Here is a 115343-nt window from a genome sequence, read left to right on the forward strand (position 1 = left end):
CGCTTGCCCAGACGCTGGATATCTGGCCGGTCGATGCAGCACTCGGCCAGAGTGTCGAGCGGAATGGAGGAGATGAGCGCAGTGTACGGATGATGCGTTTCGTCCGAGAGGTGAATCTGGCGCTTGCCGGTCTCGATGGCCACGATGCTGCGGCCAAGATGAATGCGTTGCGCGCCGATCCGCTCGGATGCCCGTTGCCAAATCGTCCCCATGCCGCCCTCGCGGGGATATGGCACTCGGTCGTTCCGACTCCAGGCCGGGTCGTCCGTGCGAAGGATTGCATGTTTAAGCATGCGGCGAAGGCGCACCTGCGGCACATTGTGCAAGGATGAGCCGCTGCGCTGACGGACCCACTCGCTGCTCATCTCACGTGGATCGAGCGTCCACATCTTTCGGTTAAGCGGCTCCATGATCCGGCGCGTCAGTTCGCGGCCGAAGGAACGATGAAGATGATGATGGAAGTTATCGGCAGTCTCGGGCACTGCTCGGCGGCCGATGCCCATCGCTTTGCCCAGACGGTGCAGCAGCAGATCGGAGAAGATCGGCCATGCGTGTGTCGGCGGAAAGCGGTGCACGTGACGCTGAATGGGCGTCGGAATGAGCTTGCCGAATATATGGACGCCGCGAATCGGTTCGGACTCGTGCCACTCGATGTCCAGAGAACGGAGCGTCGCACTGAACGCAGCGTACTTCTCGTGAACGAACAGCACGTGTCCGCCATAGTCGAACAGGAAACCCTCCGGCGTGACGGCGGTAGAGGCGTTGCCGCCAGCGTGGTCCCGCTCGTCGATCAGGATGAATGGCATCGAAGGATACACCTGACGGAGCGTCAATGCAGCGCCGATTCCGCAGGGTCCCGCGCCAGCTATGATGATTGACGGACTTGCCATGCCGCTCCAGTAAGCATTGGGTGCTTTGGGTGGCCCTCTCGATAACCTGCCCAAACTCCAGCTGCCAAGATTGCAGTTTTTTATTATCTTTCGCAACCGCATGGTTGCTGCTTTCTGGTGCGGCTTGTTGGATTGGCCACGCTCGACTTTAAATGCGATATGACGTCCAGAGGATGGCTCCTCGTTTCCCGCGGCCTATTCAGCCTCCGTAGTGTGCGCAATTCGCGCTGCCGCACGTCCAGTCAGGACGCTCACGCAGATGCTGCGGCGCGCCTATTACGTGCTGGCTCTGCATGATTACGCTCGGCTCGTACAAACTCTACGACCTGTTCTCCAATAAAATTGGGGGCGCTTTGACTGGAATGGTCGCTCTTGTCGTCATGACCGGCGTGTTGTTGGCGGGTTTTGGAATGATCGAGAAGGGAATCATGTCATTGTGGTCCGGAGGGGGAGGCAGACGTTCCACAGCCTAGCTTTCCATGTGCGATAGGCGCCGTTCGAATGACCGCCTGACTACGATGACGAACGGCGGGAATTGGCCGAACCCGATGGTCATCGCTGACTGCTCGAAACAAGAGGCCGACAAAGCTGCCCTCGCTGCTCGACATGCGGCGAAACAGCATGATTCGCACGATCGCCCACTTTCGAGGTTTGATGAGACGAAAACAGTGAATGCGCTTACTCGCACCACTGTCCAACCGCAACAGCTGGCCTCAATAAATATCGCGCCGATAGCGTCCGGCAACACGCAACGCGTCGAGTTCGGCCCGCCCGAGAATCTCGGCGAGCGCCGTCTCCACGGAACGGCCCATGCGGGCCGCGCTGCCGCACACGTAAATCGCCGCATCGGCCAGCACCCATTCGCGCAGCAGCGCGGCATGGATGCGCATAGCTTCGTGCACGTGACGCTGCTGGGCGCCATCGCGCGACCACACCAGATCCAGCCGTTGCAGCATGCCCAGATCCTGCCAGCGAGCGAGTTCGTCTGCATGGAACGCATCCTGTGACTGGTTGCGTTCGCCAAAGATCAGCCAGTTCGCGCCGCAGCCGCGCTCAATACGCGACTTGAGATGCGCCCGCAAGCCAGCCAACCCGGTGCCCGCGCCGATCAGAACGAGCGGGCGCTCATCGTCCGGCGCATGGAACGCGCGATTACTGCGCACGCGCACCTCGACGGATGCGCCCGGTGTCGCGTGCCGGGTCAGCCAGCCTGACGCGATGCCGAGCGAAACACCGTCGTAGGCGTCCGCGTCCGCATGCCGCGCTTGCCGCACCAGCAGTTCGATCCGCCCGTCCGCCGGTAGTGAGGAAATCGAGTAATCGCGCGTCGCAAGGGGTTTCAGCGTGTCGACCAGTTCCTGTGGCGCGAAACCGCGCAATGCATCGACATCGGCGGGCAAAACGCGCGATGCCAGCGCGGCTTGCAGCGTCGTGAGCGCGCCATCGCAGCGGATCGGCGCGTGCGCGTCGAGTTGCAAGCGGCGCAGCCACGCCGACACCGCGCCGGCCGCGTGCTGCGGACGAATCTGCGCGATGTCTCCTGCCTGCCAGTCGAGCGCGTCGGCATTCATTGGCGTGAGACAGACGTGATAAGCAGGACCACCTACGCTGCCCGGGTTGAGCAACGTTCGCGCGTCAAGGGTCCAAGGCGAGAAGCTCGAGCGGTGCGAGGCCAAGTCGGGCTGCGCAAGGTTTCCCGCCAATGACGAGACCTGCGTGCTCCATCTGTGCAAGGCGCCGGCATCGTTGTCGTCCACTTCGATCGACTCGAACAACGGCTTCGCGCCCTGCCCGCGCAGCCAGTCCTCGACCCGATGCCCGAACGCGCAAAATCCGGCATAGCGGCGGTCACCGAGCGCGAGCATGGCGTAGTGAGGCATTGGCGGCGGCGGCGTTGCAGCGTCGGACGCGATTGCGCGACCGGGAAAGCGCGCGACGTGATCGGGCGCGTCGCCCTCCCCGGTCGTGCTGACAATAAACAGGGCGCGTTCATAGCCGCTCAGCCGGGCTGCGTCGATCGCCTCCAGTGGTTCGAGGTCCACGGCGAGGCCCGCATGACGCAGCGTCGCAGCGGACTGAGCGGCCAGTTCTTCCGCGCGGCCCGTCTGGCTCGCGTAGGCGACCAGCATGGACGCTTGCGTCTGTGATCCGTCGCCGGGCGCACGCGTCCGCCGATGCGTCGCGCGAACCGCCATGCACATTGCCGCGTACGAGAGGATCACGCCGCCTGCCATCGCCATGCGCGTCGGGCCGCAACACGCACCGACCGCGCCGCCGAGCGACACAGCGCCCCACGCCAGCGACGCCCGCATCATTCGAGCATCGCAGCGTAGGCCGGACTGACGCTTTCCGTGAAACCCTCGGGCGTCCGCGCCACGCAACGCGCCGCCAACCCCTCGCGCGCGGCGAACGCCATGCCCGCTTCGCGCCCGAGCACCATGAGCGCGGTCGAGTAAGCATCGGCGAGCATGCATTGCGCATGCAGCACGGTGACCGACGCCAGTGCGTGACTCGCCGGATAACCGGTGCGCGGATCGACGATATGCATCTGCCGGCGCGCATCGGCGTCGAGGAAATAGCGGCGATAGTCGCCCGAGGTCGCTACCGCAAGCCCATGCAGCGCGATCAAGTCGTGTGCTGTCGTGCCTTCGCATGCGCCGTCGCCAGGCGGCGTTTCGATTTCCACCCACCAGGGCATGCCGTCCGGCTTCAAGCCGTCGCCGCGCAACTCGCCGCCGATCTCCACCAGCCGGTGCGTAATACCGATCTCGTCAAGCGCATCGCTTACGGCATCGACGGCATGGCCTTTCGCGATCGATCCGAGATCCAGCGATGCGCCGCCTGGTTGCCGCACTGCATGCGCCGCGTGGTCCAGTTCAATGCGGCTCCATCCGCAGCGGCGCCGGACAGCTTCGACGTCGTCGGGACCGGGCGCGAGTAGGCGTCGTCCCGACGGCCCAAAGCCCCAAAGGTCAACCAGCGGCCCGGCGCTCGGATCGAATGCGCCGCCGCTCAGGCGCGCGGCATTCAGCGCGGCCTCGACCACCTTGAAGCAGGCTGGCGGCAGGCTCACCCAACTGTCGAACAACGCGCTGTTGAAGCCGGATATGGCCGAATCCGCGCGCCAGTTGCTCATCTGCGCAATCACCGAGTCCAGCACGGCGCGAATGGTCGCATCGATGACGTCGATCCGCTCCTGCGCCTCGCCTGCATCGACCACGCACGACACGCTCCAGGTCGTGCCCATCGTGTCGCCGCCGAAGCGTGCGATGCGCCCGTCCTCCGCCGGCGCGTCCGCACCGTTCATCGTCATCCAGGGCACGACGACCCGCCGTGCGTCCTCTGCAGCGTGTCGCCTCATCGCAGCCTCATTGCGGCATCACTTCAAGCGTCGTCGCATAGGTCGCGCGACGCGACGTGGCGAGTTTCACGCTCGTCTGCGCGTCCTGCGTGCTCGCCTCCAGCCAGTACATGCCCGGTGCGGGCCACTTGACGGTGAAGCGTCCGTCCGCGTCCGTCGCGGTTTCGATGCCGCCCAACTGATCGCGATAGCGAATCCCGCCCGGAACGACCGACACCTTCACGTTCGCCGCCGGCCGGCCGTCGAGCAAAAGGCGGAAACGAGCAGGCATCTGCGCCAGCAGGTCATCGGGGTGCGTGTCCGGCGCCAGTTCAAGGCCATGCCCCGTGTTCTGCAGCGCGACGGTGGTCGGTTTGCCGCGCGTGACGAACGATTCGACGCGCGTCTCGCTTTCCGTCACCTTGAGTTCGTCCGCATTCGCGGGCACGTCCTTCGCGAACGATTCCGTCGTGCCGCGCCAGCGCTTCGTTTCGCCGTTCACCTTGTAGCTGGCGAACAGCGCATGCCCCGCGACCGCGATCCGGTAGGTGCCTTCCTGCGTCAAGTGCACGTCGAATACGCTGCGATAGCGCAACGTGCTTGCGTTCTCCACCTTTACGGCGTTGCCATCGGGACCGGTGACGACGAGACCATCCAGGCGCAACGGAAAATGTTCGAAGTAAAAAAGGTCGTTCGAAACGGCAGCATCGACCGTGATCCACGGATCATTGCCGGACAAGACTGTCGCGGACGGCAGCAGCCACATGCGATGCGCCTGTACGGCGAGCGGCGCGAGCAGCGTTGACGCCAGCGCCGCCGTGAGCGTGAGTTTCTTCAAAGCAAAGTTCATGAGTTGACCTTGTCTACAGAGATACAATTAAGGTTTGACCACCAGCGTGACAGGGCCGAGTTCATGCTCGCCCCGTGCCTGCGCGCTCGCCGATGCCGCTGCCGGCGGCCACGTGAACGGCACGCGCACGACTTCATGTCCGCCGGTCTCGCGTGCCGCTTCCACGACCAATTGATAGTCCCCCGGCGCCAGCTTGCCGAGCGGCGCGCGGCCGTCGCTGAAACTGATGACCTGTTCGCCGGGCGCGCGTGTTGCGCCGGAGATGCCGTCAGCGGGCATGTTCAGGTCGCGGCCCGCCTTGCGCCACCACTGACGCATGTCCTTGAGCCACTTCGCGCCTTCGCCGCCCTTCTTCTTGCCGTCGTACCAGACCGCGAGCGTCGTGACAGGTGTCTGGTCGGCTTTCTCGATCCACATCGATACATACGGCCGGTGATACTCGGCCACGCCGAGTGAAGGAATAGTGACCGTGACATTCATTTCAACCGCATGAGCGGCGCCGGCGAGCGGCGTGGTGGCCGCGCCCACGAGGGAGACGGCGAGCAATCGACGCATGTCGAACCTTTTTCAGACCGAAGGGTTAGTGGATGAAAACGATGGCAAGCAGCAGCGGCACGACCACGCCCAGCCCGACCAGCGGCCAGGTTGCGCCGCGATTGCGCGCATGCAGCTTGAGGAGGAACAGTCCGGTGACGCTGAAAACGAGGCAGGCGAACGCGAACACATCCATGAACAGATTCCACACGCCGCCCGTGTTGCGGCCTTTGTGAAGGTCGTTCAGGTACGACAGCCAGCCGCGCGTGGTCAGTTCATATTGCACGTCGCCGGTCGCGCGGTCCACGCTCAGCCAGGCATCTCCGCCGGGCCGAGGCAATGCGATGTAGATCTCGCCATCGGACCATTCGGCTTCATGGCCGGCGATATCGACGTTGAACCGACGCTCGATGAAGTCGGCCAACTCGGCCGGCACCGTACGCGGCTTTTGCCCGGTGTCGTTGCTCATCGCATGCAGCAGAGCCGTCGGCAAGCGCGCCGAACTGCGCGTCACGCGCGGATGCCCTTCGATGCTGCTCGCGTGATTGAGCGTGAAGCCCGTGATCGCGAAACCCATCATGCCAATCAAGCAGACCGCGGAACTGATCCAGTGCCAGCGATGAAGGTGACGCAGCCAGAACGCCCGGCGTTGCGAAGCATCGGCGCGTGCAGCGGATTGCAGAGGTTGGGCATTCATGATGGGCTTTCGAAGCGGCGTTCTGCCGGGTGTCATTTTGCTTGCGCCAGAGATGATAATCGTTCTCATTTGTAAGAACCAGCGCAAATGATTACAAAATTTTTCGGGATGAGCGCCGCTCCGCACCATCTGCGAGCCCGTCAAGGATTCGTGGAACTTTTCTTTTAAGGAACGATTGACTTGTGAATGCGAACGATTTACATTTGTCACGCTTTCTTACAGCATGTTTCTGCAAGCATCGTGGGCGAGATAAAAGCGTATTGTCGTCGTCCGACTGGTGGCCGTTGACTGGCTGCCGGGACCCGAATCACGCCCGGACCCGTCTCGCATCATCCGCACGCGTCCGGCCGCGCCGTCAGTTCTTCTGACGCCGATTCGCCGTTCAAATCCAATCGCCAGCCATCGCGCGAGGGAACGCATCGACTGATCGCGCCCGGCCGCCTCAGCCAGCCACGCCGTGCCGGGGCTTATCCGGTCCATTGTCCTGCTCTTGCAGGATGACTAATCTTTCGAGCTGAAGATGGCCTACATTCGTAGTCGCAAACTCGCGCCCTGCCGCGTGGTTCCCACTGGTACGACCCTGAGCGGCGCGGCGGCACGCGCGACGATCGCAAGCGGAATCGCACTCGGTTGCGCCCTGCCCGTCGCGGCTCAGACCGCGGACACGCAAACGCAGACGACCCTCGCCCAGTCCCAGGCAATAACGACCCAAAACGCGACCCTGCCCGCCGTGCGCGTGACGGCGCAATCGAACAGCGACTACAAGAGCGAGACGTTGGCGTCGCCCAAGTTCACGCAGCCGATCGAAGACACGACGCAGACCATCACGATCATCAACAAGGACGTGATGCGCGATCAGCAGGCGACCACCCTCACGGAAGCGCTGCGCAACGTGCCGGGCGTGGGCACTTTCTACGCGGGCGAAAACGGCAGCACCAGCACGGGCGACTCGATCTACATGCGCGGCGTGGACACGTCCAACAGCATCTACATCGACGGCATCCGCGATACCAGCACGGTCTATCGCGACATGTTCAACTACGATCAGGTCGAGGTCATCAAGGGGCCGTCCGGTTCCGACTATGGCCGCAGCGCGCCGAGCGGCTCGATCAACCTGGTCACGAAACAGCCGAACCTCGACAACACTTTCGACGCCAGCCTGTCAGGCGGCACGTCGAATTACGCGCGCGGCACGCTCGACTGGAATCGCAAGCTCAACGACACCTCCGCGTTCCGCCTGAACCTGATGGGACACAAGGCGGACGTCGCGGGCCGCGACGAAGTGGAGAACCAGCGCTGGGGCATTGCGCCGTCGCTGGCTTTCGGCCTGAACACGCCGACTACCGTCTATATCGATTACCTGCACGTCAAGCAGGACAACATTCCCGACGGCGGGGTGTCGACCATTGGCTTGCCGGGTTATACCGCCCCGAGCGCGGCGCTCGGCGTGCTCAACACCGCGCCGAAGGTGAACACGCACAACTTCTACGGCACGGCATCCGATCACGACGATTCGACCACCGATATGGCGACGGTGCGCATCGAGCACAAGCTGAACAACGCGACGACCATCCGCAACATCACGCGCTGGGCCGAGACGAAGCAGGATTACATGCTGACCTCGTTCATGGCGGCGGCGACGAACCTGAGCTTGCCGAATGCAGCCAATCCCGCCACCTGGACCATGACGCGCACGCCGAATCTGCGCGACAGCAACAACCGCATCCTGACGAATCAGACGAACGTCACCAGCACGTTCAATACGGGTCCGGTCAAGCACGATGTGAGCGCGGGCTTCGAACTCACGCGTGAAGAACAGACCATCTACGGGCACACCACGCCGACCGAGCCGGCAGTCAGCATCTACTATCCGAACAGCAATGTGTTCGCGACCAACTACAGCCGCAACGGCGCGAATGCTACCGGCACGACCAACACCGTCGCGGCCTACGCGTTCGATACGATTTCGATCGGCAGCCGCATCGAGTTGAACGGCGGGCTGCGCTGGGATCACTACAACACCGACTACAACAGCGCGACTGCCTGCGGCGGCACGGGACGCACGGTGGTGGCTTGTCCGGGGGGCGCGGCTGCGGGCACGCCGGTCACGACCATTGATACCTCGACGAACGGCAACCTGATCGACTGGAAAGCGGGCGCCTTGTACCGGATCACGAACAACGGCAACGTCTACTTCAACTATGGCGTGTCGCAACAGCCGCCGGGCGGTTCGAACTTCGCGCTCGCCGCGGGAGGAACGGGCAACAGCGCGAACCGGATCGATTTCGCGCCGCAGAAGGCCAAGACCTACGAACTGGGCACCAAGTGGGAGCTGTTCGGGCGCCGCTTGCTGGCGACCGCTGCGCTGTTCCGCACCGACATCACCAACGAAGTGCAGCTGCTCGATGACGGCACGTATGGACAGATTGGCAAGAAGCGCGTGCAGGGTGTTGAGTTGAGCGCGCAAGGCCAGATCACGCCGGCATGGTCGGTGATTGCCGGCTATACGTATCAGGATGCGAAGGTCGCGGCCGGTAGCGCCATCTCGCAGGACGGCTCCACGCTGCTGACCTACACGCCGCGCAATGCGCTTTCGCTGTGGACCACCTACAAGCTGCCGTACGGCTTCACGCTCGGCGGCGGCGCGCGCTACTTGAGCGGTTTGCAGCGCGGCACGGACGGCGCGGTCGGCACGCCCGATCACACCGATGCGTACTGGGTCTTCGACGCGCTCGCCACTTACAACGTCACCAAGCATCTGAACCTGCAACTGAACGTGTACAACATCTTCAACCGCAGCTATGTGGCGTCCATCAACAAGAGCGGCTATCGTTACTTCCCGGGCGCGCCGCGCACGGCGGTGGTCACGGCCAGTCTGAGCTTCTGAGGCAGCACCCTCTCGCCGCGCATGTAGGCGCGCGGCGGGAGATGAAACATCGAACGGAGCAACGCATCATGATGCTGCATATCCCCGAGGTCCTGAACGCAGGCGAAGTGCAGCATCTGCGCGCACGGCTCGATGTCGCGCAATGGGTCGACGGCCGTAGGACCGTCGGCTCGCAAGGGGCACAGGTCAAGCAGAACCGGCAATTGCCTGAAGACGCGGCCGACATGCCGCAACTGCGGCGCATCGTCGAAGACGCGTTGAAGCGCAATGGTTTGTACTTTTCGGCGGCGCTGCCGTTGCGCGTGTCGCCGCCGTTGTTCAACCGCTATGAAGGCGCCGGGCGTGAACACTATGGCTTTCACGTCGATGGCGCCGTGCGCGCGACGCCAGCAGATCCCGGATGGATGCGCACGGATCTCTCGGCGACACTCTTTCTATCGGAACCCGACGAGTACGAAGGCGGCGACCTGACCGTACGCGATACTTATGGCGAGCATGAAGTCCGTCTGCCGGCGGGAGATCTCGTGCTGTATCCCTCATCGAGCCTTCATGGCGTATCGCCGGTTACGCGAGGTGCGCGCGTGTGCTCGTTTCTGTGGATTCAAAGCATGGTCCGCAACGACCAGAAGCGCACGATGCTGTTCGACCTGGATCAGACCATCCAGACGCTACGTAGCCGGCATGGCGAGAGTGAGGAAACCTTGTCGCTGTCCAATCACTATCACAATCTCTTGCGCGAGTGGTCCGAGATCTGATCTTGCGTAACGCGGAGCCAGCGAAAAGGCCGTGTCTGCGTCGCGGCCGCTCTATCTAAGGTCATTCGTCGCTCGCCGGGCGCCCCATTGATCGAGAAGCTGCGTACGCCTCTGCTCGAGTTCGACTCGCCGTGCGTGCAGAAGTTGAAACTCTTGCTGGGTTCGCTCGAGTTGCATGCCGTCTTCGCGCGCGGCAAGCAAGCGCTCGTGACATTTATCGGACAACCGCCAGCATTCCGAAATTTGTCGCTCGATGAGAGTTATTTTTTCCTGTTCGGCTGAGCCTGACATCTTGACGCCTGCAAAAAGAACCCGCTGATCGATACTTCGACACAGCGGGCTGTTCCTCGGATGGCCCTGTGGGCTCTGTCGTAACAGCACCTTACCGTTGGTTGATGGTGGTGCTGCTCTCTCAGGTTCAATCGCTTCTGTCTTACAAAAGATATCTTACAGAAAGCTAATTGTTAAATCGGGATTACCCTTAGTTTCGATCGCTGTGCTTTCATCGTCCACAGAGGGTCTGCTGCCGTCGCACGTGCGGGACAGTACGCGCCGTATCGAGGGCAATGACGGTCTGCATGCCAGCAGTACGCATTGGCGCGTCGAAGGCATGGGCAGCGTATGCGGCACACCCGCTCATGCCCGACGAGGTGAAGCGTGTCGACGGTTCGAAAATCGGGCTGGGCTGATCGCAGCTCGCGAGCAATGAGGAGAAACGCCATGCTTGCTGCGAAGATCATGGACGAGGAACTAATGGCTGATCTCGACGTCTGCCCGACGCCGACGTCTGCTGGCCCTGTGACCACGCCGTATCCCAATCTCGCGATGCTGATGATTGGCGTGCCGCCTGCCGAGACTGTGGTCGTCGGCAACGCACCCGCCTCAACCTGGGACCCGAGATACCGCTCACCAATGGCGATCAGACGGCGTGCCGGGCGGTGTGGTATTGGGGCTCATCGTGGGTCTGGCATGCTTCGACGAAGGCAGCACGAGGTTCTCATCGGCGGCAATGTGCCGTGAGACTGACCACGCACACCTTGCATAATCAGAACAACGCGTTCGGTGCGTTGCTGGTGCCGAGCCAGACGATCGTACTGGTCACGCGTTGAGTGCTCTGGCGCTGCGGTCCGCGTGGCCAAACCGACAGCGCTCCTGCAACGAATTCGACGCTGAGCGCGAACTGTGCGCTTCACCGATTCTTCCCGGTGCAGAGACCATCAGTGTTTTTCGGTCTATCCAATTCGATGCCCATCGCTTTATGCCTCCCAGGAATGACTGTTATCGATGGCGCCGGCCTTCTTCGAAAAAGCGCTGACCTTCATCATTTGCTCATCGTCAACCAACAGGAGCAACACGATGAGCAACTTCCAAACCTACACCATCGACACCGCACCGACCGCCTCGAAGGCCGTTCTCGAAGACACGAAGCGCGCATTTGGCTTCGTCCCCAATCTTCAGGCGCATATGGCGGAGTCGCCCGCGCTGCTGGCCGGTTACTCGGCGCTGTGGGACCTGTTCTCGAAGAGCACGCTGACGCCGCACGAACAGCAGGTCGTCTACCTCACATCGAACTTCGAGAATAACTGCCACTACTGCATGGCCGGTCACAGCACGCTCGCAAAGATGATCAAGATGGACGGAGGCGTAATCGCCGCACTGCGCGCCGGCACACCGCTACCCGATGCAAAGCTCGAAGCGCTGCATCGCTTCACGACCCTCGTGGTGCGTGAGCGCGGTTTCGTCCCGGACGCCGATGTCGACGCGTTTCTCGCCGCCGGCTACACCCGTCAGAACGTCCTTGAAGTAATCCTCGGCGTGGCGACCAAGGTGATGAGCAACTACACGAACCACATCGTCCACACGGCACTCGACGGCTTCATGGCCGGTAACGAGTGGACCAAACCGGTCGCTGTCGCTGCTGCAACCTAAGGCCGTCCACGGGAGCCCTTACGGCTCCCGTCCAACCCATACAGAAGTTCGCCTAGAGCCCGCCATGTCCACGTTCGACCGCTATAGAAACGCCTATCCCAATGCACGACTGACCCGTACACCGGACGGCGTGCTCGAAGTCCGTTTCCATACCGAATGCGAGAAGCTCGTCTTCAATGGCCACACGCATGAACAGTTCACCGATATGTTTCATCAGATCGGTGAAGATCCGGATAACCGCGTAGTCATCCTGACAGGAAACGGCGACGCATTCATGGACGCGATCTCGCCGGAAGGTTTCGATTTCTTCACGCCGCGTGGCTACGACAAGATCTTCCGCGAAGGCCGCAAGATCCTGATGAACATCCTGGACATCGAAGTGCCGATGATTGCTGCGCTCAACGGCCCGGTCCTGCTGCATTCGGAATATGTCCTGCTGTGCGACATCGTGGTGGCGACGCCCGAGACCGTGTTCCAGGACCTGCCGCACGCCGCGTTCGGCATCGCTCCCAACGACGGCGTGCATCTGCTGTGGTCGGAAATGATTGGCAGCATTCGCGGCCGGTACTTCGTGCTCACGCAGCAAAAGCTCGACGCTGCAGAGGCGAGGTCGCTGGGTGTGATTAATGAGATCGTGCCTGCAGATCAGTTACTCGAACGTGCGCACAACATCGCCGCGACGATCGCAAAGCAGCCCCCGCTCACCACCAAATACACCCGCATTGGCCTGACTCAACGTCTGCGTCGTGTGATCGACGAAGGCATCGGCTACGGCCTTGCGCTCGAAGGCATCACGGCGGCCGAAGTGGCTCGCATCGCAGCAGCACAGAACGCAGCCTGAATCCATTATTCCTTTATTCCTCTCGACGGAGAACACTCATGTCACTGCAAGACAAACTGGACGCATTCCGGGCCGACTTCAAGGCTGGCAAGCCGCCCTTCAACGCTCCTGCGGAGATTCATCCGGTGATGGAACGCGCCACAGCAGAACTGATTGCCAGCGGACAAGCAGGCCGCGCGATTGCGGCCGGCGACCGCGCCCCGCATTTCAACCTTAAGGATCAGGATGGCAACGACGTGTCGTCCGCTGCGTTGCTGGTGAAGGGTCCGATGGTGGTGACGTTCTATCGCGGTGTCTGGTGCCCGTATTGCAATATCGAATTGCAGGCGATCAACGAGGTGCTGCCGCAGATTCAGGCCTATGGCGCGAACGTCGTGGCGATTTCTCCGCAAACGCCGGTCAACAGCCGCAAGTCCGTGCGCACCAACGAACTGGGCTTTCCGGTGCTGAGCGACGTGAACGGTCAGACGGGCATGGACTTCGGATTGCGCTTCGCGTTGCCCGACTATCTGGTCGACTTGTACAAGAACCTGAAGAACGATCTGCCCGCGTTCAATAACGACCCGAGCTGGACCTTGCCGATGCCCGCACGTTACATCATCGGACAGGATGGCATTGTGCTGTATTCGGAGGTCAACCCGGATTACACGCGTCGTCCCGATCCATCGGACATGTTCTCGGTTCTGGAAAAGGCGACGGCCAACGCCTGAGCCTTACCGCTCAACGCCGGGCAACAGACATGCCGCGCCGGAAAACCCGGCGCGGCTTTTCGATTCCTTCCGGTTCTTAAAGGACATTTGATGACACAACGTACATTTCTCATTACCGGCGCGACCAAAGGCATTGGCCTCGCGTTGACAGAACGGCTGATTGCCGATGGCCACCGCGTGGTGGGTCTCGCGCGCGAAGCAAGCGATTTTCCGGGCGAACTGGTCCGCGTCGATCTGGCCCACCGTGCCGCAAGCGGTGCGGTGCTCGATGACCTCGTGCGACGTCACGCGTTCGATGGCGTGGTGAACAACGTCGCATTAGTCAGGCCGCAGCGTCTCGGGGAAGTCGCGCTAAACGATCTCGACGACGTTCTCGCACTGAATCTTCACCCTGCCGTGCAAACGGTGCAGGCGCTGCTTCCCGGCATGCAAAAACGCGGCTGGGGACGCGTCGTGAACATTTCCAGCCTGACAATTCTCGGCATGACGCAACGCACGGCCTACGCAGCGGCGAAAGCCGCGCTGGTAAGTTTTGCGCGTTCGTGGGCGCTGGAACTGGCGGGCACGGGCATTACGGTGAATGCCGTAGCGCCGGGCCCGACCGAGACCGTGCTGTTTCGCGCGAACAATCCGCCCGGCAGCGAGGGCGAGAAGCGTTATCTGTCCGCAGTACCGATGGGGCGCTTCGGCCAGCCCCATGAAATTGCCGCGACGATCGCGTTTCTGCTATCCGACGCGGCCGGCTTCATGACCGGTCAGACGCTTTACGTCGACGGCGGTGCGTCAATCGGCAAGCTCGCTTTCTGAAGTTGCGTTGCCGCCGCCTGTGACGCCCAGTATCTCCTCCACGAAGGCGACGAACGCTCGCGCCTTCGCACTTACCAGGCGCCCGGCCGGGAAGACTGCCCAAAGGTCGATCGAAGGCAATTCCCAGTCGGTCAGCACGGCCTGAGCCGTGCCGTCGACAAGTTCAGGCGAAAACATCCATTCCGATGCGATTGCAAGACCAATGCCGCCGAGCACTGTTGTACGCATTCCTTCAGCGGCACTGACGCTGACGCGCCCGGATACGACAACCGCCGTTTCCTTACCGCGCTGGCTGAACGCCCAAGACTCGCCACCGCCTCGCAACGAATACACGATCACCTGATGCTGGCTAAGCTCCGCAGGCGTCGTCGGCACACCCGCTTCGGCTAGATACGCAGGCGTGCCGACCACCAGCCGACGGCTTTGCGCGATGCGCCGTGCGGTCATCGTCGAATCGTCGAGCGAGCCCATGCGCAGCGCCACGTCCACGCCTTTTTCGAGCAGGTCGATGGTGCGATCGTCCAGCACGATATCGATTTGCAGGTTAGGGTGCCGGTCCAGAAACGTCTTCAGCGCCGGAAGGATATGCAGCCGCGCGAAGGTCACGGCTGCGCTGATGCGCAACACTCCAGATAGCCCGGTCGACGCGTCACGCGCGACATGCTCGGCGAGGTCTACCTCTTCGATTGCGCGTCTGGCATGTTCGTAGAAGCGCTGACCTGCATCGGTGGGCGTCAGGCCGCGCGTCGAGCGCAACAGCAGCCGCACGCCGAGTCGCTCTTCGAGCTGCGTAATCGACTTCGAAACCGCCGGTTGACCTAGCTTGAGCCGCTTGGCGGCCGCCGAGAATGAGCCAGCCTCCACCACGCTGACGTACGTTTCCATTGCTGCCATCCGGTCCATGCCGTTGCTTCTCCTTGCGGACCGTGAAAGTCCTTGTTGTGGCTGTGATGTGTTCAGGCGGGAGTCTAGCGCGTCAGAACATGGGATCGATGAAATGCCGATGATCGGACTTGATCATCTGACTTCCGTTCACGAATGCAATCCGCAATGGAAGCGGCCCCGCCGCAGGATCGCCTGCGGCGGGGCCGGTTTGCGATGCGTGCAAATCCGGTTCAGAGCATTCGCGCGGCGCTATGGAAGGAGTAATCGGTGTAACCGCGTGCGTTGCCGCCATAGAACGTCGAGCGATCGTAATGGTTCAGCGGTGCTCCGACGCGCAGTCGCTCGGGCAAATCTGGATTGGAGACAAACAGGCGCCCGAACGCGACGAGATCAGCGCCGCCTGCTTCGATTATGCGATGCGCGCTATCCGCTGTGAAGCCGCCCGCTGCGATGAGTGTTCCCTTGAACACGCGCCGCAAATTTTTCGCCGAGACGGCGGATGCCGCTGCGGCGACGTCATCGTTACCGCGCACACGCGGCTCGACGACATGCAGATACGCGAGCCCATAGCCGTCCAGGCGCTGCGCGACATAGCCGAACGTGGCATGCGGATCGCTATCGGACATCGTGCCATACGAGCTTCTCGGCGATAGGCGGACTGCGATCTGGTCGGCGTCCCACACCGAAGCGATTGCGTCGATTACCTCGAACAGAAAGCGCGCCCGGTTCTCAAGCGAGCGCCATATGCATCCGTACGGTGGTTCGCGCCGTCCTGCAGAAACTGGTCGGGCAGATAACCATTAGCGGCATGTAGTTCGACACCATCGAAACCGGCCTGTTTCGCAAGCGTCGCAGCGTGACGAAATTCTTCGATCACGCCAGCAATCTCTTCCAGCGCGAGTGCGCGCGGGACGACCTGCTCGACCTCGATAACGCGCCCGCTTTCGTCGTGAATTGCCGAGTGTTCATAAGCGCGCACGGCAGAAGGCGCGACCGGTAATTCTCCGCCGATGTTGGCGGGATGCGCCTGTCGTCCCGCATGCCATAACTGCAGGAAGATACGTCCGCCTTTCGCGTGGACGGCGTCAGTGACGCATCTCCAGCCGCGTGCATGCTCTTCGGTGTAGATGCCCGGTGCGCCCACATAGGCGAAACCGAGAGGAGACACGGACGTCGCATCGGAAATCAGCAAGCCGCCCGACGAAGCGCGCTGCGCATAATACTCGACCATCAGATCGCCCGGGACGTTCTGCGCTTCGGTGCGCATCCGCGTGAGCGGCGCCATGACGACGCGGTGACTGACAGGATAAGGACCGACCTGAGTTTGAGTAAAGAGAGGGTTCATTGCGCGTACCTGAAAAGGGAAAAGACCTGTGGATCTTCAGGGCAAGCGCGATTCTGCAGAAGACAGCAACGGGCGATAGCTGTCATTCCTGCGCGGAATAACGAGAAGCATCCGACTCCGGTCGTCCTGAGCCATTCCTTGGAGGAATAGCGCTTATCACTCCGACCGGACTTCACCAGAGATCGAATGCCGCGCACAGTTCGTCTCACGCCAAACCGCTATCTCTAAAAGGATCACACGCCATGTACCACGTTCATGCATTTGCCACGCCCAATTCCGTCAAGGTGCCGATCGCACTCGAAGAACTCGGAATCGAGTACACGCTGCATGCAGTCAACGTTCGAAAGGGTGAACAGAAAAGCGATGCGTTTCTCGCCTTGAACGCCAACGGAAAAGTGCCTGTGCTGACCACAGATGATCGCGATTTCGTGCTGACCGAGTCTGCGGCTATCCTCGTTTATCTCTCCGAGAAGCACGGCAAGCTGCTCTCGCAAAACCCGGTGCGCCGGGCTCGCACGTTTGAACAACTGTTCGTCCATGCTTCAGGACTGAGCCCGGCCTTCGGACAGGCGGGTTACTTCCTCAAATTCGCACCGCAGCCGCTGCCGCATGCCATCGAGCGCTTCTCCGGCGAAGCGAACCGTCAACTGAAACTGCTCGACGGTATTCTTGCCGGGCAGTCGTTCGTCGCGGGCGACGAGTATTCCATCGCGGATATCGCCCACTTTGGATGGATATGGCGACGCGCGTTCCCGGCTCTGACACTCGACGAGGTGCCGCATGTGCAACGCTGGGACGACGCGATGATTGCCCGGCCTGCCGTGACGAAAGCAATCGGGAAACTTGAACGGCTTGCGAATGCAAATGGATGAATCGGTTATGCCATTTACGTATGTTGACCGGCAGGAAATCGTACGTCGGTCGACTGCTCGCTCATGCTCCATAACCGACGGGCCAGTTCTGGGTCGACCGCCCAAGGGCGCACACAGGCTGTCCCTCTCTCGGACGAGGCGATATCGCTGCTCGACAAAGATCCGCTCTCGGAGGTGGACCCGTCGTTAGTGCGTTCGCGCAGGCACCCAGACGTACGTCCGAAAATGGCCGCAAGCGCACGCTCGCCGGCCGCAGCATTGACTTCCGTTGGCTCGGCCATCTCTAGCGCGTCGCCCACCTCAATCCCGAGGTATCGCACCGTACTCTCGAGTTTTGTCTGGCCCACCAGCAACTGGACCGCGCGCAGGTTCTTGGTGGGGCAAAAGATCAATCACGCCTTCGTTCGTCGTATTGTGTGCGTACCATACGCCGTGTCGTCGAGTCCGATCTACGCGACCCAAAGATGAACGATACGCGCACTGATGCGTCGACAGATGCGCTGAAGCGTGCAGCCGGCTTGGAAACAAAAAGTCGGCCGGTTTCAATTCTCAGGCCGAAATCCAAGTCGAAACACTCTGGCGAGTCTGCTCCGTGATTTCGAACTGCACCGGTCGATGCACTTTCTGCTGAATGAGCGTCGCGCGAGTTACGACATGGCCTCCAGTGCATATGTCCTGGACCTGCAGTCGCGTCAGGCCTGACGATCGCCCTGCTCATCGATCACGACGGCGCGCACTGGCTTGCTTGGTCGCTGCTCGCCGCCCCGTTGGCGGTCGGCGCGTGGCGGATCCTGCGTGCTTCAGAATCCCTTGGTGTCAGCCCGCAGCACGCGGTCGTGCGATCCGCACTGCGCCCACCACAACGCCCAACGCGGCCGCGACTGCCGCGCCGATCAGCGCCACGTGCGCGCCCGCCTCTCCATAGACGCCGAAAGCCAGTGCGGCCAGCGCCGCGCCGAGCGTCAGGCCGATCATGCGCACCATCGTCATCAACGCGCCGGCCGCGCCGCTGCGCTCCTTCGGCGCTGAGGTCAGCATGATGCGGTTGTTCGGTGTCTGAAACAGACCGAAGCCGACGCCGCAAATCAGCACGCGCCACACGATGTCTGCATCGGCCGGGTTGGCCGGCAGCGCCGCCAGCAGACCCAGGCCGACGGCCAGAATCGCGAGTCCGATGCCGCCGATCACACCCGGCGCATACCTGTCCGAGAGCCGCCCCGCCAGCGGCGCGATGAACACAATGACCAGCGGCCACGGCGACACGAGCAGTCCCGTCTCGGTCGCAGTGCGCGCCAACTGATGCTGAAGCAGAAAGGGCAAGCCGAGATAGGCGAGCGTCTGCGCGATATACGAGCAGATCGACGTCAGCGAAGACAGCGACAGAATACGGAGTCGAAGCAAATCCAGCGGCACGAGCGGCGCCGCGCGTCCGCGCTGATGCCTGATCAGCACGCAGGCGCCCACGCAGCCCGCGACGATCTCGCACAACGGACCCGGCCGCAGGCTGGCATCGTCGTCGAACAGGCCGCCCACGCCCAGAACGAACAGCGCGATGGTGGCCGCGCTCAGTGCGGCGCCCGCATAATCGAACGTGCGGGGCGGATTCGATGCGGGATTGCGCGGCAGCATCGCGGTCGCGAGACAGGCGCCGAAGACGCCGAGCGGCAGGTTGATCGCGAACAGCCAGCGCCATGACGCGATCGACAGAACACCCGCCGCGACGGTCGGGCCTAGCGCCGCCGAGAGCGCCACGGCCAGACCGAGCAGCGCCACCCCGCGCCCGATCAGTTGCGGCGGATAGACCTGCCTCAGCAGCGCCGGCACGACCGTGGACATGGCCGCCGCGCCCACGCCCTGCAGCAGGCGCGCCGCGACGAGCAGCGCCAGCGAAGGCGCCGCCGCGCAGCCCAGCGATGCCGCCGTGAACAGCACGACGCCGCATAGGAACACCCGCCTGAACCCGAACATCTCGCCGACAGCGGCGAGCGGAAGCACCGACACCGCCACCGCCAGCTGATACGACGTCACGACCCAGACCGTCTGCGCCGCCGTCCGGGCCAGATCGTGCGCGATGGTCGGCAGCGCGACATTGGCGATCGACGAGTCGAGGTTGCCCAGGAACGAGCCGAGCACGACCGACAATACCGCCCAATAGTTGACGTTCGTTGCGGCTTCGTCGAACGTCGTCCGTGCGCTGCGCTGCTGCATGCGATGGCTCCTCCGGCCCTTGTCTTCTCTCGCGCACTCAGAACTTATGTGCGATGCCCACCGCCACCGCGAGCTGGTTGGCGCCGGTCGCGACCGGCGTGGTCGAGCCCGTCGCGCTCAATGCGGACCGCGCGCTGTTGATGACATACGTGATATCCGTGTAGAGCGTCGTGCGTTTCGACAGCAAGTAATCCGCGTTGACGCCCGAGCTGATGGCATGCGCCGACACCGTCCGGTACGCGTGATAGTAGGAAGCGGCCGATACCTCCAGCGCAGGCGTGACCTTGTAGCGAACGCCGCCGAATGCCATGGTCTGCGGCGGCGACGCCGTCAGCGTCGCGTTGACGTCGTTCAGCAGCAGCTCGTAGCCCGCGTACAGCGTCGCTTGGCCGATGACATACGATCCGCCCGCGAGATAGCGGCGCTCGCTGTCTCCCGATGAAGCGATGCTCGTGCCCTGGCGCTGCTCATAGGCGAAGGTCAGATTGAGCGGTCCCTGCCGGTAGCGGCCGCCGAAATCGAACTGCTTGCCGACACGGAATTCGCCCGGCACCTGTGCGCCGTTCGCGATGGTCGAATCGTAGCCGAAGCTGTACAGCGCGTTCAGCTCGAACGGACCCACATGCCCCAGATATTCCACCGCGTTGTCTGCGCGTCCGACGAACTGCGCGTCCTGAGCGGACAGGCCGTAGCTCGAATAGTTGAGCGGATCGAGCGCCAGGAAGTAGCGGTACATCGGCGTCATCTGCCGGCCGGCCATGACCGCGCCGAACGTGTCGCTTTCCAGCCCGACGAAGGCCTGCCGCCCGAACAGCCGTCCGCCTTGCTGAAGCGTGCCGTTGTTGGTCGCGAAGCCGGATTCCAGCGTGAAGATCGTGCGCAGTCCCGCACCCAGGTCTTCCTTGCCGGTGAATCCCCAGCGCGAATTGATGCGATTGCCCGTATTGAGCCGGAACACCGTACCGGGTCCTTGTTTGGCCGCGTGATTCACATACTCGACACCCGAATCGAGAATGCCGTAGAGCGTGACCGAGGACTGGGCGTGCGCCGCAAAACTCGCGAATGTACAAAGGGAAGCGGTGAGCGAAGTCCTCACCCATCGCGTAGCGTGATTCGATTTCAAGCGTGTCTCCTGACGGTTTTCTGGTCGTTGTATCGGTAGCGTGTGGTGCGAGGAATCAGATCTGCGCGATGCGCTTGCTGACGAACAGCATCGCCACGAGGCCGATGACCGGTCCGACCGCGAGCGTGAGCACGGCGAGCACGATGGAATGCGTTCCGCCATAAACGTGTCCGACTGCCAGCGGCGAAACCGCGCTGCCCATCTGCCAGATGGCGTTGGTCCAGCCCGCGCTGGCACCCGCCAGGCGTTTGCCGGATGCATCGCTGACTTGCGCCATCAGCACGGGCAAGTAGCCGTAGGAGAACGCACCCAGAATCGGCGCGACGATATAGAACTGCGTGACCGTCGAGCACATGCCGAACACCACCAGCGTGATGGCGAACGCGATCAGAACGAGAATGGACATGAGCCGCCGCGAAATGCCCGGCAAGTCGGAGATCCAGCCGAGCGTCGGCTTGGCAATCACCGCGCCGATCCCGAACGACGCGATGATCGATCCGGCCACGACCGGCGAGATGCCGTATTGCCGCGTCATCAGCGCATTGCCCCATGCGCCGAAGCCGACCGTCGCCCAGAGGCCGCCGCAGCCTGCAATCGACAGGAAGATCAGATTGCGATTGCGCAGAAGACCGAGCATCTCCTTTGCGCTGTTGCGTGCCGGTGCCCGCTCGCCGCCCGGCCGATTCTTCAGGAACAGCAGCGAGACGATGCCCCATGCGAAGGTCGCGATACCGAGCATGCGGAACGCGCTCGACCAGCCGTACTGCGCGGAGATCGTCGGGACGATCGCGTTGGCCAGCACCACCGCGAGCGAGGTCGCCGTCGTGTAGAGGCCCATCGCCCGGCCCCGGTCGCGCGTGAACCATGCGGGAATCACTTTCATCCCGGCGGAGTAGTCGGCGCCGGCGGCGAAGCCCATCGCCAGTTGAATCAGAATACCCACGCTCAGCGACGTGGTCTCGCCGAAGAAGAAGGTGAAGACGCCGAGCGGCAGCAAGGCGAGCGTCATCATCGCGCGGCCGCCGAGATAGTCCGTCAGCATGCCGCCGATGATGTTCGCGACCACATAGCCCGCATAGAACGCCGTCACGAACGCGCCGAGCAGCGACACCTCGATGCCGAGCGACGCGCCGACCGGCGCCGCGACCGTGCTCCATGCCACGCGATCGACATAGCTGAGCAGGAACGCCGCCCAGACGATGAACAGCGCGACCCAGCGATAAGGGCTCGCCTCCGTTTCGCCCGCGTTCGACGCGGACCAGTCCGCGCCCGTTGCGTCACGCGTAGACGCCAGGTTTTTTTCCACGACTCCTCCATGCGGGGCGTGCGATGGCCGCCCCATTCTTGTTTCAGTTCGACATCCGGCGCGCAGGGGCCGGGCGTGTATTGCGGGATAACGGGACTGCGATGCTACAGATCCAGCACGAGCCTGCTTGTCTTCGAGCGCGAACAGCACGGCAGGAACCGATCGTTGCGCGCCTGTTCCTCGGGCGACAGAAACAAGTCCCGATGTTCCGGCTCGCCATCGATCACGCGCGTGATGCAGGTTCCGCAGATGCCCTGCTCGCAGGAGACCGGGATATCGACACCGGCATCGGCCAGCGCCTGCGTCACGGTGCGATCCGCGGGAATCGGCACGAGCTTGTTGCTGCGCGCGAGACAGACTTCGAAGGCGCCGTCGCACGAGGTGTCGACAGCGGGCGCCGCGAAAAACTCGTAATGCAGCCGATGCTCCGGCCATGCGTTCGCGCGCGCCGCGTCGAGCACGGCGTTCATGAAACCTTGCGGACCGCAGACATAGAGATGCGTGTCCGGCGTGGCGTCTTTCAGCAGCGTGTCGAGATGCAGACGTTGCTGCTCGGCTTCATCGTCGAAATGCAGTTGCACGCGTGGCGCCCACGGCGCGTTCGCGAGCCGTTCGAGAAACGCAGCGCGTGCACGCGAGCGCGCGCAGTAGTGCAATTCGAACGCTTCGCCGTCGCGGTCGAGGTGTTGCGCCATGCACAGCAGCGGCGTCAGGCCGATGCCGCCCGCCAGCAGCACATGCTTCGCCGCCCCGCTTGCCAGCGCGAAGTGATTGCGCGGCACGCTGACGCGCAATTCGTCGCCTTCGCGCACGGCGTCGTGCATGCCGGCGGAACCGCCGCGCGACTCCGCTTCCCGCAGCACGGCAATCTGATAGCGCGACGGTTCGTACGGCGCGCTCAGAATCGAGTATTGCCGCACGAGTCCGGTCGGCAGATGCACGTCGATGTGCGCGCCCGCATCGAACGCGGGCAAGTCGCGCCCGTCGAGACTCGCGAGTTCGAAACTCACGATGTCATCGGCTTCTGCAGTGCGCCGCGCCACGCGCACGGTCATGGTGGATTCGCTCATGACGGCTGCCCTCACATGATCGAGAGGCCGCCGTCGACCATCAGCGTGGTGCCGGTGATGAACGAAGCTTCGTCGCTCGCGAGCCAGAGAATCGGCAACGCGACTTCCTCCGGAGCGGCCCATCGGCCGATCAACGACGTGTCCTGGCGCTGTGTTTTCAGCGCTTCGACGCTCTTGCCGGCGGCCTGCGCTCGATTGACGTGGAAGTCCGTCAGCGTGGAGCCCGGGCAGATCGCGTTGGCGCGCACGCCGTGCGACGCTTCTTCGAACGCGAGCGTACGCGTCATGGCGAGCATGCCCGCCTTGGTGGCATCGTAAAGACCCATGCCCTTGCGTCCCGTCACCGCATAACACGACGATACGTTGACGATCGCGCCCGACCCGGCCCGGCGCAGGAACGGCAATGCCGCCTTGCAGTAGTTCGAGGTACCGACCAGGTTCACCGAGACCATGCTCTGCCATTCTTCCGGCGTGGCATCGGCAAGTGCGCTGTAGTTGCGCATCGCCGCGTTGTTGACGAGCACGTCGAGCCTGCCGAACGTGCTCACGGCGAGTTCCGCCGCCTGGGCAGCCTGTTCTGCGTTCGCGACATCGGCTTCGAATGTCTCGACGCGCGCAGCGGGATCGCGGCTCAGCAGATCGTCGACGACTCTGGCGAGCGCCTGCAGATTCGCATCGACGAGCACGACCGCCGCGCCTTCGTCGCAGAACACGCGTGCGGTCGCGGCGCCTATGCCGCCTCCGCCGCCCGTGATCAGCACGACCTTGTCTTTCAGTCTTGGAGCTTGCATCTCACGCCGGCATGACGCCGGCCTCCTTGTACGGATGAACGTCGAGCGTGCCGCTCGTCTAGATGGAGTAGATCGGCTGGCCCTTGCCATCCGAGAGATGGATGACCGCCCATTCCTGCGGCTTCTGATCGCGCGGCAACAAGGCGCCCGCCGCGCGCACGCGCTGCTGGTTGGCATCGAGCGCGGGCGGATCGGTTTCGGCCTGCAAGGCGGTGGCCGCATCGAACAACATGCGTCGAGCCATGACGATGGCGCGATCCGTGGGCAGCAGCTTCTCCCTGCTGTGGTCCTGAATGGGCCCCATGCTTTCCTGCAGCGACGCGTCCTGCATCGCGAAGCCGAACACGCCGGAATACGCGCGCTTGTCCTTTTGCGCCTGACGGTCGATCAGATACTCGTTGTCCTTGTTCGCCTTCGGACGGAACGTGCCCGGCTCGTACTCGCAGTGAATGCCCTTGCCCGCGTTCAGGTCGTTCATTTCTTCCTCGGACAGCGCACGGTCGGGACGGAAGTTGATGCTCCAGGCCCAGCAGGTGTGATCGTCGATCGGCACCCACACGTGGCCGGCCAGCGAATGGTCGCCGAACGGCGGAATCAGCGTGTACCACGGGAACAGGTACTGCGTGATGCGCCAGTAGTAGGAATCCGGTTCGCCATTGCGGCGGCCGAAGAGCGTGAGCCCAAACGGCTGCTTTTCGATTTCGAAGATGACGTTGCCGTCGGCCTTGATGTAGTCGAGCGCCTTGGTGCCCTGATGCATCGGGTCTTCATCGACTTCATAGCGATGCACGTAGGACACGTGACTCGTGTCGATACCGCCTTCCATCGCCTGCAGATAGTTGGAGTCCTGAAGGCGCTTGGACACGAAAACCTGGTCCGCCGGCAGGTTGCACCATTCGAGGTCCGGCGGCGCCGGCTGCTTGTCCTTCGGGCCCATGTAGGCCCACACGATGCCCGCGCGCTCGATGCACGGATACGCCTTGATCCCCATGTGCTTGCACGCCTGCGGTGCCGAAGGCACTTCGACACAGTTGCCGTTCCGGTCGAACTTGAGACCGTGATACGAGCAGCGGATGCCGTTCTCCTCGTTGCGCCCGAAGTAGAGCGACACGCCGCGATGCGAGCAGAACTCGTCGATCAACGCGGGATGGCCTTCCGTGTCGCGGAACGCCAGCAGCTTCTCGCCGAGGATCTGCACGCGCACCGGCGGACAGTCAGGCTCCGCGACCTCGCTGGCCAGCAGGACCGGCACCCAGTAGCGGCGCATCAGGTTGCCCATCGCGGTGCCGGGACCCGTGCGCACCAGCGTTTCCGACATGTTCTTGTCCATGCTCAAACTCCGAATCGTATGTGAGGTTGTCCGTCTGATGAGACTGTGATTTCATTCTACGGACAAGCCGCATAAAATTCAAGCGTTGCCGGATAGGGGATTTCTCTACAATGGCGCTGACGGCACGCGCCAAAGGACACGAGAAAAATGGAAGAAAAGAAGGCGCACGAGAGCGTTCGTGCAGTTGAGCGGGCGCTGGAGATACTGCTGGCGTTCAGACCGGGAGATAAATCGCTGACTGTCGCGGAGTTGCTCACGCGGGTGAATCTGAGCCGTCCGACGTTGTATCGGCTCTTGAATACGCTCGAGCAGGCGGGATTTCTGGCGTCGTCCGGAGAGCCGCAGCGTTTTCATCTGGGAAGCTCGGTCGCGCAGCTCGCGCATGTCTGGCTGAGCGATCAGCGCATCGCGGAACTCGCGCAGCCGGTGCTGCAAGGTCTGCGGGACGCGACATCGGAGACCGTTGCGCTATTCGTCCCGGACGGGACGTATCGGCTGTGCGTAGCGGAACTGGAGAGCAATCAGCCGCTCAGCTTCCGGCGCGGCGTCGGATATCGGGAAAAGCTGGTGCGCGGCGCGAGCGGCCGTTCGATTCTGTCGCAGATGAACCTGTCGACTGAGGAGTTGCGCGGCTATCTCGTCGAACCCGGCCAGGACCTTTCCGCGCTCGTCAGCGACATGGAACGGATTCGCGCCGAAGGCTTTGGCACGAGTCATCACGAGTTGATCGAAGGCGCCGTCGCCGTGGCGGCGCCGTTCTTCAACGGCGCGAATCAGGTTGCGGGGTCGCTCTGCATTTTTGGTCCGAGCGTGCGTGTCGATGAGCCGCGCGTCGCGCAATTCGGAGCATTGCTCAACGCCGCAACGGCAGAACTATCTCGACTGCTCGGCAAGAAAAACTTTTGAATCTGCATCCGCGATGGCGGCAGGTATCGGCAACGTCGAGCACCCGCATCGTGTAGTATCAACAAGTAATACCTGTTGATATTGGGGGTCACATGGCTACAACTGTTAAGCTCGATGATGAACTGAAAGATCGCGTGCAACGTTTGGCTGGCTTACGTGACCGCTCAGCTCATTGGATCATGCGGGAAGCGATCAAACAGTATGTGGAACGAGAGGAACAGCGCGAAGCATTTAAACAAGATGCGAAGCGTGCTTGGGACGAGTATCAGGCTGATGGCTTGCATGTCACGGCTGCTGAGGCGGACGCGTGGCTTTCCCAGCTTGAGGCGGGTGAAGATGTGGAGCCGCCTAAGTGTCACGACTAATCTGGGCCCCATCTGCACTCAGTGATATACAACGTTTGTACCGTTTCCTTTTGCCAAGAAGTCCGAGCGCCGCACGACGCGCTGCACAGGTGATTCGTGCGGGGGTGAAAGTACTTGCCGAGCAACCGCATGTAGGCAGGTCAGTAGAAGACATGGACACGGCCTTTCGCGAATGGCCTATCGAATTCGGCGACAGCGGGTATATCGCGTTGTATCATTTTGATGGAGAGACAGCGACTATTCTTGCCGTTCGCCATCAAAAAGAGGCGGGCTACTGAGCGGATCGAGAGCGCGAATCGGTCCAGTCTCGTGCATTTTCAATAATAGCCCTTTAGCGAAGCTACGAATACGACTTGAAAGAATAGCCGCCGGAAATTCGCCAGCCGATACTGTTCCAATCCGAAAGCACTAACAAACTGCCTTCATAGGGGACCCGCGTAAGTGTGAGCGATTGCGGAACCGGCCCATCCGAGATGTCGAGGTGCGCGGAGCTGATATCAGGCGTTGCGGTCAAGGTCGGAATTTGTGAATAGCCCGAATCGAGGCGCGCGGCGCCGATGACGTCCGGGAAGGTTTGCGCAACAGCGGATGGCGCGTCTGTGGTAACGAAGAGAAAGAAGAAAATCTGGGCCGCAAGGACCTGCATAACCCTACGGCCACATCGTGCCGAAAATTGCATGCGGAGTTCTCGCCGCTTCGGCAAGAGTGTACGCGCCAGACGGCCAATGTAACCCATTCAAGCCATTTTGTGCCGCCTGCCCAACCCTGCATCCAGATCAACAACGTGATTCGGCTATTCTGCTTCGTATAGGTGCCCCGCCATTCCTTTCCCCCACGATTGCAGCAAAATTCAACGACGTCGTCACACAGCCCCGTCTGCTTCAACGGGGCCGATGCTTAAACGGTTTGACGATCTTCGATTTCCCGGACGTCTAATCCGCACAACCGCGCCATGCATGCGTAAAGCGCATCTGACGATCGGGATAGGGGCAGGCCTCACGGCCCGACCCCTCCCACACCACCGTGCGTACGGGTCCGTACACGGCGGTTCGGATAGGCGCATCTCAGACTATGGCCTTGTTCGATGTATCGCTGCATGACGCTGATCGCAGCTTCCATCTTGATTAAGATTTCGCTTTCCATATCCGCTTCAGAAAAAGGCAGGAGCGACCCTTTCGGGGATGCGGTCCCGAAAGGGTTAAAGATTGATGGTTCGTTAAATAAACAGGTCGGCTGTCGCCCTTTGCGCCTCTTCGAGGCCGTCGTGCGCTGCGGCAAACATATCTGCTTGCCGTGTTGCTCGATCCAGCCGAGGAAGCGTCTTCGCGTACCGGCTCACGCTAGTACCGTCGAAGCTGTCGGCACCGGCGGCCGCGCAGATGCGGATGCGCCGCGCCGAGTTCACGCGACCGACGTGCAAGTAGCAGTGACGCCGTCGCGCGAGGGATCCCCAGACGGGTGCGGTCTGCTCTTTCCACTCTGTCGAACCGCCAATGAAAATGCCGACAGCAGGCGAAAGAAGCGAAGCGAGGTCGTCGACCCGCATACCGTTCTGAACTGCGATCAGCATCCAGCACGGCATCCCGCGAAGTCGTTCGAGCCACTTCAACGAGTGGTCGAGCGAGGCCATCCCGCCCATGACGATGTCCGGAAGGACAAGCCAATCGGTCCGCTCGCCAAGCCGTTCGACAGCAACAGAAAACGCGTGCTCGTCGAAGGGCTGGCCTTGCTGGTGCGCGGTCCAAGCGCCGTTATCCAACGCGTAGCGATCGAAGCCCTCGGTACGCAACTCGCCCTTAGCCGAGACCAACAAGCGCCAGTCGGCGCCCTTCAGTGCGGCCAGGTTGCGGCGGGTGCCGGTGTGACTCGCGTATCCGACGAGCGGCTGCCGATGCATGGCGATCCGCTCTTCAATTTCCGGGTCATCGTCAGCAGATCCGTCGACTCCGTAGTACTCGGCATACGACATGAACACTTGCGCATAGCCGGTCTTCTGGCCACTGGCGTATTGCTCCAGCCACGGCGGTGTCATTGGCGCACCCCGTTTTGAGGTTGCACTCTGCCGCCGATGATCAGGAAGACCTTCGTATCGACGTTCCGGACCCACGGGCGAACTTCACCCGCGTACGTCGCGGTGCCGGCGATGTAGTCAATCGCCGCTTCGAGGTTGGGAAACTGCTCGGGCGATGCGCCTAGCTTGGCTGCTTCAAACATGAGAACACTCCACACAAAGAAATACGGAGCGACCCGAGCGGGCCGTTTGCCCGCAAGGGTTGAGAAAAAAATTGGACAGCGATTTGTGCCACTTACTCGATCAGCTTGACGCTCTGCCACCAGCGACAGCCCGAAGGCAGGTCTCTGACGAAAGCGAAGGTTTCCGCCTCGTCGCGCGTGAGCTCGATCACCCGGCCCTTCAATATGGCCGTCTGGAGATAGACGACATTTGCGAGGGCGAGCGCGCCGTGCTGTTCGGCTACGCCGGTGAGCGTTTCGACGGCATCGAGGAGTTCGACATGAAACTGCTTGGCGTCAGCGGCGAGCCGAAGTGATACATCCGCTTTGCCGATTGCGCCCAATACCGCATGGCACTGAGCTTGCGGGTCGTCAGGTCCGTACTGCTCGGGTTTGATCCAGTTTCGGACCACCATGTCGTTCAGTACGTCGTCAACGAAATCAGTGCAGGAATAGGCCATGGAAAGCTCCAGTCAAGAAGTGGAAGAGAATGAGCCGGTGTCAGATGCGACGCAGACGGCCGGTATCGAACGCGGACGCGCGCCGCAGGTCCGGCGGCCGCGGCGGTTGCGATTGCGCAGTGGCCGGTGCGGCTTGCTGCGTTGGCGGCTGGTGACGCACCGCGTTCGAATGAGACGGACTGCCGGCTGCCGCGAGCAGCAGCATCAAAAGGTTTGCCATAGTGGATAGCGCCGAAGGGCGCGAGGAAATGAAAGAGGAACAAGAAGTGCCCCTTGTGGGCGCGACTCCCCACAAGGGTTAATAGAAAATCAGGCGGCAAGCGCCTGTACGTCGATGACTGCGTCGGCGTCTGCCACAAGGTCGGGCGTCTGCGAGATGAAGAACTCCCGCTGATACCCGCCTTGGCGCAACACCTCGCGCTTCATTCGCATGAACTGCACTTTGCGCTCGGGATCGAGCGGGCCGTCTGACTCGTCGCTGAACAAGGTCTGATACGGCTGACCGGTGTTCTCCGCGAGATAGAGCGCGATGCCCCGCGTGAGGCACTCGTTGATCCAGACCTTCTGACCACCGGACATGACGGAGACCGACTTGCTGCTGTCGGACTCGGCGTCGTGAACGAGGATCTCGAAGCCCTCGCGCAATTCACCGCTTGCGAGCGTGCGCTGCGTGCGGATCTCAACGGTGAAGCGCATGCCGTAGCACGCGAGCAATAGCTCGTTGACGGTGTGCGTCAGCGCTGGACCCGCGTCATCGATGGTCAACGCGATCACGCCGCCGTTGCCCGAGCCCTTAGCCAGCAGCTTCCAATGAGCAATTTCGTCGGAGAGGCGATCGGCACGAGACTGCGTGGCCGAGAACTTCTCCAACTCCAGCGCCAGGGCTTCCGCTTCGGCCTGCAACACACTCTGCGCGCGGATCGATTGCTCGATTCGACCATCCAGTGCCGCGACGGTCTCCCGGTTCGCTGCGATGTCGCGATCAAGCTTCGCAATCGCTACCGTAACGTCGACCGAAGCGAGTCGCCCGACCTCCTTGGCAATGCGAGCAAGCTCCGCTTCCATACGCGTCTTTTCAGACTGGTACTTCGCGGTCCGTGCCGTACTCTCTTCAGTGATCGATCGCAACTCCGCTTGCGCGGCCTCAAGTCCAGATACGGCGGCATCGAGCAATGGCTTCGTCGCAGCAAGCTCAGCCGCCGCCTGCAGTGCACGGCGAAGCTGCGCGGCAGCATCGGTGATGGCGAGCATCTCGACGCGCTTCGCCGCCAACTCAGCCGGCACGAGCGCCAAGGCTTCGGCCTGCGCTTTCTTCTCGCGATACTCCGCGCGAAGATTCGCCACCGAAACACGCTGCACCTCCGCTTGCTCTTTCGCTTGAAAGGCTTGTGCGAGCAGCGGACATTGCGCATGCATTGAATGACCGACGCACGGCACCTGCTCCGCCACCGATGCCTGCTTGCTCAACGTATCGAAGTGCGCGGCTTTCGTCGTGCCCTGGTTCATCAAGCTGGTAAGCGTTGCATCGAGCGTCGTCAACGTAGCGCGTTTGACCTCCAAATCGGCGATGTCGCGCTGCAGGGGAACAAACCTCGCTTCCTCGCGCGCAATCGCCAACTCGGCCTCCTCGCGCTTCGCCGCCGCACCGAGGACCGCCTCGCGGCGAGCCAGCGTTGCTTGGTGCGTGGCCACGGTTCGACTCATCACGGAAACGCGCTGTTGGCAGCGGACCGCTGCCGCTTGCTCGTCGTCGGCTGCACTTCTAAGGGCACGCCCCAAGTCGTCGCGGCGCACGCCCAGCTCTCGCAGGCGCGCTTCGGTCGTGGCCGATTCGCTCTGCTTGGCCGCGAGCGTCGCCCGCTCTTGAGTCAGCTTGCTCGCCTGCTCAAGCGCGGCATCGCGTCGCTCACGGGCGGCACGCAAGGTGTTGCCCTGCGCGACGATGGTCTGCTCAGCGTCTGCTTTGCGTTGCCGCTTTCCGGCAAGCGTACCAAGCTCAGACTGGATGCCCTCAAGCGACTTGCCAAGCACCTTCGCGACATCAGCGGCCTTCGCCGACAATGCCTTTAGGTGGTCGATGCCAAGGAGTTCAGCCAGCAGCGTCTTGATTTCGCCCGCACCGTAGGACGCGAGCGGCCGCCGGTTCTGAGCCGAGAACACGCTCGTGAAGAACGTTTCCAACGAACCGTTGATCGCCTCGACACAGCGGTTATACGACTCCGCCTTGCCGTCCGACACCGTTCCGTCAGGCAGCGACACCGGGCGCCACGTACCGTCGACGCCGCGATAGGCAAGGTAGTACTCCGCCTTGCCTGTCTTGCCGGGCTTGCGAAAGGTGAAGGACGAGCGATAGCGGATGCCGTCATGCTCCCATTCGAGTTCCTTCAACGCGCTGATGCCACAGATGTGATCCCAGTACGAGAAGGCGTCGACCGACAGCTTCGACGCTCGCGACGGCATGATCGGATACGGGTGTAAGTTGTCCATGATCGTTGTCTTGCCCGCCCCGTTAGGGCCGGTCAAGGCGATCAGGCCATCCGGCAACGCCTCCAAATCCAGCGTGACGCTGTCGCGTTTCATGCCATCGCGCACGCCAACGAAGCCTTCCAGTGTCAGTTTCAGAGGCCGCATGACACGTCCTCCGATACGCTCATCGATGCAGACATCGCTGCCATCTGCGAATAGAACGCGTCGTCATCCTCGTTGGGAAACGGCTCGTTCATCACAACAGACGGCACAGACTGCAGCGCTGCTTTGGGCGCTTGAAGCGTTCCGTCTAGTGCGGCCGCCACGTCGTCGCAGACTCTGCTGAACTCGCGACGCGCGTTTGTCAGAAGCTCGGACCAACCGCTATGCCCGGTGAGGCTACGGATCTCGGCAGTAGACCACTGGCTTGCATAGCCTTCCTGGTAGGACCAGAGAAGGTGCTGCATTTCAACGGTCGGCGTGACGGCGATTTCACAGGTGCCAGGCGTCGTAGCGATCAGCAACAGTGTCTGACCGAACTGCGCCAGTACCGCGCCGCGGTGTTGACCGAACGGCTGATGCTGAATCGCAGCGGTAAAGCCGGCGAAATCGACTAATGACTTTTGAAGATCACGCGATGAGCAGTCGCCGAGTGCAAAGGTGCGAACCCAGTTCGGGCCAGCGGGATAAAGACCAAACATGATGCACTCCGTTATGGTGGGCGGAATGCGGCCCCGATAGGGATCGCTCCCCGCCAGGGTGAAAGAAAAGATGAACTGCTACAGAAAGGTCCTGCCACTACTAGTCGATGCGTCAAAAACGCGGTGAAACCTCTGTTTCGATAGCGACGATCAAAATCGGCTATCGGAACACGGCTCGCGTGTCCACGCGAAGGAGCCATACTGGCCTCCTTTGCATGAGCGGCTACTTCATTTGCTAATTAAACCGCGAACAAATCGTCGTTGAGCCACGAAAGCTGACTTGCCGAAGCCGACTCGACAATTTCCACCGTCGCATCGGGCATGGGCAGTGCATCGTCGCCAACATCACTATCCGGAGCTACGTGGGTTGTCACCGGCGCAGGCTCGGATATGCTCGACAATCCGTCAGCGTCGCTCAGTCGCGCCAGCACGCCAGCGGCGATTGCCTCCGCGTCCCCGGTTTCCAACAGTTGCAGCCGGTCAAGCAACGGCGCCGGATCAACATCAGCGTGCTCGCACCAACGCTCGAGCTTTCGGTCAATCGACGTTTCGAGGCTGATGCCTTGGGCGCGTGACCGGACGACGGGAAGAATGCGAGCTTCGACCTTCAGCTCGGCCGCGTTGCCGAACAGCGCCGTGATCGCGTCGCGGTCCACTGACTGTTTGTGCTCTTCGTCGACCTGCCAACGAATTCGCACGAACTTGTCGGTCGCATCGAGCGCGATTGCCGTCAGGCGTTGCATGTCGGGTGGTCCGTCAAAGTCGACGCAGATCGTCTGCCGAGACGGCGTCACGACCAGATCAGCATGCGCGCTTCCCACCTCGACATTCCACATGAGGAATCCCTTGTCGCCTTCCTCACCGTAGTGGAATCGGCCGATCGAACCGGGATACGCCACGACGCGCCCCGCTCGCTCCCACTGCTGTGCTTTATGGATGTGCCCAAGCATGAACGCATCGCATTCGGCCTCGAACAGACTGCCAAGCGAAAACTCATGATCAAACCCTGCCATCGTCACACCGTGCTCGGTCGTACAACCGTTGACCGTGCCGTGTGAAACCCCGACAGTCCGGATGCCTGCGGCACGAAGCTGCTGGTTGACGCGCCCTGCTGCGGCGAGATAGTCGCCCAGCACGGCTTCAACACCCGTCCCAGCTTCCTTGGCACCAACAGCGACCGCCAGCGCCCCCTTATTGACCGTGGGCAGACATGTGAACACGACATCAGCGCCGATTGCCAGGACCTCGCGCAGCTCGTCGTCCGAGAACTGCGGGCCGTCCGAGGGGTAGAACCGCCCCTCGTGCAGGCTTACCTGCTGCACGCGTTCCGCAACATAGATCTGATGCGTCGTTGCCATCAATTCGAAGTTGCGCAGCGTGCCCGGAGGCTCATGGGAGAACGTGCCCTGCAGCATTAATATCGGCATGCTGCCGCTCAGCCCATTGATGCGCCGAGCAAGGCGATTCAACGAAGGCGCATGGGCGTCGAGACGATGGTCCGTCGCGTCGCCCGAGATCAACGCAACATCGGCGTGCGCGAGCACGGCGTGGTCGATGGCAAAGCCAAAGCAGCGATCCGACTCTTCGACGTTTCCGGGCGCATAGTGCAAGTCAGAAAAATGAGCGATTTTCAAAGTCGCCTCCTATAAATGAAAGAGGCCACCCGAAGGCAGCCAGTAAGTGTCGATGCGCGACGAAGGCGCGTTCGGAAGACGTTTAGGAACTGAGCGTGTCGCGAACTTTCATCAGTGCTTGGCCAAGTAGGTTCTGGCCGCGCCACTTCGATTTGTCCGTGATGTCAGGATGATGCTCGCCTAAGCCCACGCCCCAGATCAGATCGTAGGGACTGGCTTCGACGAGCTCGGTCGGTGCGGTTGCGAGCAACAACGTCCGCAGGCCCGGATGCTGTGCGAACTTCTCACGGCATCCGACGTAGACGATCGACTCGCGCTTAGCCTTCCACGTATCGAGGTCGAAGCCTCTGACCTTGCGGCCAAGCGCTTTTTGCTCTTTCGGGAGATGTGTGGCGAGGACAGCTTGTGCAATGTCCTCGTCGCCGAACAGCTTGGCGTTGGAGAACATCATGAACTGTTCCACCGACACAAAATCGACGTCATGGTAAGTAAAACGGCACGGGTGCCAGTTACTAAAAGCGTCCTCCGCGCCGAAGAACAGCGTGAAGTTGCCGACTCTACGCATTGGAAGCTCCTTCGCGTGAACAAGTAGATGGGGCCGCCGAAGCGGACGAATTCGATGCGCAGGTACAGCGCGGTCGAAAACATTTAAGCAAGCGGTTCTTGCTGAAATGCTCTCATGCGCGAGCGAGAGAAGCAGTGAGACACCGGAGAAAGGATGCCAGCCCCCGGAGGGGACTGGCCAAGGTTAGACGTAGGCAGCTTGTGCAATCGCGTCCTGAATTTCGACATCGAGCGAGGCGGGATCGTCGAGCGCGTTCTTGAGACGCGCATTCATCGCATCTACATCAGCGATGCGTTCGATCCAACCGCGACCGTAAGTCTGGTGCGCGTACTTGCGAAAGCCGTTCTGTCGTTCCGGCTGACTGAGGCCCAGACGATGCAGCAGGTCCGACATGCGGTGACGCTTCTCGTCCAATGTCTCGTCGGGATCCGGCGAGTCGTCGTCGTGATCATCGGCGCCGTCGATGCGCGATGATCCGCCATCGCCTGTCAGTGCTTCCCCGGTCTGCTGCTCTGGCTGAAGGAGCGGATCGCCGATCGACTGTACCGCTCCGTCCGACTCCAGCAGCGCCACTGCACGACTGGCAGCATCGAGCGCCGGTTGAGCCTCGTCCGCGCCATCCAGCAGCGCGCCTAGGTCGATGTCGGCGTCGAGCACCGTCAACGTCTGCTTCTGACGCACGGCCTGGCCGTTGTCGTCAATCCGCGTGATGTCAAACTCTTTTTTCGAGAGCCAGAAGCGTGTGCCGGTGAGCCTGCCGCGCGCCAATGCCACGGTCTGCATCGCCGAATACGCCTTCTGCAGCACGTAGATTGAGTTGGTCGGCAGCTCGATCAGTCCAAGCCCTTTCACATCGGGAACTGCAAACAAGAAGTTTGCGGTTAGGTTGCACTTGCGGTCCTGATACTGCGGACAGACGTGAGGATCACAGACGCCATCGGGAATGTCGTCGTCTTGCCGGTGAACGATCAGTCGCCCACCGAAGGATCGCCGCGCCCGTTGTGCGCGTGCGTTGCGCTCGACCGGTGCGTACGTCTTGCAATAGCGTTTGCCGTCGCGGTCGTACTCCGAGAAGTACTGTCGCCCGGTTGTCGTGTACGCGGCCATCTGATTCGGCACGTTGCACAGCCAGTCGTCGAACGCGAACATGATCGGGAACCGGTATAGCCGCAACCCCTGCCCGCGATTCTCGCCATAAAGTCGCAGGATCTCGTCGGCTGTGTCCGGATTGGAAAAGTCGGACCGTCTACAGACGAAGTAATCGACGTTTCTGGGAATCAGCGCGTTCCGAAGCTTCAGCGACGTTTCGAGCAGCTTGCCGATGGCTTCGAACGACTCGCCCGCAGCGACCATGTCGTTGTAGAGCTTGACGGCTTTTTCGTTGGACTGGTGCGCCCGCGTGAGCACTTTGATACCGGGGCGAATCTTGCCGATCGTGGGCGGGCGGATCGCTCGCTCTTCGACAAGACTGCGCGGGGCGTGATCGAACATCTGAACAACGGCGTTCATGACGATTTCCTTGCGAGAAAGAAAATGGCGTTGGTCCGCAGGGTGTCGGCCTGAGATTGCATCTCTCGGGCCGCAGCGCTGCCGCGACGTTCGCTTACGGTGTGAATGAAGACGGAACGCTCGGCGTCGCTGAACATCGCGACCCGGGCAACTTCACAGCGCGCGCGCCAAACTGACGACGTCGTGTCCGCTTGCTCGCGCTCGGTTTCGATTTGATGCTTGATAGCCTCAGCAATGCGCTGGTTGAGGCGGTCGGGCAACAGCATGAACAGCACCTCCGTTGAGAAAGGTCCGTCGCGGGGAGCGACAGACAAAAAAAAGCCCGCTCCGGTGAGGGGGCGAGCTTCGTGAAATCGATAGAGAGGGAGACCTACGCGCCACGTCCCTTCCGGGGTCGTGGCGTGCAGGGAGCGCCCGGAGATCCGGGGCGCTCAGTCAGAGAACGTAAAGTCGTTCTCGCGCGGCATGGTCACGCCGCGCAACAGCCCTTTTCGGAATTGCTTCCGCCGCAGGTTTCACGGATCAGCCAAGTTCGATCGTTCTACCCAGATCAGGCTCTGGAGAGAGAACACCCGAAGGGTTCGAACGATGTACCGGCGCAAAGAATGCAGGCCAGGGTACGAGTATCACGGCTGAAATTGGGGAGTGTGTAGCGAACACACTCAGCACAAGGAAGATTTCCACACCGGTAGCGATCCGGTCGGAGCATGCCAACGCGCGAGGCGGGCGCGGCTTGGAGAAAAAAGATGGACTCCGGGCTTGGAGTCGAGGTCGATGCGTCAGCGACGCAGGGAATGGAGTTGAGTATCCGGGTTAAATGCGCTCGTGTGCAGTGAAAAGCTCACGAAATTCGTATAGCTTTCGCCCGCTTGACACTTGTCTAAACAATGAAAATCTTATGTGAGAGAGAACACAGACGAAACCGAAAACGATCATGGCTGGTATCGACATGGAAATGCCCGACAAGGAACCGACACGCGCCACACCCTCGAGCAACGAAAGCGCGGCCGAGAGCGGTCTTCGCCCCCTTTCAAGGCTCACCAGTGATAGCCGTCTCGCCCGAATCCACGCCGAAACGCTCGCGCAGACCGAACTGCCCTACTACTCGAAGTTCGCTCGCGAATTTTTGCGATCAGACTTCAACTTCGCGGCCGCAAAAATGACCGTCGCGCGTGGCGGCAAGCTCATCGCGATCGAGGCGGAATTTCGAGCCGCCGAAGCCTTCTTCAAGAAAGCGTTGGAGTGGGCGAACAAGTTGCCGGGCAGACGGACACCCACCCAGCCCGAATTGGTGACGCTCGAGATCAAGCACGCCATGTCGGGCCGGCTCGTTCGCGTGCTTTCCATGTACGACCAGCTCTTCCTGAAGACGATGGAAGCGCTGATGTTCCGCTCCGTGACGCCGCAAACGCGTCAGGCAGCGTTGGACGCCGCTGAAATCCGTGTCAAGCAAATCCCTTTCTTGTGCATTCCGGATAACAACAGATTCGCGCCTGAAGGCGTGTTGCTTCCCGACCCCGACGAGACGCACTGAACCGGTTTTAATGACCTCATCCGCGCGCGACCTTGATTTCCGGCGGCGCTGTTTAAGCTCGATCCAACACGGCTCGACCAAACCTACACAGGAGGATCCCGCATGGACTTGCGCGAAATTCAAAGACTGCATGCGCAGTTCGCACCTGACTCGATGACCATTGATCTGCCACGGCAAATCGCGGCGCTGCCGGCACCGGCAGTGTTTGAAAGCGACAGCAAATCGTCGACGCTGACATCGCGCATGTCCAAGTCGGTTCCGGTTTTGCGTCGCTGCGCCAAGCCCCTTCTCATCGCGCTGGTCGTCGCGATGGCGGGTGTCGGCGCGGCGAGGATCTGGCATGCCGTCGGCGCGGGCTCGATGCCGCAGAAGAGCAGCATGGACAAGGCCGTACCGGCGAAAAGCGAAAACGCGACCGCCCCTGTCACCGCGAGTGAACCCGCTTTTCGGCCGATCGACGCCTCGCCGGCGCGCCCGGTCGCAGTTGCCCCGATGCTGAGCGCGAGCGATCTCGGCAACGCGCCGACCGTCGGATTGACGGCCGATCAGTTTCGCAACTCGCTCGGCCCGACATCGACCACGAATACCGGCAACGCAGGCGTAGTCAAAGCCACGCCGACCGTGTCCAGCGAGGCGAAGCTCGCCGCCGTGTCGCCGATCCGCCAATCGCATCGCGAACCGGAGGCCGCACGTGCGGTCGCCGCGCCCCAGCCTCAAGTCGTGCAGGCGGAATCGAAGCCGGTCGTGCTGGTCGTGCTGCCCGCGGCGGCGCAAGCACCGGCGAGCACGTCATCCGCGAGTGCTGCCGTGGCGTCCGCAACGGCTCAAGCAGCTGAGCGCGCCACGTCGTCACCCCTAGCGGCCCGGGCGCACACCTATCGGCATCACACGGTACGTCCGCGCGACGAGCAGGCAAGCGACAGCGACACGGCCCCGGCGACGTCCAACAAGAAGCCCGCACCGGCGAGCCGCGCCGGTTCCAACGAAGTGCAAATGTTCTGAGAACTCACATGAAAACCGAACTCAACGTCACGCTTATCGCACCGGGCTGCGCCATCACTGGCGAGATGGTGATCGACCACGGCGTGTCGTGCTTTGGCCTGCTCAACGGCGGCATCATTTCGACACAGGGTCTCTTGCACATCGGCGAGGGCGGACTCGTCAAGGGCAGTGCACAGGGCGAGCACGTGCGCGTCGATGGCCGGGTGGATGGCGATGTACACGCGCGCGGGTCGCTCGAAATCAACGATCAGGTCTCCGGCGACATCTACTACAGCGGCACGATTCGCCTTGGCCCGCGTGCCTCGCTCGACGGCACGCTCAAGCGCGTCGCACGCATGCTCACCATCGAAAGCGAAGCGGTCGACGATCAGAACCCGATCGCAGGCGTCCCGCTGACCGCGCCCAAGGTCGTCGAGCGTGATGCCTCGAACGTGACCGACATCTCGCGAGCCATTGGCTAACTTCTAGGCTAACGTCCGCCGCCGAATCCCAAGTCTCTCGTCTTTATGAATTCTGCAAGTGAAGTTCCTCCGCTGGCCTTCGTCATAGCCGAAAACTGTCTCAAGGTCATCGTATGCATGTTGATCGGCCTACGCGTCTACAGCGCCATGTTCCTGAGCACGGTATGGCTAGACCGACGTCAAGCAAACGTCTCGGCACGCGGCGCTTGCGCGTGTGCATCCGTCAGCGCGTTGTATCTCCTCTTTGTCGGGCACTGGCTGGAGCGGGCAGCGGGTTAATGAATTGGCAAACCGACATAATCGCCTCGATTTAATCAGACGAATTACCGTTATCTCGGTATCTCACCCGAGCGCCTGACCGTGTTAGCCCTTGAGCCGATATTCGATTTTCATACTGTGACGTGGGAAGCTGCCGCGCAGGAAGCTGCTTTCGAAGGCCGGTGCTTTTGCATGCTGGATACCGGGCGGATTTTGAATAGGGCCTCAATGCCTTCGGACACGCCGCATCGGAACCCGCGTCTACATCGCGTGTGCATTTCTCGTCAAAATGGTTTGCGAGGACCAAACTAAGGGTTTATACTTAACTCGTCTCCTCCATGTCTCCACTGATATGGATTTAGCCCGCCTCGCGCGGGCTTTTTGTTTTTGAGGCGTGAAGATTGGTCCTAAGTTTGCGCCAGTCTCAGCGTGGAATTCCCAGGGACACCACGGAGGCTGACCATGAACAAGGACCAGGTCATTCAAAGGGAACGGGATTGTATTCCCTCTGGATTCGTCCAACCTCGACAACGCCCTCTCCGGGGCATGGACCCGAATCGAGACAGACATCGAGCAAGTTAACGGCGTGTTGGAGTGACTGGGCGGCAGGGGTGTGCACGCTCGGCTAAGCGACCTTCGCAACCTCGACTTTCGCCTCGCTGACGAATTTCGACTCGAAATTCTTGCTCGTGCCGGAGATCATCAGCGATTCGCGCGCCCGCGTCATTGCCACATAGAACAGGCGCCGCTCTTCCGGCTCCGTCGATTTCGGGTCCGGCACGACGGTCTCTTCGCTGCGTGCGATCCACACGTGATCCCATTCCAGCCCCTTCGAGCTATGCATCGTCGTGAGGATGAGCGCGCCCGGCGTCGGCTCGTTATTGGTCTGCCTCAGGAAAAGAAGGCGCTCGGCGAATGTGCCGGAAAGCCGAGACAGCACGTCATCGGTGGCTTGAATGGCCCGAATCGCCGCCTCCTTCTTTGCATACTTCATCATCCATTCGGCGACACCCGAAAGCGTCAACGAATGAAACTTGCGCTCGCACAGACTTTGCCACTCAGCGAGCCGCTTCATGAATTCGCGATAATTCGTGGCGACGTCCTCAGGCAGGCCGAGCGACACCAGCTCGGCGCGGCTTTTTTGAGTGAGCTCCGCGCCCATGTCCGCATGCAGCGCACGCAACTGTTGTGCGCTCAGCCCAAGATGCGCCAACACCGCGTCCAGACCCGTATCTTTCACGCGCTCAACGATCTCCAGCAGGTTGCACATCAATGCCCCTTCTGGCCGACTGAGCACGGACGCGCCGGACGCGCGGTAATACTTGATGCCGTGAGAGCGGCACACCGCCTCGAGCGGATCGAGAATGCGATTCGTGCGGGCAAGAATGGCGCAGGACTGGCCCTTCGCGAGCAGCGGACCGAGTACTTCGACGGCAGCAACCGCCTCCTCGTATTCGTCAGGATGACGCGAACTCAGCACGCTCCCGCCCGGACCTTTCTCCGCACGCAGCGTCTTTGCGATCCGATCGACGTTGTTACGGATGACTAGATCCGCCGCCGCCAGAATCTCCGAACGGCACCGATAGTTGCTGCCGAGTACGATCGGCTTCGCGGCAAACGCCTTGATGAACGACTCCATCCCGCGATAGCCGAGCGCTTCCCGAAACGCGTAGATACTCTGATCATCGTCGCCCACGACGGTGACGATCGACCCTGCCTTCGCATGAAGTTCGATCCAGCGGTATTGCAATGGATCCGTGTCCTGAAACTCGTCGACGAGCAGATAGGTGAACGGGTACGGCAGGATCGTGCCGTTTTCCATCCCTTCCACGGCTAGGCGCAACATGTCCTGGAAATCGATCTTGCCGTTGCGCGCGAGCGCGTCTTGATAGGCGTGGTACAGCTCGCCGTCGTCCGTATTGGGATCACACCGGCCGAAGTTCGTCTTGATCTTCTCGATCGTTGGGATGACGTCTTCGGCCTTCCCCTCGCGTCCGAGTTCCTGCATCACGCGAATCAGCAGACCAAGCCGATCGCCGTCGGACGCGATATCGAGGGGCCGCGCGCCGGGACGCCGGAGTTGTTTGTATGCGAGGGAATGGAAGGTGCCCGCGATCAACCGCTTTTTCACGGCGTCGCCGGCGGCCTTCAGAATACGCTCTCGCAGTTCGATCGCGGCATCCTTGGAGAAGGTCACCGCGCCGATCATCGCGGCGCTGTCCTGCAGCAGCAAGGCTGCTTTGGTGGCGATCGTCTTGGTCTTGCCCGCGCCGGGGCAGGCGATCGCCACGCAATGCTGACGCAACTGGGCGACTTCCCGTTGCTGGGGATTGAGTTCGTCCAGCATCCCGCCTCCCTTTCGTGTCCTTTCGTGTTTTTTAGCTGCCGCGTACCGTCGTCATCAGCTTCAGGTGCGTCATGTACCCGCGAATGCCCAGGGGATTGAAGCGCTTGAGGAAATTGACCGCTTCATCATCGACGTCCGATTGGTCGCGGATGCCGTTCCACACCATGAAGTCGAAGTGATCCATTGCCCGGTCGAACTTCATGATCGCGCTCAGCACGCGCATCGAGAAACGCGAGTAAGCCTCGATCTCGATATCCATTGCCGGCATCGGGATCGTCGGCTCGAACACGGATTCCTTGTTCGCACGAAGCTCGGCCTCTTTCTGCTGGCGGAAGCCTTCGGCCACTCGAAGCTGCTCATCGACATAGCCCTCGATACTCGCCAGAAGCTTTTCCAGCGCGCTATTGACGACTTCCTTGTCGCTCTCGCCGAAGGTCGAGCGGCCGAAACGCTGCATGTTGATGCTCATGCGGTTGATGTACGGCCACCACTGCTCGAAAAGCGGCTTGAGCCGCGTATGGTTCAGGCGCACACGTGCAGTGACGACTGCTGCGCCCGACAATTGGCGATCGAGCAGCTGACGGCCGATCTCGCGGCGGCGCTTGATGATCGAGATGCGCTCAGCGGCCGGCAGATCACGAAACAGCTTGCGAGTCTTCGCCACCTCGGCGCGTTTCATATTCGCGTCGTCGGTCGAGATCACACCTTCCTTCTGCAGACGGTCCGCATCCACTTCCATCTGGGTGAGCTCGCGCTCCAACTCGCCGTCGTCGGCCCCGTCCGTCGTGAGCGGCGCTTCAGTCGTGCCGTGTTCCAGCGCGGCCAGCGCGACCTGATTATCCTTTTCGGTTTCGACCACAGTGCTCATCTGCCTCTCCTGTCCAGACCCTTCGGTCCGAGTTCGTCGTTTGGGAATAGGCAAGCGAATCGCGCTGCCCATAGCCTCATTGTCGCGGGGGCGAGCGGCTACAGACGGTCAAAACAGAGGTTATTTGAAGCTGCTTTCGTGGGTGGCGACAGACTAGGGGCAAGTGGTAACTGTCACCTCGTAACAGTTACCCATGCAAGAGCGGCACAACCGATATGGCTAGCAGGACCGCGACCGGAGGGTCCCGATTGATGCGCGCGTAGGAAGGCGAAAAAAAAGAGAGCTACCTGGGTAGCTCTCTCGGCGGGAAGAGACGCAGTTTTTTGCGAGCTTTTCAGCCAACCACTTACGATCCGCTTCTACCGTGACGACTGGAACGACTCGGCCGCCTTCCAGAGCAACGCGCCTAGCAGCGCCGCCACGACGACCCAATAGCCTGCAAGCACCGGCAATGGCACAACGAGCACGCCGAACAGCGTTCCGCTCACGAGCAGCAGGCCGTGTCCGGCAAGGTGGAACGACAGAGGACTCACAAAGCCAGCAGCCGACGCCTTGATCTTGCGACGAGCCGTGCCATCGATGAACATGCCGAGCGCGAACAGCAACGTGCCCACGATCCACATTTTCATCACCATCGCGCGGTACAGCATCCGGTACACCAGCAGCCAGAAGTTTTCAGTCCAGGTATGGGCGAAGGTAGAAAATCCTCCGTCGTTCATGCCGCCGACGTTACCCGACGCGTTCAGCGTGCGATGCAGCAGGCCGGTGTCGACAAACGCATGGCGAAATGTCTCGTTGGCATGGCGCACTGCGTCGTTCGCGCGCTCCTGGCCCACCGAAGAGATTAATGAACTCGTTTCGGCTTCCGGCACCTCGAACAGGCTTCGCTCAGGAATCGCGGGCATCACGGCGATCGAGAGCACCGGCACCAGCAAGAACCACACTTTCAGGTGTGACCCGAAGCGGCTAGCCATGCAGCACCTTCACCAGCATGAGCACCGGAATCGCGACGATCGCAACAAGGCCGCCCCAAAAGAGCGCTGGCTTGGTCTGCGCGATGGTCGCGAACGCATAGCACCGTGCGCCCGCGCCGTATGTGAATTCCTCGGGAACCGGCGCTCTGACCTCGCCGTCGAATGCGCCGGCGACGTCGCTTGCGCGTTGCGCCGTATGGGAATCAGCTCCCGACAGCTTCGCTATGATCGTAACGGTGAGCGACATCGTATTCCTCAAAGTAGCGGCGGAAGGCCTCGCCCTGCAACACACGGGAAGCCAACTGGAAAGCGGCGGTGCGCTCGGTAATGTGCTCCGGGCAGCGTTCGTCGACCATTTCGAATTCGTGATTAGCGTGACGCTCCTCGAAAGCAGGAATCGCATCGATCATGGGGCACCAGACCGCGACCTTCTCGCCGCGCCGCGCGACGTACCGGCGTGCATAGAGCAGCTCGGCCGGCTCGAACAGCCCTTGCATGAACGCGACGTGGGGGTTGCCCGCGCGCCTTGCGCGCCTGAAGCCATCGAGCGCCGATTCGATCATCTCCGCGGCCAGTGGCCGCTTGTCCCCCATAAACCGCTCGCCGATGAAGTCGGCCACACGCGAACAGGCAAGCTCGAGTTCCGGTGCGACGTTGAAAACCGGAATCAACCTGTGCGACAGCTTGTGATCGCGAATGATGTTTTTATATGCAGCGGACATAGTCTTGAGTTTTAGCCTTCGATGATGGGAATTCGACCCTGATATACGGCGCCGCCCGAGATACGCATGAAGTACTGCAAATTCGGCAAGCTGTGAAGAAGCTTCACTGGAATGAGCGGCACCTTCTCCAACTGCAACGAGCGCGTCTGCCCGGCGCCAAACTCCAGCGCGTGAGACTCTGTGGTGGTGTTGACGCCGTTCGAGATGTTGACCACCCTGATCGCCGTCTCGCCCACCTTGTCCGAGAACCACTTGGCGGTGTCGCTATCTTCCAATCGTAGAATGACTTGGTTATTCAGATTGCCCAAAACCTGCAGCATTTTCGCTGCGTTTCCAAGTTTCGCTTCGAGGTCGGCACGCGCCTGGAAGGCGACGAACGCTTTGAACCCTGCCCCGCGCCCCTTGTTGAGGATCTGAATCACCTGTTCGTTGATCGCTTCAGCAATTTCATCAATGATCAGAACGACATCGGGCTTTACCGCGTAGAAGTTGTAGATCGCGCCACACACGGCCGCGACGTCGGAGAGCGCCATCGAGGCGATCGCCTTCTGCACGATATTGTTCGACAGCGAATCCAGCCCCATGTAAAGAACGGCCTTCTGCTTGATGATCTTGTCGATGTCCCAGATCTCGCGTTCGTCGTCGAAATCATCGGCCTTCGGCGCGAGCATTAGACCGGTTTCACCGGTGGCCAGCATCTGCAGCAGCGGCAAGGCGGACGCGATGATGCGCATGTAATGCTCGCGGTCGTGGGTATGGGTGGCAATCAGGCCGTCGAGCGTTTCGTGGCCCTTGTCGTGTGCGGCGAACTTGTCCAAATAGAGCTTGGCCATTCCATCCGTCAGCGACACGTCGTTCCGGCTGCGAGCCTCCTTGACCGTAGCGGCGATGGTCAACTCTTCCCACTTCGTCAGGCCGTTCTCAACGAAGAAACGGCGCAGGCAGCGCTCCAGCAGGTTGCCAATGCCCGACTGCGCGTATTTCAGGATCGAACGCAGGTTCGGCTTGTCGCCGACGTACAGTTCGCCTTTGACCGCCCGGTCGATGAACAGAAACGCGAAGTCCCGGAACGGCCCTTCCTCCATCAACTGAGCGATCCGCGAGGGGATTTCCGACGGCTGCGACCAGTTCTCGAGCGGGTTGAGGCGGATCGACTCGTTGGGCTTCGCCTGATTGAAGTACAGGAACTTCCGGCCGGCGCGAGCGCATTCCTTTTCAACACGCCGCTTCCACTCGTCGTCGTTCTTCGGGTCGACGATAATGAGCACGTCGTTCGGGTTGTGAATGACTTGGGTCGAGATGACTTCATAGGTCCGCGTCTTGCCCGCGCCTGTGGTGCCGCCCACCAACGTGTGGCCGCCCATCGCCTTGTAGTGGAACGGCACCCGTACCTTTCTCGGCTCCATGCCGTGGATCCACGATGAGCCTTGCGGCATGCGATCGCGAACGCTGTCCCGCGGTCCGAACAGACTCTCGATACGCGTCTCGACGCCCCGGCCGATCTCCGTTTTCGACAGCCATTTCGGCAACGACGGGATATCGGTCACTGGCATGCGGAGGATCTCGTGTGCAATCTGCGTGTGCTTCTGCGTCCATTCGAAGCCGGTGCCGAGATACATGGAGTCCGCTTGCTGCTTCATCAGCTTCTGCGTCGCGAGCAGATTGTCGATATGGATCTTACTGAGCCACTTGGTGGAGATAGCCATGCGAAAGCTCAGCGCTTTCCACACCTGAAAGCCACGAACCACCAGGAGCAGCGCCCCCACGATCGCGAAAGCCCAGCCATAGGGCATGCCGGATGTGACGATGCCCACCATCAACACCGGCCAGAGGAGAAACGGCCGGAACTCGTAGATCGGACGGAAGTGATTGACGTATTTCATGATGTCGGCCGCTCCGAAATGAGTCTTCCCGCGCGTTCGACGATGCAAATGTCATTGCGGTGCGCACGCAGAAGCAGACTGCGCTTCCTGAGTTGCTCGACTAACGTATCGCTGGTCATGCCGTACGCACCAACCAGGCGCTTTTGCACCGCCAGTCCCTTCTCTTCCCACGCCACCTTCGCTTTTCCGGAGGCCACGTCGCCGGCCAGCGCTTTGAAAAACTCCTTCAACATCGCGGAGCCCGGGCCCAACACCTCGTTGAACGCCTCATCTGTTGGACCGGTCTTCGCCGACGTGGCGCGCGCGGGTGCACCTGCTGTTGCAGGATCGACGGGCGCGGAACGCGACGGCGCAGCACTGGCCGACGCGGGAGCTCCCACCGGGGCTTGAGGAGCGGGCTCAGTCGAGGCCGCTGCAACGGCCTGTGCGTCGCTGCGCTCCAACGCATCGAGCAACGACTGAGAAAACTGCGGCCCACCCGAAGACGCAGCAGCGGGGGCGGGCGAAGATGCATGGGGGGTTGCAGAAGCCGGCTCGGTCGGCGCGGCTTGAGCGGGCGACGCTGTCGCCGGCGCAGCAGAGGGCTGAGCTCCAGCGGCCGCGCTTTGCGGCGCGGTCGCGACGATCTGCGGCTCCAGTTCCAGTGCGACATGAACGGCGGACGGCACATCGAACTTCACAGGCGCAAACACCGCGCGCTGCGCTTTTTGCTCAAAATTCACCGAGACATCCATGGCCTGCCGCACGACCTTATGGACGAGCGCCTCGAATCCCTGCGGGCTGCGTTCGGGGTTGATCGCGTTGAACAGGTCGGAATGCACCGCGGTATCGAGCCCTTCGAGGAGTTCGGGCGTGATGACGGTTTGCGCGAACATCGCCGTGCGCATCCGTTCGTTTTTCAGGGGCGCCACGCGCCGCTCGACGGCGTACTGCGCAGCACCAATCCAAGCACCGAACGCCCCGTGCGCGGCCGGATTCCATTTCGAGCGGTCGGATTGGCGAATGAACTCAAAGTGCCGGAACGGCTCGTCGAGCAGCGAACACGCTGCGGCTAGGAACACAGCGTAGTTGTATTGCGGCTCAAGCTTCCGGCGCTTGTCCGAAGTCAGGTCTGCCGCGAATTTTTGGCCGCCGGCCAGACGCATCGCATAGAACGTCGATTCAATGGTCGCTCGAAACGCACCGCCCGGCTCGCAATGCAACTCCGGCGTGAGCGGCATCGAGGAGAACCAGTTCGCACATCGGCGAAGCACCGACACCCACTTCCTGCCAAATTCCGACTCAGTACTCTCGTTGGCACATTGCCGTACCAGCTCGATGCGTTTCTGGTGCGTCGTGAAGAGCGCTTCTACGGCAATCGGTTCGTGCAGCACGCCCATTACAGCGCTCCCTTGAGGAGTCGGAGCGCTCCGGTGCCTGTCGCAGTCGCACCGCCGCCGAAGATCGTCGCCAGTTTAGGAATCTCGAACGACAACAGAAGGATAAAAATCGAGAGATCGAAAACATAGGCGCCGTTCACCGTCGTATTCCCACCAACGTTCGTCGCGGCCATCACCGCGTTCGTGATCGAGTTGCCGACTAGCTTGATCAGTATCGCCACGGTGACGACGTACATGCCGGCACTGATCATCCAGTCCAGCCATTTCATAAAATAGTTTCGCGTGTAAGACGAGAATCCGAGCGCGAGCGCAATCGGTCCGAGCACGATGCCGATTGCGGCCTGGATTTGACCCACCGCCGCGAAGTACACAAACACGATCGACGCCACGCACATGAAGAACGCGGCCAGCAAGAGAACGACGATGTCAGCCAGCGAGCCGCCAAGATCCAGCAAACCAGCCAGACTAAACTTGGCTTTCACTGCTTCAAAGATGGTACCGGCCAGCTTCGCCATCGCCGCACCCGTGGTGCCGTTGTCACCCCCGCTGATATTGGCGGCCAGTTGCTCGAACCAGGTCCAGAAGCCCGAAGCCGTGGTCGTATAGCCGAGATAAAGGGCGACAAAGATGCCTAGGATCGCGACTTCTTCGAACAGATTGACCCAGGCCGACACTGGATGATGCGTTCCCGCGAAACGCACCCCGACGAGGACGAGCGAGATAATTCCCAAACCCCACGCGAACTTGTTCGCCTCGGTCATGACCCCCGCGCTTGTCGCGATTGCGGTCGGCATGAGCTCGCCCAGCAATGCGTGAATCTGCGCCGCGGCCCGCGTCGCACCACTCGCGAATTCCCCAGGTTTGCTTTGCAGCGCCGTCGCGGCCGCCGTTCCTGCTGCGGCCGCGGCCGCGTCCGAACCCGTCGTCGGGTTTGCCGCTTGAGCGAACGCGACGGTGGACGAGCCGACGGCGCCCCAAGAGATCACGAGCATCAGGCAAAAGGCGCGAAGGATCGTCATGACGAGACCGTTCATCATTGCCCCAAGGTCCTCGACGAGCCGATTTGCGCATCGAATGCCGCCCGTTCACGATCCTGCTGCGCCTTCAAGGCAGCTTTCGCGTTGTTATTGGCCTCCTGCTGAACAACCGTGGCCGAGTCCTTGACAGCGTCACTGCGTTGCTTGGCCGCCATCATCGAGATGAGATCCCCGTTCTGGCTTGAGATGATGTCCAGCATGTGTGTGGTCAATTGCGCGGTCGCCTCCATCGTCGGCGACATATTCAGCTTGTCCTGAATTTCCTGTCGGCGCTTGGCGAGCGCGCCGACGTGCGAAATGACGTCGTTGCCCTGCTGGAAAAGCTGCTTGGCCGTCTTGTCGTTGTTCTGCAGCAGCGTGTTTTGATCAGTGAACCATTGCTCGGGCGTCTTGCCTGATTGCGTGATGAGCGCCTGAACCTTGCTCGCGTACTCCGCGTTGCTCTGCAGGCCGCCATACAAGTCGTTCAGCGCGCCGGTGTATTTCGACAGATCCGTGATGTCGCTGGTGATGCTTTTGAACTGAGCCATCATCGCGGCGGGATCGAGATTGGTCGCCTGCTTAAGCTGGTTCAGCATCATCTGGTACTGGTAAATCAGGTTGCTATCCTGATAAGCCTCACCTTTGACGGCCGCCGCTGCGGTCATCGTGTTCTGAATGAAGTTGGACGCATCGAACACGGGCATGTTCGCGTGGGCGTGTTGCACGAATCCGATCGTCAGGACGCCGGTCGCGACGATGCAGTGAAGAAGTGTTTTGATCATGGCCATTAGGTCCGTTGAGTTTTCGATTGAACGTCCGATTGAGCCTTCCAGCGAGCGCTGAATTGGCGTTAAGCGTTGGCGAGCACGTCGCGCACGTAGTCCTGTTGCCACTGGGCGCTGCCGGATTTCACGTGCTTGTCGAGCAAAGCCTGAGCGCGCCCGTCCGAGCGCAGGTACGCAAGCGCTTCCTTCGGAAACTGGGCCTGCAGCATGCGTGTCTGCGTGGCCGTCACCCACAGATAGTCGCGATTGGGCACCGCATCCGAAATCATCCGGATTTGATGCGCAGTCAGGCCGAAGATGTCCCGATAGAGCGACTGGTTGTTGATCGCGTCGCTGTTGGGCAGGTAGATGATGTTCGGGATGTTCTCTTTGAGGATCTCGAAATTCGGCACGCGAGCCACCTGGCCAAGCGACTGCGTGGCCATCAACAGTGTCGCGTTGAGCTTTCGGATCGTCACCGCCCAGATTTCGAGGCGCGCGTAGAACTTCGGGTAGGTGAAGAAGAAGCCTGCCTCTTCGATCTCAATTACCGTGTACCGCTTGCCGTCGAGGATTTGCGCGATCCGGTAGAACGCGTAGTCCATGAACAACGCGGCAGCCACCGGGACGTTTTGAAACAGATCGCCCATCTCGATCGAAAGATCGTCGGAGATCGCGAAGCCGTCCTCCGCGTGGTCGAAGAACTTGCCGTTTTTGTTGCCCTCGGTCCACACCTGCAACTGTTCGCGCAAGTCCGCAGGCAGCAGCGTGATCAAACTCGACAGTCGCCACTTCTCAGCCGGGAAGCCGAGCGCCAGCGTCTTGATCCGGTCGTAGATTTCCGTCTGCTGCTGCGGCGTGCAGGTGTAGTCCTCGCCCTCGATGACAAGCTGCACCCAATCCGCGACGTACGACCAGTGCTTCTCGTCGCCGATCAAGGAAAGCGGATTGACTGAGGTCGCGGCTTCAAACCTGCCGGTTGCGTCGATGAATCGGCCTCCGCCGAGCAATGTCGGGATGCGGGTCGAGCGGTCCTTGTCGAAGCGGATGCGGCGCGCGCCGTGGCGGCCCGTCTGCGTCATGAGGTAGTTCAGAAACACCGACTTACCCGCGCCGATCGGACCCACAACGAGTGTGTGCGCCTTGCCGCCCGGGTGGTGCAGGTCGAAATACTGCAGCGTGCGGTGGCGGGTCGGCAGACAGGTCAGCGGACCGGTTTTTGTGCCGGACTGCTGCGAAAGCCATTCGTTAACCTTGGAGCCCTCACCGACGCTGCACAGTGGTGCGATGTCAGATACAGCCGGCGTCTCGACGAACTGAAGGCGCTTCTGCTGGTCCCAGCGGCCCGGCAGCGTCGCGCTCCACGACGCGAAAAGGTTCGTCTTCTCAAGAATCACGCCGAAGCCCGCGTTCCCAATGACGCCGACCACTTGGCGCGTCGCGTCCTCGCATTCCTCGGGCGTGTTCCCATAGACGACCACCGAGATATTCGCGAAGCCGTACTGCTGGCCTTCGGCGTCGAGCTTTGCGAGCGCATCGCCCGCTTCCTTCGCGAGGATCTCGCGCCCTTCGTCGTTTTTCTGCTCTTCCTTCGTTGCCCACTGCTTGAGGATCGCGACGGGATTAAAGGCCGCGACTTTGTAAAACCCGCGAATTTTCTTGATATAGGCGCTCGCCCGCGACGTATCGAGGAATCGGAACATCACGCAGACGTCCAGTTCCGCGTCGACCTGCGAAAGGACGTCGAGCGCCGCTTCCTGAAAGCCCATCCATTCCTTGATGCCGATGATTCGCGCGTACACCTTGCCGTGCGCCGATTCGAACATCAGTTCGGTGGCGCCGATCGTGACTTCGGTCTCGGTCAAATGCGTGTCCAGCATCGTGACCGGATAGCGCACGCGGCGTTTCGGCGTCGACGGATTCGCGCGCTGGTGCAGGAACGACAGGACGTTCTGAAGCTGCAGCCGCTTCATTTTTAGGCGCGTGACGCCACCGACGAAGCCGTCGATCACGGACTCAAACCGCTTAATCTCGTTCTGGATCTTCGTCAGGTCAAAGGCGAAGGCACTGCGCGCGAGAATCGTGTCTTTCGCCGCTTCGAACATCGCGACGGCCAGATTCTTGCCGCCGACCGTCATGTGATAGCTGATCTTGTCGAAGATCCGCGAAATGCCTGTCTCGAGCGTGAAAGCGAGCGCCAGCGAATGCGAGTTCTTGAAGTACTTGCCGCTGCCGATAATCGCTTGATTGATCGCGTCGACCCGCGCGTCGGCTTCGGACGCGAAGTTGCCCTCGATGCCGCCGCGCACCCGCCGATGCGACATGCGCCACCACGCAGTTACACGGTGGTCGAAGTTCCGGCACGCATGATCGAGGTTGTCGCGCGCGGCCGTGATATCGCCCGGATTCGGCGAGTCGACGTCGACGCCGTCGAATTCGAACACGGTCAGCAGCGACCCGTCCTTATTGAGTACCAGTTCGGGCGTAACCAACGTCGCCCACGGCGCGATTTCCTGCACCCCGCGCTTCGTGAACATCATCTTCAGCATGGTAGATCCTGATCGAAACCGTACGGGCGCTTGAAACGCGCGCTGAATTTCTCGCTCGGCCCCGGCTCATAGACGTCCGGATAGCGGTTATAGACAAGCATCACGATTCGCCACCAAGGGTCGGTCGAGCTTTTCCATCGCAGGAAGACATGCATGATTACCCCAACGACGAGGAACGCCGGGCTCCAGCTCGTGTAGCAGAGCAGCGCTGTCAACGTGCCGTTGAAGATCGCCAGTCCACGATCCGCCCCGCCCATCTGTCGCGGCAGCGACAGCCCTCGACTCACCTTGTGTTGGCGCATATCAGCAGGCAACAGACATATGGAAGTGATCGCGCATGATCGGCACGGCCACCGAGGCGATGCCAAGGCCCACCAGCACCACCGAGAATGTCTTGGCGATGTTGCTTTCCGAGTTGGCCACCGCGACGCCGCCGATGGTGATCAGCACAATGCCGATCCCATACAAGTAAGGGCCGCTGATGAGGTTGCTGATCGTACAGATGATGTCGGTCAGCCCCGTGAGCGACGAATAGTCGCCGGCCGCCATCGCCGCCATCGACACGACACTCAGCAGCGCGCCGACGAGCATCGGTTTGCCCGGACGCAGGCGGCGGGCGACCGTTACCGCGTGGGTCAAAACATTCTTTCCCTTCATTTTTGCTGCTCCCGTTAAAAAACGCGTTGTAGGTCGTAATCGTTATCTTTGAAGCCCCGGATTTCGAGAATCTCGGAGACGTGCCGCATTTCGCCGGTGCGCTTGAAATGCACAACATAGTTGAAGCAATCGGCGATGTTCTTGCGCATGTCCTCCAACTCCCAGCGCGAGCCGTTGGGGATGCCGAGCATGGCAAGGGATTCGAGGCGGCTGAGCGCGGTGCGCCCGTTGTTGGCGTGGATCGAGGCCAGTCCGCCGTCGTGGCCAGTGTTGAGCGCCTGCAGAAGGTCGTACGCTTCACCGCCCCGTACTTCGCCGACGATGATCCGGTCGGGACGGAAGCGCAGGCAGAGCGCGACGAGCAATTGCGTTGTCACGTTCGTGTCTGCGTTGGAGAGCAGCCGCACGCGGTTTGGGACGTGCAGCTTCAGTTCCATCGTGTCCTCGATTGAGATGACACGCTGGTCCGCAGGAATCTGTTCGATGAGCGCGTTGAGAAAAGTCGTTTTGCCGGCTGACGTGCCGCCCGCGACCAGGACGTTTTTGCGCGACTGCACGAGCGCGACGAGCGCGCGCATCAGCGCCTCGTTCTCGATGCCATCCTCAAAGTGGATCGCTTCGGCAAATTCCGGTCGGGCATTGGCCGCGGCGAATGCGCCCATGGTCACGTAATCGGTGAGCGCGAGCTTGGATTCACGGTGCTTCCGGATGCTCAACGCGTGCCCGTCAATCGATGTCGGACTCATGACGGCCGCAATACGGAGATTCTGGTGACCCGCGTTGATGATCCCTTTGTCGCTCCCCGCCTTCGCCGATTTCTCGACCGACGAGGCAAGCGAATAGATCGCGCCTTCCAGATGCTCAGGCCGCAGATCGATGTTCTCGCGCGTCATCACACCACGCCGCTCGACCCACACGTTGCGGTAATCGTTGATCATGATTTCCGCGAGGTCGGGCGCGTCGAGCAACTCGCGCAGCGGCGCAAGCGCCCGGAAGAACATGCGCACCGCTTCCGCTTCGAGCGGGCGCAACTTCAACAGATGGTTGTCGGCGGTGTCTGACATGCGATGCTCTGTGGGCGATCTAACATGTCGAGTATTGTTCGCGTTGCGACTCCCCCGCGGGTGCTAAAAGAGGCGTCAAATTGTGCAGCTTTTGATGAGCGACGCCGATGCACTGGTCTACGAGACTGCGCGAAAGACGCTTGCTTGGCTACTGAGAGAAACCAGAGCTACCTGGGTAGCTCTGTCACCGGACAAAGACGCATAAAAACGTATAGCTTTCGCCGGAACACTTCGTCCGACCCGCGTTATGGGTTTGCTATATTGAGTTCTCATACGCTGGATTCCCATGACCCGTAGCGTCCCCTTTAAACGATCGGCTCAGGCCGTGCGCGCACGACTGACCAAATCACGGCTGCTGCCGATTCCTCGTGGAGTCGGGGATCAACTCGCCCTGCAGGCGCACCTCTCGTTGGCGGGTCTCCGCTCCGGCGTAGAAGACGTTCGCCTAGCGCACTCTGTGACGGAAGTGATCTTGCTCACGAAATTTCTGGCAGAAGCCGGTCACGGCGATGTCTCCCATGAGATGCTGCTCGCGGCGAACCGCGCGATGGCCGAGATCCACGATGGCGCGACGAAGACGGGCAAGTATGCCGCCCCTACGGAAGCTGCATTTTCACTGCTGTCCGCGATCGTCTCCACATACGACCACCAACTGCAGACGGCGCCGCTGGGTGCCCTAACTGACGCAAACGATCGCCTGCAGCGGTTCAAAGCCGGCGAGCCATATCACTTGTTGCAAAAGCGGGGCGCATGAACGAAAAAGGCCCGGCATTGCCGGGCTTCGTTCTTCAGCAAATGGCCGGGCAGGCCCGGAACTAACAAATCACCTCCACTGTTTCGCCGAACGGCGCCTTGCGAGCGCGCGCGAGCGGTGTGGTCGATGCCCACAGCACCGGGTAATGCGGTGCGACGGCCGGAAACCGCCCATCCATATCCGTCAGATAGACGAGAAACGCCGGATTCATGCCGTCTTGCACGACGCGATTGAACGGCTCGACGAACGCCGTTCCGCCACCACCGCGCACCGGCTTGATCTCCGGTGAGTCGCAGCGCTCGAAGACCTGCACCTGCGTCACGCGCGTATCGCAATCCATCACGATGAGCCGCGCCGGCTTCAACGAGTGGAAAACCGAGAGGATTTCCGCATCGAACTGCGCCTGCGTCTCGTCGAATACCGAGCCGCTGGAATCGCGCACGAAGACCGCGTCGCCGATCGCTGGCGTGTGCAACGCCGGCAGATAGAACCCGAGATGCAGATACCGGCGGTTCGGCGTGGCGAAGCTGTAGTCGGACGGCGAGCTCTGCTGCGCAAAGCGATGCAGCACCGCACGCCAGTCGACGACCGGCCGCACCGCCTCACCGGCCATCGCCTGCAGATCCCCGGGCAGCTTGCCGCGCATCGCGGCCGCTTTCGCGGCTTGCGTGGCGGCGACCTTCCACTCCGCTTCCTTCACCGGCTGGTCCGGACCCTTGTACGGCCGAACTTCGCCAAAGGACCCCGGATTCGAGGGCTGCTGATCCGGGCGAGGTTGCTGACCCGGCTGCTGACCGGGTTGCGGAGCCTGTGGTCCGCTCTGCTTCCCGTTTGACTGCGACGGTTGATTGTGCGGACTCGGCTGCTGGCCTTGCGGATCCGGCTGCGGCTGTTGCTGCTGCTTCTGCTTGGCCTCCTGCGTCAACAATCCGTAAATTTCCTCTGCCGACTTGCCCGTGTAGCGCGCGTCGACCAACAACCCTTTGGGCAGAACCATGCCAGAAGACTGCACGATCGGATTGATCGCGTAGTCACAGGCATCGTTCCACCGACCCGGATCGCGCGCCCCCTGACGCCAGCAATGGCCGTTGGCCACGTGCAGCACCTCATGCGCGATGACGCCACGCAGTTCGAGGTCACTTAGCGACTCGAGATACGCTGGGTTGTAACCCAATGTCTCGCCATCCACCCAGAACGTCTTGGCTGACGGATCCTCGCGAACCGCCAGCCGCAGCGCGAGCGCCCCGAAGAACGGTTGCGACAGGACAAGCTCGGTTCGCTGCCGGGCAATGCGCGGATGAACCGCGCAATTGCCTGACATGGCCCCCAACACGATCGTATTGCGGTCCATGACGCCCCCTTACGCGACGAGGCGCAGTTGGTGCGAACGGTCCGACTCGACTTCCATCGGCTCCGGCTGCATCCCCATGAACGCGGCCATCAACCCCTCGATCTCCTGTGCCTTACTGGCTACCTGAGAGCGAAGCACGCGCGAATCCTTCAACTCCGCGCCCGTGTGAATGGCCAAATGCGTCTTGGCCTGCTCGAGGATGTGCGTCAGTTGCGGATCATTCGAGAAGTTGAGCTTCGGCAGCAACGCGCAAAGCTCTCGCACGTTGTTCGCGACGTCGAGACGGACGTTGCCCGTCGCATACAGGCGGTTGGCCATCTGCGACACGGCTTCGTACAGGCGGCACACCAGATCGTCGTTCGCGGTCGCGATCGACGCCAGAACGTGTTGATCGAGTTCGCTTTTGAGCGTCGTCAGCACGTTCGCCGGCAACTCGACACCGAACTGACTGGCGTCGGGGAACGGCAGCACGGCCATCTTGACGCCGAACTTGGTGGACAGCTCAGCGAGGGTCGGATAATCCGCCTCGTTGAACAGACCATTCAACTCCTCGCGCGCAGCTTCCTTCAGGTCCAGGTAGTCGGTCAAGAACACAGAAACTGCGAGGTCGAACTCGTCTTTCAACGAGCGCATCTTCTCGGCGAAGTCCATGTAGACCATCGTCGGCAGCAGGCGCACGCCCAACTGGTCGTACTTCAGGGTGTGGTCATAGAAATACGAGCGGATGCGTCCAGCCAGCGTCACGACTTCGGCGAAGCTTGGCGCATGCTCGGGTAACAGGCGTTTGTTGAATCTGCCAATGCCCTTCGCGTGATGCTTGCTCTCGACCTCCTGCGTCACCTTGCCGTCGAAACGGCGGGCAACCCAGGTGGAGATCGTGACCGAGCACAGCATGACCTTCGGTTGGATGGAAGTGATGTCCATGAGAAAACTCCGTATAGAAAAGGGAATGGTTAAAGTCAAGAAAAAGGCCATGCGCGTCCGAAGACACGACAGGGCCGAGAGGTGAAGCTGAGATAGAGAGTGAAGCTGAGGAGCGTATTACTCGCCGCGAATGATCTTGCCGATCTCGCCGCCTTGCGCCGCGATGAACGCGTACGAGTTCTGGATCTGCGGGGAGCGCTCGACTGAATCGAGCATTAGCAGCGCCACAAACTCGCGATGCCCTTCGGCTGCCAGTCGCTCGGCGTAGCGCACCACGCGATCGAAGTTCGCCTCGGTCGCGCGCGCCGCGAGTGCGGTTGCGGTCGCATACAGTGCCGCCGGCATCGTCGGGATCATGGCCGTATCGGGCGCGAGCAGAATCGCGTCCGGTTGCGGCAGTTCGCGGAAGATTTGGAGAAAACCGACGAGTTCAGTCGCCGCGCCCTCGCCCACCGATCCGGCGTAGGAGATCAGCTCGAGGTGCTTGGGGACTACATCCATGGTTTTCGCCACGAACCCCCAGCTACGCGGACTCGGCGTGTTCTCGATATCGCGCGACGTTTTCTGCACGGACAGCAAGTCCGGACGGAAACGTAGGAACGCGATGAGCGCGGGCGGTATGTTTTCGCGCACAGCCCACTGCGTCCAGCCTTCGATTGACGGCTCCAGTTCGACCACCGTGGCGAAACGGGAGATCACCGGATCGAGGATGCCCGACACACCGGCGTTGTCCGTCCGGCGGTTGGTGGCCGCGAGGAAGGTCACCTGCGGCGGGAGCACGTGCTCGCCGACACGCCTCGCGAGCAGCAGTTGCATCTTCGCGGCTTGCACGGCGGGCGAGGCCTGCCCGAGGTCATCCAGGAACCAGATGAGCGGGCGCCTGGCGGTCATCGCGCGTTCCAGATCCCCGAAGGGCAGGAATTTCGCGGCTGCGCCGTCGGCCGAGGGAAACGGCAACCCTTTCGAGTCGGTCGGGTCTTCGACGACCGGATGGCTGATGAGCAGTTCGTGATCAGTCGCTTGCGCGGTCTGTTCGACGATGTCGCTCTTGCCGATACCGGGGCGGCCGGTGATGAGCACCGGCAGGCGTTTCGGCACGTACAGCGAGAGGAGTTCAGTGAGTTGAGCGGGCGTGACTTTCATGATGGCTTCCAGAGAAGCCCCATAATGACTACGCCCGTAGGGACGTGGTCCCTTTGGGGCAAGGCAATAAGAAAAACGCCGGCATGGTGCCGACGGGATCGATGCGTCTGCGACGCGGGTGATGAATGCAGTGTAGGCATCCGTCGGCGACGTCAACGCTGGAATGATCGCTTTTTTGGGGTGCCTTATCGGCGCGCCCGAGTGCCTAAGGCCGAAAAAAACCCGGCGCGAAACCGGGTTGGGTAAAAGAAAGCGGGTGGTCAGTGTGCGCGTTGCTCCAGCGAGGCGCGCGCATAGCCGAGCGTGCCGTCAGTCGCACGAAGCGACACCTGCAGCTGACGCACAGGATCGGCGAGTGCGTAACGCACGCTTGTGCCCTGCCGGACGCTGACGATCTCCGAAAAGCCTTCGGCGATCGTGCGATCGACCCAATCGGCTGCGGTCAAGACAGCACCGTCCTCTGTACGAACACGCGGCATCAGCGCCATCTCGCGAGCACGCGCAACTTCACGTGCAACGCGCCGCGCCTCACGCTGCGACACGGACAGAGCCTCCCACTCGGCCTGCTGCGCCGGGTCCATGCCAGCCAACTCGAAGATCGCCCGGCGCCGCGCCGCGGCGCGAACGCCGATGAGCTTGATGCCGAACACTTCCCGCACAGCCAGCTTCGTCCCGCGGTTCGCGTCGTCAGGTCGATCGAGCACGCTCAGCAGATAGGACATGTCGGCTTCCTGGATCGCTTCCGCGAGATCGTTGCCGAACGTGTGCGTGGCCCTGCCGTGATCGAGAATGGCCAATTGCTTGCCCAGTTTGCGATCGCCCTTGCTCTTCGTGCCCGCTGCCCGCGCCTGGTCGAGCTCGCTCAGCCGTTTGTCACGCGTTTGATCAGCCAACGTCCGCCTGAGCACTTCCGCGAACTTGCACGACGGCTGTCCGACGTCGACCGGCTTCAGATACGCCTCCGGCAAGGGTACGGATCGAGCACGCCCTTCGCTTACAGCAGATCGTCGATCTCCACCGTGGTTGGCTCGTTTCGGGCCAGGCCCATCAGCATGACCAGCAACGCGGCGTTCTGCGAAGTGATCGCCTGCTTCGAATGACGCATCACGCTCGCGAGCGCCGCGAACTTGGGAAGCGGCAGCGCACCGCGCAGTTCAGCACAACAAGCAGCGGCTTCGCCCATTGCAGGTCCGAGTCGAACTTCGACATTGAGGTGTAGTCATCGATGACCGCCTGCGGAACCGGCTTTCCTGCGGCAAGAGCATAGGCGACATGGACTTCATGCCGACCGTTGCGCTGACCGCCGCCGCCTTCGACGACCGGGCCCGCGCAGCGAAATCCTAAGCGGCGTTCCGATTCAAGCCGCAGGTGCTCGAAGAGATCCAGACCGCGGTGGCCGGACTTACCCGCCTCCTCGTTGGCGTGCGCGACCTGGTCGGATGAAAACAAATACAGCGGCTCCCGAGCCAGATCGAAGGCGAGATACAGCAGTTGCCAATGTTCGCGGCAAATTTGCCACGGCTCCAGTGCGACGAACGACGGTCTGAAGTACGCCCCGTCGATTTCGTCGATCAGCGAAAGGAAGATGCTGGTCGCGGTGCCGGGCCGGCGCACGGTCAATGTGCCACTGAAACGGGTGACCGGAACGGGATGGCCGAAAAAAGCAAGCGATATGTCAGCTGCATTGAGGCCGGCGATAAGCGTGTTGTTCCGAAAGAGGCTCAACACATCGAGCATCGTGCGAAAGGACTGGGAAAATCCGGTGAAGGAAAGCTGATACATGATCGATTGCCTCAATCAAAAGCCGGGCAATCGATCCCTGTCGGGTCGATGCCCGGTAGGGTTGGGTCGCGCCAAATCGCGCGAGGAACGAGAACGGCTTTACGCGGCGTCCAGCACCCGCGCAATCACACGCGCGAGCGTCCACGCGTGGTCGCTGGCGAAGACCTTCGCGCGTAGCAGCGGCATCACCGCATAGGTCCGCTCGATCGCGTCAACGAGCGGTCGACGGGTAATCCAGTCGACGTGGATGATCCACCCTTCCGAATTGCCGGTGCACACCGACACAGAGATCCGGTCGTAGGCGAACGACTCCGGCCACGGTCTGCTGTGGCGAGCGCCGTGTGCGGCTTCGTCGGCGTCATCGACCATGTTGGCCGGACAAAGCCACTCAGGCTCCAGTTCGGTTTGGTACAAAACACGGCTCAGGTCTGCGAACACCTGATTCACCGTTTTCCCTTCGGTGTCCAGCCGTGCGAGCGCTTTGACATCGACTACGCCCGCGGCGCTGACGCCCATCGGCAGTGCGGCGGTGATCGGTTGAGGCATGGAGGGGCTCCTGAAATGCAAAGCGCGCCCGTAGGCGCGCGAAAACGATGGACGAAAAAAAACCGCACCCCGGAGGATGCGGCTTACGTGTTGTGACTCAGCTCGCGCTGCGTCGAATCATTTGCCCCACTCACGTTCGTGATCCCGCTTTCGTCCGTTGTGGTTGGTCCACAGGAAGAAGGCAGAAATGACGACCGAAAAGCCGAAAACAACGAGACCAGTTGTCATATCAATCTTCCTTCATGCAAAGAAAACCTACGTACCATAGTAACACCGCCCCGCCTGCCTGGAGTGCGATGGACCCGAAGAGACCCCAACTGAACGACTGCGCAGCATGTACGGTCGCCGCTGCGCTCACAATCGCCGCGGCAGACAACGTATGTACATTCGGAGCCAGCCATCGCTTCCATCAAAGCAGTGAGGCGAGGAGGAAGAAAAAGCTCACCGGTCTTCGTGTCGACCGATGCGCGTTCCACGATCGTCAAACCGCAGGTGTATTCGACCTTGACCTTCGCCAGTTTCATCGACGACCTGGGCATTTCAGGTCGATGCCGCCAGCGAGACGCAGCCCTTCAAGCATTGCCTGATAGCCACCTCGGGATTCAAGCTGCTGCAGGGAGACGTGGTTCTCACCCCCACCGGTTAGGTCGGAGCGGCCACGCCGCGTCCTGAAACACAGCGCGACGCCTGAGCCACATCGCCGCTCGACCACATCGACGAAAAGCGTTTCGGTGCGAAGCGACACCCGAACCGCAGAACTGCCACGGCGTGAATCGTTGACGATTTCGTGCGAACTGCCGGCGAGCCGCAAGTCATGAGCGACACGTCGAAGAACGCGCGTTGCATGACGCTCAAGGGCCGCCTTCGCGCCTGAATTGGCGCTACTGCGGTCCGCGTAGAACACTCGGGGAAATTTCATGATTGCCTCGGATAAGACGAGGCAGGTCCCATGCGGGGAGCCTGCCCCGCATGGGATTTGCGCGGTTCACACCGCGCACTGAAGGATGTTGTACAACGAGATCAGTGGGTGATCCGGTAGCCGGACCCGCTGTAGACGAGAAAGACTTGCTGACCCGGCGCGAACTGCTGATCGTCGACCTGCGTCACGACCACGGTTTGCCCATTAGAGCGGCGAAGGAAGACTTCGACACCGCTGTGCCGCGACATCACCGAACTGACACGCTGCGCGATCAGCCCGGAGGCCGAGCCGGACAGCGCGCCGGCGATATATCGGCCGCGACCATTACCGATGACCTGCGAGCCGAGAAACGCGCCCGCTGCCGCGCTCACGATCGAAGTGATGCCCGACGTATCGGACGGATTCTCGATCGTGATCGGACGTACGCGCAGGATGGTTGCCTGCTCGTACTGACCGATGCGCTGCACGTCATAGCGCTGATACGTGTTCGGCGAACGGAAGTCGGCTGTCGCACAGCCCGTAAGAGCTGAGAGGAGGACGACGGCGAAAAGAAACTTGAGCATGGATTACCCTCGACAGATGAAAGCGGGGCAATCCGTCCCGAGGGCTGGCTTGCCCCATAGGGAATTGAGAAAACGAACAACGAGAAACTGGGAGCGACGTGCGTCAGTGCGAGACCGAAGCGATCGCAGCCGAGAGGAACACGACGCCGACGAGAAACGACAGCATCTTCCAGGCTTCAGCGTCCTGCCTGGCGTACCAGGCGAGACTGCTGAAAGCATGTTTGAGCAGTGGGAACATAAGCGACTCCTGAATCAGAGAGGGAGCCGCCCCTGAAGGGAAGCTCCAGGCATCGGAAAAGACGAAACGGCGTCCAGCAAACTGCGCCGGACGCGTCATTTAAGGGGAGCTACGAGGTGGTGCGGTTGAGGTGATGTAGTCTGACGTGACCGCTGCTCACGAGATGCCGCTCGGCTTGATGATTGAGCGGATAGTCCCAGGTCCGACCGCGGTACCGTCGCTCCACACCGAATTGATTCGACCGGTGTAGAACTGCGGCGGGCTGGCCTCGACGTCCTGACCAACGACACGCTGATTCGCCGTGAAACCGTTGTTGCTGGAAACTTTGACGACAGGTGCGAGATTGCGAGACATAGACAGCTCCGAGAAAAAGGGAGCCGTCTCCCATAGGGATTGGCTCCCAACGGGACGAAAAAAAGGCGACCAACACGTGGTCGCCAGAAGATAGCCATCAACGACGGCTGGAGAGAAGAATGAACCTCCAGCACGCTGGAGGGGTACGTCGATGCGCTGAAGGCGCGGGGAATGACGTTAGTCTACTGATCCAGCGCGGCGCTGAACGCAGGAAAGCTCGCGATTTCGCTATGCCTCTTCTCATTGATCGGCTTCGTTCGAGCAACAACGACGCGATCAGCATTCGCAGCCGCAAAAAAAGCGCCGGATCCATGCGGAAGCGGCGCTTAAAGTTCGTCTTGTATCCGAGGGCCGTGACGAACCTGAGAGAGATTTTATTCTAATTATCGGCGGCTCATCCTACTGCCGAAGAGCGAGGGTAAATTCGCTCTCATTGGTCCTTTGCGCCCATCAGGTGATTCGCTATGATTCGCCGGGGTAAGTTAGGTGTGATACCAGGACCCCTTTGGAGCATTCCAGGGGGTCTTTCTTTTTAGCCGAGTGCTCTCGCACCTGCTTGCACGGCCAGTTCGCCGCCTTGACTTCGGGCTGCAACTGCGAAGATGACTCATCCTCTTCGATTCCTCTTCGCCATGCCTCAAACCATCGATCTGTCCTCGTTGCGCGCGCCGCGCATCATCATCAACGTGTCTGCGTTCACGCGAGAGAGGTCGCAGTTACGCCGGAGGTCGCCGCGGTGCTGGCATCGGATGCTGTCGTCGCGATTGGTGTGAGTGGGGGCAAAGACAGCGTCGCTTGTGCGTTGGCCGTCCCGCGTCATCTCGATGCGATCGGCCACGCGGGCCTGCGGGTCACTCGTGCATTCCGATCTCGGTCGCATCGAATGGAAAGACAGCGGTCCGGCGTGCGAACGCCTTGCGGCGCAATTCGGATGGGAACTGCTTACAGTGCGGCGACAAGCAGGCGACATGCTCACCAGACGGGAAAGCGCTGGGCCAGCAATGTCGAGCAAAACCGCGACTTGTCTTGCGTGCGATCGATTTTGCCTTGGAGCACGCCGGCTCTGAGGTTCTGCATATCTTACGGTGACCCCGCGAGAGTAAGCGTCCGCGCTGCACGCTGGCACACGGGGACTTGAAGGTTCGAATAATTGCGAGGAACTGAAAACGGTCAACAACTTTGATTCAAGGCGATTGGACGGCGCGATTTGTTAAGGAAGCTCTGCACAACACGTTTTAGAGGACCTGCGTCCAATACAGACGATGGCAAGACGCGAACAGATGCCGGGGCTGACGTTTTGTCGCGACATGTCGGCCTGCCAATGTCGGTGAGAGAATCGCTAGGGCGCACGGCTTGTCAAATGGAGCGAGAGCGGGAGCCCACTTCGTTGTGCGCGGCGTCTCTACGCTTTGTGCAGCGCCTTGCGCATCATCCATAAATTGCCCAGCGCAAGTAACGTGGTGATCTGAGCGGTGTTCTTCGCCAATCCCCGGTATCGCGTCTTCATGTAGCCAAACTGGCGCTTCAGGATTCGGAAAGGATGCTCGACCTTCGCACGAATGCCAGCTTTAAGTCGTTCGATTTTGTCGTATATTGCATCGACACGATTCTTCAGGTTCAGCTGTCTTCGTTTGCTGGGTCGCATCGCAACATGCCATCGAGCCGAGTCTGTTTGCTGCCGTTTTTCGATGCCCTGATATCCCGCATCAGCGTAAACATCTGTTTCTTCGCCGTGCAACAACGATGGTGCTGCATTGATGTCGTGTACGTTAGCCGCCGTGCCGATGACCGTGTGGACCAGGCCTGACTCCGCGTCCACGCCGACGTGCGCTTTCATGCCGAAGTACCAGTTGCGGCCTTTCTGGGTCGATTGCATCTCCGGGTCGCGTGAACCTGAGCCGTTCTTTGTCGAGCTAGGCGCTGCAATCAACGTGGCGTCGACCGCCGAACCCGCCTCGAGCATCAATCCCCTCTCGCTCAATACCTCGTTGATCACCGCGAGGATCTTCGCGGCGATACCATGCGTTTCAAGCAGATGTCGGAATCGCAAGATGGTCGTTTCGTCTGGGAGACGGGCCATCGCATCATCGAGGCCTGCGCACTCGCGATACAGCGGGATATCGTAGAGTGCTTCTTCCATCGCCGGATCCGACAGACCGAACCACTGCTGCATGAAGTGAATCTGCAACATCGTAGCAACCGGAAATGGCGGACGCCCAGTCTTCCCCTTTGGATAATCCGGCTCGATCAACGCAATCAGCCTTGACCAAGGCACGACGCGTCTCATCTCGTCGAGGAAGTCGCGTTTGCGCGTGCGCTTGGTTGACAGGTTCAAGCCGAGATGAAGTTGCGTCATCGTGAGGTTCCAAGGCCGTTTCCTTATGCGATAGTACTACTTAGAGTTTTGACTCGCACGGGCTTTTGCAGAGGTTCCTTAACAGCTGTTACGCGGCCAGCATGGCGCTGCAACGCAGGTCCTAGTCACGTCCGCAGGTCTCAACGCGGCCACAAAGCTGGGGCGGGGTCTCCATCCAACGCGGATCTCAAAGGTCTCGTCCGCCCACGCTCAATGGCCGGTTTTCGGCGACCAGATCGCAATTGGCATTGCCTCTACGCGGCCAGTTCCGGTCATTCACTGTAGAGGAGCAAAGACGCTCGAGCGGCTCGCCGACGCCGAAAGCGGCCGTCTGAGCCTGCCGCGCGCTTCCTTTCTCTTCGTGCGGACGTCGATCAGCTGCGTGATGACTAGCGTAAGGATGCTCGACGCGCAAATCGCGGTTCCAAACGCCTGCAGCGCGGTCCAGGTATCTTGCTGATGCCAAAGGTGGTTAGCACGGGTTTCGGAAGGACCTTGGTGGACAATATCTGCGGGGGTTCACGAGTGACAATGACAGCCCGAAGCGGCCGCGAAGGTCAGCGTCAAGTCCAGCATCTTTGTCGGAACGTCGGAACATGACCCTGATTGCCATGAATACCTGCCGGCTTCGGGCACCTCAGGGTTTGATCGCGCCCGGTCAATGGCGCGCACGCCGCTTCCATCCTGCATAGACCGACGCAGCCAGTTGCGATTTTCACCAATGGAAACGACCGGACGGCGGCGAACTACAAGAAGCTGAAACACGTGACGATGCGGGTACGGCAACTGGCGAGCGGTCGAAAGGAACCCGATCGAACAGTCGATTGCAGCGGACCGCCGAGTCGCGGAGGTAGGCTAGGCTGGCGGGCTAGGGGAGCGAAAGAAAGCATCAATCAGTGCGGTTTTAAGACGGCCTAGGGCCCTTTTGGTGGCGCTTTAGGCCCATCAAGGACCGCACCAAGAAAAGTTCGTCCGCCAGAATATCATCCATTCGCAAGAGCTCCGTTGCGACGATCAGTTCGCCGAGTCGGCTCCGCGACTGTTCTTCAGTCATCACGGAGTTTTCGATTTGTGCGTGCAGGAGCTGGATGGCGATGAGAATTTCATTCCGTGTCATAGGCCACCCCCGGGGAAGCGCCCAGTTTGTTGTCTCCTTTGCCTCCCTAGCATGCCAAATGCCGATACCGTCGAACTTCGTTTTCGCGGCGCTAAATTATTTCCTATCTGACGGCGATTGATTTACCGGAAACGGCGACGCCTTCACCGGCTTTTCTAAAACCCGCTTTGCACGCTTTAGCGCCATCAAGCTTTCATGGTATGCGAACAGCAATCTACGTGACGCCGAAGGGTCAATTCCAAGTTTTGTCTGCTTCACGAGCCGATCGGTCTCCCGTGCGATCTGCTTCTCGCATTGATTGATAGCTCTTTCAACGGCACTGAGGTCAGGAAAGTCGGTTCTCATCGTCCAGCCACCTCCTCACCGGCTTTTAGCACGAAAAATGCCAAGAAGCCGTCTGAGTCCGATCTCGTCGCTGCATGATGCATAGAATGAGAACTGACTTGGACGCGCGATTGGGCAATACCCGCTTTTTGAACGGGCGCAGCCCGACTCCAGGCTCAGTGCCGGCAGAGCTAAGGGACCAACATACGTTCATCTGGTCTGGGCTTCCAGTGATCCCGGTCGTCGACGATCGCCGCATGTCGGCTGCCGTCGTCTGCTTCAAAGCACAGCTTCCATGCCGCCCAAGGCTGCGTACCAAGTTGCGGCTTGCAGGCGAGACGAAAACGTCTCCTTGGGATTCGGTCGATCGCGGACCTCCGGCATGGCAGGAACGGTCGCTGGGGTGTAGCGAACAAGAACTGGTCGAGCAAGGACAGTGTAATGCAACGACGTTGACGCACATTCTCGTCGGTAACGCGGTCCAGCCATAATGGCTTAGTCGTCAGTCCGGCCATCAACCGACTTTGTAGCGCCAAATCGACGCTTGATAGAGACGGTGGCCCTGCCAGTGCCTTATGGCACGCGCGTTGCTGCTCCAGCGTAAAAAACTTCAGGACGCGAGGGTGAAAGCGACAATTTGGGGACATAGTCAACTGCCAGAAGGACATGAGGAAGTCCATCGCTTCGCTTTCGAACTACACGACGGGAGTGCAGTTCCGCCTGTTCGGGAAACCGTTTCTTTACGTACTGCGCGGGTTGTCGTCGCACATCTACGAGATGGCAACGCATTGATCCAGATGTTCCGCGCTATCGTCAGCGGCGAGCCGGCAGACTATGATCAATTGGTCGGACAAACCTTTGAGGATGATTTCATCGAAAATGGTCCCAGTGACCGGGTAGATGACGCCCAGGAGTGGCAGAACGCCGATCGCCTCTAGCACAAAAGAACTCGCCGCATTGGGCAGCAAGCGGCAAAAGAATTGTTCGACAAGGAAGTCGTCTGGACAGTCGAGCGACTTTACGGGAGGGGACCATGGCCGACTCGCGGTTCTTCGAGGGAGGGGCAGACGGTGTACCGATTGTCGCTATTGGATCGTCGGCGGGCGGTATTACCGCCTTGCAGAAACTCTTCGAAGGGCTTCCGCCCTCGTTGACTCTCGCTCTGGTGGTGCTGCAGCATTTGCCGGCCGGACAGTCCAGCAGCCTTGCGCATCTGATCGCCAGGTGGACACGCTTGCCTGTTCTCCCTGCCGCTGACGGGATCCGGCCGGAGGCCGGCTGCGTCTACATTCCGTCCCCAGATCACATTCTGACGCTTGAGGACAACATATTTCGCACGAGACCAGCGGAAGGTGGCGGCCGGCGTCCCGGCCTTGACACGATCGACTCATTTTTCGAAAGTCTTGCGCAGCGCGAGACGCCGCATCCGGTCGTGGTCATTCTCTCCGGAACAGGCATGGACGGTACCGCCGGCGCGGCGCGCATCAGGCAGGCAGGTGGCGTGGTCATCGTTCAAGACCCGCTCACGGCGCTGCACCATGGCATGCCTAACGCGGTGATACGACGCGGCATTCACAATCATGTTCTTCCTGTTGCAGCCATTGGTCAACAAATCGTGGCGTGTACGCGCCCCGACTATGTTCGCCCCGAACCATCTGCTAGCTCTATAAATGATACGTCCGAAACGCTCGAGCGAATTATCGGCCTCGTTCGCCAGCGCGTCGGGTTCGACTTGGGCGGATACAAGCCCGCGCCGTTGCTTTGGCGTATCCAGCAGCGCATGGAGGCTCGACAGGTCTGGTCCTTCGATGACTATGCACTGTTGATTGAAGATGATCCGGTCGAGTTGGAATCACTGGTGCGCGAGATTCCGATACACGTCACAGAGTTTTTTCGCGATGGTGATGCCTGGCCAATCCTGCGTGACGAGGTGCTCGGACCACTCGTGTCCAGATTCGATAACCAACGAACATTGCGTATAATGGACCCCGGCATGTTCGACGGGACAGGAGGCATACTCTGTCGCGATGCTTCTCGACGAGCTCGCCCACGAACGGGAGAAGCCATTTCAATTTCAAGTCTTCGCGACCGACGCCGCGCCCGAGCTTGTCGCAAAAGCGAGTCGTGGTCTGTTCCCCACCCGGTCATTGGCCGGTGTCACGGAGGCGCGTCAGAGCCGGTATTTCTACAGAGTAGACGGTGCGCTTCGCATCAAACGTTTCCTGCGCGAAAAACTTGTATTTGCTCCGCAGGATCTGATCTCGGACCCACCTTTTTCAGGTCTTGACCTTGTCACCTGCCGCAACCTCCTCATTTATCTCGAACCAGAGACGGTCGCAGAATTACTTCGTGTCCTGCACGGAGCGTTAAGGGAAGGGGGGGTCCTCTTTCTCGGCAAGAGCGAGACACACCCGCTCAAGGTCCAGGGCTTCACGGCTGTCTCTGCCAAGTGGAACATATACAGGAAGGTCGGCCCGATGGAAGAAGGGCGACAGCGAATGTCCGTGCGCAGACCGGTGCCGGATCAGGCAGTGCTGTCTTCTTCTGCGCTGCGCCTCGCATACGAGCAGTTCGACATTCCGTCGGTGCTCAAAGACGATCAATGCAGGGTCCTGCGCATATACGGTAACGCCGGAGGCCTTCTGCGGTTGCCAGCGGGCGAGCCCTCCCTCGACCTGACCGATCTCGTGCCACGAGCATGGGCCGCACCCTTGCGGCACGCCATCCAGCAGGTACTGACAGAACACGAGGCAAGAGTTTTGAGCAATCTACAGGCCGATTTCCTGGGGGACGTACGCGTAGGCATACGACTCACACCGCTCCAAACGTCAACAGACGCCTCATGGGACCGCATACTCGCAGCGTTCATACGGCAAGACCATGCTGTTGATGCAACTGATGCAAGCGGATCCTCCGTCCTGCACGATGATCTCAGTGTCGGCGCGACTGTCGATTGGGAGAACGAAGCCCGCATCTCGCGCGAAGAGGTGGACGCGTCGCACGAAGAACTGCTTGCGCTCAATGAAGAGCTGAAGGCATCGAATGAGGAGCTTGGTCGCAGCAACCAAGACCTCAACCAGTCAAACGTCTCGCTGCAGAGAAATATCGCCCAGCTCGCCATGCAAAACCACGTGCTGCTGTCAGGGGCCGTGATGTCCATGTTTCTCGATACGGACTTGAGGCTTCGGTGGTTCACGCCTTCGATGCGGAACGTGTTTCCGCTCAGGCCTACCGATACCGGTCGTCGGATCGACGATCTCGTCCCGGTATTCGACGACCCGCGTTTCTATGCTGACATTCACCTCGTACTCGAGGCAAGCGAGCCACGCGAAGCGGCAATAAGCGACGACAGCGGCCGATGCTTTCTTCGAAAGGTGTTTCCCTATCTTTCGGAGACAGGCGCGGTAATCGGTGTAGCGATCACTTTTGCAGACGTAACCGAGCGCGAACACGAAGACGGTTCATCTTTTCGCCGCCGATGATGTCGCTGTTAGATGGCTGCACGCAACTGTCCGGGTACTACAGCAAAAGAGTTATGGTTTGATAGTGAAGCCGCGATTTTGGCTCGAAACCATCGGCCGTGAGGGCAGGCATTTCTCCGGCATCAGCGGCATTGAAAGGTGGTCAACCGAGAAGCGACACGGAAGTCCTTTGGGTCGACGGCCGGCCGAGTCGCGTGCCGCCGATCGCCGTCAGGAAGGGGGCGGCCGTCATCGGACTTTGGGCCGTTCCAGCGCACGGGCACGCAGACGACGGGTGTCCCTCGACAATCAGTCGCCCAACCGCCATCCATGCGTGGCTGTTTCGCGACCAGTATATCTCCCGTCTTCTGGCCGGCTCCAGCACGCAAAACGTCACTTACAGGAGCAGCACCCGCCGGGTACGAGAGCGAGATGACGTAACGAAGAGAAGCGGTCACTGCGTTATGAGTGACGCCCGTGCCGTCGGAGTTCCTACTATGTGCAGTAAACCGACCCCTTTCGGACACGCTGTTCAATTTAGCTAAGTCGTACACTGGAGTATGAACCGAAACGAAATTCTCATCGCCGCTCAAAGTCTCAATCTGCAATTCTCGGAAGCATCGGTTTCCAATAGTCAGACAGGCCATCAATTAACCGGGTTGATGGTGGCGATGGAATCGCTAGGAGTGGATGACCGGCTAAGAAACGACTTTCTCGTCGTGGAATCCCTTATTGTCTTGAAACGCTATCAACAGGCATTAGATCGCTTCCGCCGCGCGCTGTTAGATGCCTATTTTCGTCCGCCTCCGCCGGCCCCGTTTTCGATGAAGTGACGGACGATAACCGGGCCTTCTCAGGCGTTGTCATCACACGCCTGCTTATTATCTACAGCGGTAATATGCGGCGTTGGTGATTTGAGTCGCGCCGCTTGTTCTAGCGAAGTGGGTAATATCAGCCGCTGAACGACGGCAATGCACCCGCCTAGTTATATGCGCACGGTGGCAGAACCGGCTCGCATGCATACAATTGGGCGCATTCCCAGTGTTACTTATGACAAACCGGCCGGGCTGACGACGTTAGCCTCCGGGGCACGCGGCGAGCCGAATTCTCCTTGTCGGCCAAAGGCCACTTGAGCGGCCGCTCCTCCCGCGGAAGCCGCCGTATATTGCGCGTGACGTCTAGTCCATTACCGCCGTAGGCCGAGCCCCGTTTGAATATATGCCTGCTTACGGCCTTCGCTTTCTCTGCGCGACAGAGCAGACCTTCCTCCGGACGGCGGCGATGGATAGCACTTCATTGCTCACTTAAATAGGGATCGGACTACTAACGATGTGGGTGCCAATTCCAAGTACGACACTCTCTGCACCATCCCGTGCGTGAATGCGGCGACGCTGCTGAGCATGTGACCAAAAAACGCTTTTTGACAATAAGCAATGCTCGCGCGAACAAGTAGCCCGCTTTAATTTCTGAACCAAACTGCGTAGCACGGCTTGGATCAGCCGTGCGTCCGCAGCGACGGGGACGTGCTATGCTGACCAATGTGTCACGCAGGAGGTTACACCCATGTCTGAATCAGTACCCTTGGAGGTAGCGCATTACCTTCGCGAAGCCCGACATCCGGGCGGCGTTCTGAAGGAATTTGTGCTGTCGTATCTGGATCTCTCGGTTAGCCAGGCGGCTCGAGATCTGGGTGTGTCTCGTCAAACCTTACATCGGATCTTCGACGCGAGCGCAAGCGTTACACCAGAAATGGCGGTGAGGCTTGAAGCGTTATGCGGAATCTCGGCCATGTTTTGGCTCGAACTGCAGTGTGCGTACGAGTTAGGCAACGCCCGCTCATCGCTGGCGCAATTGTTACCCCATATTCCTCAATACCGTCTCCCGAATAAAGTGATGAAGAAGCTCGGAGCAACCGATGGACGCTAACACCCTCGATTCTACCTACGCAGAAACCGGGGTGCCCGGCTTGGATGACATCCTTGCCGGTGGCCTAAGCAGGGGCAACGTGTTTTTGCTTGAAGGAAGCCCTGGCACCGGCAAGACGACGATAGCGCTTCGTTTCCTGATGGCTGGCGCAGAATTGGGCGAACCCTGCCTGTACATTACCTTGTCAGAAACGACTTCCGAACTGCGACGGAGCTCACTCTCACATGGGTGGACGCTCGCAGACGAGATAAGCATTTTTGAAGTTAGCCCATCGGAGAACCTGCTGGACCCGGAACAACAACAGACGCTCCTTTATTCGTCCGACCTGGAATTAGGTGAGACGACGCGCGCCATCCTTGAAGAGTTCGAGCGGATTCGGCCCATGCGAGTCGTGATCGACAGCCTCTCGGAGATTCGTCTGCTTGCGCAGAGTTCGTTGCGCTATCGTAGACAGATCCTTGCGTTTAAGCATTATTTTGCAGGTCGCGATGCGACCGTCTTGCTGCTAGACGATATGACATCCGAAGCTGCCGACAAAACGGTGCATAGCGTGGCTCATGGTGTCATCAAGTTGGAGGAACTATCGCCACAATACGGTGCGGAGAGGCGACGTCTTAGGGTGCTCAAGTACCGAGGACAGAAGTTTCGGGGTGGCTACCATGACTTCGCGATCAAGAAGGGGGGTGTAGCAGTCTACCCACGATTGGTGTCTGGTGAACATCGCACCAGCTTCGAGCGAACTCAGATGACAAGCGATGTCGCGGAGTTGGATGCCCTGCTAGGTGGGGGGGTGGAGCAGGGCTCCAGTACACTCATTCTCGGACCTGCTGGGACCGGGAAAAGCTTGTTCGCCATCCAATTCGTTGCGGCCGCTGTGCGGCGGGGCGAAAAGGCGGCGATGTTCGTTTTTGACGAGGAGCTCGGGCTACTGTTTGATCGGGTCCGCACTCTGGGAATCGATCTTCAGGCCATGAAAGAGTCGGGCAAGCTGCATATCGAACAGTTGGATGCTGCTGAATTGTCACCCGGCGAATTTGCTCACCGAGTGCGGGCCAGCGTCGACGAGATGCAAGCAAAAACGGTCGTCATCGATAGTCTGAACGGCTACCAGGCGGCCATGCCTGAGGAGAATGCGCTCGTACTGCATATACATGAACTCCTCCAATATCTTAACCGGCAGGGCGCCAACACGTTCTTGACAGTCGCGCAACATGGCCTCGTTGGGGATATGAAAGCGCCGGTAGACGTCACTTACCTGGCGGACACCGTGATCCTTCTTCGCTATTTCGAGGCGCTAGGTCGCGTCCGCCGTGCAGTATCCGTGATCAAGAAACGCACGGGCGCACATGAAGAGTCGATCCGCGAGTTTCGTATCAGTTCCAAAGGGCTGACGCTAGGGGGCCCACTAAACGAGTTCCAGGGTGTATTGCGTGGAGTACCGACTTTTGTAGGAAATTCCGCGCCGCTTCTCACGCCGAAACAGGACTAGCCGTCGGATGTCAGAGATCGAACACTGTCCGGCCCTCATTCTTACGCCGTTTGGACGCGACCTGAGCGTAGCTCAAGAGCTTTTGACTGCAACTGGAGTCCAATCCAAAGCCTGTGCCGATCTGCGGCACCTATGTGCTGGACTGAGCGACGATATTTGTTGTGCAATCGTTGCTGACGAGGCGTTGAATGGCGCTGACATCAATGCGCTGACACAGTGGATAGAAGCACAGCCCCCATGGTCCGACTTACCGTTTATCGTTTTAACGCGTCGAATCGGCACTACCGATCGCAGGCTTGTGGCCGAGCGGCTGACTAATGCGCTTGGAAACGTGACGTTCATTGAGCGACCATTTCACCCAACCACCTTCGTAAGCGTTGTGGAGACTGCGGTACGCGGCCGACGCCGCCAGTTTGAGGCTCGGGCCCGGATCGAGGAGTTGCATGAAGGGGAGCTGCGCCTACGCACAGCTTTAACCGCTGGGCAGCTCGGTTCGTGGACTTTAGACCTGGATACTTTGACGCTGACAGCATCAACGACCTGCAAGGCGATTTTTGGACGTGGTGAGGACGAGAGTTTCACCTATCAGCAGCTTATTGCCAGTGTCCACCCAGAAGATCGACCGAGAATGCAGGCCGCGGTGAGAAACAGCGCCCAGACGGGCTGTGATTACGTGATTGAATATCGCGTCGTCGTACCTGATGGATCAATTCGGTGGGTCGACATCCGTGCACGTATAGTGCTTGATAGTCGTGAAAAGGCGTCTCGGCTGGTCGGCGTGTCTTCTGATATCACTGCGCGCAAGACAGCGGACGATCAGCTGCGTCGAGTTAATGAGACGCTTGAAGCGAAAGTTATGGAGCGAACGGCCGAACTCCAGAATGCCCATCGTACTGTGCTCGAAGAAATTCGACAGCGCGAAGACACCGAGAAGTTGTTAAGGCAGATTCAGAAACTGGAGATGATCGGGCAGTTGACTGGCGGCATCGCGCACGATTTCAACAATCTTCTCATGGCCATCATGGCGAATCTGGAGCTCGTGCGAAAAGAAGTGCCCTCACAGGAACGCGTCGGCCGATTAGTGGATGGCGCGTTCAAGGGCGCGCAACGAGGTGCCGCACTGACGCAACGGCTTCTTGCGTTCGCGCGCCAACAAGTGCTCAAGGTTGAGCCCGTGCAGATGTCGGGATTAGTGTCTGGAATGACCGACCTGCTCGAACGATCGCTCACCTCGGTAATCGAGCTGAGAGTGAACGCGGTTACCAATCTCCCATTCACGATGTCCGATGCGAACCAGGTCGAACTTGCAATCTTGAACCTCGTCGTGAACGCCCGTGACGCTATGCCTGACGGAGGTATCATTGAGATTACAGTCGACACCTTGTATTTGATGGATGACAGTGAACTGGCGGATGGGGCATATGTTCGTGTGACTGTCGCCGATACTGGCACAGGTATGGATGCCGCAACGCTTGCTAAAGCCACTGAGCCGTTCTTCACGACGAAGGAATTAGGTAAAGGAACGGGGCTCGGCTTATCCATGATTCATGGTCTGGTCCGTCAGTTGCACGGGGCGCTCCGTCTAGAGAGCGAATCAGGAAGCGGCACGCGAGCAACGATCTGGCTTCCGGTCGCTGACACACGTGCCACGTCCGTCATCTCGGAAGCGTTGCATAGTGACGCTCAGGAAGATACCCCGCAGTTACGGGCGACGGTGCTGGTTGTAGACGATGATCCGCTGATTTCCTCCAGCACGTCTTTCCTGCTGCAAGATCTGGGGCAAATCGTGATTGAGGTGAATTCAGGTCACGCCGCGCTTGAAGTCTTACGTAGCGACCGCGAGGTCGACGTGATGCTGACAGATTATTCGATGCCCAAAATGACTGGACTCGAACTGGCGAAGGCTGCTCAATTGCTGAGGCCTTCCTTGCCGGTCATTCTTGCAACTGGTTACGCGGAATTGCCCGCCGGCACAGAGGCCGATCTTCCGAAATTGCGGAAGCCATATCAGCAAAGCCAGCTCCTTTCGGAGATTGCCAAGGCGGTGATGCCGAACCATTAAGGTACCTGGCTTACGGGCTCGCACGCGTACCTTACGGTATCTTCGAAGATGACTTCTGGACAACCAAGCTAATGTGCGTTCCTCGGCGTGCGGTCGCGCGAGCGAGTGGTCCCGCCGACCGGTCTGAGGGCTGCTGAAGCATCAAGAAGGCCTAGCGTCTAGTGGTTGAAGGTATCTCACCTTCGTCACCCCATCTACGAATGGCAGCATCGGCGCGACGTCGTATGGCCGCTCCAAGATCAGTATCGGCCATCTGCATCACACTAGATCGAATGGCTCTTGAGGGTCGATATGGGTCCGGCGTGCATAGCACGGCACCTGTCAAATTTCTCGATACAGCATGATTCGTCGTCATCGCCTACCGAAGCGGCCATCCCGACCTCCCGAGAGCTTGTCGACCCGATTGCCCAGCCGATTGGTAGGGGAAGCGGCTGATTAAGAAGCGCCTGATAGCCCACGAGTGCTGGCATTGGATGCCCACCGCACGAATTGCTCAAGCAGCAGAATCTCGCGCGTCTTTACCTCAGCCAGTTCCAGCTCAAGGCGTGTCACTCGGTCGAGCGCAGCCTGCAGGGCCGCTGATACTGGAGGCCCAGTGCCGGTGGTTACGGTGTTGTTCGCCCGGTAACTCTCGTAGGCCACCCGGATCAGCTCCTGGTTGAAGAGCGCCTGCCGTGTGTAAGTGCAGTGCATTTTCTTTACCACGGCTTTGATGAGAGACGGCCACGTCAGGCGCCCCTCCCAACCGCGGATTACCTCAATCACGGACTCAATCCGTTGAGGAATTAGATTTGGAGATCGGCGGGCGGGGCCCATGACATCAATTCCTTGATGGCGAAGTCGACGCAGCGGTTGAACGTGGCGCAAGTAGCGAAACGACGGATTGGTCGGGAAGCGCCTCTCGGTAACGTATGGCAGCCTCCGACAGCGAGGAAACGCGTAGTCGAGCCATCGATGGCCCATCGCCAGCGCAAGCGCCTCAGCGCGCCGAGCATACAGCGGACAATGCCCGCGACATCGTGGTCGAATGGCGGCGCAGCACCGCCACAAAAGAAGTTGCTGAGTGTTTTCATCGTGTTTTCCGTTGAGATGGAGTTAAGAGGACGTCTTGCCTATCCGTATAGCGTGGCGCAGACGTCATGAAAAATGCCGACCCATGTTCGGAGTCGGCATCGTTTAAAGACACACTTTTAAACTCAGGCGGCGAGCTTGACCTTTCGGCTCTTGCTCGCTTTTTTGACAGGCTGCTTCGATGGCTCATAGCCAAAGCGCGCCCATACAGCGGGGTCCAATGGAATCGGATTCGTGCGCCCCGTCGCGAGGTTCACGAACACGCCCGAGAACGGGACCGCGCCGGTACGAAACATTGTCCAGAGCATGTTGAATGCTTGGACCGCGATCGCCTGATTGATGACCAGCGACTGCTTGCGCAGCGCCTCTGCCATCGAGCAGGACGGTGTGTCGTCTTTCGCATCGAGCTTCGCGTTGGTGAGTTCTGGAAACAACTCGCCGACGTGCGGCAAGCGTTCCGGATTCTTCTTCGCGTAACTCTTGCTGCAGACCTGCCCCAACACGATCTGACCGCGATCGGTATCGTTGCCACAATCGAGGTAGTAGACGCCCGAGTGCTCCGCCGCGCGAACAATCGCATTCCTTGCGGCGCGCGTGTCCACGCAACCAATCACAAGATCCACGTTGTAGAGCGTCTCGCTCACGCCGAAGCGCCGCGTCTGCGCTCGCCAGTCGGTTCCCATCAGGGTGTTCAGCCGATTGACGATCAGCGAGGCTTTGTACCCGCCCACGTCGTTCGGATAAAAGCCCTGTCGGCCGACGTTGGTCGGACTGACCGTGTCGTCATCGAACACTGTGCAGTCGATGCCACCCGGGTGACCGAGTTCGACCATCGCGTGATGCAGGCGCGCGAGGCTCGGAAGCACCGCGCTGCCTGTACCACCGGCGCCGACCACGACCACGTTCCAGGCGCGCTCGAGCATCCGCGAAGGAAGCGCGTGACGGATAACTGTTGTCATGCGATCTCCTTCAGACGCGCGGCCGCGTACCAACTACTTGGCACACGCTCGACGTCCTCGAAGATGCCTTTCGCGCACAGCCGCATGGCCATGCTCGGCACAGGCGAGGCACAGTTCCCAACGACGAAGGCGAGCTTTGTCTCATGCCGATCGTCTTCGTTGTCGGTCGACGAGAAATACGCCGGATGCGCGCCGTGCGAGTGGCAGTCCATCACCCTCAGTTCATCGGGCGAGAGCGCCGGCCGCTCATATTTGAGGGAAGCGGTGCCCTGTGCGAGAACCTTGACTGGAGCCAGGCGGAACTGCTGAGTCTGAACGTTCCAGACCACCCACGCGCCCGCTTCCAGCGGGCGTGCCGCGCGCGCCATCTCGACGAACTCGCCGATCAGATGCGGCGGCACAGAGCCGCAGCGAAGCACTGTCGATTCAACCACCTGCCCATAAGGGATGGCGGTCGGAACCGAGTAATGTGCGACGCGGCGTACGACTGACAGCCACGGCAGATCGATCTCGATAAACACGCCATTTTCACCAATGAGCAACCGCTCACCGGCCGCGGCCATCGGTGCCACCGGCTCGCGCCGGGGAACCATCACGGTCGGAAAAGAGCGCTGAAGCGCCAAATCACCAGCATTCATCGTCAGACTCCTTGTTTGCCGGCAATCAGCTCAGCGAGAGTAAGGTTCATGGGGACAAGCGCTTCCTCCGGAAATTGCTCGCCATACTTGCCGTCGAGCATTTCCTTCCAGAAGGCGAACTCGCCGTTGCGATGCGACACACGCTTACCGCCGTGATTGGGGTGGGTGAACGCGGACTCGAAGAATCCGCTCTCCCATCCTGCGATCGAAGCCACATCGACGCGCCGAGGAACGTGGGCCGAGCCGATGCAGATCTTTCCCCAATCCCAGGTGTTAAAGTAAGGCGGTTCGTGCAGCTTCGACTCAGGTGTTGGCCGGCTGGCCTCATGCAGCGCGAACACGGAAAACCCGTTCGAAGCTGCGCGGAACACCAACCCCGGATGCGGCACGACCGCACTGCGTCGCCCGATTTCCGGACAGTCGAAGAAGACTCGACGCATCGCCGGTCTCCACCACCACATCACCGCATGCGGCGACACTGACAGCACCGTCTCAGGCAGAAACTCCGCCGGCGGCGCCGCGTGCTCAGCCAGCTCGCGCAGGCATTCGAACAGCGCCTTGCGTTCGATCGGCCGACCCGCACCAATCGTTGCCCGACCGCCCTTGCCTTGCGTCACCGGATGAACAGTGCCGTAGACGGCGCTGCGGTCATCTCGGCCATACAGCAAGATCGCGCTGGTCGCGACGAGTGCGTCGACGCGGTCCGAGCCGATATCAAGCCCTTTCATAACTAGCTCCAGGTGTTATGCCGCGAGCGACGCGATGACGCGATCGAGTTGGCCAATAATAGAAAGTTCCGAGGCCCAGTCCGCGTACTGCTTGCGGATGGCGTCGGGAGAAAAGGCAAACGGCACAAAGCCGTAGTACGTGCTGCCGTCGCCGGCACTGGATAGATACTCGTAGTGCGAATCGAGCAACTCGCCGACGCGAGCATCGTTTTGCACCGTCAAGGTCGCCGCCGCATACGCGCAACGTGGTTGATAGGCGCAATTGAACAAGTGGCTCTTACTCGTCTGGCGCAGCATCAAACTGAGCTTCTCAAGTTCGCGGCAGACCCGACGAGTTGGACCGTAGGTGAACCGCTGAAGCCGACGCAGCGCAGCGACGCTTAGCGCGTGCTGATGCACGAGTTTTTGCTTGCCGCCGCGCGAGCGCTTACACCGGAAGACATCCATGTCGTCCGGACAGAGCTCGGCGCGCACGACGGAGGGAAGGTAATGCTCGATCTCTCCCTCGTCGTCACCGAACCGATCCGTCAGGCACTCGCGTGCTTCTTCGTCGGTCGCTGCCGGGTCGCCCTCCCAGAACCAGGAAGAGAATTCGCACAAAAACTCGTCCGGCGTGCGAATCCAGACCGTACGGCCGGCAGCCCGATTGATCAGCAGCATCGCGGTGGTCACCAGCCGCGGATGTACCTTCCTGAGTGCGGCCGCTCGTGTGCCGACTTCCAGGATGTTTTCGCCGGTAATCTCGATGCCAAGATAGAGCGGCGAGGTAGGCTCAAAATCGACACCATCCTCTTGATACTGCGCGACGTCCCGAACCGCGGCCACGTCGCACAGCACAAAATCGAAGTCCAAACACTTCAACTTCGACGTGTGGCGTCTAGCCCAGGCGAAGAAGGCGTGAGCGAGTGCGTCGCCCGCCCCCTTGAACTCGGGAACATCGCGTGCCTGAAGCACGCCCGAGTCGAACTGGGCGGCAATCAGACCCGCGACATCCTTCTCCGCGTTCCAGCGCAGATCAGCGCGCGTATGAACATCGGAGCCGATTGCCGGCAAGCTCAGAAAATCATGGGCAGGTTGACGTCGGGCAGCGCGATCGCGTCGCGGTTGCCATGACTCTCCTGCGACAGCGACCTCTGCACCAGACGAACGAAAATCGAAGAGCATTGCTCGATCTCCTTGTCATGAAAAAAAACCGCCCTGTCGGGCGGCTGCTGATGGGAAACGGCCAAGTCCGGATCGGACAAGGCCTTGAGGAGATCGCGCTTACGCATGGACGCTTTGGGCCTGAACTGCACCTTTGGCACCGGCTGCGCGCACGAACGTAAAACGCATCGCTTCGCCTTCCATGTTCGGCCCGTCGACGGCAGCAGTTGTGAGCTCCGGATACTGCGCGGAGTAGAGATCGCGGACATCGTCAGGCGAGAACGTCGGGCCCGGATCGGGGAACGTGACGCCGTTGTAGACAAACTCGCGTGTGAGCTTTGCGACTGAAATGGACATGGCGGCTCCTTAGTCGAAAAGCGATGCGAGGTTGGTTCCCGTGCTAGCCGGTTCCGTCGATGCCGACGATGCCGAGTCAGCCGCCGACGAATCGGCGGGAGCGGTGCTTTGCTCTTGCGCGTTCGCGTCGTTGTCATCGTCACCGCCGTCGCCGTCGCCTTCACTCGATCTACCGGACACCGGCGAAGCGGGCTTGCTGCTGCCCTTCGCGAGCGTCTTGGTCGCCTTGGCGACTTGCGTCGTCTTGGCAGCTTCGAGGATCGCGGTCGTGGCAGCAACCTGCTCGGCCAGCGAGGCATGCGCGCCCGTGTAGGCGGCAAGCGTATCAGCGAAGCCCGCATCGAGCTCGACCGCCGAGGCGGTCAGCGCGAGCGGTTGCAGCATGGCCGCATCCTTCGCCGTGCCTTGCGGCATGACGCAGACGAGCATCTCTTCGCCCTTCATTTGCAGCGACAGCGTGAGCTTTGCGCAATTGCGCAGAAGCGATTCAATGGCTACGAACATGGAAAACTCCTGAGAAAAATGAAAGACCGCCCGAAGGCGGTCTGCAATGGAATGGAACTGCCGGTCGATGCGCATTGCCCCGATGCAACGGAGGGCTGCGTTTAATACTTGAGCACTTTCGGAATCTTCCCCGTGTAGTCGAAGTCTTTCACGGCCAAGAGCGCGTCGATGACTTCGGACTTGGACTTGCCGAAAACCTTCTTGAAGTTCTCGCTGAGCGCGGCACGAATGCCGAGTTCATCCGCGATCACCATCATTTCGGACTTCGTGATCAGTTCCAGAAACTCCTTGCAGAGCTTCCAGTGCTTCGTAAGATCAAGAACATGGTGCTTGCACAGACGCGTCAAGTACTGAACGTCGAGCCCTTGAATTGCCGCAACGGTCACGCCGGTTACGGCATGCGCGAGTTGCGCATCGTCAGCAACGGCCGTAGCGGCAGCGGCTTTCGTGAGATCCGTCGCCGGAATCTGCTCCTGCGTGAGCTTTTCCCAGATGCCCGAGAGCGTCTTTTGATCGACGCAACGCATCTGGTCGGACAGCGCGATCGCGACGAGATATCGCTGAGCCCGCGCGGCATCCGCGCCTACCTCACGGCGAAGCGCCTTGCGCCACAACGCCACGCGATAAGCCTTGATCTTGTCCGACTCGGAGACGACCGTCACAGAGGCATTGGCGCCCGTGGCTTTCGCGTCCGATGCAGAGATCGGAGCCGCTTTGCCACTGGACTTGCCAGTCGCCGCGCCCGACTGTGATTTCGAATCAGGCACCGGCTGCGTCGCAGCTTTGACGGCCTGCAAATGCGCCGCCACCTTCTTCATGTTGCACACGGTATCGAAGCACTGGCCCTTGTAGACCTTGCCGATCGAGTCAGGCAGGCCGCTCACCGCCGCGCCGTAGTTCTGGCACGCGTGACAGGCTTTCGCCTGCTCTTCGCCAACGCCTTTCGGCCCATCAACGGCGAGTTGCACCCGCGTGTGGTTGTCGCCAGCACGCACGATCCGCACGACCGGATATTCTTCGCGCAGGCCGGTGGCCGTCGCGTCGAGCATCTTCTCGGTCTTCTCGTTGTAGCAGGTGCGATTGGTACAGTTTCCGGTACCGATGGATTCGCCGAACATTTCGCCCTGAGTGGACGAGTTGTGCGGGCACCCGGCGCAATCGGCCTTGTCGAAGATCGCGGCCGCCAACGAACAGGCAATCTGCTCGATGGTTTTCTTGACCTCCGCGACGGGCTTGCTTTCCTTGACGATCACCGGAAGCAGCTTGTCCTGCGTCTCCTTGGGGAGCGCAGCCAGCAGCTCCGCGTGACCCAGCAGGATCTCGCGCGTGCTCAACGCGTCGAGCACAGCCGTGCTGCAGTTCATCAGCGCGAGGCGCTTGTCTAGCGTGGCGCGCGACCAGCCCAAGATCCGCGCGACTTCGTCGCGATCGCCTTTGCACAGCCCGACTTGCTCGGCTGCGGCGATCGCTTCCTCCGCCGGCGACATATCGGCGCGCTGGATGTTCTCGATGATGGCCAACTGCTTAGCTTCGGCTTCATCGATTTCCCGAACAACGACGGGGATCTCGTAGTCGTCGCCGTGCGCCGCAAGTGCTGCCTTGTATCTGCGGCCGCCGGCGACGAGGGCGTAACCACCGTCAGCGAGCGTTCGCACGATGACCGGCTGAATGACGCCTTTCTCGCGAACGGACGCGGTGAGCTCTTCCATCTCCGCAGGATCGAAATACTTGCGGGGATTGACGCTGACCTGGATGTGCTTGAGCGCGAGAGTAGGTTGTTGTTGCATTGTGGGGCTCTCCTGAGAGGGAACCCACCCCATCGGGAGTGGTTCCCGAAGGGTTGAACAACGTGGGCCGACGAATGTCAGCGCGGAGTCGATGCGTCAAAGACGCGGGTGATGACGCAACGATAGCGGTTTACTTCGCGCGCACGGCCGACAAAGCTCGCAAAATCATGCCGTCTTAAATCGCGAATGATCGCTTTTTCGGAAATCTTCACGTCCCTTTCTACATTTTTCCGTAGGGTACCGGTCAAGAACCTTGATGAGATCTTCCGGTACCCGCCACTCGCGCATGATGCCTTCGCTCGTACCACAATCACGAACGATAGCGCCACAGTCGCCACGGCGAAAAAGATCCCGAGTGCGGGAACGCCGTAGCGAATCCACCGCGAACTGAAAAATGCAGGATCAGTTTGATCGATCTCCGAGAACATGCCGCTCATGGCGGCCACGCCTGCGACAATCACCGCAAGGAACACAGCGCCTGTCTGCAACTTTCGTTGTTGCTTGCGAGCTTCGCGGTACAGCGCAATCGCCGCCCATTGTTCTTTTGAGAACGCTTTGAGATCAACCTTTCGGGGGGCGAACTGAGAGTAGTCGTTCGAGGTCATGTGTTACTCATCTTGCTATCGGGACACCGTCCACGTTTCGTTACTCACCGTGGGACGCCGAATACGCCCCTGCTGCTATGAATTGTGCCATCCGGCTATCCCTTCCGAAGGTAAGCATAGAAAAACCCGGCACGAAGCCGGGTTGATCTAAAGGGAAAAGGTAGACCAAGCGGCATCCGAAGATGCCACCGACCGTTACACAGTCACCGCAACGGGCATGACGAGCGGCCGCGATAGGAGGGTCGTGACCGCACCCGCCAGCGTCCAATCGCCGAACTGCTGTTCATGGCTCTCGTGCACGAGCCGGTCCAGGCACAATACTTCAGCGCCTTCGACCGAGACCTTACCTAGAATCTTCGCCATCACGGCGCGGTTCGAGCCTTCGCGTTTGACCGTCACGACGTCCTCGCCTACCAATACAGATACATTCGAGTCTTTCACGCAGCCTCCTTCAGTTGTTTGCGCATGTCGCCTGTCGTTCGATCGGCGAGCAACGCGAGATCATCCACAAAGCGGTCCAGCAACGAATCCATGTGCAGAAACGTCGCATCCTCAAGCTCCGGTGTCGCCCAATCCAGTCCCGCCTGCGTCGCATCACGTTTGTGCGCAACCATCTGGTCCTGATACTCGTCAATGCTGCCGGGCAAGTGGAAATACAGCACCTTCAACACCCCTTTCCGATTCCAGCGCAGCGCGCGCCGCATCGCCTGATACTCGATGCGCCACGTCCACGACCGGTCATAGAAGAGAATGTAGTCGGCGTTCGGCAGGTTATAGCCAGCTCGGCCTGACGCCTTTGTCGCCATCAGCCCGGTTGCCAACCCCGTCAGGAAGCGCTTGTCCTTGTCGGCCACGCGACGCTTGATCGGAATCTCACCGTGAAACGGCACCGTCTGCACGCCATGTGAATCGAGCTCTTGCGCAAGCAAATCGAGCACGCCGGGATTCTCGGCAAACACGATCGCCTGCTTGCCTTCCGCCGCGATCGCACGCATCCGCTCAACTACCGCGCGTTGCTTGCTCGTCAGGCCGCCCACGTGCTCGACGCCCTCCATTCCGAACTGCGGAAAATTAGCGGCAAAATGCACGGCACGGATGCGAGCCAGGATCGTCACGAGGTTGCACGCCTTACTATCGCCGCGCGACTGGCGATACCAGTCAGCGAACTCGTCGGCGGCCCGCAGATACGCAGCCAGATGCCCGCGATCCCATTCAACTGTTTCTACCTCGAAATCAGGCGGCTCGATCTGGATATAGCGCGACACCTCCGGCTCAGCGACGAGCCTGCGCTTGATGTGCGGAGCCAACATCGCCCGGTACCGATGCAGGTTGCCGATTTTCGGCACTTCGCGCTTCGCCCCATCCTGCAGGCTCTCCGCAAACTGCCACGTCACCCACTCCAGCACCACGAAGTCATCCCTGAATCGATCGACGCCGCGCATCGCGTATTCCACCGAGTTGATCCAGTTCTGCTCCAGGTAGCCAACGCGGTAGCCATAGGGTTGTGCCGCCGTTCCATCACCACCCGAGAACGCGATCAAACCGAACGCGTCCCTGGGGTAATTTGGGATCGGCGAGCCCGTCAAAACAAAGCGCCGGCGCGCCGAGAGTTCCCAAAGCGCGCGGCTCTGATCGCTCGTCGGATTCGCGAGGCGTTCACCCTCGTCGGCCACCAGCAGGCCGATTCGACGACGAAGCCGGTGCGCATATGTCACGCGCGCCGAAGCCGACCTATCGACAGGCATCCTCAGGCGCTCGTAGGCGATCAGATTGAACTGTCGCAAATCGCTCAGGTCCGCCGCAGACTCGATCACCTTCACCTGGTCCGCTGCGATCGGCAACTGCGCGATTTCATTGAGCATCTCCGCAATCAAGCGAGACTCGACAACGATGAGACCGTGCTTGACACCCGAGACGAGGATCAAGGCCAGTGCGAGCCGCGACTTACCGCAACCTTGCTCCCAAGCCACGACGCAACCGGTAGGCTTCAGCAACGTCTCGATCAGATCGTCGACCTGAAAATCCCAGTTGAGCCACTGATCGACGCCAAGCGACTTCACGCGCGAGCGCAATGCGGCCGCTTGGTCGGGAAAGCGCGCGCACAATCCTTCGTGCACCACTTCCCACCCTTCGTTCACGTTCTCTACCGCGAATCGCGCGTTGAGCTCATCGACCGAGAGGTGATACGGCACGCCGTGTAGCGCGTACCGATATCGTCCGTCTTCAACCCGGTCGAACAGGACAGCATCGCCCGCCTTGATGAGCGGACTTGCCCATCGCGTCGCATCAACCTTGTGGGTCTCCTTCGCCGTGCCGCTCACCATGTCCCGCGACCCTGTTCCGGTCGTCCATGCAACATGCCGCAGCGGTATTGCCTGCCGCACGCTGCGCCGCATGCGTCTGCGGAAGTGCTCCATGAAGCCCAGCGCCAGTTGCGGCTCGCCGCCGACACTGCGAATCCGTGTGAGCAGTTGATCGAACGCGGCAACCGGATCGTCCTGTGGCAGATACGTTTCCATATCCAGCAAGCCCTGTCCCGAGTAGCGAAAGCCGCGCGGCAGTCGATGACCGTCCCGAGAATAGATCCGCTTCACGAAAACAGCATTCAGCACCATCGCTTCGTTGAATCCGCAGGCGAAGCCGAGGCGAATGCGTCTACCGTCGTGCGAGAGCATCACCGACTTGTCGCTGGTGACCGCGCGCGTGATGACGGGCTTGCTGTCATCCAGCTTCTGCAGCCGCAGGCGTGGCTCCCCGAACGAGCGATCCTCGAAATGAAGCCCAAGGTCCGGGCCCGGCTTCGAGAGATCGTCAACGAGGACGCGAACGAAGTCTGACGGGCGCATGTGATAGCGATCGAAGACGACCACCGCCGTGCGCACTTTTGCACCCTCGCGCTTGAACGCGTCAGGCGGCAGCTCGAAAATGCCCGCCGCACGGCGGTTCAACTTGTCGCCCTGCTCTCCCGCTACCATCGCCTCAGCCGTGGTGATCGGCAACAGTGCGACGACGATGTTCGCCGCTTCCAGCGCTTGATGCACGCTGTAGTCATGGCTCAACGCGCTGGTGTGCGCGCCGTACCGCCCCCATCTCGTGCATTCGAGCGGCTGCAGGTGCGGTGACTCCAGGTGAAGCGAGAATGGCGGATTGATCAACGCGATATCGAAGCGCACCGGATGGATATCCTCCATGCCGGCCTGCCTGAACTCACAATTGAACCCCGCTTCCTCGAAGACCGTTTGACACTGCTGGATCACATCAGTATGGACGTCGACGCCATATACGGCATGACGTTCCGGGTCCGCGTACTGCAGCAGGCGACCTGAGCCCACCGAGTTATCGAAGAGACGAATGCGGCGGTCGATATGCCAACCGCTCACGAAACTCCACATGAACGCGGCGATCGCGTCCGGCGTGAAGAACTGGCCAAGGTGCTGGCGTCGAGCTGCGGCAAGCTCGCCTTGATGCGCGACCGACGGGGCCTGCGAACCCAGACTTCTGATCGCACGCAACGGCCCGTACCAGTCCGGCGCGAAGGAAAAAAGATCTCTCTGCATGGAAAAGCCTCTAGAAATAAAAAGACCCGCCGAAGCGGGTCGAAAAGATGAAGGTTGGGAAGATCAGTACCGATCGCGCGATGCGAGATACTCGGCACCGAACTCGCTGATGAAGATCGACAGTGCGTCGCCCAGGTCGTGCGCGAACTTGAACTGCCATTTGTCGTTGAACATCACAATCTCCAGTCCGGTGAAAGTTAGCTTTTCACGAGTCGAGAAGGTCAGACGATGGACGCTGAAATTGCGCAGTTGATTCGCAAGCGCACCGAAGCGATGCTTGTCCGCGAAGGTCGCCAGCCCACCAAGTGTTGCTGCGACAGACGACTGCGAGTGGTAATTGACCTCGCGCTCGCCTTTCGAGCGAAACGATGCTTCGGACGAAACACGCTTTTCCAAGATCACCGCACTGCTGGTGCGTTTGATCTCGGTGTCGGGCTTGAGCCAGAAGCCGCTGATGATCGCTTTGGCCGCCTGCTCGAAGGCAATCCGCTCGCCAGCATCATCCCCGAACGCGCCTTCGAGGTGCTGCCAGAAGCCGTCCAGGTTAGGCAGATGCCCTTTGCGCAGGGCCTTCCCGACGTCAAGGCCAAACCGCTCCGCCTCCCGATCCGAATCGATTTCGATTCTGCCGCCCGCCGGCGCGAACTTGCGACTGGCCTCCATCACCAGACGCGAAACGAGACGAGCGCAGAACTTTTCGAGTTCGCGCTCGGCCTTGTATTCGCTGCGTGTTTCCATCGCCGAATAGTCGGACTTGCCATCGCCGAAGGCATCTCGTTCGGCTTGAACGACAACGCCGTAGGCCGATGCGGCTGCCGTTTGAGCGTTCTTGAATTGCTCGATCAACTGGGTGTACATGCGGATGCTCCATAGTAATGGGCAGGCGCACGCCCGCGCGGGGGACGTGCCCCTGCGGGTTTGGGAAAGGAATTTGGAAATGCGGCTTGCCGAAAACGGTGTGCCGTAGGTCGATGCGCGAGAAGCACAGGTAATTCGGAAACGATACCTGTCCGACGCACGCCACGCTCACGCAAAAGCGGAGGTTTTGATAGCGTCTCTCGCCGCGCGCCGCACATCGTTATCCCCAGTTTCTGGGCATAACCTTGTGGATAACGCAACCCGGGTCGTACCGCGATGGGAGGTCGTTGACGGGCGAAAAACAGAGAGGAGCTACCTGGGTAGCGCTGTCACTGAAGAAAGGCCGCGTTTTTGCGAGCTTTTCAGCCAATCACTTACGTGCTGCTTTCGACATGAGCACAATCCGCCTGCTGCGCTGCCCGCGAAAGCCGCCCAAATCTACCCGTCTTTTGGGCACGCAGCGACTTCGACGCCGGTGACAATAAATCCGCGCCGCGCGTCAATGCCGCGCTCCCATACTACGACCTCCATTGGGTAGAAAGTGAAAAAGAACCTATTCGTCGCATTGTCCGCGTGTGCTGCTTTCGCTTCTCATGCGGAGGTGCCCGTTAAGTCACTGGAACTTCAAAACACGACCGTCACGGCTCAGGCGCACAGAATCACAGCGCCAGATGGTCAAAGCATCGTCGTGACAAGCACGGTGGGTGAAGTAAACATTGCACATGTCGCAGCGTCCACGATGCCGCGCGCAGCGGGCTTCGTGCAGAGCGGCGATACCGCGTGCCCTATCGAAAACAACGGCTTGTTTGCCGAAACCGTTGATCATCAGCTGGTGATCTGTTCGAACGGGAAATGGCACGATGCCGCGTCGCTACCGATGACACGCATACGATTCGAGGAGTTCGACATGAGCGCCGGCAAAATGATCAGGCAGATCGACCAGGCGCGGCCCCTTGGCGTGCAAAGCGTTTTGCAATCCAGTGACGAAAGAACCACCTCCATGCTGCTCAGCAAGGTCGTGGCGATCAATCCGGACGACACCGCACGTATTTCTCTGGAATTCCTCGACGCGAGCGGCCAACGTCAGCAGGTCGATACGACCGTGAAGCTGGGCAGGCCGACGGTTATCGCATCCGGACCTATGGGCCACGAATACCGCGTTCGCGTGATTCGCTCCTGACAACGACGATCTCCACCTCAGACAACCGAGGATCACGCCTCCTTCCACCCGATGAAAATTAGTCACCTCGCCACCGTCGTTCTTCTTACCGTATCGACCATCGGCTCGATTGGATCGATTGGTTTCGTCGCCCAGCAGTTCACTGTTCAGCGCTCCGCTGTTCGAGTTGTGGCGAACACGGTGGTCGTGGAGCGCATGCAGGGAATGAGCGACGCGCTCGCCCATATTCCCGATGGCGAGCGGCACGCGGCTGTCGTGGGCTACGGTTTTACTGGCGACAAGGATCTCGAGGCCGCACTCATGGCAAAGCGTCGCGAGCTTGAAACGTCGCAGAACGCGCGCGCCGAGGAACTGGCGACCAACGACAAGCGATTGGCGGTGCTGCTCGCGGCTTGCGGCTTCAACGCGATCGTCACGATCATGAGTGCACTCGCGCTATACGAGCTCGCGGCCAGCCAACGCCGGCGCGCCTCGGATCGCCCCGCTCCCGCTGAGAGCATCACCCGCCCCACTGCAGCGTAACTGCACCTGAACCATGAATCTGATCGTTGTTAGCTTCGAAGATTGCACGATAGATCCTGCTGGCGCACGCGCAGCGTCGACCCCTGCGCGCGGCATTCCTGACAGCTGGATTGACGCGTTGATTGGAACCGGTTCGGTTTTTTCCCGAGACTACGCCGCACCCGATACCGTGTCGACGGTCGGACTTCAGTTTCCAAGTTGCGACCACGCGGAACAGTTCTGCCTGAGCGTGCGCGAGGTGGCCAACCTCCTCGGCACCCGGGCTCACATCCACAAGGTTCCGGCGAACGATGCGCAGCGAACCCTCCGGGAGGCCGCGAGACACGTCAAAAGTATTTTTTGACGGCATAACCGTCGCCCTCGAAGAGGTGCAGGACAATCCAGCGAGGTACGCGCGGCAACTCGAGCGCGCCAAGGTCTCCCCGGGATATCCCGTATGTCGCTGCACGACTGGCGCGGGCGGTGACCCACTACGGCTTGTCGTGAGGCGTTACGGCGCCCTCTTCCATCTCGCGCGTTGGCCTAATGAAGGTCCGCGACACGACGCCCAGTCATGCTCCTTTTACGCAGCAGCGCCGTGCGCGGATAGCGCGAATCCTGATTCGCTTGACGCGATCCGGCGAACGCCCGTTGGCCTGAACGTAAAGCTCGACGCCTCGCTGGCCGTTCGAACTGTCGAACGCGTTACCCGATCAGCAAGCAATCTTTCGGGCGTCAGACCGACCCGCCGCAGTGCGCCCCTTCTCGGCTTTCTGCAGCGCGTGTGGCTCGAAGCCGGCTTCAACGTCTGGACGGGCGCGCCTGGACGCAGTTGAGGCCAATGCGACGCACAACTGCTGGCAGCCCTCGGCGACGGGAAATTGAACGGTAAGCCGATGCAGGACGTCCTGCACGTCATGCGCAGGTACGACAAGAGCGAGGGCCCCTCCATCGTCGCCGAGTTTTACCGCTTCCTCGCTCGAATCACCACGACGCCCGAAGCAACCCAACGCGCGATCGTCATTGCCGAACTGAAGAGCGTCGACAACTCCAAGTTTGGCTTCGTCGTGAAGCTGCGTCAGACGAGCCGGACACTCTTCGCGTCCAAGGCGATCATCGACGCGGCGTCGAATTCTTTTCGATCCGCGTAGGCACAAATCGGCGCCCCGACCGCACGCGTCGTAGTGCTGGCCGTCATCGAACGCACGGTAGGAAAGGGCGAAAAGGAAGGAAATTTTCGGATTTTCGATTTGGCGCTTCAGTTGTGCAACAGCAGTTTCATCCGTTGTGATTCGAGTTACGAAGTGGCGATGGCGAACCGGCTTATCGCCGAACGGCGCAGGTTCAAGAAGCCCCTTCGTCTGGCGCCGGGCGATGACACCCTGCCTGACTTCCAGTTGACGGACACCTCGACACCGACCGCGATCGAGGTCTACGGGATGCTGGGCAACGCCCAATACCTCGCACGCAAAACACAGAAGCAAGCCATCTATGCCAGAGCCGCAACGCCGTGCGTGGAATGGATTCCTCCCGCTGCCCTTGAATCAGTCCGTCTCCCCGTCGCTGCGCCTTGACAGCGCAAAGCGCCGGGATATGTTCAAGGCGATTCCCACTCCCGAGCAATGTCATAGACTCGAACTCTTTCTTCCTGAAGCGCGCCATCGCGCGTGATGCGGATTGGCAGGTGAGCTATCCGGCACACGCCCTGGCCAGCTCGATCGACCCCGTCGACGAACGGCGCAAGCAGATCGTGGTCGCGGCGGCCGACGACAACCACTTGCGCATGGTCTTCTTCAGCACGCTCGGCGCGATCCTCGACTTCGAAGCGACGTGGCCGGAAATCGACCGATCGGCACGCGGCTGGCTCGCATTCACGCTTCGTTGGAACAGGTGGTGGTTGCCGAACCAGCCCGCTGCTCGCGCACTCGAACAGCATGCATCAGTGCCGACGGATCTCCGATTTGCACATTGCAATGTTGACAGTGGCCCCACAGACACGGTTTATTTTCGTCGTTACCTCGATGCGGTTGAGCAGCACTATCGCCGCGATGAGGCTATCTCCCGCCTTCTCATCCCGAGCGCCGAATCGCTGGCCTAAGCCTCGTCCTATCAATACGGCAACGTGATCAAAGTGACCGACAATCAAGTGAACCAACGGCACCTGCAATCGGCTTCCCCTTCTGGACAAGAACAATGCGTTTCAGGCAGCACCGCCGAACAGGCGTCCCCGTGTGAAGTTGATATGGAGGTCGCCTACGAACTGGCCGGTTTGCTCGATATGATTTCGCGCGGCGACTGCACGACGAGTTCCGGCGGCACGACTTCGCATGAGTAAAGTCATTCCTTTTGCTCGCGTGCGTGTCTCCGTCGCTGAACAGAATGAACGCCCGCGCGGCGAGTGCACGCATCGGCGAATCATGCTGGAGCCAAACGGCGGCGTTGTTGTCTGTTCCACTTGCGGCGCAATGCTAAGCTCCTTTTGGGCGCTATCGATGCTCTCCGAGCAATACGGACTTGCGCTCGCTCAGGTCGATCGGCTGAACACCCGCTTGGCGCTCGCGTGCGCACGGATCCTAGAACTGTCTGAGGAACTCGACGGGCTCACCACTCAAAAATGAGACTCAAAAGCGTCGCTAACCGAGACTTGACCGAGCAGCGTTTGCTGGTGCAATAGATCATCAACAATGACAGAAGAACACCATGAAACAGACGTTCGCTTGCGGTCACAATGGCAAAGGCAAGTTTTGTCATGCCTGCGCCGCGCTCGAGAAAAGCAAAGCAGAACAGTCGCGCGCGCATGAAGAGAAGCGCGCGGCCAAGCGAAGCGTGACCTCCACTGATCCTATTGACCTGACCATCGTACGGCACCTGAGTTCAGTGCAACGCGAGGCCCGTGACCTGCTTGCCCGAGTCAGCAGCGGCGTTCATCCGCTTTCCCTTGACGGCAAGTTTCTGAAATCATCCGCCGGTAAGCTTCTGTCTGTGCCCGTCGGCCGATCCTACAGACTTCTCTTCGATGCGCCATCTCTAACGCCGATCCGCCTGGTCAGCCACGAAGACTACAACGCGATCGCATCAAACCGCGTTGCCGCATAATTGCGGGTTATCAAAGGACGGGTTTTGGCGGGGGATTGGGGCGGGAACGGCGCTGGCTATAATGCTTTTCGCCTACATTTTCATCTCGCCGGCTTTCGACGCCTCAGGACCCCGCCATGACTGACGAACTGTTTCCCTGCGACCATTGCGGCGGAGCGTGGGCGTTCGGATTTTCCCAACGAGTGATCGGAAGGCCGTCAGCGCCGGAGCGAGACTTTTCTCGCCTCGGCTCAAGCCTTGCTCCGGCCACCCACGACATGGAAGCGCGCTCGCTCTACGAGGCGCCGACCGAGAAAGTCTGCTGCATCTACTGTGAAGAGTGCGGGATGCAAACGCCTTGGATCGCGACCGGCAAAGACCGGCACGCAGCGCTGGATCAAGCCGGGGAAATCTGGAACGCCCGTATGCGGCGACCGAAAGCAAAAGAAGGCGACCTCCTCAAGCTCGTTCGGAAGGAAATTAGCGCGGTCGATGCTGCATTTCTTATCCACCTGCTCTCCCGCAATGAAGACGACTGGGAAAAGCGCGGGCCGATTTTTGGCATGATCGCCAAGAAGATCGCGGACAGCAAAATCACGATGAGCGAGTATTGGCCCGTCGATCCCGTGCTCAACGACGCGGCCCGCTACCGCAAGCTTCAGCAGCTCGCGAGGCGCATCTACATCGACGGGATCGCGTCCATCCAGTTTCCAAGAATTCCCGCCACGGGCGGCGACGAGGGCAATTTCGAGAACAGCGTGAACCTCGCCGTCGACGATCTCCCAGATCGCAACCGCTGGTAGCTTGACTTGGCAGCAGGGCCGGCATACTGATCTTATGCTCTGGTCGCCGACCGGGGGTTCAACTAGAGGAAGAACAGTATGTCTCCCGTCGGATACATCCGTGCCGCCTATCGTCTCCGTGCGCAACTCGCGCCGCAGATTTTCACCGTTCTGGCGCTGGGTGCGATTCTCACCTATCACGCCATGACGAGCCCGATGCTGAGGTGGTTGCTCGATTGAGCCGGTATCCGGGGTTTCCTGGACGGCCTCACCAGAGCTATCCAGGTAGCTCTGGTGATTTTCGCTAAGCTCTCTTATTGTCTGATTCTTAGGGTTTATTTTGTTTTTCGAAATGTGCCATTTTGCGTCCCCCCATTATTGGCACACTCCTCCCTCCCAAGGATGCGATAAAGCGATTGTCGTGAGATACCGAGCAGCTTGGCCGCGGCCTTCTTTTCACCGACCGCATTGACGATTGCAACCTGCGCCTGTTCCAGGGAAATCGCAGCGGATTTCTGTTGGGCGACGGCGTTGTATCTAGCCACGTACGCATTACCCTTATCGATGCGACTATGGCCCGCTGCCTCCACCACCTGCCGCATCGCCAGCCGATGAGTTTTTACGTCGGCCTTTTCGCCGGTTCCTTTGATCGGCGCTGCGACACCCGCGAGCCTCTCGTACATCTGCTGGAGATATCCGTGCCGCATCCCATGACTGGTAACACCAAGGCCTGCTTTCGTGACGCCGTGCCGCTTGAGCACGTCATAGTAGTGATTCCTCCATTGGGTCTTGGTGTACCCGTCGGGGATGGTTGAGCCTGTCAGGGTGTTGCAGTAATTCATAGCCTCTTCCAGCACAACGAGCTGCAACTCCATGGGCACGACTCGATCTCGGCCGCCCTTGGTTCCGCGCGTAACACTCAGCAGGCCGTCGCGGCGGACCGACTCCTTTGGCCTCAGAAGAAAGCTTTCTTCGGCACGTAATCCAAATGCCGCCTGCAGCTTCAATTGCATCGCAACCACGGGGTCTGTCTTCGCAATCGCATCCAGGACGGCTATCACGTCGATGTTGTTGCCCTCCCACGACTTATCCTCAAGAGCGGAATATGAACGAACGAGGCCGTGTTTTTTGCGATCAACATAGTCGCCAACGGTCCCGATGAGATTGGGCTTGTCGATCCAATTCGAGAACGCACGAAAGTAGGTAATCTTGTTTTCGATCGTGCCGCCGCTTTGCTTTTTTCCGACCCAAAGATTGACCAGGAAGCGGATGTGCTTTTCCTTGAACGACCATGGCGATTGCAGCGCAAAGCCGTTCTCCCGGAGTTCTTCGAACGAGCGGCACAGCTTCTGTAACCGGTATCCCTGCGTTTTGACCGAAAGTGATTTCGCACTGAGACGGGTCCGACTGTGTACGCGATTGACGTTTTCCCTGAACAGAACCTCAAGTTCGCGCTTGAAGTCCGCTGGGAGCCGGTAGTCGTTCAAGAGCGCTTTCACATTCAACGTCACTTCCATATTCATTCTCCAAAGTTTCATCTGACTTTCTACTGACTGCACAGCGGTGATCGGCGGTTCGTACCAGCGCTCATCTGCCGCCGCAGAACGGATCCGCTCGAAGGCTTCCGTACCGCCACCTAAGTACTCGCCCTCATCCAGGGCGAGCGAACAAGTCTCCCTCCCAGTCCAGTTGCCGCAGGTTGAGAGCCTCAGGGAGCCTATCTCCTGGTCTCGATCGCGCTGCGCGCCGCGTACCCCGCCGGGTCCTGCCTTCCTGTCCTTTAGCGATTCCATTCGATAGCCCCGCACGCGGAAGAAACGTGCATCGACCCTCCGTATTGCTGCGTGCTGCCGTCCTCACGCTTCGCGTGAAAACAGCAGGCGACCGTCCTGCTGGCTCCACTCACGACCGGCTCTGCTTACGCATCTCCTCGTCGTTGTGTCTTGCCTTGTCGCCGCTGCCTCCTGTTGCGCGCTTGCGCTGCGCCAACCTGAGACCGCTGCTTCTACGGCTACCGCGCCGGCCTAAACGCATCACTGCGCTTGTGTGCCCTGTCTTGCGACGGCACGACAACGGCCATTTGCTCGGCAATTCGTTTGCGCTGTTCTTTCTCCGGTCGCGCCTACCGTTCGTCTTCCGTACAGGGATGAGCCGCCACTTGTGGCCTGCCCATACCCCATCCCCAAGCACGTTCAATCCGCCGCGGTGTGTCGGGCTTCATGCAACGTACCCAGCTTCGTATGCTGAAAGGATGTGTCCATGCGCATTGAGTCGGCGTGGTTTGAAGCACACAGACTGTGCCCGTGTCCGCCTCCAAGCCGTCTCAACTTGCGGATTCGGGCAAAACCGCCTGCAAACCCAATGGATATCGCGTGTCCGGCTTCCTCAACGTGGGTCGCCTTGTACTTGATCTGATTCAGAAAAAGGCCGCATCACTTTGCGGCCTGTGACAGAGGGATTTTCGCTAGGCAAAGCGCGTCCCTCGATGGTCCTTGTAGGAGGGTCGATGCGCTGGTCGCGCGGTGGGTATTTCGAAGGATAGACGCGAATCCGGGCAGTGCGCAGGCGAAAGCGCCTTAATTCATGCTGCCTTTTACTGCCTTGACATTGCCTGTTGATCGCTACAGTAGGTTGGCGTGGCGGGGTGATTTTTCTCACCGATTTCTGGCCGAAAACGGACAGTTTGATCAGCAGTTGGAGTTGGTTCGACCTTCTAACCGTCTTCGGGCACGTATCGGTGACTTATCGATGACTTCGACGAGGACACCCGCCATCGCCTGAATCTGCCCGAAATCTGACACTTTTCGGGCAGAACGCGACTTGAACATGACACACACTCTGGAGAGAGAATGAAATCGCACGCAGCAGTCTTCGCCGTCGACGTCGGCTACGGTAATACGAAGGTCGCGTTCCGAAACGGTTCCGATGTCGCAAGCCTCATCTTCCCGTCGCTCACCCCGACTTACCAAGAGCAAACGATCGCTATCGAGAGCCAGGGGCTGTTGAACGTCCCGAAAACCGTGGCTATCGAATGGAATGGCAAGACCTACGAGGTCGGACCCGGTGTGCCGTTGAGCTCTCGCAACGGAGACGCTGGCGGAACGCTGGCCGATAACTACTGCACCACCGATAGCTACGCAGCGCTTCTGGGCGGAGCCTGCCACTTTGCGAACATCGACTCCGTGGACCGGCTGGTGCTCGGCCTGCCGGTCAAGAACTTCCACAAATACGCGGAGCACCTTCGCCAGACCTTCACCGGCAAACTGAATTTCGGCAACACTCAAGTCACCGTCGGCCGGGTGATGGTTCTGCCGCAGCCCATCGGCGCGCTCGTGAACTTCACGAAATATCACGAGTTCGACCAAGAGAACCCTCATCTGATCATCGACGTCGGATATTTCACGACCGACTGGGTCGTCGCGACCGGCCTCACGATGGACGAGCGCCGCAGCGGTGGGCATCAGAGCGGCGCCTCGCATTATTTCCAGAAAATCTCCGAGCGGATCAAGGCGAAGCTCAAGGCGACGCCCAACGGAATCGAGCGCATCGACAAGGCAGTGCGCGAGGGCAAGAAATACCTGCTCGCCGGACAGGATATCGATCTCGCGCCCTATCGCGCCGAGTCGCAGCCTGTCATCGACGGCACCGTGAAGATCATTCACAACCACATCGGCCACACCGAAGATCTTCGCTCGATCGTTCTCACCGGAGGCGGCGCCGCGCTCTACGCATCGACCATCCGCGCCGAATTTCCGAGTACCCGGATTGACATGATGTCGAATCCGAGCTTCTCGAACGTCAAGGGCTTCTTCGCGGCCGGGGAGGTGGCGATGATGCGCGAGAAGCAACGTAAGGAGGGCGTTGCTGCATGACGGGATCATTGGAGGTCAAGATCACAATCAGCGAGGCCGTCACGCCCACGTTGTTTCAGGCACTGACCGCCGTCTCCAATCCGAGGCAACGCGCCGCGCTGCTCAAGCGCCTTGCCGAGGACGCATTGCGCGGAAGCGTCGCGCCGGTCCTGACTCCAACTTTGGCTGTTTCGGTCAACGGTGACGAGAGCAATACGAATCGGGATACCCCGGCAACAAGGGCCGATGACTCAATTGCGTTCCCTGATCGGCCAAGCGCCCGAGCTGACCACCCCCTCTTGAAACCGGCGACTTCCAACGAAGAGGAAGGACAGTTCGACTACGCGTTCCTCGCAGACAAGCTCGGCGATTTCTGAACGCGATCACGGCGACACGCGTCTCGCATATCTTGCATATCGAGCGCGGTCGCCGTCATTCATTCCGAGTGACGCCTTGACTTCAATGCGTGCATGGCATGATGGATCTATGGGTCGAACGGCACGACCTGCAACGCTACGGAGTTTCGTACATGACCCTTTTCGACACTATCATGCAACTGGACTGGACCCGCGCTGCCCGTATGTGGGTGTTCGTTGCTGGCGCACTCGCCGCGTGTGAGGCCGCCTACCTATTCCACCGCGCATTCATTGCCCACAGGAAAGGAACTGCCAATGTACGCTAAGTTCATGGCCCTGCCTTCGTCACGCGTCGCGTGCTGATCGCGCTCGCGCTCTTCGTGCTCGCCTTCGTTTCGGTGCACCTGCCGACGAACGGTTTCAGCGAGATGTTGTGCTTCGGGTCGTTGCTCGGGTTGCTATGGGCAATTGGCATTCTCGTTCTGTTGCTCAAAGTGACCTTTTTTTTGCTGCGGTGGGTGTTGAGATACCACGTGTTATTCAAGTACTGACACGCGCGCGAGCAAAAAAAAACCCAGCCAATCGGCTGGGTTTTGTCTTAATGGTGTGCTCAGTGCAGCAACGACACCCCTTGTGCGCTCGCCTGTCGGCGAATGCAATAGAACCATGCGGTGTCGAGTGTGACACCCTGCTTCTCGATTCGAGCGTTACCGCCCTGCCCGCGATCGATCACGTCGTACGCCTCGGCTTCGGACTTGCCGACTCTCACGGAACCATTCTCCACGCCGGAGGTTGCGACAATCTTGTAGCGGCCGACAATCATGCTGAAGCTCATTTCCGTTTCTCCATTGGAATAGCTCGGACGGATTGCGGCCCCGGGTAGGGACGAATCCCCACCGGGCCAAAGTTACAGTTAGCGGCGCAAGCGCCGCGAACAATCAAACGTGAGCTGCTTCCCGCTGCAAATTACGATGAGGCAACGTCGATGCGGCACGCTTCATACCGCGGCAAACCAACCACTCATCCGCGAAGTCGGTCTCCCGCTTCTTCGGACGATGAATCACAGCCGTGTACCCTTCGGCACGCAGTCGCTTCGCAAGCTTCAACGCGGCATCAACCCCAGGCGACTTGCCTGTACGAGGATCGATAGCGTCGAAGTCTGCAAAGATGTGAACCACGCGGATGCCCAGGCCGTCCGGCACCACAAAATCCGCGAGCAGGACGCGATTCAGGCAGTACCACATTGGCACGCCAAATTGCATGTGAGCGGCAAAGGCTGTTTCTAGACCTTCAGCCACTCCGATTTCACCGTCGACCGGATCCATCAGCCGGACTGCGCCGCCGTTGAGCTTGTGAAGCGTCACATCGTTCAATTTGGCCGGCAGGATTTCGCCATCGTTAGTGACGATCGTCGCCTTCGCCGCCTTCGAGCGTTCGAGGAACGTCCGGTGCAGTGTGCCGAGGCGTCCATCCGGCAAAGTGAAGCGAGCGATGATGCCTGGCCACTGACCGAGCAGCTTCTTCTCATGCCGGTAGTCGAGCATCGCCATACGAAGCGCCGGCGACGGCGGTGCCGTCAGGCCAGGAACGCGCTCGCGTAAATAACGCGGCACCAACCCGTCGGACCCGATGAGCGTTGCGCGATCCCACATCGAATCGAGCCGCTTCCGCGCCCACTCCGGATCGTTCTTCCGGCCGGGTGCCGGGGCCGCCGCCTGATGCGTTCGACACTGCCGAGCTTCAGCGAGCGATCCGCCCTCGAGCTCAAGCATCAATTCGCGGAAGCTCATGCCCGCTACCTTGCAGATGAGCTCAAAGCCGTCTCCGGCTTTGAGGTCACCGTTGTTGCATTTGCGGCAAATCCAATCGCCACGGCCGCGCTTGTTGTCGTAAGTGAAGCGGTCGTTACCGCCGCAGACGGGACACGATCCGCTCTTCCCGGTCAGTGAGCTTTCCGGCACTCCATACTTCTGGAGCAACGTAACCCACAGTTCCGGGGACAGCTTGAGTCTCTTTACATTCATGGTCACTCCGTTAGTGGTGTGGTTTGAGGTCGATGCCTGAACAGGCGGTGAAACCGTGCTCAAAAAGCCGCCCGTGCACGCGAAACGTTCGCGGCGAAACGGCTCTTTTCAGCAGGGGTGTTGCGCAGAAAGGATTTTTGCGCGGGCCGCGCGAGGAGAAACGGACGCTTCGCGGTTCCGCCGGCCCAAAGGGCCGGACAGAACTACAAAGGTGAGGTGTTACGGGAAAGAAGGTGAGAGGCTACGGGATCAGATTGCAGACCACGCACGTCGAGCGTATGCAATGTCGAACGGAATGTCGTCCATATCTGCGAATCCACCGCCGCCACCAAACGAGCCAGACGAACCGGACGATTGCGGAGCACGCGGTGTCGAAGCAGCAGGAGCCGAACCACCTGAAGCCGGCCGAGCATTCTCCTGACGACCCTGGCGCTGCGATCGGGGGGACTCGAAGTCGTCGGCGCTCGGTGAGCCTCGTTCACCAGTTGCTCGACCACCGAGCATCTGCATCTGGTCTGCGACGATCTCGCTCGAGTAGCGCTCCTGTCCAGCTTGATCCGTCCACTTGCGCGTACGGATTCTGCCTTCGACGTACACCGACGAGCCTTTCGTCAGATACTCGTTGACGATCTCGGCCAGTCGGCCGAAGAAGGACACGCGATGCCACTCGGTCATCTCCTTCATCTCGCCGGAAGACTTGCCCTTGTAACGGTCGGTCGTTGCCAGTCGGATATTGGCCACCGCGTCGCCGCTAGGCAGCTAGCGCGTTTCGGGATCAGCCCCGAGGTTGCCCACGAGAATGACCTTGTTTACTGATGCCATATAAGGCTCCTTAAGATTTTTTGATGGACCACAACCACTTATCCCACAGCACTTGCGCGCCGCTGGCATCGAGCTTCGGTCTTCCACGTTTATCCACAGCGGGCACCTTGGTTTTGCCAACGCGCCTGACTTCTACACGATCACCGACTCTGCAATTAGCTTCCGCGATCGCGTCGCGAAGACCCTCGCCTTGCACGACATCAGTTCCACCGCGGTCCTGAAGCGTGATGCAGAAGGACTCGTAGGTTTTCCCGGGGCGCTTGCCATCGGGAAACTCCTTTTCGCCCCACTCTTTCAACACGCCGTATCGCGGCCGCTCGGTCCGTCTGGGCGACTCACTCGGCTGAGCTGCCGGGACTGATACGACAGCGTCCACGATCGCATCTTCACCTTGACGTAACTGGCGCGGTGCCGGCTTGGAACGCGTGGGCGCTGGCGAGGCGGTACCTCCTCCTGACTCGAGTGGCTGCGCTTCCCTGATCGCTGCGGCGATCGCATCGGTCATCGTGCCGGTGTGCTCGCGGAGCACTTCCCAGTGTGGGGCGAGCGAAGGCATCAACTTCATGCCGACGGCGGTTTGCTTGAGCTCGAAGTCGAAGGCCGGGAGGAACTGGACAACCACGCCTCCCTCATCTCGGAAAAGCATGGCCTGACCGGCGACGTTGATGTGACGCTCATTGCGCGCACCCTGCCCAACGACAATGGGAGCCAGTTGCGCACTCGCGCATGCATCCGGGCGTGGTTGCGCCGGGGACGGGGTGCCGAAGAGACTGCCGAGCATCCGCCCGAAGGTAAATGTGCTCATGCTCGTCTCCTACAACAGGGTGCCGAAACTGTCGCGACGCACGTCCTCCATGTCGCGCTTGAGCAGCGGGTTGCTCAATATTACGTCTTGGAGGATTCCAGGATCGACGCCGTTGATCTGGCAGACGAAACGGTATGGCAATGCGCCGTTCCAGAATTCCATGACCCATCCGAGCGTCGCCCGATAGTCTTCGAGATCGAGTTTCTTCCTGTTTTTGAGTCGCTCACTGAACAATGCGGCGCAGTCCATCAGCGACTCAGGCATGTTGTCGCCGCGCCGGCTGTCGGTAGCCAGACTGATCAGCGCGTCGACCATCTTGTTTGTCACCGCCTCGCTCCAGAACTGCGGATCGGGCAAGGGATCTGGCTTGGCGTGAACACAGGTGACCGGCGCCGGGGGCGCGTCGAACATGTCCAGTTGCCATGCTGCGACTTTCGTATGCATGAGAATCTCCGAATGAACGGGAAACCCATGCCCGCAACGGGAGGATTTCCCGTTGGGGGTGAGGATCAAGACCACCCACGAGGGGCGCTCTTGACGTTCAAGCGTAGCGACTAGTCGTCGGTGCCTGTCTTGAGTGGAATGACCACTGCAGATTTCGCGTACTGACGCTTGATAGGCGTGATGTTCTCTTCTGCCGGAACCGGCGAAGCAGTAGCAGTCGGTGACGCCTTCGCTTCTTCCATTCTGTCCTCCTTCAACGAGGCCTTGATGGATCGCTTGATCCATGTGGCAACGGCGAAGGAGACGAACAGAAACGCGAAGAAGGAGTGCGCCGCGAACCACAACGCAAAACACACAGCGAACAACCAAGCGGGCGATTTGATCGCCTTGAAGACCAACTGCCTCGGCATTTTTCTCTCCCGAAAAACAGACGCACAAGGGGGATGTCCAGCCGGTACAGCGCTGGATGGTTTTCGATGCTCGATCGAGCAGGGAAAAACGGCGCGCGGAGAGACGCTTTCGTCACGGCTCGATAAGGCGTGGCGGAAGCAGCTCTATGCGGAAGAAGGGAGATTGAGCGGTCGCAATACCTATCGCGATGCTTTTCGTCGATGCGTCCAGGACGCGGGGATGAAATTGAATGTACGCGAAACGGGCAAGCCGGTGCAGGCGAAAGCTCGCAAAAACAGACCGCCTTTCAAGACGGCATTCCGCTTGTCGCGCTTTGGCGCGCCTTAACAATGCAATGCGGGTGGCATGCTGGTTACAGATCAACCCAGCAGAGCAACCATTCTCGTCGAAATCAATCTCGCCATCGGGGCCTACTGCGTCTACCAAGGCCGCAAGAAAATTCGTAATCAAGATGCCGTCTCGCGCTTCCACATCTTCAATCGACGCTCCGACGCGATCGGAGCAGCCGATGAAGTTGCGGCGCAGGCGGAGGTTCGAAAAACTCTGTACTGGCTTTGCGGCAACGAGTTCTACCTCCATGACAGCCCGCTCGTGATCGAGCATGCGCCAGGCACGGACTATCCGACGGCCGAGATGGACCACCTCGCCGCGACGCCTTATGGCATTTTCATATTCGAGACGAAACACTGATCTGGCCACATCGCCCCGTCCACTCGCGCGGGAAAGCTGACCCGTTTAGCGTCGAGCAAAACCGCAGCAAATTGCGATTTTCCGCGACCAGTTGCCTCCGATCTCGCCGGTGTGTGAGCAGGGCTATTCACATCGGCCGAGGCGGCCCTCGATGCCTATTTACAAGCCGATCTGCTTGGTCTGTTCGACCAGCGACAGTGGCTTCGCATGCAACGGGACGCCTTCGCGGGAGCCAACCCGTCTGCGTTGACCTCGCAAGAGAAGCTGTACTCCTGCTCGCGGACGGCTCTCAAACGGCCCTCGAAAAGCACAAGTCAACAGTAATTAGGGGTCAAGGGATTCGAGACACTCGATACATGAAATGTCATTAGATGCAAGCTTCAAATGCTAAGAATTGTACCGACTTTTATTAAAGTGTTTCCTTAAATAACCGTTAAACGTTTGCTAACAGCACGAAACGGAGGTCCCTTTCCATATCTGGCTTGAAAGAGGTGGCAAAAAGAGCGTCATTCAATCGAAAAATTGGAAAGGCGGTCGTTACGATAGGTTACTTGCACGGGATAAGAGGTATTGAGATGCACAAATCGGAAATCAAAAAATTCTCGGATGTGGCGCTAGAAGCGATGGGCAAAGCGCATACACCCGAGTTGGTCAAGGCACTGGCTACCTGCGCTGCGGAATTGGTTGCGCTGAGGCGCTCGTCCGAAGCGGACGTGATCTCGATCGGGACGCGCGTTTCCGAATGCCTTTACCTAATTAGAGATGCAGTAGTCGCAACCGCCGGCGACACGCTGGCATCCCGCAAGGATGCCGCCGACAGATGTTTCACCTTCCTTGCGAAAGCGGCTGAGATGCCACGTTCCATTGCGCGGCAATACATGCGAATCGCAGAACGATTCCAGGACACCAGCCTCGACCCGAGCGCCATAACCGTCCGTGACCTGTTGTCCCGCCCCTAACTAAAAAGCTTAACTGCGAGCGCGTCGAAAGAGCCCTTGCGGTGTGATGAGCAGCGCCGGGTGGTGCTGCTGCAAAATCTGGAGAGAAGAAATGCCGAACGGCGAGACGTCCAAGAACACCCAACTGAGCAAAGTCCAGCATCCGCTCGTCAATCCCCCGGGGGAATTCAATGATGCGCTGGACGACATCTTCACGAAGCACGATCCCAAGTGGTCCTATCGGGACACCATCGTGCATGCCGTCAAGAAGGCACTTGGGGACGATCCAGCAACCGAAGAATTGGCGGTTCAGATTAGTGAAAGCCTGATGGCCGTTGCGGAAGCGCGGGCTCGCATTAAGGCCGACCTGGAGACAATCGGCGCCCATCTGCTCAATACGATGTATTCGCTCAAGAATGTGATGATCGCGAAGGCCGGTGACACCATCGCAATCAAGCGTAAAGCTGCGTCATTGGGCTTCGTGATTTTCGATAGTGCGCTCGGGCTTAAGCGCTCCGTGGCGCGTCAATACATGCGCTGCTACGAAGCGTTCGCAGACAACGCCGAAGCCATCCGCACGTTCAATGTCGGCGAACTGGACATCCTTGCAGCGGAGCACGTCACGGACGAGCAGGTTGCGGAGATTCTTGCTAAGAAGAAAGAGGATCCAGACATGACCCGCATGGACGTCAAGCGAATGCTCGTCGAACTGCAGAAGAAGGACGCGGCGCTCGAGGACGGACGGATCCAACTCTTGAACGTGCACTCGCAACTCCAAGACGCAAAAACAGCGCTCTCCGTATCCGAAAGCGAGGCCAAGCATCTACGCACTGAACTGGCTACGAGCGCTCGCAAGATCGCCGACCGCGAGGCAGACCTTGCGCGAATGGACGATCACTACAAGCGCAAGCAAGCCGGTCTGAGCAACATGGAAAAGGACCTTGCCGACAAGGACCAAGAAATCGGGCGGCTCACTCGTGAAGCCAACGAGTTGCGCAATCGCAAGCCCGATGTGCAGTACGTCGACAAGCCGACGGCCCCCGCTGGCTACACAAGCATCGCCGAATCCATTCAGAAGAGCAACGACGAGCTCGCTGAAATCGAGAAAAGGATCGCCGAGGAACAAGCCGCCCTCGAGGCGCTCGAGGCGGAACGCAAAAAACAGGCGGCAGCAATCGAGGCGGCGAACAAGGTTCAAGCCTCCTTGCAGGACGTCTCAGCCTCCTTCGAAGTTTTTGCCGCAAAACTCATGGGCGCCCAACTCGCGGTGCAAGCGTGTGAGACGCCCGCGCAGCATGAACCGCTTCTGGAAGCACTGGCCGCGATGCTGCGCAAGACCGTATCTGAGCTGGACGCCGCGCTCGGACGGTAAGGTAAGAATCAACGAGAAAAGCTACGGGGCGGGCGCGCTCTATCGCGTCCGACAAAGCTAAAAAAATCACAAAAAAACTATGGCAACGAACACCTTAGATGCTGTCGAGACCACGATCTCGCTACCGAAATTCATCGCCGAAAAGATCCAGCGAGCCAACTACGCACTGACGGATGTGATTCACAACGTGCTCGTCCGTTATCGGGACGCTGAAAACTTCTTCGGCGTCTCCCGCGACAACATGGACACGTTCAAAGCCCACGCGCTCCCGAAGGCGATGCTGATGAACATGCCGTTTCTCGCACTTGCTCCCGCTTTGCAAGATCCTCGCGACTGGGAGACGTTCGTCGATGGTGTTCTCCTCTCCCCCACGGTCGAAGAGTTGACCAAAGCAATGCCCGCTGTCGACGCGCTGACCGCGCGCGATATCTTTCACTACAACTGTACCTACGTCTCCCTCCTCAAAGACGTCCTCCACATGAGCGTCCTGGCCGCGCCGCTGCTCGGCATCTCGTTCAAGCTTGCCGAGTACCTCATGGAATTGCCGATTGGTCGACTCGAAGCAGCGATCGGCACAATCACGTTACCGCTTTTCAGATGGCGGTTCGACGAGCAACTTTTCTGGACCGAATACAGTGCCGGATGGCTCACGCACGAATCCGTCGCCCATTACCTGATGAGCACGTCGAACCTTAAGTCGACCGCTCTGCCCTACACGCACCTCTGGTCGGACCTTCGTTTGGACCGCGCCCAGCGAGACGTCTACGCTCGCATGCTAATGAAGCAAGGCGTTCGCGCATCGACCGCCACCAATCTGTTTGGCTTGAACCAGACGAGAGCCCGTAACACCTACAAGCAGATCCACGGTGTGAGCTCGCCGTGCGGCTGCAACCCCAGCTCGCTTACGTGGTACGTCGATTATCCGGCGCATCGCTTGCAAGGCACGCTGTTGGCTTGGCTCTACCGATGCGCGCTCGAAAATAAGGCGAGCATCCCTGAGGCACTGATCGCAGCCAACGACATCGTCGCGAAGATGTTCGGTGAAAACCTCGTCATCACCGCCGACCGCGCGAACCACCTGACGCGCTCGATGGCGATGGACTCGCGCCTGACGATGGCGCCCTGCCGAAGCTGTGGCACGGACTACATCCTCTCCAACGGTGAAGGAAAGATCGAGTTGGCCAAAAACTTCGTATGTCCCGGCTGCAGCTACGCCTTTAAGCCCCGCTTCGACCTGAAGAAGAAAAAGGGTCGATCGAAAGCCTAACCTACGGATCTGAAGGTTGAATTGATGTCGCATGAATTTACCGTTGACGCAGGACTGGTCATCTTCTCGCGTGGCGGACGCGCTCAGTTCGGTTGCCACGATCGAGAAACCGGCGCGTTCTATGCTGAGGCCGACGGTCGCTCATTCCTGACGCGGTAGGTGCAGTCGAGTTTCATTCGGACGTGATGCACTAAGTCATGCAGGACTTCGCCTACCTCTTTTCCGATAGTGTCGCCGCGTGGCTTCGCGGCCGCGGCGACGGGCGGTTCCAACGATACGAACGACACTATCGCAGCGATCGTGCGAGTGCCGCCTCCCCCGACGCTTTTGATCTCGAAAAGAGCAATGTGCTCTTCTCTCAACGGTCTCATCGGGGCAAAGGGCGAATCGCTTCGGTTCTGAACAGCAAACCGTTCGCCGCCCTCACCACGTTCCTGATTTTCCTGTGGGGCGGCTCTTTACTGCTTTCAACGATCGGCACGTCACAACCCATTGCCGCCGGCGTCGTGCTTTGCGTCACGTTCGTTGCCTTGCGCGCGAGCAAGCTCAGAAAGCGCTCATAGCGTTGATGGCAAACGGTTGCGAGGCCGAAACGGCGGCTGGTCCGCATTTCTTACGAAGTATTAGAATGCCTGCGCCGCCAACTGGCCAAAGGCATTTTCCAACGGGGATCGCGGTAACGGGGCGGATTCCGAGACGACTTGAATTCGAACACCGCTCGATAACATGAAAGTAAGCAGATCGCACGGGCGACTGCAACAACTAGGTCGGAACGACAAAATGACGATGAAAAGCAACTTCAAACCTTCGATGGCCGCGATCGCTGCGTCGCTTTTGGTAGCCGCGTGTGGTGGCGGCGGTGGCGGCGACAATGCAAGCTCCGGCGCAGCGCCTGCCTCTGGCGCAAGCGCACCAACCGGCAGCCAAACGACCTCGGGAGTCGCTCCGCGCACGTCGGTGGCAACGCCGACCTATGCGACCGGCTCGTTCCAGATCGCGGCGTTCAACCAGATCAACGCTTATCGCAATGCGATGGGCGTCGGCATGCTCAGCCAAGATCCGCTTCTGGATACGTCGGCGCAGGCGCATTCGCTGTATTTGTTCTCCAACCTCAGCACGGGAGTGCTTAGCGGTCTGTCCCACGACGAAGTCGCTGGCAACGCGAATTACTACGCTGACACGCCACTGGCACGGGCGCGGAAGGCTGGCGCCCCCACAACAGAATTCATCGGTGAAATCGCAGCCGCAGGGGTGGCTTCGACTAGTCCGTCCGCGGCAGCGGCAGATTGTATTGGACAAGCACTATCGTCCGTGTATCACTTGGCAAACCTCACGTACACGCAGGAGACGATCGGACTTGGCTACAACCCCGGCACCACAGCCTATCCAATTTACACTTGCACCACCGATTTCGGTGAAACGACCGGCGTTAGTGGGACACCGGCCCCGAACGCTATCTCTTCATTTGGCGGACAACAAATCGCTACCACTGCGGTCGTTCATTCGCCTTTTACCAGCGAGAACGGGATTGCGCTCGCGATGCGCGCAGAAGCGCCTAATCCCGCGCCGGAAATTCCGGCTCCCGGCCGTCCGATCCTAGTCCGCGTCAATGCCGTGCAGAGTGTCGACACTTTGACGGTTAGTCAGTACACCCTGACGGACAACATCGGTTCGGTAGTCGCTTCGCGCATTCTGGTTCCTGCCGCAGCCACGGCCGGATCGACGGCAACTGTTATCGCTGATCCGAACAACGGATTGCCGAGCGGTACGGCCGTGCTGCTCCCACTGGCCGCGCTTAAGGCTAATACGACTTATACGGTCAGCTTTGCCGGCGCGCGCAATGGCGTCGCGGTTACAGCATCTTGGAATTTCACAACCGCCGCCAACTAATCAAGCGTTTGCGTCCGATTCCTGGTTAAGTAGAAACGCCCCGAGGTTTGGGGCGTTTTGCATCGCGTTCAACTCGATCAAGCGGGAAAATGCCACTCAGTTACCCGCCCTGTCCACCGCAAGTTATGTTCTCAGCTTGAGGCATAAAATCGACTGAGTCCACCGAATTGTCGGGATTCACGACACAGGACATGATATATAGATGGGTCAGATCCCCGCATGAATCTCCTGAATTCGTGTACGGTCCATGCGCCATCCAGGAGAAGGAACGTTTCGGGGGCGTAAAGTTTCTAATCTCTTGCCCCTGCGAGAAGTCGTAGAAACCGCGGGCAGACATCGCATTAGTGCAACTTTCAACTGGACTGAATTGGGTCTGAGGCGGGGGCGGGGGCGGGGGCGGAGGCGGCGGTGCGTTACACGCGTACACCCAAGCACTTCCATTCCACGCGGGGCCAGACGCGAAACCATATGCACAACTAGGCGGCGGCGTCATGCACTGGTAGCGATTGCCGCTCTTTTGCCACGAATAGCCGGGGTTGCATCCCGGCGCGCGTGGCACACCGATTGGATTTTGAACCCACTCTGCGCTAGTTTTGAGAGGAACGGTCAGCATCGCGCCGAGCGCCGCTAACACCGTTAGCGAAACCGCTGTTTTTATTCTCATCGTTTTCCTTACTGATTGGCGTAGGTGCAGCCGACGTCGATCTGAGCTTGCAATCCAAGTTGATCTGGAATGAGACTGTTCGCACCGTCCGCTAGCACGTTGTAGATCTGGAGGATCCACTGAGACCCATTCCAGCCCATCGTGTAACGCGCCCCCGAAATAGGCGGATTGCGGTTTGCATAGTCGGTCGTGATCGACTGCGGCGTGATCCTGTACCACGCCGAGCCGCCGGGCCCGCAGGCGGGAGGATAGACGCCCCATCCGTTGTACCAGCCGCTGTATTGAGCATCGGCTGACTGATTGCTGACCAAGCTGCTTGCGCCGACCCAGTTGCCAAACTTATTGCAAACGAACAGTTGGTTATTGCGGATCGTCACGCCATTCCACGAACAGTTCGAAGCCGCAGAGTTGATGTTGGCTACGGTGGCGTTCACCGTGGTCCCGGAAACGGTAACCGCGCTAACTGTTCCGTTAGAAGTCACGTTGCCGACGCTCATGGGAGCCGGAGCTGATCCCGAGTAGTTCTGGACATACAGCGTACCTTTGGTACGGACCGCCGCATTCGTGTCGTCGCCGTAGTAGATCGTCCCGTTCGCCATCTGCAGGGTGTTCCCAGCCGGCAGCCTGAGCGTTTTCGCGAACACATTCCCGGCGTTCTGGATGTCCTGGTTATTGGCGTTCATGGCGCCGGTCAGCGGCAGTGCACCGTCACGTCGGTAATACGGCGAATTCCCGTCAGCCCCGAATCCATTGATTGCGAGGACCATTCCCGCCTTGTTGCCTGCGGGGTTCGGAAGCGTCCACTGACCCTGATTGCCTGTAATCACCGTGGGCGTGCGGTTGCTCGAAAACCCGAACTGACTGCCACCCGTTGCGATCAACGTCCCAGCACCGGCGATATCCGGGGTACCCTTCTTCAGCAACGGCTGCGACGGATAGACTTGCGACGCGATGTGGCAATTTCCCAGAGCGGTCGAACAGTTGTCTGGCACGACCGTCAAACCAATCTGGTAGGCGCCCGCCCAGAACGGACCGCTTTTGAATGCGATCTTGTTATTGCTTTGCGCGCTCAGTTGCGCGAGTGTCGGCGCAGCGATCGGCGTTGCCGTGGTCTGCGAGTAGCCCGCGGGAATCAGCGTGCCGAAGTTGTTGGTGATATAGCTGCCTAGCGCCGCGTTGATCGAAGCCATGTTCTGGCCTTCGAGCTGCAACAGGTTCTGGCGCTTGGCCGCAATGTCCTCCGTGATCCCTTGCGTCGTCAGCAAGGCCGCGCCGACCAGGACGATCAACATCTCCAATATGCTTCCCATGTCGGCGTCCCTGCTTTACGTGCGCGCGGTCCACAAGGCCAGCGACGCGGTTGCGCCCGCAGACGCGCACGCCGTCGCCGCAGCCGACGAGCTAAACGACGTGGTCGGCGCCGAGATCGTGGTGCCGTTCACGACGACCTGTGTGTAGACGGTCGACAGCGCCGCGATACTCATCGAGCAAACCGACGCCGTCACGGGATAGGTCAGCACAAGCGAGTCGTTCGCCGTGACGAGCGTGCTCACCGTGGTGGTCAACGTGCCGTTGAACATGCCCTTTACCGACGAGTAGTCGGTCGCCACGCGCGCACCTGCTGAGTCGAACGCATGGTTTTGCGCGAGGATCTTCAGCGTCTCAGCGGAAAAGTCCGCATCAGCCTGGGTGGCGTTCAGAATGCCCGTGTGGAACATTTGCGCCTCGCTCTTGAACTGCGACGAGCGGATCAAGTCGAGCACATACTTGCCGCCGGCGTACACCGCCAGTGCAAGCAGCGCCGCACCGGCCATCACCGCGCCTGCTTCGATCATCGAAAGTTCGCCCGACTGGCGCTTGGCGCGAGCGATTTTCAGGAGGCGCGCCCGGCGCATCTTCACTTCTTCCGCGTGCAGATCCCGCGTTTGATCCTTGGCCATTTGAATTCCTTTTAGTAGGTGGAAACCGCGGGATTGCCCGAAGTCAGGTTGACGGCACCGGTCACGATGTACGAACCAAGACCGAGCGTGAGAAAGAGCGCGGCAGCGAAGCCGAGCAGCATAAAGTGCGTCATCCGCGCGTTGCGCTTGACGGCCTCGACCACGCGATCGAGCGATTCACGCCCGAGGCTCTTGATCGCCAGTTCGAACTGATCGCGTCCTGCCGCATCGGTAATAGTGTCGACGATCGTCGTGGAGAAGATTCCGGTGTCGAGCGCACGCATCGGCTCATCTGCCCGCGCGGTAAGCCGCCGGCTCATTGCTGTTAGATGCCAACGCATCCAGGGGTCGGCGGTCTTCAACAGCCGCTCGAGCGCGGCGCGCAGTGTGAGGTTCGAATCGAACAGGCCTGCCAACGAGACGATCAGGAGCGCGGCACGCAGGTCACGGCGATTGCGCCAAAGTAGCGGCATGCGGTCGAATTTGTCCCGCAGCGGGCCTGTCCAGCGCTTCAGGCTCGAGAAGTAGGCAAAGACAAGGCCGATCACAAACGTGAGCGTGAGCCACCAATAGTCGTAGCAGAACGTGTCAACGTGGTAGAGAAAGCGCCCGAACTCCGGCCACTCTTCCAACGGTCGAACGTCCTTGACCTGTGTAAAGATGACGCCGCCAAACAGCATGCAGTACCCGTACATATAGACGATCAGCAGCGCCGGGTAGGCCATCTGGACCGACGTCGTCGACGACAAGATGCGCTTCGCTTTCGCGGCCATCTCGGCGAGCTCGAAGCCGCGCACGACCGCATCCTCACGCGCCGACTCATCCGCAATGTCCAGCAACGCGTACTCGTCGCCGGGAATAAATGGCTTGATCGCGTGCGCGAAGCTCTCGCCGCGCTGCATGGTCTCCCGGATACGGGCGAACACGTGCCACTCGATGCGGCCGCGTGCGCGGTTGCGCTTCTCGTAGGTCTCCAGCCGGTCGAACAGCGTCTCGGTGTTACGCAGGCCTTTGGCCGCGACATCCAGCCGTGTTTCCCGATAGAAGTCCTCGCGCACTTTCTGAAAACGCCAGCGCGCAGCGGCTACTTGCTGCCGCTTGGGAAGCATTTTTGCGAAGATATTGAGCATGACCGACCTGGTTTAGAGCATCCGACCGTCGACGCCAGGCATCACGCGGTATCGCGCGAAGGACTGCATCGACCGATTGATGAATTGTGGGTCAATCAAACCGCGCGAAGATTTGAAAAGAGCGTGTTCATAGAGCGTCTTTCCAGTCATGTCGGCATTATCGAATCCTGTACGGCGCTCACCGCGCCAGATTCGACGCGCACCGGCCCAGTCACGCTCCCTGACACGCTCGAGGAATTCAGGCGTCGGGCGATACAGTTCCGCTGCGACAGAAGGACGTTTGGTGCCACCGGCGACCTTGCCATTGCGCGTGAACAAGCCGTCCAGACGGCAGTGCTGGCAACCGTCGTAGTTGCGGCAGGCCATCCGGGACGTATCGAGGCCGAACTTGTTGCGCAGGATTTCCAAATCCATCGCAGGCATCACATCTTCAGCCGGCAGCTTGCAGTGATCGCACAGCGTCGCAATGAGCTTCTGGTTACCCACCGCGTTGATGAAGCCCTCGGACGCAAGTTCGTCAATCGGCAACTGGAGGCGAGCACCGGCCATCCGCATCACGGCAGCGATCACGTCGCTTGCATGCAACGAGAAGCGAACCGGGTGCCCGGTCAATGCGAGCTCGGCGACGAGCCCCATCACCACACGATCCCGCACTTCGCCGATCGTCAGGTCGTCCGGATCCTGACGCATGAGCGTGCGGATCACCTCCGCGTATTTGCGGTTCGCCTCGTCGTCGGTTTCGTCCGGCCGCCGGATGATCGAATAGTCCGACAGCCAAGGCATCGGATATTCGGAAGGCTCATTCACCGCGAACTGCTTCTTCAGCTCCCGGTCGGGCAGCATGTACGAGAGTGCGCGCAGCGTCGTCGTCTTGCCCGAGCCCGTCTCGCCTGTCAGCGCGGTGATGCCACCGCTCACATAGTTCAGGGTGTCGATCAGGTCGAGTTGGCTTTGCTCGAAGCCCATGTCCTGGGGCAGCAAGACGTTGAAGTTTTTGAAGTTGCCATCGAGCAAACGCAGCGTCACGTCGTAGCCGCCCACCAACGGAGACGACTGCCAACGAAGGTTGACGGTATCGGTCTTCACCACCAACGGAATCATGGCCGACTGGGGTGCGGTGGGCTGAAAGCTGTTACCCGAGTTCGTATTGCGCTGAACGAGATCGCTATAGGCCGCGAACAAGGCGCGACGCACGATCGCCTTGGGCATGTGGCGAAACGTGTACATGTCGCCATTCACGCGAAAGCGCACTTCGACGTCGCTGTGGAACTCGCGCGGTTCGAAGTGAATATCGCTCGCGCCATACGCATGAGCTGCTTCGATGATGTCCCGGAAGTTGCCGATTGCGCGGCTGGCTTCGCGCACCCCCGCGTTGTTCGTCGAAACCGCCTTGCCTGTATAGATCCCCGCGATGACAGCCTCGCTGGCGACCATCTCCTCGCGCACCAGGATGTCGTTGCTGCCGAGATCCTTGATGAACGATGCGTACTGCGCCTTCTCGCAGAAGCGGGCTGTTGCGACCGTGATTGCGATGCCGGGCTGTAGTTCGACCGCCACGAATTCTTTGCGGGCGTTCGCCGGAATACGCAACGCTGCATCGTCATCCGACACAGTAAGAATGCGTTTGAACTCGGGCAGCGACTTGGGGGAGACGAGCTCGGGACGCCCGGACATCAATCCCACCGTGCCGGCGCTATCCCCGTCTTCATCGGCGTCTTCGGCGACGATGGGTTTCGATGCCTTGGGCCCCGGTGCCACTTCATCAACGGATCGTCGCGAATGCTCGAATGCTGCACGCTCGGCGGTTCTTGCCGACGACGTCTCTGCCGCGACGCCGGTCGCAACTGTTGGGATCGGCGCAATTGGTGACGTCTCAACCGATGCATTCGTCGCCGCACCTGCTCGCGCGGCAACGTCGATCATCCACGTCTCCGACGAATCAAGTGACGGCTCCGTGCGCGGCGCGTCCGAACTGCGCTGTTCAGCCGAGTGCATTGCAGCCGCCAGGCTTTCAAAAGTGGGCCGCTCGAAGACCGGCGGCACGAATGGTTGAAAGGCCGGCTCGTCTTCACTGCGTGAACCAGCGAGGTCGGGGACGCTCGGCGTCGACTCGGTGCTAATCAATGCCGTATCTTCGATGGTCGTGCTTTCGACGTCTTCGATATCGCCGCCCGACAGCGCCCGGCCAAGAAACATGACTTGCGGGTTCGTCGCGCGCGACGTTGTCTCAGCCGATGGCGCTGGACGGTGCGACTCCGTGCTCGCCGATGCCGGCTCCTTCCTTTCGCGCTTGCGTTTGGGCTCGGCGCCGCTGGTTCCTTCTACGAAGCCGGCACGAGGTGCGCGCAAGCGTTTAAAGAAGCCTCCGCCCAGCTCAGGTACGTCCTGATCTTCTTGATTGAACAGACCCATGATTATTTTCCGAAGGGAACGAAGGTAGACGCGGTCGCTGTCGGCAGGCCACCGGGAGGTAGAGGGGAACCGAGGTCACTAATTGCCCGGATGGCCGGACTATCGGGTGCGGCGAGCGGAAGGTCGGTGGGGGCCGAGATCGTCTCGGTCCATTTGCGCTTGCCATCGACGAGCGTGACAGTGAAATCCTTGACCGACGCCACCGTCCATCCGTTGAGCAGGCGCGACCCTTGCCGCGCCGTGTAAGTCGCACCTTGAAAGTCATAGAGGACATACGCCCCAGACATATCGGAATAGGCGCCCACGAAGGTCGCGGGGACAACGCGCTTCTTCGGCAGCAGAGGCTTATGCTCGACGAACTTGGGTGCGGCGGGCGCACTCGCCGGCGCGGGCGCGCTGAGCGGCGAGCCAAGCCCGACGCCGCCCTGCACGCCATTGTTTGCGCCATCGCTTTTGCGCATCGAATCGACAATCTTCTGCCGCGCGAGCTTGTCGATGTCGTCAAGCGTCAGATGACTCTCCTGCGCCATCGCGCCGCTCGCGGCGAGCACGAGCGCGCCGATCACCGCCGCTTGTAAGGCGAACTGAGGGGGAAATTTAGTTGAGAACATAGTATTTGCCCTTCGCGGTGAAATGCACGCCAGTGCCGTCATCTTTCAACTGGATGTCGAGCGACTCCAGCGCCATGTTGTCCGGCAGCCGCGCCAGCAAGGCGCTCTGCCATTTGTAGCCATCGATCTGCCAGGCGCCCCGTTGCACGAGCGGACCTTGCACCTCGCCCGCCATCGGCTGACGCGATATCAGCCGTTCGGCCGGCTTGATATCCACCACGTAACCGTGGCTGCTGAGGGTCTCTGGCGTCGTGGAGAGCTTTTGCGGTTCGGTCTGCAGAGCCTTGATGAGCGCCTGTTGCGTCGGCCACGACTTGGCGTCGGCGAGCGCCACGCGTTGCACGACGTCTGCTTCCGGCCCTTTCGTCGTGAGATGCCAGCCATCTGGATTGAAAACCACCGGACGAATGGATTCGGGCGCGCGGGCGTCGAATTCCCTGAACGTGCCGCCTTGCCGTTTGTAGGTGGTGACGCACGGTCCGGTCGTATTGCAGGACGCCTTCTCGAACTGCCAGCCGGCGAAGTTGCTCTCCTCGCCACCGAATTTCGCGAGCAGTTGCGGCGCGAGGAGCTTCGCAAGTGGCGCGGGAGCGGCGAGCGTGCGCAACACGGCCGCCTGATATTCCTGCATGAAGGTAGGCGGAGGCGCGGGCGGGGGCGGCGGCGGATTGAGGATCTCGACGGCCTGCTTGCCGCCGAAGAGGAGCGCCGCCAGAATCACGAGCAGCGGCACGACCGTCGGCACCGCGACGGGCATCTTTTTGATCAGACCGACCTTGCGCGCGACGAGCAGCTCGCGCAGCTCGAACATCTCGTCAACGGCGTGAAGTTGCGCGCCGAATCCGAGCGTCGCGAGCGCGAGACCCGCTTTCTCGCAGTGATCCTCGATTGCATCGCGTCGATCCGCAAGCGCGTTGAGTGCCACCTCTTCATCGGCCGTGACGGCGCCGCGTTGCACCAGCACCAGATGCACACGCTCTTCATTCTGGATCAGCACCAGCACCGCGGGCCGGCGACGAACCCGGTCCAGGATCGCAATACGCGCCGCTGCGGAATACAACTTGCCGCCCTTCCGTTGTTCGGCCTCCAGCGTGCAGAAGCCGGCGATCGTTTCGTCGTTCGCCTTAATCTCGGCGTAATGCGTCGCGGCAAGTTCATGCGCGTAATGCCGA

The 115343-nt window shown here is 60.2% G+C and carries 116 protein-coding genes and 4 pseudogenes (1 of these 120 running past the window's edge); 44 read left to right on the forward strand and 76 right to left on the reverse strand.

The annotated features are described in order from the left end of the window. The 6 genes from QCE88_RS38400 to QCE88_RS38425 form a co-directional block, all read right to left on the reverse strand. Positions 1-992 (reverse strand): FAD-dependent oxidoreductase (locus QCE88_RS38400; RefSeq protein ID WP_309911076.1); only part of this gene is annotated, 992 nt, incomplete at its 3' end. A gap of 611 nt (positions 993-1603) precedes the next feature. Beyond that, a complete protein-coding gene (locus QCE88_RS38405; protein ID WP_309911078.1) occupies positions 1604-3205 on the reverse strand; it encodes a sulfite reductase flavoprotein subunit alpha in 1602 nt (533 codons plus the stop codon). Further along, positions 3202-4251: an FAD:protein FMN transferase gene (locus QCE88_RS38410; RefSeq protein ID WP_409018311.1), complete on the reverse strand. Its 1050-nt coding sequence runs from the start codon at positions 4249-4251 to the stop codon at positions 3202-3204. The genes QCE88_RS38405 and QCE88_RS38410 overlap by 4 nt, the downstream gene beginning before the upstream one ends. 7 nt (positions 4252-4258) lie before the next feature. Next, the gene (locus QCE88_RS38415) at positions 4259-5080 is read right to left on the reverse strand and encodes a DUF4198 domain-containing protein (RefSeq protein WP_309911079.1); all 822 of its coding nucleotides are present in this window, start codon (positions 5078-5080) and stop codon (positions 4259-4261) included. Positions 5081-5107: 27 nt separating this feature from the next. Continuing rightward, positions 5108-5635, reverse strand: coding sequence for a DUF2271 domain-containing protein (locus QCE88_RS38420; protein ID WP_309839657.1), 528 nt, complete (start codon positions 5633-5635; stop codon positions 5108-5110). A 25-nt stretch (positions 5636-5660) separates the two neighbouring features. Beyond that, positions 5661-6311 carry a PepSY-associated TM helix domain-containing protein gene (locus QCE88_RS38425; protein ID WP_309911081.1) on the reverse strand — a complete coding sequence of 217 codons (651 nt, stop codon included), beginning with the start codon at positions 6309-6311 and terminating at the stop codon, positions 5661-5663. A gap of 520 nt (positions 6312-6831) precedes the next feature. Between QCE88_RS38425 and QCE88_RS38430 the strand changes: the two genes are divergently transcribed. From QCE88_RS38430 to QCE88_RS38465, 8 genes are all read left to right on the forward strand, one after another. Beyond that, on the forward strand, positions 6832-9198 hold the full coding sequence (locus QCE88_RS38430; protein WP_309911082.1) for a catecholate siderophore receptor Fiu: 2367 nt from the start codon (positions 6832-6834) through the stop codon (positions 9196-9198). A 68-nt stretch (positions 9199-9266) separates the two neighbouring features. Further along, positions 9267-9953, forward strand: a complete 687-nt coding sequence (locus tag QCE88_RS38435; protein WP_309911083.1) for a Fe2+-dependent dioxygenase — start codon at positions 9267-9269, stop codon at positions 9951-9953. Positions 9954-10040: 87 nt separating this feature from the next. Continuing rightward, complete coding sequence (locus QCE88_RS38440; protein WP_309911084.1) at positions 10041-10235, forward strand: hypothetical protein; 195 nt, start codon at positions 10041-10043, stop codon at positions 10233-10235. Positions 10236-10673: 438 nt separating this feature from the next. After that, positions 10674-10973 (forward strand): hypothetical protein, encoded by a 300-nt coding sequence (locus QCE88_RS38445; protein WP_309911085.1) that lies wholly within the window; start codon positions 10674-10676, stop codon positions 10971-10973. Positions 10974-11309: 336 nt separating this feature from the next. Further along, positions 11310-11882, forward strand: coding sequence for a carboxymuconolactone decarboxylase family protein (locus tag QCE88_RS38450; RefSeq protein ID WP_309911087.1), 573 nt, complete (start codon positions 11310-11312; stop codon positions 11880-11882). 64 nt (positions 11883-11946) lie between these two features. Next, complete coding sequence (locus QCE88_RS38455) at positions 11947-12723, forward strand: enoyl-CoA hydratase/isomerase family protein (RefSeq protein WP_309911089.1); 777 nt, start codon at positions 11947-11949, stop codon at positions 12721-12723. Between the two features lie 38 nt (positions 12724-12761). Continuing rightward, on the forward strand, positions 12762-13433 hold the full coding sequence (locus QCE88_RS38460; protein WP_309911091.1) for a peroxiredoxin-like family protein: 672 nt from the start codon (positions 12762-12764) through the stop codon (positions 13431-13433). Positions 13434-13523: 90 nt separating this feature from the next. Beyond that, on the forward strand, positions 13524-14240 hold the full coding sequence (locus QCE88_RS38465) for an SDR family oxidoreductase (RefSeq protein WP_309911092.1): 717 nt from the start codon (positions 13524-13526) through the stop codon (positions 14238-14240). Here the strand turns inward: QCE88_RS38465 and QCE88_RS38470 are convergent. Beyond that, positions 14217-15143 (reverse strand): LysR substrate-binding domain-containing protein, encoded by a 927-nt coding sequence (locus tag QCE88_RS38470; protein ID WP_309911093.1) that lies wholly within the window; start codon positions 15141-15143, stop codon positions 14217-14219. The two genes, QCE88_RS38465 and QCE88_RS38470, sit on opposite strands and share 24 nt — an antisense overlap. A gap of 212 nt (positions 15144-15355) precedes the next feature. Then, a pseudogene (locus tag QCE88_RS38475) lies at positions 15356-16470 on the reverse strand (alkene reductase). A gap of 242 nt (positions 16471-16712) precedes the next feature. Between QCE88_RS38475 and QCE88_RS38480 the strand changes: the two are divergent. Then, entirely contained in the window at positions 16713-17342 is a 630-nt protein-coding gene (locus QCE88_RS38480; RefSeq protein ID WP_309911095.1) for a glutathione S-transferase N-terminal domain-containing protein, read from the forward strand. 260 nt (positions 17343-17602) lie between these two features. On the opposite strand, the pseudogene QCE88_RS38485 reads toward QCE88_RS38480, so the two are convergent. The 7 genes and pseudogenes from QCE88_RS38485 to QCE88_RS38515 all read right to left on the reverse strand — a co-directional run. Continuing rightward, a pseudogene (locus QCE88_RS38485) lies at positions 17603-18050 on the reverse strand (tyrosine-type recombinase/integrase); the annotation flags it as partial. A gap of 108 nt (positions 18051-18158) precedes the next feature. Continuing rightward, positions 18159-19550, reverse strand: a complete 1392-nt coding sequence (locus QCE88_RS38490; protein ID WP_309911097.1) for an MFS transporter — start codon at positions 19548-19550, stop codon at positions 18159-18161. 37 nt (positions 19551-19587) lie between these two features. Then, positions 19588-20673 carry a porin gene (locus QCE88_RS38495; protein ID WP_309911098.1) on the reverse strand — a complete coding sequence of 362 codons (1086 nt, stop codon included), beginning with the start codon at positions 20671-20673 and terminating at the stop codon, positions 19588-19590. A 55-nt stretch (positions 20674-20728) separates the two neighbouring features. Next, the gene (locus QCE88_RS38500; protein WP_309911099.1) at positions 20729-21979 is read right to left on the reverse strand and encodes an MFS transporter; all 1251 of its coding nucleotides are present in this window, start codon (positions 21977-21979) and stop codon (positions 20729-20731) included. Between the two features lie 104 nt (positions 21980-22083). Continuing rightward, positions 22084-23049: a PDR/VanB family oxidoreductase gene (locus QCE88_RS38505; RefSeq protein WP_309911100.1), complete on the reverse strand. Its 966-nt coding sequence runs from the start codon at positions 23047-23049 to the stop codon at positions 22084-22086. An 11-nt stretch (positions 23050-23060) separates the two neighbouring features. Then, complete coding sequence (locus tag QCE88_RS38510) at positions 23061-23840, reverse strand: SDR family NAD(P)-dependent oxidoreductase (protein WP_309911102.1); 780 nt, start codon at positions 23838-23840, stop codon at positions 23061-23063. A 58-nt stretch (positions 23841-23898) separates the two neighbouring features. Then, a complete protein-coding gene (locus QCE88_RS38515) occupies positions 23899-25170 on the reverse strand; it encodes an aromatic ring-hydroxylating dioxygenase subunit alpha (RefSeq protein ID WP_309911104.1) in 1272 nt (423 codons plus the stop codon). A gap of 147 nt (positions 25171-25317) precedes the next feature. On the opposite strand from QCE88_RS38515, the gene QCE88_RS38520 reads away from it, so the two are divergent. From QCE88_RS38520 to QCE88_RS38530, 3 genes are all read left to right on the forward strand, one after another. Further along, entirely contained in the window at positions 25318-26076 is a 759-nt protein-coding gene (locus QCE88_RS38520) for an IclR family transcriptional regulator (RefSeq protein WP_309911106.1), read from the forward strand. A 92-nt stretch (positions 26077-26168) separates the two neighbouring features. Further along, positions 26169-26441, forward strand: a complete 273-nt coding sequence (locus QCE88_RS38525) for a ribbon-helix-helix protein, CopG family (protein ID WP_309911108.1) — start codon at positions 26169-26171, stop codon at positions 26439-26441. After that, on the forward strand, positions 26429-26719 hold the full coding sequence (locus QCE88_RS38530; RefSeq protein ID WP_309911109.1) for a type II toxin-antitoxin system RelE/ParE family toxin: 291 nt from the start codon (positions 26429-26431) through the stop codon (positions 26717-26719). Before QCE88_RS38525 ends, QCE88_RS38530 begins: the two co-directional genes overlap by 13 nt. Positions 26720-26781: 62 nt before the next feature. Here the strand turns inward: QCE88_RS38530 and QCE88_RS38535 are convergent, their stop codons facing one another. The 11 genes from QCE88_RS38535 to QCE88_RS38585 form a co-directional block, all read right to left on the reverse strand. Further along, a complete protein-coding gene (locus QCE88_RS38535) occupies positions 26782-27120 on the reverse strand; it encodes a hypothetical protein (protein ID WP_309911110.1) in 339 nt (112 codons plus the stop codon). Between the two features lie 537 nt (positions 27121-27657). Beyond that, positions 27658-28473, reverse strand: a complete 816-nt coding sequence (locus QCE88_RS38540) for a hypothetical protein (protein WP_309911111.1) — start codon at positions 28471-28473, stop codon at positions 27658-27660. Beyond that, positions 28470-28655, reverse strand: coding sequence for a hypothetical protein (locus tag QCE88_RS38545; RefSeq protein ID WP_309911113.1), 186 nt, complete (start codon positions 28653-28655; stop codon positions 28470-28472). Before QCE88_RS38545 ends, QCE88_RS38540 begins: the two co-directional genes overlap by 4 nt. A gap of 92 nt (positions 28656-28747) precedes the next feature. Beyond that, the gene (locus QCE88_RS38550) at positions 28748-29134 is read right to left on the reverse strand and encodes a hypothetical protein (protein ID WP_309911114.1); all 387 of its coding nucleotides are present in this window, start codon (positions 29132-29134) and stop codon (positions 28748-28750) included. A 40-nt stretch (positions 29135-29174) separates the two neighbouring features. After that, positions 29175-29354, reverse strand: coding sequence for a hypothetical protein (locus QCE88_RS38555; RefSeq protein WP_309911115.1), 180 nt, complete (start codon positions 29352-29354; stop codon positions 29175-29177). A gap of 89 nt (positions 29355-29443) precedes the next feature. Next, positions 29444-31765, reverse strand: coding sequence for an SMC family ATPase (locus tag QCE88_RS38560; protein ID WP_309911116.1), 2322 nt, complete (start codon positions 31763-31765; stop codon positions 29444-29446). Continuing rightward, positions 31753-32301, reverse strand: coding sequence for a hypothetical protein (locus tag QCE88_RS38565; protein WP_309911117.1), 549 nt, complete (start codon positions 32299-32301; stop codon positions 31753-31755). Before QCE88_RS38565 ends, QCE88_RS38560 begins: the two co-directional genes overlap by 13 nt. Before the next feature lie 239 nt (positions 32302-32540). After that, positions 32541-33935 (reverse strand): metallophosphatase family protein, encoded by a 1395-nt coding sequence (locus QCE88_RS38570; protein WP_309911118.1) that lies wholly within the window; start codon positions 33933-33935, stop codon positions 32541-32543. An 82-nt stretch (positions 33936-34017) separates the two neighbouring features. Continuing rightward, a complete protein-coding gene (locus QCE88_RS38575; protein WP_309911120.1) occupies positions 34018-34500 on the reverse strand; it encodes an NADAR family protein in 483 nt (160 codons plus the stop codon). Positions 34501-34683: 183 nt separating this feature from the next. Then, positions 34684-36009 (reverse strand): hypothetical protein, encoded by a 1326-nt coding sequence (locus QCE88_RS38580; RefSeq protein WP_309911122.1) that lies wholly within the window; start codon positions 36007-36009, stop codon positions 34684-34686. Further along, positions 36006-36275: a hypothetical protein gene (locus tag QCE88_RS38585; protein ID WP_309911124.1), complete on the reverse strand. Its 270-nt coding sequence runs from the start codon at positions 36273-36275 to the stop codon at positions 36006-36008. Before QCE88_RS38585 ends, QCE88_RS38580 begins: the two co-directional genes overlap by 4 nt. 668 nt (positions 36276-36943) lie before the next feature. Here QCE88_RS38585 and QCE88_RS38590 point away from each other — a divergent pair. The 3 genes from QCE88_RS38590 (at position 36944) to QCE88_RS38600 (ending at position 39006) form a co-directional block, all read left to right on the forward strand. Beyond that, positions 36944-37543, forward strand: a complete 600-nt coding sequence (locus QCE88_RS38590) for a DUF1845 domain-containing protein (RefSeq protein ID WP_309911125.1) — start codon at positions 36944-36946, stop codon at positions 37541-37543. A 243-nt stretch (positions 37544-37786) separates the two neighbouring features. Beyond that, entirely contained in the window at positions 37787-38545 is a 759-nt protein-coding gene (locus QCE88_RS38595) for a hypothetical protein (protein WP_309911126.1), read from the forward strand. Between the two features lie 8 nt (positions 38546-38553). Then, positions 38554-39006: a polymer-forming cytoskeletal protein gene (locus QCE88_RS38600; protein ID WP_309911127.1), complete on the forward strand. Its 453-nt coding sequence runs from the start codon at positions 38554-38556 to the stop codon at positions 39004-39006. 883 nt (positions 39007-39889) lie between these two features. Here QCE88_RS38600 and QCE88_RS38605 read toward each other — a convergent pair. The 13 genes from QCE88_RS38605 to QCE88_RS38665 form a co-directional block, all read right to left on the reverse strand. Next, complete coding sequence (locus tag QCE88_RS38605) at positions 39890-41611, reverse strand: ATP-dependent helicase (protein ID WP_309911128.1); 1722 nt, start codon at positions 41609-41611, stop codon at positions 39890-39892. A gap of 31 nt (positions 41612-41642) precedes the next feature. Then, entirely contained in the window at positions 41643-42479 is an 837-nt protein-coding gene (locus QCE88_RS38610) for an ATPase (protein WP_309911327.1), read from the reverse strand. A 359-nt stretch (positions 42480-42838) separates the two neighbouring features. After that, positions 42839-43453, reverse strand: a complete 615-nt coding sequence (locus QCE88_RS38615; RefSeq protein ID WP_309911129.1) for a DUF4400 domain-containing protein — start codon at positions 43451-43453, stop codon at positions 42839-42841. Next, positions 43446-43700, reverse strand: a complete 255-nt coding sequence (locus QCE88_RS38620; protein WP_309911131.1) for a hypothetical protein — start codon at positions 43698-43700, stop codon at positions 43446-43448. The genes QCE88_RS38615 and QCE88_RS38620 overlap by 8 nt, the downstream gene beginning before the upstream one ends. Continuing rightward, complete coding sequence (locus QCE88_RS38625; protein ID WP_309911132.1) at positions 43657-44175, reverse strand: hypothetical protein; 519 nt, start codon at positions 44173-44175, stop codon at positions 43657-43659. The genes QCE88_RS38620 and QCE88_RS38625 overlap by 44 nt, the downstream gene beginning before the upstream one ends. 11 nt (positions 44176-44186) lie before the next feature. Then, entirely contained in the window at positions 44187-46061 is a 1875-nt protein-coding gene (traD, locus tag QCE88_RS38630; RefSeq protein ID WP_309911328.1) for a conjugative transfer system coupling protein TraD, read from the reverse strand. After that, a complete protein-coding gene (locus QCE88_RS38635) occupies positions 46055-47437 on the reverse strand; it encodes a TraI domain-containing protein (protein WP_309911133.1) in 1383 nt (460 codons plus the stop codon). The genes traD and QCE88_RS38635 overlap by 7 nt, the downstream gene beginning before the upstream one ends. Then, positions 47437-48474 (reverse strand): type IV secretion system protein, encoded by a 1038-nt coding sequence (locus QCE88_RS38640; RefSeq protein ID WP_309911134.1) that lies wholly within the window; start codon positions 48472-48474, stop codon positions 47437-47439. The genes QCE88_RS38635 and QCE88_RS38640 overlap by 1 nt, the downstream gene beginning before the upstream one ends. Then, positions 48471-49238 (reverse strand): type VI secretion protein, encoded by a 768-nt coding sequence (locus QCE88_RS38645; RefSeq protein ID WP_309911136.1) that lies wholly within the window; start codon positions 49236-49238, stop codon positions 48471-48473. The genes QCE88_RS38640 and QCE88_RS38645 overlap by 4 nt, the downstream gene beginning before the upstream one ends. Before the next feature lie 68 nt (positions 49239-49306). After that, entirely contained in the window at positions 49307-51769 is a 2463-nt protein-coding gene (locus QCE88_RS38650; protein ID WP_309911137.1) for a type IV secretion system protein VirB4, read from the reverse strand. Further along, positions 51763-52026: a conjugal transfer protein gene (locus tag QCE88_RS38655; RefSeq protein WP_061127553.1), complete on the reverse strand. Its 264-nt coding sequence runs from the start codon at positions 52024-52026 to the stop codon at positions 51763-51765. Before QCE88_RS38655 ends, QCE88_RS38650 begins: the two co-directional genes overlap by 7 nt. A 46-nt stretch (positions 52027-52072) precedes the next feature. Beyond that, positions 52073-52426 (reverse strand): TrbC/VirB2 family protein, encoded by a 354-nt coding sequence (locus QCE88_RS38660; protein ID WP_309911138.1) that lies wholly within the window; start codon positions 52424-52426, stop codon positions 52073-52075. A gap of 14 nt (positions 52427-52440) precedes the next feature. After that, on the reverse strand, positions 52441-53490 hold the full coding sequence (locus tag QCE88_RS38665) for an ATPase, T2SS/T4P/T4SS family (protein WP_309911140.1): 1050 nt from the start codon (positions 53488-53490) through the stop codon (positions 52441-52443). Between the two features lie 286 nt (positions 53491-53776). On the opposite strand from QCE88_RS38665, the gene QCE88_RS38670 reads away from it, so the two are divergent. Further along, positions 53777-54244 carry a hypothetical protein gene (locus QCE88_RS38670; RefSeq protein WP_309911142.1) on the forward strand — a complete coding sequence of 156 codons (468 nt, stop codon included), beginning with the start codon at positions 53777-53779 and terminating at the stop codon, positions 54242-54244. A 61-nt stretch (positions 54245-54305) separates the two neighbouring features. On the opposite strand, the gene QCE88_RS38675 is transcribed toward QCE88_RS38670, so the two are convergent. The 11 genes from QCE88_RS38675 to QCE88_RS38725 form a co-directional block, all read right to left on the reverse strand. After that, the gene (locus QCE88_RS38675) at positions 54306-55595 is read right to left on the reverse strand and encodes a DUF2201 family putative metallopeptidase (RefSeq protein WP_309911143.1); all 1290 of its coding nucleotides are present in this window, start codon (positions 55593-55595) and stop codon (positions 54306-54308) included. Between the two features lie 9 nt (positions 55596-55604). Then, on the reverse strand, positions 55605-56519 hold the full coding sequence (locus QCE88_RS38680; RefSeq protein ID WP_309911329.1) for a hypothetical protein: 915 nt from the start codon (positions 56517-56519) through the stop codon (positions 55605-55607). A gap of 117 nt (positions 56520-56636) precedes the next feature. Beyond that, a complete protein-coding gene (locus tag QCE88_RS38685) occupies positions 56637-57662 on the reverse strand; it encodes an ATP-binding protein (protein WP_309911144.1) in 1026 nt (341 codons plus the stop codon). A 260-nt stretch (positions 57663-57922) separates the two neighbouring features. After that, positions 57923-58555, reverse strand: coding sequence for a hypothetical protein (locus QCE88_RS38690; protein ID WP_309911145.1), 633 nt, complete (start codon positions 58553-58555; stop codon positions 57923-57925). Positions 58556-58766: 211 nt separating this feature from the next. Further along, positions 58767-59444, reverse strand: coding sequence for a hypothetical protein (locus QCE88_RS38695; RefSeq protein WP_309911146.1), 678 nt, complete (start codon positions 59442-59444; stop codon positions 58767-58769). 99 nt (positions 59445-59543) lie between these two features. Further along, complete coding sequence (locus QCE88_RS38700; protein WP_309911147.1) at positions 59544-59990, reverse strand: hypothetical protein; 447 nt, start codon at positions 59988-59990, stop codon at positions 59544-59546. A gap of 520 nt (positions 59991-60510) precedes the next feature. Then, on the reverse strand, positions 60511-60909 hold the full coding sequence (locus QCE88_RS38705) for a hypothetical protein (protein WP_309911148.1): 399 nt from the start codon (positions 60907-60909) through the stop codon (positions 60511-60513). A 101-nt stretch (positions 60910-61010) separates the two neighbouring features. Beyond that, positions 61011-61472 carry a glycine zipper 2TM domain-containing protein gene (locus tag QCE88_RS38710; RefSeq protein ID WP_309911150.1) on the reverse strand — a complete coding sequence of 154 codons (462 nt, stop codon included), beginning with the start codon at positions 61470-61472 and terminating at the stop codon, positions 61011-61013. Between the two features lie 103 nt (positions 61473-61575). After that, positions 61576-61710, reverse strand: a complete 135-nt coding sequence (locus tag QCE88_RS38715; RefSeq protein ID WP_309911151.1) for a hypothetical protein — start codon at positions 61708-61710, stop codon at positions 61576-61578. Between the two features lie 156 nt (positions 61711-61866). Then, on the reverse strand, positions 61867-62064 hold the full coding sequence (locus QCE88_RS38720; RefSeq protein WP_309911152.1) for a hypothetical protein: 198 nt from the start codon (positions 62062-62064) through the stop codon (positions 61867-61869). A gap of 1402 nt (positions 62065-63466) precedes the next feature. Then, positions 63467-64420 carry an IS5 family transposase gene (locus tag QCE88_RS38725; protein ID WP_309911153.1) on the reverse strand — a complete coding sequence of 318 codons (954 nt, stop codon included), beginning with the start codon at positions 64418-64420 and terminating at the stop codon, positions 63467-63469. Positions 64421-66436: 2016 nt separating this feature from the next. Between QCE88_RS38725 and QCE88_RS38730 the strand changes: the two genes are divergently transcribed. The 7 genes and pseudogenes from QCE88_RS38730 to QCE88_RS38760 all read left to right on the forward strand — a co-directional run bounded on the left by QCE88_RS38730 (position 66437) and on the right by QCE88_RS38760 (position 74799). After that, positions 66437-66799, forward strand: coding sequence for a hypothetical protein (locus tag QCE88_RS38730; RefSeq protein ID WP_309911155.1), 363 nt, complete (start codon positions 66437-66439; stop codon positions 66797-66799). Between the two features lie 95 nt (positions 66800-66894). Beyond that, positions 66895-67641: pseudogene (locus QCE88_RS38735) on the forward strand (chemotaxis protein CheB); the annotation flags it as partial. A gap of 247 nt (positions 67642-67888) precedes the next feature. Then, positions 67889-69343 carry a CheR family methyltransferase gene (locus tag QCE88_RS38740; RefSeq protein WP_309911156.1) on the forward strand — a complete coding sequence of 485 codons (1455 nt, stop codon included), beginning with the start codon at positions 67889-67891 and terminating at the stop codon, positions 69341-69343. 539 nt (positions 69344-69882) lie between these two features. Then, positions 69883-70155, forward strand: coding sequence for a hypothetical protein (locus QCE88_RS38745; RefSeq protein ID WP_309911157.1), 273 nt, complete (start codon positions 69883-69885; stop codon positions 70153-70155). 730 nt (positions 70156-70885) lie between these two features. Then, on the forward strand, positions 70886-71248 hold the full coding sequence (locus QCE88_RS38750; RefSeq protein ID WP_309911159.1) for a HigA family addiction module antitoxin: 363 nt from the start codon (positions 70886-70888) through the stop codon (positions 71246-71248). Beyond that, the gene (locus QCE88_RS38755; RefSeq protein ID WP_309911160.1) at positions 71238-72737 is read left to right on the forward strand and encodes an ATPase domain-containing protein; all 1500 of its coding nucleotides are present in this window, start codon (positions 71238-71240) and stop codon (positions 72735-72737) included. The genes QCE88_RS38750 and QCE88_RS38755 overlap by 11 nt, the downstream gene beginning before the upstream one ends. Positions 72738-72744: 7 nt before the next feature. After that, entirely contained in the window at positions 72745-74799 is a 2055-nt protein-coding gene (locus QCE88_RS38760) for an ATP-binding protein (protein WP_309911161.1), read from the forward strand. 435 nt (positions 74800-75234) lie between these two features. On the opposite strand, the gene QCE88_RS38765 is transcribed toward QCE88_RS38760, so the two are convergent. From QCE88_RS38765 to QCE88_RS38830, 14 genes are all read right to left on the reverse strand, one after another. Further along, positions 75235-75564 (reverse strand): hypothetical protein, encoded by a 330-nt coding sequence (locus QCE88_RS38765; protein ID WP_309911163.1) that lies wholly within the window; start codon positions 75562-75564, stop codon positions 75235-75237. A gap of 20 nt (positions 75565-75584) precedes the next feature. Beyond that, positions 75585-75872 (reverse strand): hypothetical protein, encoded by a 288-nt coding sequence (locus QCE88_RS38770; protein ID WP_309911165.1) that lies wholly within the window; start codon positions 75870-75872, stop codon positions 75585-75587. 123 nt (positions 75873-75995) lie between these two features. After that, positions 75996-76829 (reverse strand): PRTRC system ThiF family protein, encoded by an 834-nt coding sequence (locus QCE88_RS38775; protein WP_309911166.1) that lies wholly within the window; start codon positions 76827-76829, stop codon positions 75996-75998. After that, positions 76826-77467: a PRTRC system protein A gene (locus QCE88_RS38780; RefSeq protein ID WP_309911167.1), complete on the reverse strand. Its 642-nt coding sequence runs from the start codon at positions 77465-77467 to the stop codon at positions 76826-76828. Before QCE88_RS38780 ends, QCE88_RS38775 begins: the two co-directional genes overlap by 4 nt. Positions 77468-77469: 2 nt before the next feature. After that, the gene (locus QCE88_RS38785; RefSeq protein ID WP_309911168.1) at positions 77470-78195 is read right to left on the reverse strand and encodes a PRTRC system protein B; all 726 of its coding nucleotides are present in this window, start codon (positions 78193-78195) and stop codon (positions 77470-77472) included. Positions 78196-78210: 15 nt separating this feature from the next. Next, positions 78211-79248: a PRTRC system protein F gene (locus QCE88_RS38790; protein WP_309911330.1), complete on the reverse strand. Its 1038-nt coding sequence runs from the start codon at positions 79246-79248 to the stop codon at positions 78211-78213. A gap of 2 nt (positions 79249-79250) precedes the next feature. Next, positions 79251-79466: a hypothetical protein gene (locus tag QCE88_RS38795; RefSeq protein ID WP_309911170.1), complete on the reverse strand. Its 216-nt coding sequence runs from the start codon at positions 79464-79466 to the stop codon at positions 79251-79253. After that, positions 79459-79695, reverse strand: coding sequence for a PRTRC system protein C (locus tag QCE88_RS38800; protein ID WP_309911171.1), 237 nt, complete (start codon positions 79693-79695; stop codon positions 79459-79461). The genes QCE88_RS38795 and QCE88_RS38800 overlap by 8 nt, the downstream gene beginning before the upstream one ends. Positions 79696-79704: 9 nt before the next feature. Beyond that, positions 79705-80199, reverse strand: a complete 495-nt coding sequence (locus QCE88_RS38805; RefSeq protein WP_309911172.1) for a PRTRC system protein E — start codon at positions 80197-80199, stop codon at positions 79705-79707. Between the two features lie 101 nt (positions 80200-80300). Continuing rightward, complete coding sequence (locus QCE88_RS38810; RefSeq protein WP_309911173.1) at positions 80301-81986, reverse strand: PRTRC system ParB family protein; 1686 nt, start codon at positions 81984-81986, stop codon at positions 80301-80303. Positions 81987-82063: 77 nt separating this feature from the next. Continuing rightward, entirely contained in the window at positions 82064-82591 is a 528-nt protein-coding gene (locus QCE88_RS38815; protein WP_309911175.1) for a hypothetical protein, read from the reverse strand. Between the two features lie 195 nt (positions 82592-82786). Then, on the reverse strand, positions 82787-83032 hold the full coding sequence (locus QCE88_RS38820) for a hypothetical protein (protein ID WP_309911177.1): 246 nt from the start codon (positions 83030-83032) through the stop codon (positions 82787-82789). Next, the gene (locus tag QCE88_RS38825) at positions 83029-86148 is read right to left on the reverse strand and encodes an SNF2-related protein (protein ID WP_309911178.1); all 3120 of its coding nucleotides are present in this window, start codon (positions 86146-86148) and stop codon (positions 83029-83031) included. The genes QCE88_RS38820 and QCE88_RS38825 overlap by 4 nt, the downstream gene beginning before the upstream one ends. A 63-nt stretch (positions 86149-86211) precedes the next feature. Beyond that, complete coding sequence (locus QCE88_RS38830) at positions 86212-87006, reverse strand: hypothetical protein (RefSeq protein ID WP_309911180.1); 795 nt, start codon at positions 87004-87006, stop codon at positions 86212-86214. A 541-nt stretch (positions 87007-87547) separates the two neighbouring features. Here QCE88_RS38830 and QCE88_RS38835 point away from each other — a divergent pair. The 12 genes from QCE88_RS38835 (at position 87548) to QCE88_RS38880 (ending at position 92784) form a co-directional block, all read left to right on the forward strand. Then, the gene (locus tag QCE88_RS38835) at positions 87548-88186 is read left to right on the forward strand and encodes a hypothetical protein (RefSeq protein WP_309911181.1); all 639 of its coding nucleotides are present in this window, start codon (positions 87548-87550) and stop codon (positions 88184-88186) included. Between the two features lie 204 nt (positions 88187-88390). After that, positions 88391-88708, forward strand: a complete 318-nt coding sequence (locus QCE88_RS38840) for a hypothetical protein (protein ID WP_309911183.1) — start codon at positions 88391-88393, stop codon at positions 88706-88708. A gap of 13 nt (positions 88709-88721) precedes the next feature. Further along, positions 88722-89051, forward strand: coding sequence for a hypothetical protein (locus QCE88_RS38845; protein ID WP_309911184.1), 330 nt, complete (start codon positions 88722-88724; stop codon positions 89049-89051). After that, positions 88999-89523, forward strand: a complete 525-nt coding sequence (locus QCE88_RS42135; protein ID WP_409018313.1) for a DUF1173 family protein — start codon at positions 88999-89001, stop codon at positions 89521-89523. Before QCE88_RS38845 ends, QCE88_RS42135 begins: the two co-directional genes overlap by 53 nt. 45 nt (positions 89524-89568) lie before the next feature. Then, entirely contained in the window at positions 89569-89838 is a 270-nt protein-coding gene (locus tag QCE88_RS42140) for a hypothetical protein (RefSeq protein WP_409018314.1), read from the forward strand. A gap of 33 nt (positions 89839-89871) precedes the next feature. Next, a complete protein-coding gene (locus QCE88_RS42145) occupies positions 89872-90261 on the forward strand; it encodes a DUF1173 family protein (RefSeq protein ID WP_409018315.1) in 390 nt (129 codons plus the stop codon). 110 nt (positions 90262-90371) lie between these two features. Then, complete coding sequence (locus QCE88_RS38855) at positions 90372-90785, forward strand: hypothetical protein (protein WP_309911186.1); 414 nt, start codon at positions 90372-90374, stop codon at positions 90783-90785. A gap of 33 nt (positions 90786-90818) precedes the next feature. Further along, a complete protein-coding gene (locus QCE88_RS38860; RefSeq protein ID WP_309911187.1) occupies positions 90819-91022 on the forward strand; it encodes a hypothetical protein in 204 nt (67 codons plus the stop codon). Beyond that, complete coding sequence (locus tag QCE88_RS38865; protein ID WP_309911188.1) at positions 91015-91305, forward strand: hypothetical protein; 291 nt, start codon at positions 91015-91017, stop codon at positions 91303-91305. The genes QCE88_RS38860 and QCE88_RS38865 overlap by 8 nt, the downstream gene beginning before the upstream one ends. A gap of 82 nt (positions 91306-91387) precedes the next feature. Next, on the forward strand, positions 91388-91783 hold the full coding sequence (locus tag QCE88_RS38870) for a hypothetical protein (protein ID WP_309911189.1): 396 nt from the start codon (positions 91388-91390) through the stop codon (positions 91781-91783). A gap of 116 nt (positions 91784-91899) precedes the next feature. Next, positions 91900-92565, forward strand: coding sequence for a Lar family restriction alleviation protein (locus QCE88_RS38875; RefSeq protein WP_309911190.1), 666 nt, complete (start codon positions 91900-91902; stop codon positions 92563-92565). A gap of 78 nt (positions 92566-92643) precedes the next feature. After that, the gene (locus QCE88_RS38880; protein WP_309911192.1) at positions 92644-92784 is read left to right on the forward strand and encodes a hypothetical protein; all 141 of its coding nucleotides are present in this window, start codon (positions 92644-92646) and stop codon (positions 92782-92784) included. Positions 92785-92879: 95 nt separating this feature from the next. Here the strand turns inward: QCE88_RS38880 and QCE88_RS38885 are convergent, their stop codons facing one another. After that, positions 92880-94061, reverse strand: coding sequence for an integrase domain-containing protein (locus QCE88_RS38885; protein WP_409018320.1), 1182 nt, complete (start codon positions 94059-94061; stop codon positions 92880-92882). 1332 nt (positions 94062-95393) lie between these two features. Between QCE88_RS38885 and QCE88_RS38890 the strand changes: the two genes are divergently transcribed. Continuing rightward, the gene (locus QCE88_RS38890) at positions 95394-96416 is read left to right on the forward strand and encodes a PRTRC system protein D (protein WP_309911195.1); all 1023 of its coding nucleotides are present in this window, start codon (positions 95394-95396) and stop codon (positions 96414-96416) included. Next, complete coding sequence (locus QCE88_RS38895; RefSeq protein ID WP_309911196.1) at positions 96413-96772, forward strand: hypothetical protein; 360 nt, start codon at positions 96413-96415, stop codon at positions 96770-96772. The genes QCE88_RS38890 and QCE88_RS38895 overlap by 4 nt, the downstream gene beginning before the upstream one ends. 589 nt (positions 96773-97361) lie before the next feature. Here QCE88_RS38895 and QCE88_RS38900 read toward each other — a convergent pair. The 5 genes and pseudogenes from QCE88_RS38900 to QCE88_RS38920 form a co-directional block, all read right to left on the reverse strand. After that, positions 97362-97586, reverse strand: coding sequence for a hypothetical protein (locus QCE88_RS38900; RefSeq protein ID WP_309911197.1), 225 nt, complete (start codon positions 97584-97586; stop codon positions 97362-97364). 103 nt (positions 97587-97689) lie between these two features. Then, positions 97690-98775 carry a primase-helicase zinc-binding domain-containing protein gene (locus QCE88_RS38905; protein ID WP_309911199.1) on the reverse strand — a complete coding sequence of 362 codons (1086 nt, stop codon included), beginning with the start codon at positions 98773-98775 and terminating at the stop codon, positions 97690-97692. A gap of 249 nt (positions 98776-99024) precedes the next feature. Beyond that, positions 99025-99597, reverse strand: a pseudogene (gene ssb / locus QCE88_RS38910) (single-stranded DNA-binding protein). Between the two features lie 10 nt (positions 99598-99607). Beyond that, the gene (locus QCE88_RS38915; protein WP_309911200.1) at positions 99608-100402 is read right to left on the reverse strand and encodes a hypothetical protein; all 795 of its coding nucleotides are present in this window, start codon (positions 100400-100402) and stop codon (positions 99608-99610) included. 9 nt (positions 100403-100411) lie between these two features. Further along, positions 100412-100846: a hypothetical protein gene (locus QCE88_RS38920; protein WP_309911201.1), complete on the reverse strand. Its 435-nt coding sequence runs from the start codon at positions 100844-100846 to the stop codon at positions 100412-100414. 180 nt (positions 100847-101026) lie between these two features. On the opposite strand from QCE88_RS38920, the gene QCE88_RS38925 reads away from it, so the two are divergent. The 7 genes from QCE88_RS38925 (at position 101027) to QCE88_RS38955 (ending at position 107414) form a co-directional block, all read left to right on the forward strand. Further along, complete coding sequence (locus QCE88_RS38925; RefSeq protein ID WP_309911203.1) at positions 101027-101584, forward strand: hypothetical protein; 558 nt, start codon at positions 101027-101029, stop codon at positions 101582-101584. A gap of 18 nt (positions 101585-101602) precedes the next feature. Continuing rightward, on the forward strand, positions 101603-101947 hold the full coding sequence (locus tag QCE88_RS38930; RefSeq protein ID WP_309911204.1) for a nuclease-related domain-containing protein: 345 nt from the start codon (positions 101603-101605) through the stop codon (positions 101945-101947). A gap of 575 nt (positions 101948-102522) precedes the next feature. Beyond that, on the forward strand, positions 102523-102906 hold the full coding sequence (locus tag QCE88_RS38935) for a hypothetical protein (protein WP_309911205.1): 384 nt from the start codon (positions 102523-102525) through the stop codon (positions 102904-102906). Positions 102907-102997: 91 nt separating this feature from the next. After that, complete coding sequence (locus QCE88_RS38940; protein WP_309911206.1) at positions 102998-104257, forward strand: hypothetical protein; 1260 nt, start codon at positions 102998-103000, stop codon at positions 104255-104257. A 79-nt stretch (positions 104258-104336) separates the two neighbouring features. Continuing rightward, complete coding sequence (locus QCE88_RS38945; RefSeq protein WP_309911207.1) at positions 104337-105524, forward strand: FlhC family transcriptional regulator; 1188 nt, start codon at positions 104337-104339, stop codon at positions 105522-105524. A gap of 197 nt (positions 105525-105721) precedes the next feature. Continuing rightward, the gene (locus tag QCE88_RS38950; protein WP_309911208.1) at positions 105722-106087 is read left to right on the forward strand and encodes a hypothetical protein; all 366 of its coding nucleotides are present in this window, start codon (positions 105722-105724) and stop codon (positions 106085-106087) included. Between the two features lie 223 nt (positions 106088-106310). Beyond that, the gene (locus QCE88_RS38955; protein ID WP_309911209.1) at positions 106311-107414 is read left to right on the forward strand and encodes a CAP domain-containing protein; all 1104 of its coding nucleotides are present in this window, start codon (positions 106311-106313) and stop codon (positions 107412-107414) included. A gap of 672 nt (positions 107415-108086) precedes the next feature. Here QCE88_RS38955 and QCE88_RS38960 read toward each other — a convergent pair. The 6 genes in view from QCE88_RS38960 to QCE88_RS38985 are tightly spaced (at most 33 nt apart) and all read right to left on the reverse strand, a layout consistent with a single transcriptional unit that may run on beyond the window. Beyond that, complete coding sequence (locus tag QCE88_RS38960) at positions 108087-109370, reverse strand: hypothetical protein (RefSeq protein WP_309911210.1); 1284 nt, start codon at positions 109368-109370, stop codon at positions 108087-108089. 33 nt (positions 109371-109403) lie between these two features. Further along, complete coding sequence (locus tag QCE88_RS38965) at positions 109404-110018, reverse strand: hypothetical protein (protein WP_309911212.1); 615 nt, start codon at positions 110016-110018, stop codon at positions 109404-109406. Positions 110019-110029: 11 nt separating this feature from the next. Further along, entirely contained in the window at positions 110030-111148 is a 1119-nt protein-coding gene (locus tag QCE88_RS38970; protein ID WP_309911214.1) for a type II secretion system protein, read from the reverse strand. Positions 111149-111160: 12 nt separating this feature from the next. Beyond that, the gene (locus QCE88_RS38975) at positions 111161-113560 is read right to left on the reverse strand and encodes an ATPase, T2SS/T4P/T4SS family (RefSeq protein ID WP_309911215.1); all 2400 of its coding nucleotides are present in this window, start codon (positions 113558-113560) and stop codon (positions 111161-111163) included. A gap of 2 nt (positions 113561-113562) precedes the next feature. Beyond that, positions 113563-114171 carry a hypothetical protein gene (locus QCE88_RS38980; protein ID WP_309911217.1) on the reverse strand — a complete coding sequence of 203 codons (609 nt, stop codon included), beginning with the start codon at positions 114169-114171 and terminating at the stop codon, positions 113563-113565. Beyond that, positions 114158-115343, reverse strand: partial view of a hypothetical protein gene (locus QCE88_RS38985; RefSeq protein WP_309911218.1) — the 3' portion only. It continues 95 nt past the right edge of the window; only the last 1186 of its 1281 coding nucleotides appear in the window; the start codon falls outside the window, past its right edge; it ends in the stop codon at positions 114158-114160. The genes QCE88_RS38980 and QCE88_RS38985 overlap by 14 nt, the downstream gene beginning before the upstream one ends.

This window comes from Caballeronia sp. LZ035 (genome assembly GCF_031451175.1).
Taxonomy (GTDB): domain Bacteria; phylum Pseudomonadota; class Gammaproteobacteria; order Burkholderiales; family Burkholderiaceae; genus Caballeronia.

Coding starts and splice junctions, on each gene's coding strand:
- QCE88_RS38405 (WP_309911078.1), bottom strand. CDS start 3,205: ATGATGCGGGCGTCGCTGGCGTGGGGCGCTGTGTCGCTCGGCGGCGCG.
- QCE88_RS38410 (WP_409018311.1), bottom strand. CDS start 4,251: ATGAGGCGACACGCTGCAGAGGACGCACGGCGGGTCGTCGTGCCCTGG.
- QCE88_RS38415 (WP_309911079.1), bottom strand. CDS start 5,080: ATGAACTTTGCTTTGAAGAAACTCACGCTCACGGCGGCGCTGGCGTCA.
- QCE88_RS38420 (WP_309839657.1), bottom strand. CDS start 5,635: ATGCGTCGATTGCTCGCCGTCTCCCTCGTGGGCGCGGCCACCACGCCG.
- QCE88_RS38425 (WP_309911081.1), bottom strand. CDS start 6,311: ATGAATGCCCAACCTCTGCAATCCGCTGCACGCGCCGATGCTTCGCAA.
- QCE88_RS38430 (WP_309911082.1), top strand. CDS start 6,832: ATGGCCTACATTCGTAGTCGCAAACTCGCGCCCTGCCGCGTGGTTCCC.
- QCE88_RS38435 (WP_309911083.1), top strand. CDS start 9,267: ATGATGCTGCATATCCCCGAGGTCCTGAACGCAGGCGAAGTGCAGCAT.
- QCE88_RS38445 (WP_309911085.1), top strand. CDS start 10,674: ATGCTTGCTGCGAAGATCATGGACGAGGAACTAATGGCTGATCTCGAC.
- QCE88_RS38450 (WP_309911087.1), top strand. CDS start 11,310: ATGAGCAACTTCCAAACCTACACCATCGACACCGCACCGACCGCCTCG.
- QCE88_RS38455 (WP_309911089.1), top strand. CDS start 11,947: ATGTCCACGTTCGACCGCTATAGAAACGCCTATCCCAATGCACGACTG.
- QCE88_RS38460 (WP_309911091.1), top strand. CDS start 12,762: ATGTCACTGCAAGACAAACTGGACGCATTCCGGGCCGACTTCAAGGCT.
- QCE88_RS38465 (WP_309911092.1), top strand. CDS start 13,524: ATGACACAACGTACATTTCTCATTACCGGCGCGACCAAAGGCATTGGC.
- QCE88_RS38470 (WP_309911093.1), bottom strand. CDS start 15,143: ATGGACCGGATGGCAGCAATGGAAACGTACGTCAGCGTGGTGGAGGCT.
- QCE88_RS38480 (WP_309911095.1), top strand. CDS start 16,713: ATGTACCACGTTCATGCATTTGCCACGCCCAATTCCGTCAAGGTGCCG.
- QCE88_RS38490 (WP_309911097.1), bottom strand. CDS start 19,550: ATGCAGCAGCGCAGCGCACGGACGACGTTCGACGAAGCCGCAACGAAC.
- QCE88_RS38505 (WP_309911100.1), bottom strand. CDS start 23,049: ATGAGCGAATCCACCATGACCGTGCGCGTGGCGCGGCGCACTGCAGAA.
- QCE88_RS38510 (WP_309911102.1), bottom strand. CDS start 23,840: ATGCAAGCTCCAAGACTGAAAGACAAGGTCGTGCTGATCACGGGCGGC.
- QCE88_RS38515 (WP_309911104.1), bottom strand. CDS start 25,170: ATGGACAAGAACATGTCGGAAACGCTGGTGCGCACGGGTCCCGGCACC.
- QCE88_RS38520 (WP_309911106.1), top strand. CDS start 25,318: ATGGAAGAAAAGAAGGCGCACGAGAGCGTTCGTGCAGTTGAGCGGGCG.
- QCE88_RS38525 (WP_309911108.1), top strand. CDS start 26,169: ATGGCTACAACTGTTAAGCTCGATGATGAACTGAAAGATCGCGTGCAA.
- QCE88_RS38535 (WP_309911110.1), bottom strand. CDS start 27,120: ATGCAATTTTCGGCACGATGTGGCCGTAGGGTTATGCAGGTCCTTGCG.
- QCE88_RS38540 (WP_309911111.1), bottom strand. CDS start 28,473: ATGACACCGCCGTGGCTGGAGCAATACGCCAGTGGCCAGAAGACCGGC.
- QCE88_RS38545 (WP_309911113.1), bottom strand. CDS start 28,655: ATGTTTGAAGCAGCCAAGCTAGGCGCATCGCCCGAGCAGTTTCCCAAC.
- QCE88_RS38550 (WP_309911114.1), bottom strand. CDS start 29,134: ATGGCCTATTCCTGCACTGATTTCGTTGACGACGTACTGAACGACATG.
- QCE88_RS38555 (WP_309911115.1), bottom strand. CDS start 29,354: ATGGCAAACCTTTTGATGCTGCTGCTCGCGGCAGCCGGCAGTCCGTCT.
- QCE88_RS38560 (WP_309911116.1), bottom strand. CDS start 31,765: ATGCGGCCTCTGAAACTGACACTGGAAGGCTTCGTTGGCGTGCGCGAT.
- QCE88_RS38565 (WP_309911117.1), bottom strand. CDS start 32,301: ATGTTTGGTCTTTATCCCGCTGGCCCGAACTGGGTTCGCACCTTTGCA.
- QCE88_RS38575 (WP_309911120.1), bottom strand. CDS start 34,500: ATGCGTAGAGTCGGCAACTTCACGCTGTTCTTCGGCGCGGAGGACGCT.
- QCE88_RS38580 (WP_309911122.1), bottom strand. CDS start 36,009: ATGAACGCCGTTGTTCAGATGTTCGATCACGCCCCGCGCAGTCTTGTC.
- QCE88_RS38585 (WP_309911124.1), bottom strand. CDS start 36,275: ATGCTGTTGCCCGACCGCCTCAACCAGCGCATTGCTGAGGCTATCAAG.
- QCE88_RS38590 (WP_309911125.1), top strand. CDS start 36,944: ATGGCTGGTATCGACATGGAAATGCCCGACAAGGAACCGACACGCGCC.
- QCE88_RS38595 (WP_309911126.1), top strand. CDS start 37,787: ATGTCCAAGTCGGTTCCGGTTTTGCGTCGCTGCGCCAAGCCCCTTCTC.
- QCE88_RS38600 (WP_309911127.1), top strand. CDS start 38,554: ATGAAAACCGAACTCAACGTCACGCTTATCGCACCGGGCTGCGCCATC.
- QCE88_RS38605 (WP_309911128.1), bottom strand. CDS start 41,611: ATGCTGGACGAACTCAATCCCCAGCAACGGGAAGTCGCCCAGTTGCGT.
- QCE88_RS38610 (WP_309911327.1), bottom strand. CDS start 42,479: ATGAGCACTGTGGTCGAAACCGAAAAGGATAATCAGGTCGCGCTGGCC.
- QCE88_RS38615 (WP_309911129.1), bottom strand. CDS start 43,453: ATGGCTAGCCGCTTCGGGTCACACCTGAAAGTGTGGTTCTTGCTGGTG.
- QCE88_RS38620 (WP_309911131.1), bottom strand. CDS start 43,700: ATGTCGCTCACCGTTACGATCATAGCGAAGCTGTCGGGAGCTGATTCC.
- QCE88_RS38625 (WP_309911132.1), bottom strand. CDS start 44,175: ATGTCCGCTGCATATAAAAACATCATTCGCGATCACAAGCTGTCGCAC.
- QCE88_RS38635 (WP_309911133.1), bottom strand. CDS start 47,437: ATGGGCGTGCTGCACGAACCGATTGCCGTAGAAGCGCTCTTCACGACG.
- QCE88_RS38640 (WP_309911134.1), bottom strand. CDS start 48,474: ATGATGAACGGTCTCGTCATGACGATCCTTCGCGCCTTTTGCCTGATG.
- QCE88_RS38645 (WP_309911136.1), bottom strand. CDS start 49,238: ATGATCAAAACACTTCTTCACTGCATCGTCGCGACCGGCGTCCTGACG.
- QCE88_RS38650 (WP_309911137.1), bottom strand. CDS start 51,769: ATGCTGAAGATGATGTTCACGAAGCGCGGGGTGCAGGAAATCGCGCCG.
- QCE88_RS38655 (WP_061127553.1), bottom strand. CDS start 52,026: ATGGGCGGGGCGGATCGTGGACTGGCGATCTTCAACGGCACGTTGACA.
- QCE88_RS38660 (WP_309911138.1), bottom strand. CDS start 52,426: ATGAAGGGAAAGAATGTTTTGACCCACGCGGTAACGGTCGCCCGCCGC.
- QCE88_RS38665 (WP_309911140.1), bottom strand. CDS start 53,490: ATGTCAGACACCGCCGACAACCATCTGTTGAAGTTGCGCCCGCTCGAA.
- QCE88_RS38670 (WP_309911142.1), top strand. CDS start 53,777: ATGACCCGTAGCGTCCCCTTTAAACGATCGGCTCAGGCCGTGCGCGCA.
- QCE88_RS38675 (WP_309911143.1), bottom strand. CDS start 55,595: ATGGACCGCAATACGATCGTGTTGGGGGCCATGTCAGGCAATTGCGCG.
- QCE88_RS38680 (WP_309911329.1), bottom strand. CDS start 56,519: ATGGACATCACTTCCATCCAACCGAAGGTCATGCTGTGCTCGGTCACG.
- QCE88_RS38685 (WP_309911144.1), bottom strand. CDS start 57,662: ATGAAAGTCACGCCCGCTCAACTCACTGAACTCCTCTCGCTGTACGTG.
- QCE88_RS38695 (WP_309911146.1), bottom strand. CDS start 59,444: ATGTATCAGCTTTCCTTCACCGGATTTTCCCAGTCCTTTCGCACGATG.
- QCE88_RS38700 (WP_309911147.1), bottom strand. CDS start 59,990: ATGCCTCAACCGATCACCGCCGCACTGCCGATGGGCGTCAGCGCCGCG.
- QCE88_RS38705 (WP_309911148.1), bottom strand. CDS start 60,909: ATGAAATTTCCCCGAGTGTTCTACGCGGACCGCAGTAGCGCCAATTCA.
- QCE88_RS38710 (WP_309911150.1), bottom strand. CDS start 61,472: ATGCTCAAGTTTCTTTTCGCCGTCGTCCTCCTCTCAGCTCTTACGGGC.
- QCE88_RS38715 (WP_309911151.1), bottom strand. CDS start 61,710: ATGTTCCCACTGCTCAAACATGCTTTCAGCAGTCTCGCCTGGTACGCC.
- QCE88_RS38720 (WP_309911152.1), bottom strand. CDS start 62,064: ATGTCTCGCAATCTCGCACCTGTCGTCAAAGTTTCCAGCAACAACGGT.
- QCE88_RS38725 (WP_309911153.1), bottom strand. CDS start 64,420: ATGACGCAACTTCATCTCGGCTTGAACCTGTCAACCAAGCGCACGCGC.
- QCE88_RS38730 (WP_309911155.1), top strand. CDS start 66,437: ATGGCACGCGCGTTGCTGCTCCAGCGTAAAAAACTTCAGGACGCGAGG.
- QCE88_RS38740 (WP_309911156.1), top strand. CDS start 67,889: ATGCTTCTCGACGAGCTCGCCCACGAACGGGAGAAGCCATTTCAATTT.
- QCE88_RS38745 (WP_309911157.1), top strand. CDS start 69,883: ATGAACCGAAACGAAATTCTCATCGCCGCTCAAAGTCTCAATCTGCAA.
- QCE88_RS38750 (WP_309911159.1), top strand. CDS start 70,886: ATGTCTGAATCAGTACCCTTGGAGGTAGCGCATTACCTTCGCGAAGCC.
- QCE88_RS38755 (WP_309911160.1), top strand. CDS start 71,238: ATGGACGCTAACACCCTCGATTCTACCTACGCAGAAACCGGGGTGCCC.
- QCE88_RS38760 (WP_309911161.1), top strand. CDS start 72,745: ATGTCAGAGATCGAACACTGTCCGGCCCTCATTCTTACGCCGTTTGGA.
- QCE88_RS38770 (WP_309911165.1), bottom strand. CDS start 75,872: ATGAAAACACTCAGCAACTTCTTTTGTGGCGGTGCTGCGCCGCCATTC.
- QCE88_RS38775 (WP_309911166.1), bottom strand. CDS start 76,829: ATGACAACAGTTATCCGTCACGCGCTTCCTTCGCGGATGCTCGAGCGC.
- QCE88_RS38780 (WP_309911167.1), bottom strand. CDS start 77,467: ATGAATGCTGGTGATTTGGCGCTTCAGCGCTCTTTTCCGACCGTGATG.
- QCE88_RS38785 (WP_309911168.1), bottom strand. CDS start 78,195: ATGAAAGGGCTTGATATCGGCTCGGACCGCGTCGACGCACTCGTCGCG.
- QCE88_RS38795 (WP_309911170.1), bottom strand. CDS start 79,466: ATGCGTAAGCGCGATCTCCTCAAGGCCTTGTCCGATCCGGACTTGGCC.
- QCE88_RS38800 (WP_309911171.1), bottom strand. CDS start 79,695: ATGTCCATTTCAGTCGCAAAGCTCACACGCGAGTTTGTCTACAACGGC.
- QCE88_RS38805 (WP_309911172.1), bottom strand. CDS start 80,199: ATGTTCGTAGCCATTGAATCGCTTCTGCGCAATTGCGCAAAGCTCACG.
- QCE88_RS38810 (WP_309911173.1), bottom strand. CDS start 81,986: ATGCAACAACAACCTACTCTCGCGCTCAAGCACATCCAGGTCAGCGTC.
- QCE88_RS38815 (WP_309911175.1), bottom strand. CDS start 82,591: ATGACCTCGAACGACTACTCTCAGTTCGCCCCCCGAAAGGTTGATCTC.
- QCE88_RS38825 (WP_309911178.1), bottom strand. CDS start 86,148: ATGCAGAGAGATCTTTTTTCCTTCGCGCCGGACTGGTACGGGCCGTTG.
- QCE88_RS38830 (WP_309911180.1), bottom strand. CDS start 87,006: ATGTACACCCAGTTGATCGAGCAATTCAAGAACGCTCAAACGGCAGCC.
- QCE88_RS38840 (WP_309911183.1), top strand. CDS start 88,391: ATGAGCGACGCGCTCGCCCATATTCCCGATGGCGAGCGGCACGCGGCT.
- QCE88_RS38845 (WP_309911184.1), top strand. CDS start 88,722: ATGAATCTGATCGTTGTTAGCTTCGAAGATTGCACGATAGATCCTGCT.
- QCE88_RS42135 (WP_409018313.1), top strand. CDS start 88,999: ATGCGCAGCGAACCCTCCGGGAGGCCGCGAGACACGTCAAAAGTATTT.
- QCE88_RS38865 (WP_309911188.1), top strand. CDS start 91,015: ATGAGTAAAGTCATTCCTTTTGCTCGCGTGCGTGTCTCCGTCGCTGAA.
- QCE88_RS38870 (WP_309911189.1), top strand. CDS start 91,388: ATGAAACAGACGTTCGCTTGCGGTCACAATGGCAAAGGCAAGTTTTGT.
- QCE88_RS38875 (WP_309911190.1), top strand. CDS start 91,900: ATGACTGACGAACTGTTTCCCTGCGACCATTGCGGCGGAGCGTGGGCG.
- QCE88_RS38880 (WP_309911192.1), top strand. CDS start 92,644: ATGTCTCCCGTCGGATACATCCGTGCCGCCTATCGTCTCCGTGCGCAA.
- QCE88_RS38885 (WP_409018320.1), bottom strand. CDS start 94,061: ATGGAAGTGACGTTGAATGTGAAAGCGCTCTTGAACGACTACCGGCTC.
- QCE88_RS38890 (WP_309911195.1), top strand. CDS start 95,394: ATGAAATCGCACGCAGCAGTCTTCGCCGTCGACGTCGGCTACGGTAAT.
- QCE88_RS38895 (WP_309911196.1), top strand. CDS start 96,413: ATGACGGGATCATTGGAGGTCAAGATCACAATCAGCGAGGCCGTCACG.
- QCE88_RS38900 (WP_309911197.1), bottom strand. CDS start 97,586: ATGAGCTTCAGCATGATTGTCGGCCGCTACAAGATTGTCGCAACCTCC.
- QCE88_RS38905 (WP_309911199.1), bottom strand. CDS start 98,775: ATGAATGTAAAGAGACTCAAGCTGTCCCCGGAACTGTGGGTTACGTTG.
- QCE88_RS38915 (WP_309911200.1), bottom strand. CDS start 100,402: ATGAGCACATTTACCTTCGGGCGGATGCTCGGCAGTCTCTTCGGCACC.
- QCE88_RS38920 (WP_309911201.1), bottom strand. CDS start 100,846: ATGCATACGAAAGTCGCAGCATGGCAACTGGACATGTTCGACGCGCCC.
- QCE88_RS38925 (WP_309911203.1), top strand. CDS start 101,027: ATGTTCTCTTCTGCCGGAACCGGCGAAGCAGTAGCAGTCGGTGACGCC.
- QCE88_RS38930 (WP_309911204.1), top strand. CDS start 101,603: ATGCTGGTTACAGATCAACCCAGCAGAGCAACCATTCTCGTCGAAATC.
- QCE88_RS38935 (WP_309911205.1), top strand. CDS start 102,523: ATGCACAAATCGGAAATCAAAAAATTCTCGGATGTGGCGCTAGAAGCG.
- QCE88_RS38940 (WP_309911206.1), top strand. CDS start 102,998: ATGCCGAACGGCGAGACGTCCAAGAACACCCAACTGAGCAAAGTCCAG.
- QCE88_RS38945 (WP_309911207.1), top strand. CDS start 104,337: ATGGCAACGAACACCTTAGATGCTGTCGAGACCACGATCTCGCTACCG.
- QCE88_RS38950 (WP_309911208.1), top strand. CDS start 105,722: ATGCAGGACTTCGCCTACCTCTTTTCCGATAGTGTCGCCGCGTGGCTT.
- QCE88_RS38955 (WP_309911209.1), top strand. CDS start 106,311: ATGAAAAGCAACTTCAAACCTTCGATGGCCGCGATCGCTGCGTCGCTT.
- QCE88_RS38960 (WP_309911210.1), bottom strand. CDS start 109,370: ATGTTGATCGTCCTGGTCGGCGCGGCCTTGCTGACGACGCAAGGGATC.
- QCE88_RS38965 (WP_309911212.1), bottom strand. CDS start 110,018: ATGGCCAAGGATCAAACGCGGGATCTGCACGCGGAAGAAGTGAAGATG.
- QCE88_RS38970 (WP_309911214.1), bottom strand. CDS start 111,148: ATGCTCAATATCTTCGCAAAAATGCTTCCCAAGCGGCAGCAAGTAGCC.
- QCE88_RS38975 (WP_309911215.1), bottom strand. CDS start 113,560: ATGGGTCTGTTCAATCAAGAAGATCAGGACGTACCTGAGCTGGGCGGA.
- QCE88_RS38980 (WP_309911217.1), bottom strand. CDS start 114,171: ATGTTCTCAACTAAATTTCCCCCTCAGTTCGCCTTACAAGCGGCGGTG.